This window comes from Candidatus Tectomicrobia bacterium, from assembly GCA_016192135.1.
Classification (GTDB): Bacteria; UBA8248; UBA8248; order UBA8248; family UBA8248; genus 2-12-FULL-69-37.
On record JACPUR010000017.1, the window covers coordinates 281,660 to 365,159 of the forward strand.

The window sequence follows — 83,500 nt, forward strand, 5'->3', positions numbered from 1 at the left end:
GGGATCGCTCTACCTCGCCGGCGAGCTCCGCCGCCGCTGGGTGCCGGAGAGCCGCATCCTGGAGACGGGCCGCGCCTTCCCGCCGGAGTTCGGAACGTGAGGGAGGCGCTGACGTTCCTTCCGGGCCGGCGCACCCCCCCGGCCCCCGCCGGCTGCCGGGGACGCGTCCTGGACTTCACCCGCGCCCGGATCATGGGCGTCCTGAACGTCACCCCGGACAGCTTCTCCGACGGGGGCAAGTTCGTGGACCTTCACCGCGCCCTCGAGGCCGTGGCCCGGATGGCGGAAGAGGGCGCGGACATCATCGACATCGGGGGGGAGAGCACCCGCCCCGGGTCCGCGCCCGTGGACGAGGCCGGGGAGCTCCGGCGCGTCATGCCCGTCCTGGAGCGGCTGGACCCCTCGAAGGGACCCTTCCTCTCCATCGACACCCGCAAGCCCGGCGTGGCCCGCACCGCCCTCGACGCGGGGGTCCACATCGTCAACGACGTGGGGGGGTTGTCCGACCCGGGCATGCGGGAGGCCGCCGCCCGGACGGGGGCGGCCGCCATCGCCATGCACATGCGGGGCGAGCCGCGGACGATGCAGGAGAATCCGGTTTATGAGGACGTGGTGCGCGAGGTGTGCTCCTTCCTGGAGGAGCGGGCCCGCGGGGCCGAGGCGGCGGGCGTCCGCTCGGTGTGGGTGGACCCCGGCATCGGCTTCGGGAAGACCTGGGATCACAATCTGGGAATTCTTCGCCGGCTTCCGGCGTTCATGGCCTTGGAGCGGCCCCTGGTGATCGGGGTGTCGCGAAAGGCCTTCGTGGGAGCGATCACGGGTGTGCAGCGGCCGGAGGAGCGCGTCATCGGCTCCAAGGTGGCCGAGGCCTTCGCCGCCATGGCGGGGGCGGACGTCATCCGCACCCATGACGTGGGAGCCGCCCGGGAGGCCCTCCAGATGGCCGCCGCCCTCGCGCGGGGAAGTGTGGCGGATCGCTCGCCATAGGAGAGCACCTTGCTGGCGTATGTTTTCGAGTTCTGGTGGATGCTGCCGATCGCCTTTTGCGTGTGCCTGATGGCTACAAGCTCGAGCGTGGAAGGCGCCGTGTTCTTCGCCCCGATCTTCATCCTCGTGTTCCCTCGTCTGGCCGGCATCGAGATCATTCCCATCGAGGCGGTCTTCCTCGCGCTCGCGACGGAGATTTTCGGCTTCGGGAGCGCGCTCATGGGCTATCTGAGGCGCGGCCTGGTGGACGCCTCCATCGCGGCGAAGGTCCTGAGCGTTTCGGTCCCGGTCGGGATCGGATTCGGCTTTTTGGCCCACTCCGTCCCCGGGGGGCTGATCATGGGCGGGCTCGGGATGCTCATGCTGGCGCTCTCGGCGATGATGTCCCGGTCTTTCTCCGTTGGAGAGACCCCCGCGGCGAGGGTGGAGGAAGGGCATGGCCCTCCCACCCGCGTGGACGTTTTCGGCCGGCGTTATTGGTATTCCTACGAGCATGGCCTTTTCGGCGCCGCGTGGTCCGTGGTGGGGGGGATTTTCGTGGGCCTCACGGGGATCGGGATCGGGGAGTTGGCGACCACGAGCCTCGTCATCCGCCACCGCCTTCCCGTCCGGGTCGCCATCGGAACCGGGATCTTGATCGTGTTCGCGACCGTGCTGCCCGCGACGCTCGTCCACGCATATGTTTTCTCTTCCAGCGAGATGAATGTCCACTGGAATATCCTCTTCATGACCATCCCCGCCGTGGCCTGCGGGGGCCAGGTGTCTCCCTTCATCAACAATCGGGTGGATGGGAATAAAATGAAGACTTTCCTGGCCGGGGTGTTCGTCATTGTTGGAGGTCTCCTGCTCTGGAGATCCCTCCGGCCTTGAGCTCGCGCGCGGCACCGCGATTGACACGGCTTCCACCGGCTCCTATTTTTATTTAAGAGGTCTTGTTTCGAGTCTTTTCGCCTGCCCGAAAAATTCCCCCGTTTTGTCGCCTTTCTCGCACCCTAATCCTGGCGAAATACAGCAGCCGCGCAGGCGGTTTACGGCCTTGCCGGAAAGGCAGGAGGAAACCGAAATGAAACTCGCCGATGTCATGCGCATCTTCAAATTGGACACGGGAGTCCCCGCCCTGGGCACGGGCCGGGGATTTTTCGCGGGCAAGGGAGACGAAACGGCCTCCATCAGCCCGCTGGATGAGCGGCCGCTGGCAAGCTTCCATCACGCCTCCCGCGAGCAGGCCGAGGAGGTGCTCCAGGCGGCGCGGCAGGCATTTCATATCTGGCGCGGCGTGCCGGCTCCGGTCCGCGCCCAGGTTCTGCTCGATCTCGCCGGGGCCTTCCGGGAGAAGAAAGAGCCCCTCGCCCATCTGATGACCTATGAGATGGGCAAGCCGGTGCGCGAGGCCCGCATCGAAATCGAGGACTGCGCCATCACGGCGACCTACGCGGCGGGGCTTGCCCGCAAGATCGGCGGCATGGAGGCTCCGAGCATCCGGCCGGACGTCCAGCTCATGGAGAAATGGCATCCGGCCGGGCCGGTGCTGATCATCACGGCGTTCAACTTCCCCGCCTCGCTGTGGGCCTGGAACGCCTGCCTCGCCGTCCTGTGCGGGGACAGCACCGTCTGGAAGCCCGCCCCGCAGACCCCCCTCATGACCGTTGCCGTCCTGCGCATCGTGGCCGAGACGCTCGCCGGCCATCCGGAGGTGCCCGAGGGGGTTTTCAGCTTCATCATGGGGACGAACGAGGACGTGGCCGTCCCGCTGGTGGGCGACAAGCGGCTGCCCGTCGTGTCCGCCACGGGCAGCATCGGCATGGGACGCGCCGTGGGCAAGGCGGTGGCCGAGCGGCTGGGCACCGCCATCCTGGAGCTGGGCGGGAACGCCGCCGCCCTCTTCACGCCTAGCGCCGAGATGGAGCTCTCCCTCCGGCACGCCTTCTTCGCCGCCACCATGAACGGCGGGCAGCGCTGCACCGCGCTGCGGCGGCTGCTGGTCCATGAGTCCCGCTGGGACGGCGTGGTCGGGCGGCTGAAGACGGCCTACAAGAGCCTTCCGGTGGGCGACGTGTTCGGAGAGAACCATACCCTCTCCCCGTTGGTGGACCGAAAGGCGGCCGAGGGATTCGAGGGGAAGGTCCGCGAGCTCAAGGCCGAAGGGATCGAGATGTTCACCCCGGGCACCGCGCTTCCCGACGACGGCACCTACGTCCCGCCCTGCATGAGCCTGCTGGAGAGGGACGCGCCCCAGCCTCAGGAGGAGACATTCGGCCCGCTGCTCTATGTCCAGCCGTACAGCACGTTCGACGAGGCCATCGAGAAACACAATGCCGTCCCACAGGGGCTGGCTTCGGGTATCTACACCAACGACGTGGGGGAGATGCAGCGGTTCGTCTCGGAGCGCGGATCGGACGCGGGCTTGGTCGCGGTCAACGACATCACCGGCAACCTCGAGGTGGCGCTGGCCTTCGGCGGCACCAAGGATTCCGGCGTCCTCTCCGAAAAGGGCGGCGACAGCTGGAAGCACTACATGCGCCGGCAGAGCATCGTGGTCAATTACAGCGGCCAGGCGCTGCCGGCCGCCGGGGTCAGCTTCGGCAGCTAGCGCCGAGGGGGCCTGTTGACAGCGGACGCTCCCGCCCCTAGTCTTCCCCCGTTCAGCCCCAGGGCACCGGACCGTTCCGGCCGGGAGCCTGGTTTCGGGCCGGCTGGCGGGCTTTTCGAGCAGCGGCGTTCACCCCCGAGGGAGCGACCATGGTCACCTGCACCCACCGCAAGAAAATCACTTCCGTCACCGTCCGCGCGAGCAAGGGCGGCGAGCGCCTGACCTCGGTGACGGCCTACGACTATCCCACAGCCAAGATCGCCGACGAGGCGGGGGTGGACATCCTTCTCGTCGGGGACAGCCTCGGCATGGTGGTGCTCGGCTACCCGGACACCACGAAGGTCACCCTCGACGACATCCTCCACCACACGAAGGCGGTGGCCCGCGCCAAGCCGCTGTCTCTCCTGGTGGCGGACCTGCCCTTCCTCACGTACGGGGTCGATGTCCGGGAAACCGTCCGGAACGCCGGGCGGCTGATCCAGGAGGGCGGCGCGGAGGCGGTCAAGCTCGAGGGCGGGGTGCGGGTGCGCGAGGACATCCGGGCGGTGGTGGACTGCCAGATCCCGGTGATGGGCCACGTGGGGCTCACGCCCCAAAGCTTCCACGCCTTCGGCGGCTTCAAGATCCAGGGCAAGAAGAGCGAGGACGCGGACCGGGTGCTGCGCGACGCGGTGGCGGTCCAGGAGGCGGGGGCATTCTCGGTGGTCCTCGAGGGCATCCCCGCTGCGCTGGCCGGACGCATCACCCGCGAGATCGATATCCCCACCATCGGCATCGGCGCGGGTCCCGCCTGTGACGGCCAGGTCCTCGTCCTTCACGACATGCTCGGCTTGTACCCCGACTTCCAGCCCAAGTTCGTGAAGGTGTATGCCAATCTGGGGGACGCCACCCGCTCCGCCTTCGAGCGGTTCTGCCGGGAGGTGCGAGAGGGCGTCTTTCCGGGGCCGGAGCATTCCTTCTAAGCCCCTCACACGCGGCCCTGAAATCGAAAAACCGCTTCCTTTCACAAAAAAAGAAGCGGGGTTTTTCCCCGCTTCCATCCTTCCTCTTTCGAATTGACCATCTGACTGGTCTGCGGAAGGTTAGCCTCCCGCCTTTGCACCGGGCGCCTGGACACCCGCGGCAACCGTCAACTATGGAACCGGCCTACGGTCGTCGCTCCCCGGGAGGCCGGTGTTTTCCGCTCCCGAGGAGCTATCCTGCTTCACCACAGCCTCCTCCGGCCCAACGGCTTGCTCCTTTATGGGGAAGCGTGGCCGGCAGCGCTTCTCGCCGCTCTTTTAAAGACCAAGAGGTGGAAAAGTCTTGCCTTCCCTCTTACCGAAGGCTCTTTTCCACCTCTTGGATGAAGGGAAGAAAGGATAAGGCCAAGGGCTGAAGTTCTTTGTTCCACGAATTCCGCTCTCTCTGGCCTCATCCCCCCTCATTATTCAATTTAAGAGCCAGGCCGGGAGCGATCAAGGCCCCCGATCGAGATAACCTGCCCGTTTCTCCCACCGCGCCGCGTTGTTTTCGTAATTCATTTAGAATCAGTTTCTTAGATGAAATTCAGTCAGATGATTCGCCCTTTATTTCCCCTATGCATAAATGAGCCATAACTCTCATTTTCATCGGGAAATACCTGAATTGCAGTTAATTCCTTAAGAATTCCGTTGACACTCTTCTTGGCCGGGGGGTATATACGAAGGCATTAGTGGGGGAAAGTGGAATAATGTGGGGGAGCCGCCCATGCTCATCAGCTCCCACGCCGTATCCGTGGACGCGAAGGGGCGCGTCAGCATTCCCGCCCGCTTCAGGGAGTATCTGAGCTCCACATACGGCGACCAGCTGGTGCTGCTCGACATGGACAACTGCATCTTCGCCTATCCCCTTGAGGAGTGGAGGCGAAGATTCAGCGAAAAATTTCGGGACCTGCCCACTTACCGCGAGGAGGTCCGCCGCTACCTCCGGCGAATGTACGGGCGGGCGATGCAGTGCGAGCTCGACAAGCAGGGGCGCATCCTCTTGCCGGGGCGCATCCGGGAGGCGGCGGGAATCCAGAAGGAGGCCGTCATCGTCGGCCTGGAGAACAAGTTTGAGATTTGGAGCCGGGAGCGATGGGAACAGCAGGGGGAGGGGCAGCCCGGCCAAGCCCAGGAGGCGGCGGAACAGGGCTTAATCGAACTGGAGTTCTAACGCTGCTTCCCCGGGGGGGGGATCACCGTTGCTTACAGCGACCATTCCACGCGCGCTCATACACCAGGCGGCGGCCTTCGCCGGCCGGCGCCTGGCGGGACCGGACCGAGACATGATCGCGTCTCACGTTCCGGTCATGGTTCAGGAGGTGCTTCACTTCCTGGCGCCGGCACCGGGGGCTGTGTTCTTAGATTCTACCTTGGGCGGAGGGGGACACAGCCTTGCGTTGCTGGATGCGATTCAGCCATCGGGTGTGCTGATCGGCCTTGACCGGGACGGAGACGCGGTCCATCTCGCCCGCCGCCGCCTCGCGCGCTTCGGTCCCGCCGCCCACCTCCACCACGCGCACTTCCGCGAGCTCAAGCGGGTCGCGGCGGAGGAAGGCTACGAGGCGGTGGACGGTGTCCTGTTCGACCTCGGCATCTCCTCCATGCAGCTCGACACCCCGGGCCGGGGGTTCCGCTTCGACTCGCCAGATCCGCTCGATATGCGCATGGACCGCCGCTCCGGGCTCACGGCCGCCGACCTGGTGAACGGCCTCCCGGAGGGCGAGCTGGCCGATCTCATCTATCAGTACGGTGAAGAGCGCCACTCCCGCGCCATCGCGCGGGCCATCGGGCGCGCCCGCGCGAGGAAGGCGGTCGAGAGCTGCGAGGAGCTCGCGGCGATCGTCTCGGCCGCCGCCCGCCGGGGCGGCGGCCGCGGGAGGGCGCGCATCCATCCGGCCACCCGGACCTTCCAGGCCCTGCGGATCGCGGTCAACCGCGAGCTCGACGATCTGGAGGCGGCCCTGCGCGACGCCGTGGATCTCCTCCGGCCGGGCGGGCGGCTGGCGGTCATCGCCTTCCACTCCCTCGAGGACCGCATCGTCAAGAACGTCATGCGGGACCTCTCGGGGAAAGGCGAGGGGGCCCGCCTGCGGCTCCTGGCCAAGAAGGTCGTCCGGCCGGGCGAGGCCGAGGTGGCGGCCAACCCCCGCAGCCGCAGCGCGCGCCTGCGGGCGGCCGAGAAGCTCGAGGGCGAAGGATGAGCCCCGCCGCGGCGGCCGGCCGCCTGCGGCGGGAGCGCCGCGGAGGCCTTTCCCGGGCCGCGGATAAGGAGTTCCCCCTCGTCCCGGCGGCGCTGTGGCTGGGCATGCTGGCCCTGAGCGCGCTCGCCCTGGTCTGGCCGCACCTGGAGATGGTCAAGCTGGGCTATGAGCTGACGCGGCTCGAGGCCGAGCGGGACCGGCTGATCCAGGAGGGCCGGGTGCTCCGGGTGGAGGAGGCGTCGCTGCGGCAGCTCGACCGCATCGAGTCGATCGCCCGCGCCAAGCTGAGCATGGTCTTCCCGGTGCCGGAGCAGATCGTCTACGTGAAGGTCCCGCCGGGGAACTGGCGGTAATGGATGTGGATCGTTCCTCCCGCCCATGGCAGGAAGCGGGCTCGTGAGACAGGGCCACCTGCGCCGGCTGATCGCGTGCGGCGTCCTCGTGGGGCTCGGCTTCGCCGCGCTGGCGGTCAAGCTTTTCCTGATCCAGATACGCGACCGGGAGTTCCTGGTCGCTTTCGCGGAGCGGCAGCTCCGGCGGACGCTCGTCGTGAGGCCCAAGCGGGGGGAGATTCTCGACACACGGGGCCGGCCCCTTGCCGTGAGCGTGGAGGCGCCCTCCTTGTACGCGAACCCGCAGGAGATCGAGAACCCCCGCGAGGCGGCGGCCGCCTTGAGCCGGGCCCTCGGAATCCCCGGGCCGGAACTCGATCACAAGCTGAGCGGGGACAAGCGCTACGTCTGGCTCCAGCGCAAGATCAACCCGGAGGAGAAGCGCAGGGTCATGGAGCTCGAGATTGAAGGCCTGGGCTTCGCCACCGAGAGCCGGCGCTTCTATCCGAAGCGGGAGCTGGCCTCCTCGCTGCTCGGCTTCGTCGGGGTGGACGAGAAGGGGCTCTCGGGCGTGGAGCGGGCCTTCGAGGCCCAGATGGGCGGGCAGGCGGGGCGAGTGGAGATCGAGCGCGACGCCCGCGGCCGGTCCATTCATCCGGAGGCGCGGGTCCTTCGCTTCCCGCGGGCGGGGGCGGACGTCCGGCTGACCATCGACGAGGTGCTCCAGTTCATCGTGGAGAAGGAGCTCGCGGCCCAGGTGGCGCAGGTCGGGGCGCGGCGGGGCATCGGGGTCATGGTCGAACCCTCGAGCGGCCGGGTCTTGGCCATGGCCTCCGTGCCGGGGTTCAACCCGAACGCCTACGAGCGCTACCCGGCCGACCGCTGGCGGGACGCCGTCCTGCAGGAGGTGTACGAGCCGGGTTCCACCTTCAAGCTGATCACCGCCGCCGCCTACTTGGAAGCGGGCGGGGATTGGCGCAAAATGTTTTTCTGCGAAGAGGGGCTTCTGCGGGTCGGGGCAGGCTATACTCTCCGCGACCACAAGAAGTTTGGTTGGTTGTCCGCCGAGCAGGTGATCGTCCATTCCTCCAACATCGGCACCTACAAGATGGGCGCGGAGGCGGGGCCCGAGCGGCTTTACCGCATGGCCCGCCGCTTCGGCTTCGGCCAGGCCATCGACATCGGCTTGGCCGGACAGGCGGAGGGAATCCTCCGCCCGCCCGCCCGCTGGTCGGGCACCTCGGTTGCGGCCGTCTCCATCGGCCAGGAGGTGGGCGTGACCCCGCTCCAGATGGTCATGATGGCCGCGGCCATCGCCAACGGCGGAATGATGCCCGGGGCGCGCCTCGTCGAGGACGTGGAGCAGGACGGCCAGCCCCTGTGGCACCCGGCCCGGCGGGAGCCGCGGCGGGTGCTCGGCGCCCGCACGGCGGCCGTGCTGGCCCAGACCATGCGGAAGGTCGTGGCCGAGGGGAGCGGAGGACAGGCCGAGGTGCCGGGATACTGGGCGGCGGGGAAGACGGGGACGGCCCAGAAGCTCGACCGGGAGACCAAGACCTACAGCCGGAGCAAGTTCGTCATGTCGTTCGTGGGCTTCGTCCCCTTCAAGGACCCGCGCCTGGCGCTGCTGGTGATCATCGACGAGGGCCGGGGAAGAGAGGGCGCGTGGGGCGGTTCCGTGGCGGCGCCGGCGTGGCGGCGGATCGCCTGGCAGTCCCTTCGCTACCTCCGGGTTCCGCCCGAGGGGGCGAGGGTGCTGGAGGCCGCCGGGCAGGCGCCCGAAGCCCCGCTTCCGGTATCCTCCAAGGGTTTCTCGTTCGGCGAAAAAGTATCCTCGCTGGCCCGGACGGTTCACCACGTTCTTCATGGTTCCGCCTCCGCCCCCTCACCAGAGGAGCGCGGGCATTGAGCCCGGCGACGATGGCCGACCGGAAGGTACATTCATTCCTGGAGCTGGCCCGAGCGGTGCCGCGCGCCCAGGCGCGGGGCGGGGAAGGCCTGGAGATCGGCGGCGTGGCCTACGACTCGCGCCGGGTCTCGCCCGGAGATCTGTTCGTGGCCGTGCGCGGCTTCCAGTCGGATGGCCATCTGTTCGCCGCCGAGGCGGTGAAGGCGGGAGCGGCCGCCCTCGCGCTGGAGCGCGAGGTGGAGGGCGTCCCGGCGGAAGTCCCGCGCCTCATGGTCCCCTCGGGCCGGGAGGCCCTGGCCCTGCTGGCGGACGCCTTCTACGGGCACCCCACCGGCTCGCTGTCGCTCGTGGGCGTGACGGGGACCAACGGAAAGACCACCACCGCCTTCCTGATCGAGTCCGTCCTCCGGGCGTCGGGCCGGCGGACCGGGCTGCTGGGGACCATCCACTACCGCATCGGCGACCGCGTCATGGAGCAGCCCCGCACCACCCCCGAGGCCCCCGACCTTCAGGCGTTCCTGAGCGAGGTCCTGGAAGCGGGCGGGACCCACGCGGTGATGGAAGTCTCCAGCCACGGCATCGCGCTGGAGCGGGTCAAGGGCTCGGAGTTCGCGTCGGTGGTCTTCACCAACCTGACCCAGGACCATCTCGACTTCCACGGGGACATGGAAGCCTATTACCGCGCCAAGCTGGCTCTGTTCACCGAGGGCCCTCCGGGGGCGTCCGTCATCAACGTGGACGATTCATACGGCCGTCGGATCGCCGGGGAGGCCCGCGGCGACCTCTGGCGATACGCGATTGAGGAGAAGGGCGCGGAGGTGAGCGCGCGGGAGGTCGCGCTCTCGGCCGAGGGGATGCGTTTCGAGCTGGCGCACCCGTGGGGCCGGACGCGCATCGAGACTTCCCTCATCGGACGGCACAACGTGAGCAACATCCTCGCCGCCTCGGCGGCCTGCTTCTCGCTGGGGCTTCCGGCGGAGGAGATCGCGCGCGGCGTCCGCGCCCTCTCCGCGGTACCGGGCCGGTTCGAGCGGGTGAGCCTCGGCCAGCCCTTCCTCGTCGTGGTGGATTACGCCCACACCGAGGACGCCCTGCAGCGCGTGCTGGAGTTCGCCCGGCCCATCACCCGGGGGAGGCTCCTCACGCTGATGGGATGCGGCGGAGACCGGGATCGCCGGAAGCGCCCGCTCATGGCCGCGGCGGCCGTTCGGGCGAGCGACTGGGTGGTGATGACCTCGGACAACCCGCGCACCGAGGACCCCGCCGCCATCCTGCGGGAGGTCGAGGCGGGAGTGGACCGGGTGCCCGGCGGGCGCGCCCGGGCGCGCTCCATCGTGGACCGGCGCGAGGCCATCCGCGCCATCGTCGCCGAGGCCCGGCCCGGGGACACGGTGGTCATCGCCGGGAAGGGGCACGAAACGTATCAGATCGTGGGGCGGGAGCGCTTCCCCTTCGACGACCGCGAGGAAGTGCGGGCGGCGCTCCGTCTCCTGGGGCACGGAAAGTGAGCGAGGGAATCGCCGTGGCCATGTTCACCGCAGCGCAGATCGCCCGGGCCGTGGGCGGCCGCGTGGCGCGCGGAAGCGAGGGGATGGAGGCCTCGGGCGTGAGCACCGACAGCCGCACCCTCGCGCCCGGCGAGCTCTTCATCCCTCTCACGGGCCCGAACTTCGACGGCCACGACTTCATCGGGAGGGCGGCCGCCGCCGGCGCGGCGGGCGTCATCGTCCAGCGGGGCCGCTCCACCCCCTCCTTGGATGGGATCTTCGCCATCGAAGTGGAGGATACCCTCCGGGCGCTGGGAGACCTCGCCCGCTTCCACCGCGAGAGGCACGACATCCTGGCCGCCGCCGTCACCGGCAGCAACGGCAAGACCACCACGAAGGAGATGCTCGCCTCAATCTTTTCCCTGGGGGCCGAGACGCTGAAGAGCGAGGGGAACCTGAACAACCTGGTGGGACTCCCGCACCAAGTGCTGCGCCTGCTGCCCGAGCACTCCCGCGCGGTCTTCGAGATGAGGATGAACCAGCCGGGCGAGATCCGGCGCCTGGCCGAGATCGCGCTCCCCCGGATTGGGGTCATCACCAACGTCGCCCCCGCCCATCTCGAGGGCCTGGGATCCATCGAGGCGGTGCGCGAGGCGAAGGGGGAGCTGCTCGAGGCCATGGGCGCGAAGGGGCGGGCGGCGCTGAGCGGAGAGGATTCCCACAGCCGCCTCCTCGCCCGGCGCTTCCGCGAGGCGGGGGGGGAGGTCCTCACATTCGGGTTCTCGGCGGACTGCGGCGTGCGCGGGAGCGACATTCGTGTGTCGGCGGGGGAGGGTACCCGGTTCGCCCTTCACGCCGGGGGACGGGAGGCCCGGGTCCGTCTCCCCGGCCTGGGCCGCCACAACGTGCTGAACGCCCTCGCGGCGGCGGCGGCGGCTTCGCTCGCGGGCTGCCCCATGGACGAGATCGCGCGGGGGCTGGAGAGGGCCGCGCCGCCCAAGATGCGGCTCGAGGTCCGGCCCCTCCCGCGCTGGGAAGGCTGCTCCCTCATCGACGACGCCTATAACGCGAACCCGGCCTCGATGCTCCAGGCGCTGGAGACGGCCGCCCAGCTCCGGGGGGAGGCCCGTCTCTTCGCCGTCCTCGGTGACATGAAGGAGCTTGGAGCCTACGCCGAGGAGGCGCACCGGGAGCTGGGCCGGGCGGCGGCCCGGCTGGCGGACGGCCTGGCGGGCGTCGGCCCGATGATGGCCCTCGCGGTGGAGGAGGCGCGCCGCGCCGGCCTGCCGCCGGAGCGGGCGCGCCGGTTCGAGGCGCCTGCCGAGGCGTCCGCCTGGGTGGCGCGCTGCCTCAAGCCGGGCGACTGGGTGCTGGTCAAAGGCTCCCGTTCGATGCGGATGGAGCGGGCGGCGGAGGCCTTGGAGGGCTGATGCTTTACTCCCTGTTCGTGGGGCTGAGCGACACCGTCTCGATCTTCCAGGTGTTCCGGTTCATCACGTTCCGGACCGCGCTGGCGGCTTTCACGGCCCTGCTCATGTGCCTTCTGCTCGGGCCTCACCTCATCCGCGCCCTGCGGAAGTTCCAGATCGGGGAGGAGATCCGCCAGGACGGGCCGAAGAGCCACTTCTCGAAGAAGGGCACGCCGACGATGGGCGGCCTCCTCATCCTCGCCTCCATCATCCTTCCTACCCTTTTGTGGACCGACCTGAGCCTTCGCCTCGTCTGGCTCATCCTCTTCGCGACGGCGGCGTTCGGGTTCCTCGGGTTCGTGGACGACTACAAAAAGGTCATCCTGAAGGACAAGAAGGGCGTCCCGCCTTCCCGGAAGTTCCTCTTCCAGGGCCTCATCGGGCTGGCCATCGGGGCGGCGCTCTACACCGGCTGGGCCGTGCCGCAGTTCAAGCCGGTGGTGATGTTCCCCTTCTTCAAGAACCTCCAGCCCGACATCGGCGCGTGGTTCATCCTCTATGCGGCGGTGGTGATCGTCGCCACGAGCAACGCCGTCAACCTGACCGACGGCCTCGACGGGCTGGCCATCGGGCCCTTCATGATCGCGTCGGGCGCCTACCTGGTGTTCAGCTACGTGGCCGGCCACGCGGTGATCTCGAAGTACCTCCTGATCCTCCCCGTGCGCGGCGGGGGGGAGCTCGCGGTCGTCTGCGGCGCCATGGTGGGGGCCGGCCTGGGGTTCCTGTGGTTCAACGCCTATCCCGCCCAGGTCTTCATGGGGGACGTGGGCGCCCTCCCGCTCGGCGCCGTCCTCGCGACCATCGCCCTCGCCATCAAGCAGGAGCTTCTCCTGTTCCTGGTGGGCGGGTTGTTCGTGCTCGAGGCGCTATCGGTCATCCTGCAGGTCCTCTCCTTCAAGACGACGGGCCAGCGGATCTTCCGCATGGCCCCCCTCCACCATCACTTCGAGGAGAAGGGCTGGGTGGAGCCCAAGGTGACGGTGCGCTTCTGGATCGTGGCGGTGCTGCTCGCTCTGCTGAGCCTGAGCACGCTGAAGCTGAGATGAGGAGCCTCATGGCGGAGAGCCGATCGGCGGAATGGACGGAGGGGATCCCCTCGCGGCGCGTGGTGGTGATGGGCATGGCCCGCACCGGCCGCGCCGCCGCCGCCGTCCTCGCCCGGCGCGGGGCCGAGGTGGTGGCGACGGACATGAAGGACATCCCCGGCCTGCGCGAGGAGCTTCCGCGCGAGGTGGCGCTCGAGCTGGGCGGCCACCGGGAAGAAACCTTCCGCCGCTGCGACGTGCTCGTGGTGAGCCCGGGCATCCCGGCCACCGACCGCTTTATCCGGCTCGCGCTCGCATCGGGGGCGGAGGTGATCAGCGAGATCGAGCTGGCGTGGCGGCTCTGCCCGGCGCCCGTCGCCGCGGTGACCGGGACGAACGGCAAGACCACCGCCACCACCATGCTCGGCGCCATCCTCGAGGAGGCAGGTTTCCGGGCCCCCGTGGGCGGGAACATCGGCCGGCCCCTCGTGGACGTGGTGGAGAAGGAGGGGCAGGAGGCGGACTTCGTGGTGAGCGAGGTGAGCAGCTTTCAGCTCGAATGGGCGCCCACTCTCCGGCCCCGCGTGGGTGTCATCACGAACGTGACGCCGGACCACCTCGACCGCCACCCGGACATGGACGGTTACGCCGCGGTCAAGGCCCGGCTTCTGGCCAATCAGGGACCGGGCGACGCCAAGGTGCTGAACGCGGACGATCCCTTCACGGCCCGCTATCTCCCCGGCGGGCGCCAGGCGGCGCTCGCCTTCAGCCGGACGAAAATCCCGGAAGCCGGCGCTTACGTGGAGGACGGGTGGATTTACCTCCGCATCGGCGGAGACCGGCAGCGGGTGTGCGCGGCCGGGGAGCTGGCGGTCCCGGGGGTGCACAACTTGGAGAACTTCCTCGCGGCCTGCGCGGCGGCGGGGTTCCTCGGCGCGGGCCCGGACGCCATGGCCCGCCTGGCGCGGCGCTTCAAGGGGCTCCCCCACCGGATGGAGCCGGTCGCCGAGATCGGCGGGGTGCGCTGGGTGAACGACTCGAAGGGCACGAACGTCGGGGCCACGGCCATGAGCCTGGAGAGCGTGGAGGGGCCGGTGCTCCTCATCGCCGGGGGGACGGACAAGGGAAGCGACCTCTCGCCCATGATCGAGCCGATGCGCAAGCGCGTGCGGACCATGGTGCTCATCGGCGAGGCGGCGGACCGCTTCGAGGCGTTCTTCCGCGGGAGGGTGCCCGTGGAGCGGGCGGCCACCCTGCACGAGGCGGTGCGCCGCTGCGCGGCCGCCGCCCGGCCGGGCGACACGGTGCTTCTCTCGCCCGCCTGCGCGAGTTTCGACCAATTCCGCGATTACGCCCACCGCGGGGACGTTTTCCGGGAGGCGGTGCGCGCGCTCGCAAAGGAGGGCGCGCGGTGAGGCGGCCCCGCATCGATCCGGTCATCTTCTTCAGCGCCCTGGGCCTCAGCGTGTTCGGGGTGGTGATGGTCTTCAGCGCGAGCCAGATCCTCGCCCTGGACCGCTACCGGGACGCCTTCTACTTCGTGAAGCGGCACGCCATGTGGGCGGCGGTGGGATTCGCCCTGATGCTCCTCCTGGCCCGGGTTGACGTGAGGAGGCTCAGGCGGCTCGCCGTCCCGATCCTCGTGCTCTCGTTCGTCGTCCTGGCGCTCGTCTTCGTGCCCGGCATCGGACGCTCCGCGGGGGGCGCCCGGCGATGGATCGTGCTGGGGCCGCTCTCCTTCCAGCCGGCCGAGGCGGCGAAACTGGGGTTGCTTATCTTCCTTGCGCACTTCCTCGCGGTGAAGAGCGACCGCCTGGGCGACTTCAAGTATGGCTTCATGCCGCCGGTTCTGATCACCGGGGTGGGCGTGCTCTTGATCCTCGCCCAGCCGGACCTGGGGACGGCCATGCTCCTGGCCCTGGTGGCGGGGCAGCTGCTCTTCCTCGCCGGGGCGCGCTGGCGGCACTTGGCGGGGTGCGCGCTGGCCGCGGCGCCCGTCTTTTACTGGCTGGTCTTCTCGGTGCCCTGGCGCAAGCGGCGCATCCTGGCTTTCCTGGATCCGTTCGGCGCGGTGCGGGAGACGGGCTACCAGCTCGTCCAGTCCCTCCTCGCCCTGGGCCGGGGCGGCCTCACGGGCCTGGGGCTGGGGGAGGGGAAGCAGAAGCTCCTCTACCTGCCGGAGCCCCACACCGACTTCATCTTCGCCGTGGTCGGAGAGGAGCTGGGCCTCGTCGGGGCCCTCGCCGTGGCGGCGGTGTTCACCGTGATTCTCTGGCGGGGGTTGCGCGTCGCGGCCCGCTGCGAGGACAGCTTCCGCTTCCTCCTCGCCTCCGGCATCACCCTCATGGTGACCGTCCAGGGGCTGCTGAACATGGCCGTGGCCTCGGGCCTCGTGCCGACCAAGGGGGTGCCGCTTCCGCTCATCAGCCTGGGGGGGACCTCGCTCGTGTTCACCCTTCTGGCCCTGGGCCTCCTCCTCGCCGTGGAGGCCGGGACACGGCCCGCGCCGGCGCAGGCCGCGCCGATGGACGCGGCCGCCCCATGGTCCGCCGAGGGGAGGGCCGGCTGATGCGCCTCCTCATCGCGGGCGGGGGCACCGGAGGGCATCTCTACCCGGGCATCGCGGTGGCGCGCGCCTGGTTGCGCGGGGGGCCGGAGCGCCGGGTCCTGTTCGTGGGGACGGCCAGCGGAATCGAGGCCCGGGTGCTGCCCCGGGAGGAGCTTCCCCTGGAGACCATCTCCGCCGCGGGCATCGTGGGCCGCTCGCCGGGACAGCAGATTGGCGCGGCCTTTCTCATGGCGAGGGGCCTCGCCCAGTCGCTCGGCATCATCGGCCGCTTCCGGCCCCACGTGGTGCTGGGGGTGGGAGGCTACGCCAGCGCCCCCGCCGTGGCCGCGGCCTGGCTCAGGCGCCGCCCGATCGTGCTGCTGGAGGAGAACGTCGTGCCGGGGATGACCAACCGGCTGCTGGGGCGGCTCGCCCGCCGCGTGGCCCTCGCCTTCCCGGGCGCGGCGCCCTACTTCCCTTTGGGGAAAGCCGTCGAGACGGGCCTGCCCCTGCGCGGGGAGTTCGGGGGCGAGCCGGCGCGGCCCGTGTCCTTCTGGGAAGGGCCCCTGCGGGTGCTCATCTTCGGGGGCAGCCAGGGGGCGCGTGCCCTGAACGAAGCGGTGATCGAGGCGCTCCCTCTCCTGGGGGAGCGCGCGCGGGCGATGCGCTTCGTCCACCAGACCGGGGAGGCCGATTTGGAGCGCACCCGGGAGGCCTACGCCGGGGCGGGGGCGGAGGCCGAGGTGGCGGCATTCTTCTACGACATGGCGGACCGGTTCCGGAACGCCCACCTGGCGGTGGCCCGGGCGGGCGCCTCGACGGCCGCGGAGCTGGCTTCCATGGGGCTTCCGGCGGTGCTGATTCCCCTGCCCAGCGCGACGCATGGGCACCAGGAGGCGAACGCCCGGCACCTCGCGGGGCGCGGCGCGGCCCGGATGGTCCTCCAGCGGGACCTGAGCGGCGCGTCGCTGGCCGCGCTGCTGAAGGAATTCGACGAGGGGCGGCATCTGCTGGCCGAGATGTCCCGCCGCGCCAGGGAGGCGGCGCGGCCCGACGCCTCGGAGGCGGTGGCGGTCCTGTGCAAGGAGGCGGCGCGGGCGGCCTAGGCCCGCGCCAGGAGACGGGAATGATCGCACGCGCGCACACCACGCATCCCATGCTCCGGCACTCCCAGCGCGTCCACTTCGTGGGCATCGGGGGGACGGGCATGTGCGGGATCGCGGAGGTGCTGATCAACCTGGGGTACGCGGTGACGGGGTCGGACCTGGCCCAGAACGAGGCCGTCTTCCGTCTCCGCCGGCTGGGGGCGAAGATCGCCATGGGCCACCGCGCGGAGAACGTCGAGGGGGTGGACGTGGTGGTCTACAGCTCGGCCGTCTCGGGGGAGAACGTCGAGGTGGCCGAGGCGCGGCGCCGGAAGATCCCCGTCATCCGCCGGGCCGAGATGCTGGCCGAGCTGATGCGGATGAAGTACAGCATCGCCGTCGCCGGGGCCCACGGGAAGACGACCACCACATCGCTTGTCGCCGCCGTGCTCGCGGCGGGAGGGCTGGATCCCACCGTGGTGGTGGGCGGGCGGATCAACGCCATCGGGTCGAACGCCCGCCTGGGCGAGGGCGAGTACCTGGTCGCGGAGGCGGACGAGAGCGACGGAACTTTCCTGCGCCTCGTGCCCACCATCGCCGTGGTCACCAACATCGACGAGGAGCACCTGGACTTCTACCGGGACTTCCAGGCCATCAAGCAGGCCTTCCTGGAGTTCCTGAACAAGATCCCGTTCTACGGCTTCTCGGTGGTGTGCCTCGATCACCCGGCCGTGCAGGAGATCATCCCCGGCATCGAAAAGCGCTTCTTCACCTACGGCTTCGGGTCCCAGGCGGACTACATCGGCGAAGACTTCCACTACGAGTCGGGGGAGGCTGTTTTCTCCGTCCGGCGGCGGAACGAGCGACTGGGGGAGCTCCGCCTCCGCATCCCCGGCCGCCACAACGCCTACAACGCCCTGGCGGCCGTGGCGGTCGCGTCCGAGCTGGATGTGCCCTTCGAGGCCGTTCAGCGGGGACTCCACGGCTTCGACGGCATCGGCCGGCGCCTCGAGCGCATCGGGGAGGCGGCGGGGGTGGCCGTGCTGGACGACTATGGCCATCACCCGGAGGAGATCCGGGCCACCCTGCGGGCGGTCCGGGAGGCATGGCCGGACCGCCGCCTCGTGGTCCTCTTCCAGCCCCACCGCTACAGCCGGACGCTTCACCTGGGGAAGGCCTTCCACACGGCCTTCTACGACGCCGACCTCCTGCTCGTGGCGCCCATCTACGCGGCCGGCGAGGCTCCCATCCCGGGGGTGAGCGCCTCGGCCATCGCGGAGGGAGCCCGCGCCCATGGCCACAAGGCGTGCGAGGAGGTAGAGGGCGTCCACGAAGCGGCCGGGCGGCTGGCGGAGGCCGTCCGGCCGGGGGACCTGGTGCTCACGCTGGGGGCGGGGGACGTCTGGAAGGCGGGCCGGGAGCTCTTGGAGCGGCTCGCGCCCGGGGAGAAGCGGGAGGAAGAGGCGGGATGACCGGCCTCGCGGAGGAAGAGATGGCCTTGGGCCTGGACCTCAAGCTGGCGGGGCTCGCCTGCGAGATCCGCTTCGGCGAGCGGCTGGCGCCCTACACCACCTTCCAGGTGGGCGGGCCGGCGGACGCCCTGGCCCTGCCCAAGGACGAGGCGGAGCTCGCCGGGCTCATCGCCCGCTGCCTGGCCGAGGGGCTGCCAGTGAGCGTCCTGGGCGGCGGGGCCAACACCCTGGTGCGGGACGGGGGCATCCACGGCGTGGTCGTCTGCCTCGTGAACGGGTTCCGGCAGCTCGGCGTGGCGGAGGAGGGCGAGGCCCCGATCGTCGAGGCGGGGGCGGGGGTGAAGATCTCCCAGCTCGTCCGGTTCGCGGCGGAGCGCGGGCTGGCGGGCCTCGAGTGCCTGGCGGGGGTGCCGGGGACGGTGGGCGGCGCCCTGGCCATGAACGCGGGCACGGCGGAGCGCTTCGTCGGCGAGGCGGTGGAGTCCATCCGGTGGGCGCGCCTGTCGGGCGGGGGCGTCGAGACGCTCCCGGCATCGGCTCTCGCCTTCGTCTACCGGGAGGCCCGCTTTCCGGAGCCGGGCGTGGTGACGGCGGTGCGCTTCCGGCTGAGTCGGGGCGACGCCGGGGCCCTGCGTGCCTATCTCAAGGAGCATGCAGCGGTGCGCCGGGAGCGCCAGCCCTGGGGGGTGCCCTGCGCGGGCTCAATCTTCCGCAATCCGCCGGGGGAGCGGGCCGGCCGGCTCATCGAGGCGGCGGGCCTCAAGGGCCGGCGCGTGGGCGGCGCCGAGGTGAGCCGCGTCCACGCCAACTTCCTCGTCAACTGCGGCGGGGCGAGGGCGGCGGACGTGATGGAACTGATCGAGGTGGTCCGGGCGCGGGTGCGGGAGGTGCACGGCCTGGAGTTGCAGCTCGAGCTCAAGATTGTGGGGGAGGACGCCGCATGAGCCGGACTACCCTCCGCTTTCCCGCCGTTCGGCCGGCCCCGGGCCCGGCGGGGGACGATATCCGCCCCGGCCGCGGGCTCACGCCCTCGAAGACGGGGCTCAGGCGGCGGAGCGCGGGCGCCCGGCGGAGGGGGAGCGCCTGGGTCCGCCCGGCCATCGGTTTCCTGGTGTTCGCGGAGATTCTCCTGCTGGGGGGGCACGCGGTGCGCTGGGCCAGGGTCAGCCCGCGCTTCGCCCTCAGCGAGGTCGTGGTGGAGGGCCATCGGGCGCTGGACGCGCGCGAGATCGTCCGCCTGGCGGCCGTCTCGCACGGGCGGAACATCTTTGACGTGGATCTCGAGGAAGTCCGCCGCCGGGTGGCGGCGAGCCCCTGGGTCCGCCGGGTGGGCGTGTGGAGGCAGCTCCCCCACGCCCTCCGCGTCGAGATCGAGGAGCGGCGCCCGGCCGCCCTGCTGCGCCGCGAGCCTCCCTTCGGGGTGGACGCGGAGGGGATGGTGCTGGGGGCGCTCCTCGAGAAGCCGGAGGGTTGCCTCCCGCTGTTCGAGGGCTTCGACCCCCGGTCGCTCCGGCCCGGAAGCTCGATCTGGAGCCGGGGGTTCGAGAGCCAGCTCGCGGCCCTCTCCCTCGCCGCCGGAACCCCGGCCCTCCGCGGGGGGTGCCTCTCCGTTCGGAGGCTGGAGGATGGGAGGCTCCGCCTCCGGGTTTTGGATGGCAAGCTGGACCTGCTCGCCCATGAGGAAGGACTCAAAAGCCAGGCAGCCCGCCTGCGCGCCGTGATTCAGGATGTCCTGAGGGAACCGCCCGCCTCGGAACGGATCGAGTTGGATCTCACGTTCCCGGGCCGCGTCGTCGTCCGGCCCATCGGACAGGATGGAGGAGCGAAAGGATGAGCAAACGGGGCGACGTGCTGGTGGGCCTCGACATCGGCACCTCAAAGATCTGCGTGGTCGTGGCCGAGGTGAACGAGGACGGCTCGCTCGAGATCGTCGGCCTCGGCAAGCATCCGTCCAAGGGCCTCAACCGCGGGTCGGTGGTGAACATCGATCAGACGGTGGAGTCCATCCGCGCCGCGGTGGAGGAGGCGGAGTTCATCAGCGGCACGCCCATCCGCTCCGCCTATGTCGGGGTGGCGGGCGGCCACATCCGCAGCTTCAACACCAACGGGATCGTGGCCATCAAGAGCAAGATCGTCACCAAGGAGGACATCGACCGGGTGGTCGAGCAGGCGCGGGCGGTCACCATGCCGGCCGATCACGAGATCATCCATGTCCTTCCGCAGGAGTACATCGTGGACGAGCAGGAGGGCATCACCGAGCCGATCGGCATGGCCGGGGTGCGCCTCGAGTCCAAGGTCCACATCGTCTCGGGCGCCATCCCGGCCATCCAGAACATCTCGCGGAGCGTGGAACGGGCGGGCCTCTCGGTGGAGAGGCTCGTCCTGCAGCCGCTGGCCTCATCGCTGGCGGCGCTCACCGAGGACGAGCGGGACCTGGGCGTGGCCGTGGTGGACATCGGCAGCGGCACCTCGGACGTTGCGGTCATCAGCGGCGGGGCGCTCCGCTACACGGCGATCGTGCCGGTGGCCGGGAACCACGTCACCCGCGACATCGCCATCGGGCTCCGGACGCCCGACTACCAGGCCGAGCGCATCAAGAAGGAGTACGGCTGCGCCGTGGCCTCGCGGCTCGCCCACGACGAGGAGATCGAGGTGCCGAGCGTGGGAGGCCGGCCGCCCCGGGTGCTCAGCCGCCAGATGCTGGCGGAGATCATCGAGCCCCGCATGGAAGAGGTATTCACCCTCATCCGCCGGGAGATCCAGAAGAGCGGGATGGAGGATCTCCTCCCGGCCGGCGCCGTCCTGACCGGCGGGGCCAGCATGATGGAGGGCATCGAGGATCTGGCGGAGCGCGTGCTGCAGCTTCCGGTTCGGCGGGGCGCGCCGCTGGGCATCGGCGGCCTCGTGGATATGGTGAACGGCCCCATGTTTTCGACGGGGGTCGGTCTGGCGATCTACGCGATGCGGACGATGGGCCCGCAGGGCCGGCGCGGCTGGCTTCCCGGCGGAGCCCGGAACGGTTCCATTCGAACGGCGAAGGACAGGATCCGCCACGTGCTGGCGAGCATTTTCCGCTGAGATTCGGGGTGCCGAGGGGGCGCTTCCCGGAATCGGGCCAAGGGGGGCAACGATGAGCGACTTGATGTTCAACCTAGCGGAGGAAACCGCCTGCCGGGCGAGGATCGCCGTCATCGGCGTCGGCGGCGGGGGCGGCAACGCGGTCAACACCATGATTGCGTCGGGCATGGACGGGGTGCAGTTCATCGCCGCGAACACGGACCACCAAGTGCTGGAACGGTCCCTCGCTCCGGAGAAGATGCAGCTCGGTCTCGCGCTGACGAACGGCCTGGGGGCGGGCGGGAACCCGGAGGTCGGCCGGAAGGCGGCGCTCGAGGACGCCGAGCGCATCGCCGGGCTCCTGGATGGGCTGGACATGGTCTTCGTGACCGCGGGAATGGGCGGAGGCACGGGGACGGGCGCCGCGCCGGTCATCGCCCGCATCGCCAAGGAGGCGGGCATCCTGACGGTCGGCGTGGTCACCAAGCCCTTCGATTTCGAGGGGCCGCGCCGCCGGACCCAGGCGGAACAGGGCATCAACGAGCTGCGGGAGTCGGTGAACACCCTCATCACCATCCCCAACCAGCGCCTCCTCGGCATGGTCGAGCGAACGACGCCTATCACCGAGGCCTTCCAGAAGGCGAACAACGTCCTGCTCCAGGCCTGCAAGGGCATCGCGGACCTCATCACTACGCCCGGTCTCATCAACCTCGATTTCGCCGACGTGCGCACCATCATGCGCGACATGGGCGGCATGGCCCTCATGGGGAGCGGGACCGGGACGGGCGAGAACCGCGCCGTCATCGCCGCCCAGAACGCCATCAGCAGCCCTCTGCTCGAGGAGGGCTCCATCCAGGGCGCCCGGGGCGTGCTCATCAACATCACGGGCGGCAACGATCTATCCCTGTTCGAGGTGAACGAGGCCTGCAGCCTCGTCCACGGCTCGGCCCACGAGGATGCCAACATCATCTTCGGTTCGGTGATCGATCCCTCGATGGAGAACAAGGTCTGCGTGACGGTCATCGCCACCGGTTTCGGGCGGGAGGGCCTCCGCGAAGTGCCCCGGACGGAGGTGGAGGCGACCGGCACCGACGGGCGCAAGCTCTCCGTGCCGGCCTACGTCCGCATGCGGACCAATAAAAAGGATGCCGCCCTGAGCTATCAGCTGGAGGAAGACGATCTCGACGTCCCAACCTTCCTCCGCAAGCAGGCCGATTGACCCCCACTGCGCCGCGCCGGGCGGCTTTTCCCCGGCGCGGCGCATCCCCCGAAGCGGCCAGGGGGGGCCGGCGGGCCCCCCCTGGCCCCCACCCCTCCGCGCCAAGCCCCGTTTCTTGAGCCGGATTGCTCACTCTCACTATAATGGCGGGTTACGCCGATTCGCCGCGGGGGCCTGAAAAGCCTGGAGCTCGCCGATGCGCCATCTGGAAAGCCATGAGTCGGGCGGGGTGGAGGTGTTCCGCTCGCCCCTCCTGGACGCGCTGCCCTTCATCCGCCACGGTTTCAGCACGAGGCGAGGAGGGGTGAGCGAGGGGGAATTCCGCTCCCTCAACCTGGGCCAGGCCAAGGGGGAGGATTCCGAGCGGGTCCGGGAGAATCGCCGGCGCTTCTTTCAGGTGGCGGAAATGGAGCCGTCCCGGGTGGCCGAGGTCCGCCAGGTCCACGGGACCGCGGTCGTCGCCGCGGACGAGATTCCCGAAGGAGCACGGGTGGAGGCGGACGGAGTGCTGACGGCCGAGCCGGGCGTGGCGGTGGCCGTCCAGACGGCGGATTGCCTCCCGGTCCTGCTCGCGGACGCCCGCCGCCGGGCGGTGGCGGCGGTCCACGCCGGGAGGAAGGGAATCGGGGCCGGCGTCCTGGCGGAGGCGGTTCGCCGGATGGGAGAGCGATTCGGGAGCCGCCCGGAAGACCTCGTGGCGGGGCTCGGGCCGGCCATCTCGGGGGCCTGCTATGAGGTAGGCGAGGAATGCCTGCCCCCCTTCCGGGAACGCTACCCGGACTGGCGGGACTTCTCCATCCCCCTGGGGCGGGGAAAGTGGCTCCTGGACCTCCCGGAGGCCGCGCGGCGCCAGTTGGCCGCCGCCGGGATTCCCGGGGAGCGGATCGGCCCCCCCGGGCCCTGCACGTTCTCCGAGTCGGCCCGCTTCTTCTCCTACCGGCGCGACGGCGCCCCGACGGGCCGGCTGTGGGCGATCATCGTGGTGTTTTGAGGTCTTTTTTCCATGAGAAGCGGCGCATGACCTCCCTCAATGAGCGCTTGGAAAGCGTCCGGGCGCGCATCGCCGCCGCGGCGCGCCGGGCGGGCCGCCGGCCGGAAGAGGTCCGCCTGGTGGCCGTCTCCAAGACCCGGCCGCCGGAGCGGGTGGCGGAGGCGATCCATGCCGGGGTGGAGATTATCGGCGAGAACCGGGTCCAGGAGGCCCGGGACAAGCGCCTCGCCATGGACCCCGCTCTCGCCGGACGGGCCCAGTGGCACCTGATCGGGAGCCTTCAGCGCAACAAGGCCCGGCAGGTCATTGGCCTATTCGACATGGTCGAGACGGTGGATTCCCTCCCGCTGGCCGAGGAGCTGGCGCGGCGGGCGGAGGCGTCGGGGGCGGCGCCCCTGCGGGTGCTCCTCCAGGTCAATACGGGGGAGGAGTCCCAGAAGGGGGGGGCGGCCCCCGCGGCCCTGCCGGGGCTGTTGGAAGGGGCCTCCCGGCTGGAGGCCCTCCGGGTGGAGGGCCTCATGTGCATTCCCCCCCTGGGCCGGGCGCCCGAGGAAAGCCGCCCCCATTTCAGGCTCCTGCGAAAGCTCCGGGACGAGGCCCAGGGGAGGGGTTTCGCCTCCCTGCGGGAGCTTTCCATGGGCATGTCCGGGGATTTCGAGCTCGCCATCGAGGAGGGGGCCACCTTCGTGAGGATCGGGACGGCCATCTTCGGCCCCCGGCCTCCCCGGTAAGCCCTCCTCTGGCAAGTTGACCGCCGCGGCCCGGTGGGTTGAAATGCGCCCCAGTCGATCCCTCATCCGGCACAAGGAGAACGAATCGTGGCGTCCGGCCGGCTTGCCGTCATCGGCGGCGGGAACATGGGGGAGGCCCTCGCCAAGGGCATGATGAGCGCCCGCTACGCGGGGGCGGATTCCCTGATCATCGCCGAGCCCGTCGAGGCGCGGGCCCGCTACCTCCGGGAAACGCACGGTTTGCAGGTGGTTTCCGGGGCGGCGGAGGCGGCGGGCCAGGCCGAGAAGGTGGTCTTCGCCGTCAAGCCGCAGGCGCTGGGGGCGGTGCTGTCTTCCCTGAAGGGGGTTATCGGACCGAGGCATCTCCTCATCTCGATCGTGGCGGGAGCCCCCACCCGGCGCTTCGTGGAGGCGTTCGGGGAAGGCACCCGGATCGTCCGCGTCATGCCCAACACCCCCGCCCTCATCGGGCAGGGCGCCGCGGGCCTCGCCGCCGGCGGAGGGGCGAAAGCCGGGGACTTGGCCGAGGCCCGGAGAATGCTTGAGTCGGTGGGGAAGGCGGTCGAGGTTCCCGAAGGCCTGATGGACGCCGTGACCGGCCTCTCGGGAAGCGGCCCGGCGTATGTCTTCGTCTTCATCGAGGCCCTGGCGGACGGGGGGGTGCGGGCCGGCTTGCCCCGGGATCAGGCCCTCCTCCTGGCGGCCCAGACGGTGCTGGGCGCGGCCAGGATGCTCCTCGATACGGGGGAGCATCCGGGGCGCCTCAAGGACATGGTGGCCTCCCCCGGGGGGACGACCATCGCCGGGCTGCACGCCCTGGAGAGCGGCGGCTTCCGCAACGCGGTGATGGACGCCGTGCTCGCAGCGACGCGGCGGAGCGCCGAGCTGGGCAGGGGCGAGAGCGCCGTCTGAGCGGGCGAGAAGGAGAGCGAATGTTCCTGTTCGGGAACCTCATCCACGCCGTGGCGGTGCTGCTGAGCTACGTTCTCACGATCTACATCTGGGTCATTATCATTCGCGCGTTGATTTCGTGGGTGAATCCGGATCCTTACAACCCCATCGTGCAGATCCTTCACCGCGTCACAGAGCCGGTGCTCGCGCCGGTGCGCAGGCGTTTGCCGGACTTCGGGGGCCTCGACATCAGTCCCATCGTGGTCCTGCTCATTATCTTTTTCCTTCAGAGTTTCCTGGTGGCGAGCCTCATGGACCTGGCTCGTCTACTTCGATGACGGCGGGAGAGGCGATGAGAATGACCGGCGAGGACATCCGGAGGCAGGAGTTCCCCATTCGGCTGCGGGGCTACAACCGGCTCGACGTGGACGCCTTTCTGCACGCGGCCGCCGACGCCGTGGACGAGCTGATGCGGCGGAACGAGGAGCTCGATGGGCGGTGCGCGGAGCTGACGGCGCAGGTGCAGGCCCTCAAGGAGCGCGAAGAAACCCTCCAGCGGGCCCTGGTGGCGGTAAACGACCTCCGGGAGGAGGCGGGCCGCCGCGCCCAGGAGATCCGCCAACAGGCGGAGCGCGAGGCCGAGCGGATGGCGGAGGAAGCGGAGGAGGCCGCGCGGAGGGTGCGCGAGGACGCGGAGTCGGAGGTCGTCCGCATGCGGGAGGAGGCCGAGGCCCTGCTCCACCGGCAGGGGAAGATGGTCCGGTCGATGCTGGACACCATCCGGGCCCAGCTTCGCCTGGCCGAGCAGGAGGACGAGCGCCTCGGCCACGATCTGGCGCGGCTCGAGGGCCGGGAGGGGGGTAAGGTCATCTCCATCTCCAAGGCGGAGGGAGATCGCCCGTGATTCCGGTCCGCCGCGAGGCGGACGGGTCGAGTTTCGAGGTGCAGGTTCAGCCGCGCTCGTCGCGGGCCGCCATCGAGGGTGAGAGGGAAGGCGCCCTGCGGCTCCGTCTCACGGCCCCGCCCGTCGAGGGGGCCGCCAACCGGCAATGCATCGAGCTCCTGTCCGAGGCGCTGGGCGTCCCCAAGAGCGCGGTCGTCATCGTCTCCGGCGCCACGGCCAGGCGAAAGCGCGTCCGGGTGCGGGGCCTGGAGCCGGAGGCCGCCGAGGCGAAGCTGAGGGCGCTTTGCCGGGGCGGCGCGGAAGGCGAGGGAGAAGGAAGGTGAGCGAGTTCGGGAACTTTCGAACCCTGGAATACGTGGACGGTGCGCTCCGGCTGATCGATCAGCGCCGCCTGCCTACCGAGGAAGTGTACGTGGACTGCCGGACGGAGGAGGAGGTGGCCGAGGCCATCCGCTCCATGGTGGTGCGGGGAGCGCCGGCCATCGGCGTCGCGGCGGCCTACGGGATGGCCATCGCCGCGCGGCGGGCGGCGGGGGGATCACCGGCGGAGCAGCGGGAGGCGCTGGAGCGGGCGGCGGTCCTTCTGGAATCCACCCGGCCCACGGCGGTCAACCTGTTCTGGGCGATCGAGCGCATGCGGGCGGCCGCTCGCGAGAGCCGCTCCTCCGGCGAGAAGCTGGCCCGGGAGCTCCTCGATCTGGCGGAGGAGATGCGCCGCGAGGACCATGCCGTCTGCCGCCGGATCGGTGACATCGGGGCGGATTTGCTGCCGGGCGGCGTGGCCCTCCTCACGCACTGCAACGCGGGCGCGCTGGCGACGGCGGGGTACGGGACGGCCACGGGGGTGATCCGCAGCGGTTTCCGGGACGGGAAGGTGACGCGGGTATTCGTGGACGAGACGCGGCCCTACCTTCAGGGCTCGCGCCTGACCGCCTGGGAGCTCGACCGGGACGGGATTCCCGTCGTGCTCATCACGGACAACATGGCGGCCTACTGCATGCGTCTGGGCAAGGTGGGCGCCGTGGTGGTGGGGGCGGACCGGGTGGCGGCGAACGGGGACGTGGCCAACAAGATCGGCACCTACGGGCTGGCCATCCTGGCCCGGGAGCATGGCGTCCCATTCTACGTCGCGGCTCCCATCAGCACGATCGACCTGAAGACCGCGCGAGGGGAGGATATTCCCATCGAGGAGCGGCCGGGCCAGGAATTGAGGAGCATCGGCGGCCGGAGCATCGCACCCGAGGGAGTGGAGGTATTCAATCCGGCGTTCGATGTGACGCCCGCCCGGCTGGTGGATGCCCTGATTACGGAGCGGGGGGTGGTTAGATTCTCCCGCGGGGAGCGCCTGGAGAGGCTCTTCTCTGCTTCGTAAGGTGCCAAAATGCGGAATTGGTTGACTTTCCGGGCGGCCCGGGGCTATAAACCGGGACGCCCAGCCCGCCAGGCCGGGTATCTCATCGGGGGGCTGTAGCGAAGCCGGTTATCGCGCTGGCCTGTCAAGCCAGAGATCGCGGGTTCGAGTCCCGTCAGCCCCGCCAGCTTTCCTTCAGATGGTTGCGGATATCCGCAACCATCTTTTTTTTTGCGTGCGGATCCCTTCCTCGCTTCTTTTGGGGCCCGGCTCCGGGACATTTCGTGAATAATGGAATCCTGGTATACTTCTTGTCTGAGCCCGTATCGAAATGGGGAGGTTTCCTGCGGATTCCGTGTGCCGGAATATGCAAGGGAGCCGGAATGTGCAGTCGCGGGGGATATTTTTTCCCAAGCCGCCGACATCACGAGAACAAGGGGAGGTTCGTATGAAACGTGCGGGGAAATTCTGGGCTGGGTTGGCCCTGGCGGGCCTGATGCTCGCCTCGGGATGGAGCGCCGAAGGGGCGCAGAAATTCCGCGTCGGAATCCACCGCGCCCTGTTCGGCTCCTTCGAGGTTGTGGCCGACCGGATGGGTTACTGGAAAGCGGAGGGCCTGGATTACAACGTCGCCTACTTTAAGCAGGGCAAGCTGATGAACCGGGCCATCATCCAGGGAGACCTGGACGTGGGGACGACCGGGTTCGCCCCCTTCGTTACCTCCGTGTCGAAGGGCGCCAAGCTGACCGGCATCGCGGTGACGACTGATCTCTGCGCCCAGCAGCGCGTCATGGTCGCGAAGAACTCGCCCATCAAGAGCATCAAGGATCTGAAAGGTAAGACCTTCGCCACCCTCATCGGCACGAGCGTGGATCAGTCGTTTAGGACCTATGTCCTCCCGCGCCACGGCTTGACCGAGAAGGACCTGAAATGGCTCAACGTCGTCACCACCGACCGGGTGGCGGCCCTGGTGTCGGGGAACGCGGACGCGGCCCTCGTCGGGGATCCCCAGGCCGAGATCGCGGCTCAGAAGGGGCTGGTCAGGGATATCGAGGATTTGTGCGCTTACGACCGACCGCGGATGATGCACATCGGCAATCCGCAGACGATCAAGGCGAACCCGGATCAGTACGTGAAGTATTTCAGGGGATGGCTGAAGGCGATGCAGCTGCTGAAGAGCGATCCCGAGAAGTTCGCCAAGGTCTATCACGAGGCCCTGACGGAGGTGGGCGACAAGACGGAGTATTCGGTCGTCCTGGCCACCCTGAAGCGGCTGACGACGACCCCCGAGTTCAACGACGAGATCCGCAAGAACCTGACCGAGATCGCCGCGATGCAGAAGAAGCTGGGCTGGATCAAGAACCCTCCGAATTTCTCGAAGGGCGCGGCGATGGATGATTCCATGCTGAAGAAGGCGTCCACCGCCAGCGCCAATTAGTTCTCAAGCGGGCTGCGCAAAAAGCCCCGGGGCGTCCTGCCCCGGGGCTTTTTGCCGCTTCGCGCCGGGCGCGGCGGGTCAACATGAGGACGCCCGCGTTCCTGGTGGCGGCTCTTCCTCTTGCCTGTGGCAGAGGGTCTTTCAAATAAACTCTGGAGGACGAAGGTCCGGATTGTCCTTTTGTCCCAAAGGAAAAGCCCCGGGAAAAAATCCCGGGGTCCGTTTCGGATCGGACGGATGGACCGAGGGGCCTGCGGGCTAGACCTTCTTGTTCTGCCCACCCATCGCTTCCATCATCCCCCACCGGATGACGGTCCGCTTTTCGACGGGCTGGAAGAGCACCTTCTCCAAGAGAAATCCGAAAACGCCCAGGATCGACAGCGCCACCATCATGAAGGCGATGTCGAGGAATTCCTGGGCGTCGAAGATGCCGGCCGAAAGCCCCCACTTGATCCCGCTGAAAGCCTCGGCGCCTACGCCGGCACGCCAGGCGCGGGCCATCCCGATCCGGAACCCGCTCATGATCATCGGAAGGGAGCCGGGGATGACGACCGTGCGGAAGATGGTCATCTTGTTGGCATTCATGGACTGGGCGGCCCGGATCCAAACGGGATTGACGGTCTTCACCCCCGTCCATACCGCCATGGTAATGGGCAGAAATGTGGCAAACCCAGTGATGATGATGACGGTCTGGTTTCCAAGGCCGAACCAGATTACCGCCATGGGCACCCAGGCCAGGGCCGGAATCGGCAGGAGCACGGCGATGAGGGGATAGCAGAACGATTCCCATAAGGCGAAGCGGCCCATCAGAACGCCGATGATGACCCCAAAGATCGCGCCCAGCAGGAACGCAAACGGCAACCGCCAAGCGGTGTGGAAAGTGTGCCATAAGATGGGGCTCTGGAAGAAGTAGTAGAAATAATCGAAGAGCCCCAGGGCTGGATTTTCCTGAATCGCGTCCATCAGGGGGCCCATCAGAAGCTCCCACCCGCGATAGGCGATGGCGTCCAGGGTGGGGAAGAGCTGGCCCAGGTTCCCCTTCGCCTGCATGGCGGCGATCTGCCATATGGTCAGGATCACCAGAAAAGGATAGGCTGGCCGCAGCTTCTGCCAGATCGAGGACGTCTTTTTCTTTTCAGTCATGTCCGGCGTGGGAAGAGTCTGGGCTTCCTGCACGGTGTTGCCCTCTCAGGTGCGAATCAGCCGGTCGATTTCCCGCTGCAACTCGATGAACTCCAACGCGAGGGCGTCCCGGGGCCGGGCGAAATTCACCGGGATGATTTCACGGATGCGGCCCGGGCGCGGGATGAAGACCGCGACGCGGTTGCCCAAATAAACCGCCTCGCTGAGGTTGTGCGTCACATAGACGACCGTCTTCTTCGTCTTCTGCCACACGTCCACCGTCAGTTCCTGGAGTTCTTCGCGCGTCTGGGCGTCGAGCGCCCCGAAGGGCTCGTCCATGAGCAGGATCTGGGGGTCGAACGCAAGCGCCCGGGCAACGGCCACCCTCTGCCGCATGCCGCCAGAGAGGTTGTGGGGATAAAAGTCCGCAAACTCCTCGAGCCGGACGAGGCGGAGGTACTCCATCGCAATCTTCTTCCGCTCCTCGGCGGGTACTTTCCGGATTTCGAGGCCATATTCGACGTTCTTGCGCGCGGTCCGCCAGGGGAAGAGGGCATACTCCTGGAACACCACCCCCTTGTCATAATCATCGTTGAGGGGCTTCCCGTCCATCAGGACTTGTCCTGCGGTGATTTCGACGAAGCCGGCGAGGATGTTCAGGAGCGTGGTCTTGCCGCAGCCGGAGAGCCCGACCAGACAGAGGAATTCGCCGTCCTGGATATCCAGATTGATGTTCTCAAGCGCGTGAACGCGGCGCTCGGGCGTGTCATACACCTTTCGGAGGTTCCGGATTTGAATTTTCGCCACCATCGGGGGGTCTCATTCTCCCTGGGATAAGGGGACGAATCGGCGGAAAATGCCTCCAGTTTTCGACAGATTTGGGCTTGCTCCGATAATAGCAAAAACTCACCCATAAACAAGCATAATTATGGGAAATGTCGCTCGAAGACGGCTGAATTCAGGGAACAGCGGGAAGGGGCCCGCCGGGAAATCCTGCCCTCTCCCCGGACCCCCAGGGGGGCCGGGGAGAGGGTTCGGACCTCAGCTTTTCTTCTTGGGCGGCTGCCGGAATTCCTTGTGGCAGGCCGCGCAGTTGGAACCCATCGCCTTGACGGCCGCCTCGGTCTTTTGCTTGTCCTTGGTCCGGGCGGCCTCCACCACCTCCCGGGAGTCGTTCAGCATCTTCGAGGCGATCCGGTCGAATTTGGCCTTCTCCTCCCAGATTTTGGGGAGGGCGGTCGTCTTCCCGGCCAGGTCCTTCTTCTCGAAAGCCTCCCCGATGCCCAGGGCGTTTTCCCCGATTTCGCTGGCGAGCATGACAACCTTGGGGTATTCCCCCGCCTTGAGCGCCCCGTTGAGGGCCTTCATGGCCTTGGCGTTGCCCTGCATCAGCTTCTTGCGGCCCGCGACCGCCTTGCTGTCTTTCTGTTCCTGCGCCGCCTCGAGGGCCGACCAGCCGCCCATGAGCGAAGCCGCGACGAGAATGGCCGCCGCCCCCAAAAGTGCCGCCCGCACCTTCCCGACCATCGGAGATCTCCCCTTAATGATTGTCCAATGACGAATCCCCCGATCCCGCCGGAGGCCACGAATCTTGTCGAACGAATGCTTCATTATACCGAAAAGTTCCGTTCATAGGAAAGCGGCCCGGCCCGCGGCGGCGGGCCGGGATGGATTGACAGGGCGCCTTTCTCCGGCACAATGAAACTTCGGACGACGTGGAGGACGCGATGCCGGAGAGCGGGCCGCTGCCCCTGGAGGGGCTGCGCATCCTGGCGGTGGAGCAGTTCGGGGCGGGGCCCCTCGGGACCATGATCCTGGCGGACCTGGGCGCCGAGGTCATCAAGATCGAGAATCCGGCCACCCAGGGGGATTCGGCGCGGCCCGTGCCGCCCTACCCTCTTCCGAACAACGACAGCTATTATTTCCAAGGCTTCAACCGGAATAAGAAGAGCGTGGCGCTCGACATCGTGGCGCCCGAGGGCCGCGAGATTCTCCACAAGCTGGTGGCCCGCTCGGACGTGCTTTTCTCCAACTGCAAGGGGACGGACCCCGAGAAGCTCCAGCTCACCTACAAACACCTGGGCCTCTACAACGAGCGCCTGGTCTGCTGCTTTCTCTCCGGCTTCGGCATGACCGGCCCCCGCGCCTCCGAGCCCGCCTACGACTACCTCATGCAGGCCTACGCCGGGATCATGAGCCTCACCGGCGAACCGGGCGCCCCCCCGGCCAAGGCGGGGGTCAGCTTCGTGGACTATTCGGGTGGTTATCTCGGCATGCTCGGCCTGATGACCGGCCTGTGGGAAGTGAGCCGGACGGGCCGGGGGCGGGACATCGACGTCTCGCTCCTCGAGGGCGCCGCCTATCAGCTCGGATATCTGGCCACCTGGGCGCTCAACTGCGGGCACGTGCCCCAGCGGTTTCCCCACAGCGCCCACCCCTCCCTCGTCCCCTCCCAGAATTTCGAAACCAAGGACGGCTGGGTGAGCGTCCTGTGCATGAAGCACCGGTTCTATCCCATCCTGGTGGAGAAGATGGGTCGCCGCGAGCTGGCCGCCGACCCCCGTTTCCGGACCCAGAAGGACCGCTTCGACAACCGGGACGCCCTGCTCGAAATTCTCTCCCGGGAATTTCGGACCCGAACCACGGCGGAATGGTCCGCCCTCCTGGCCGGCCATGTGCCCTTCGCGCCCGTCAACACCGTGGTCGAGGCCCTCGAAGACCCCCAGATCAGGGCCCGGGGGATGATCGTCGAGGTCGAGCATCCCGCCGCCGGGATCATGCAGATGCTGGGCTGCCCCATCCGGGTTCCCGGCGCCCGGATGCGCTGGAACCGGGCGCCCTACATGGGAGAGCACACACGGGAAGTGCTCTGCGAGCTGGCCGGCCTGCGCGAGGGGGAGCTGGAAGCCCTCCGGACCAAGGGAGTGGTGGAGTGGACGGAGCCTTCCGCTCCGGAGGGGAGGGCATAGACCCGGCGGCCTCGAGAATAACCCTAAAGGGGTAGTTATTCTTTGAACCCTTTCGGGCTTGATTCGCAGTTTGAAATTTTGTGGGGTAAATCACTGAAATTTCGTCTCGGGTCAACAACTTAGCTGTTGACCAAATTGTACACAAAAGATAATTTACGCCTGTATCCAATTGCGACATTCTTCATGTTCGCCGGCCAATGGACCAGTTGTAGGAGATGCATCCGTGCAGAAGAGCATTCTCTCCCGAGCCCTCGTTCTCGCCTCGTCGATCATCGCCGTTCTGCTCCTCTGGCCGGTGGATGCCTTGCCCCAGGCCGGTTCCACCGTGACCAAGGGCTCCTTCGTCGAGCGGTTTTTCGTCAACCGCTTCAGCCGCTCGCCCAACGCCCGCGACTATGTGCCCGCCAACATCGAGTCCCTGCCACCGGCCGAGCGCTACGCGGCCGTGGTGAAGGGCCTGAGCGATAAGGGCGTCGTGGCCCTCGTGGGGAGCCAGCCCGGCGACCCGCTGACCCGGCTCGAGTTCGTCACGCTCACCTACATCCTCGCCGGCGGCCCTCCGGGCAAGAGCCTGGCCGAGCAGAAGGAGTTCCTCCGCTCCAAGGGCGTCCTGGACCGCAACGACATCGGCTTCATCAAGACGTACCAGGGCGACGTCACCGTCACCCGGACGGGGCAGGAGCAGGCGCAGAAGGTCACCGGCGCCGAGCCCGTCCTCTTCCGCGACGTGGACGAAACCTCCGTCGGAGCCAAGATGGAGCTCCAGTTCGACGACGGCAGCGTCCTCTCCATCGGCGAGGACACCGCCATCACGATCGACGAGATGATCTACGAGCCGGTTTCCGGGCGGCGCTCCATCCAGCTCCGGATGACCGTAGGCACCATCAAGGTCGATGCCGCGCCCAACACCCATCCGCAGTCCCGCTTCAACGTGGTGACGCCCAGCATGGTGGCCGGGGTGCGCGGCACCGTCTTCGCCATGGTCGTGAACGCCCAGGGCGCCACCAAGCTCATCACCCTCCGGGGCCTCGTGGGCGCCCGCCCCCTCCGGGCCGGGGAGGCGCGGCCCCGCACGCGGCGCGAGCTTCAGCAGGCGGGGGGCCGGGCCGGGACGACGACCCAGGCGCCGCCCGCCGCCGCCGCCGTGGTGCCGGGGCAGGCGGGCCAGGCCCAGGAGGTCGTGGTCGGCGCCGGGCAGACGACCGAGGTGTCCTCCGCCGGGGCCCCCACGGCCGTCCAGCAGGCGACCCAGCAGGACATCCAGCAGGTGAACCAGGCGACCGCCGTCACGGCGCCGGCCCAGGCGGCCGCCGTCACCACCACCCAGGTGCAGCAGACCAGCGTCATCGTCACCACCGCCACCAAGGCGTCGGCCGAGTCGGCGGTCCAGTCGAAGCAGGAAGCCCGCGAGCAGCTGGCCGTCAAGCCGACCACCGAGGACAAGGGCGATGCCACCACGGAACTGGTCGAGGTGGGCAAGGACACCGTCCTGGGCGGCTCCACCACCACCCCCACCACCGCCGCCGTCGATCCTCTCGCCGGCCTGACGGGGGACTCCCTCAAGACCGCTTTCCTGAAGCTCACCGACACCCAGCAGGCGGAGAAGTTCGGTGGGCTCACCACCTCCCAGCAGCGCGACCTGTTGGCGAGGATGAACCAGACCGAGTCCGAGGCCCTCCTGGCCCGCTTCAAGCCCAGCTCCCCCTTCACCGCGAAGGTGCTGGATTCCCTGCTCGACTACGGCGCGGTCTCCCAGGAGTTCTCACTCTCCGTCACAAGCAGCCTCCTGTGGCCGGGCGGGGTGGTCGAAAGCCGGAGCGGCCTCCTCAACCGCATCGGCATCCTCCTCGACAACCTGACGCCCGAGCAGGTGGTGGAGTTCGCCAACTGCGAGGATAACCACCCCACCCGCATCTGCGTGGGGAGCAACACCTCGGCTGGCAATTTCGACTGGTTCACGAACACCAGCGTAAATGACGATGAATTCACGACCCTGGGGGCGGCGGTGGCGACGGCCCTGAGCCGGGAGCTCGACCGCCTCGCCCAGGCCGGGGGCGTCCTCAACCGGCCCCACGGGCCCCAGGCCGGCGTCCCCACCCAGATGATCCTCGCCACGGCCTCCGGGGACGACATCTTCCCCTCCGGCGCCAACGAGAACACCTTCTTCACCCTCGCCAATGGGCGAAAGCTCGACCCCTGGTTCGTCGCCGCCGAGATCATGTTCAATCTCGATGACCACCTCCCCGATCCGCTGAGTGTCACGGACCAAGCCACGCAGGACATCTGGGGCGGCGCCATGCGCCCCTCCGTCTACACCGGCAGGAACGGCGTCTACCAGGCCGGGCAGCTGCGCGCCGACGCGTTTGGGGACGGAGGGTTGATTAACGTCTCCTCCCGCGTCGCCGCCCTCAACGCGAACGGCTTCCTCTCCTACGCCGTCCAGGTGGAGGAGGACATCGTCAACGCGGCCGCGAAGGTCATCCACGACCTGAACGCCTCCACGTTCGCGGGCAGCAGCAACATCATCAATCTCATCGACAGCCAGATCGAGGCGAGCACCATCCGGGCGCGCGACGCCCACTGGCAGGCCGTGGCCGACGCCCGGGCCGGGGTGGTGTTCTTCAACGGCGAGGGCCGCCGGGTCCGCGCCCAGCAGTACGTCTACCGGCCCGCGTCGAGCCCCGATCAGGTGCGATTGGTCGCGATCACCCTCGGCGAGCGGGGATCGGGACTCGGCTACATCGACGGCCGGGCCCAGTTCCAGAGCGGCCAGATGCCGACCACAGCCGCGGGCATCCGCGACCTGCCCTGGAACTCCTACTTCAGCGTGATGTACACGGGCGGTCCGTCCTTCTGCGCGAGCTCAGGATGCTTCATGGTGGTCGGAAGCCCCCAGAACAGCCCTCTCCTATCGAGCCTGAGGGTGGAAATCGGGAACGAGACGCCGGGGGAGTTCTTCCGGGAGGAAATCCTCGGTATCAGCAGCCGGTCGACCCTCTCCACCTTCAATTTCGCCGGGACTTCATTGGGCAGCCACACCGTCCAGTTCGTGGACGGCCCGCACAACCTGATCGTCAAGAGCCTGCCGGTATTCGGCACCACCGCGAAGACCTTCAGCACTCCGACCAACTCGGCGTTCAATCCCCGGCTGGGCGCGTTCAGCGTTAGCAGCGGCCTCCCCGGCCAGATTCCGAGCGGCCAGTTCCGCGTCTATCCGGTCGAGTTCCACCCCAACGCCAATGTCCGCAACGGCCAAGATCAAAACAACCCGGCGGGCTTCAACTACTTCATGAACGATGCGGGCACCGTCCGGTCCTTCCCCGTCCGCTTCTCCGTCCTGGGGGATTCCACGACGCAGGCCAACTCGGGCCTCCAGACCTCGACCTGCGGCTCCGGGTCATCTCCTTGCGGCTTTAGCGCCGTCAAGTTCAACACCATATGGGATGCCCTCCGGGTGAACCTGAGCGATGCGACGGCGAACCCGGAAAGCAACCTGCCCACGATCAACATCGGGCCCAACATTCTGGGCATCCGGGCGCCCGCGGTTTCGTCCATCACCGGGACCACATTTTTCCAGCAGGACATCCGCTCGGCCTTCATCCCCTTCCCGCGCATGATCTGGAGGGGGGATTCCGAGTTCTAGTCCCATCCCCCGTTCAAGGAGTGCATGGGGAGTGGCTGAGTTCCCCTCCACCCCCTCCGTCAGAGGGGGTGGAGGGGTAAAAGGCATCGGGGTTCCAGTGTGAGCGGCCTGTCCTGATATAGGCTGGCTTCATCATTCCGCACCCGAAGGGGGAAACATGCGCCGCCGCTTGATTGCCGTTGCCGCCTTCGCTGTGGGGGTTTGCCTCTCCGCCCCGGCCCAGGCTTCCGAGGCCTCTCTCTACAGATTGACGCCCGGGGGGAACCTCGAACCGGGGGACACGGGGAAGAAGCCTCCCATCGGTCTCCTCCATCCCGATCACGAGCCCTACGCGCCGCCCGCGGCTGCGGCGCCCAAGGGCGGCCCCTGGCAGGTGGCCCAGGCGCCTTCGCCAAAGGCTACGGCGCCCGAGGGCGCGCCTCCTTCGCCGACGCTGGCTCCGCTGCCCCAGGGCTCGCGGCAGACGGCCCAGGCGACGCCGCGGCCTGAGTCTCCCGCCTTGGGGGCGGGCTTCTTCACCCGCAACTGGGAAGGGGTGCGGAAGTTCTTCGAGGAGCGCGTGCAGCTCGTCCGCTTCAACGTGGAGGGGCTGTTCAACTACTCCGAGTTCCAGACGGGCAGCACCCAGGGCCCCCTCGAGGGCGGCCGCTTCTCGGGCGTCGTCGCCCCCGCCATCCGCCTGACCGAGGACACGGCCCTCGTCTTCGTCTACAACGCCTCGTATAACCGCGACCTGCAGGTCTTCCGGGAGGACGAGGGCCCCCGCCAGCGGAGCGAGGAGCAGCGCCATGAGTTCATCGCCCTCCTCTCGCAGGACTATGTCCGGCCCTTCGGCATCGGCTGGATCAACCGCCTGACCCTCAGCCCCTCCGTCTTCCAGACATACGTCTTCACCCGGCAGACCGCGGCGGAGGACTGGGGGAACGGCATCCCGCTGAGCGGGATCGAGAAGTTCAAGGGCCTATACGACTATTGGGACCGCGGTGCGGGCTACGAGGTGAAGCTCCTCCACGAGCGGGAGGGCGAGCGCAAGCACAGCCTCGCGGCCGCGATTCAGGCCTACCAGCGGCACTACCGCAACTTCATCTCGCTCGCCCGGCAGCAGGACCCTGCCTCGGCCGAGCCCAAGTTCGAGAAGGACTACGAGGGCATCCTCTACCGCCTGACCTATGAGTTCCTGGCCCCTCAGAACACCTCCGTGCGGCTGGCCTACTCGCGCCTGGACCGCTATTTCACCGACGACCGGGCCCGCGTCGATCCCCTCGTGGTGACGGGGGTGCCCGGCGAGCGGCGCATCGACACGACGGACACGGTGGACGGCCGGGTGGCCCGCGAGGCGCCCTTCGTGCGCGGCCTCGTCCTGGCCCTCGGCGGAGGCGTGAGCTACAACCAGAGCAACTCCGGCTTCAACGACACCCTGGCCCCGCTGCCGGCGGCCGGCGTCTTCAGCGACCAGTACTACGACTACTGGAGCTTCCGGGTGGAGCCCGAGCTCATCTACTCCCGCGAGGTGAACAGCCGTTTCCTGGGCCTGCCGATCAAGGGGGTGATGACGTTCTCCCTCAACTATTCATACGACCGCAGGGCCTACAAGGATCGCAAGGCCAAGGACAAGGACGGCGGCTTCCGGGACGCGGGGGTGGGGGACAAGGACGAGATCGAGGTGGACGTCACCCACACCATCTCTCCCCGGCTGGTGTACCAGTTCCACAAGAGCTGGGCCCTCCTGCTGGAGGCCCGGCGCACCATCGCCCGCTCGAATTTCGAGGACGAGCGGGTCTTCCGCTACAACTACGACATCAACAGCATCGGCGTGGGGATCCAGTACCGGTACTAGGGTTCCGCCAACTCCGTCAATCACGTCTGTAGGGGCGACCGGCCGGTCGCCCCTACGTATTTCAGGATGAGGGTTTTGCCGCCTCGCCCCTGCGCAGGGGGCGCCGCCCCGCTAGCGGCCCTTCCCCGTGCGCCGTACCCTCTCGAGGAAGATCAGGTTGTTCCACACCTCCAGCGCCCGTTCCTTGTCCTCCCGCTTCTGGAAAATAGCCAGGGCCTGCTTGAAGTGGGCCTCCGCCTCGTCCAGGCGGTCGAGGGCGAGGAGGAGCCGGCCGATGTTGTTGTGGGTGATCGCCGCCCCCTGATCCCGCCCGAGGCGGAGGTCGATCTGCAGGGCCTCCTGGAGGCGCCGGAGCGCGTCCCCGGGGGCTCCCAGCCGGCGGTGCAGGCGCGCGATGTCGTAGAGGTCGCTCGCGACCTTGGCCTCGGCCAGGCGGAGCGCGTCCTGCGGCGCCCCCGCCCGCCGGGCCTCCTCGAGCGCCTTCCGGTCCAGGGAGAGCACCCTGAGCATGTAGGAGAGGGCCTCCCGCCAGCGCTCCGCCTGGATGTGGACCAGGGCTATGGCGTGCAGGCTGGAGGTGACCCCGAGGGAGTTCCCTTCCTTCGCGGCGAGGGCGGCCGCCGCCTCGAAGCGCTCCAGGGCCTTTTGGGTGTTCCCCTGCTGGATGGCGAGCTGGCCTTCCTGATAGATCCGCTGGGCGCGGGAGGGCTCCGGCGGAGGCGGAAGGGGGCCGCACCCCGCCAGAAGGAGCGCGGCCAGGGAGGCGGCGCAGGCGAAAAGCCGCCGGACCCGGCCTTCCGGCCTCATTTCGAGGTCATGATGAAGGCGCCGTTCCAGTTCTTGGGCGGGGGGTCGACGATGTAATCCTCGCATCGCTTCACCATGGATTTGCAGGGGCCGTCCGTCTTGTCCAGGGCGAGTCCCTCGCCGAAGAGGCCCATGGCCTCGTCGAAGCGGCGGGCGCGGTAGCTGAGCAGGCCCTGGTGGTAGAGCTCCAGCACTTTCTTCTTGGTGTCGGAGAGCTGCCCCTTCTTCGCGACCAGTTCGTAGATGGGGACCGGCTCCGCCTTTCCGACCACGTTGATGAGGTCCAGCTCGCGGGCCTCGACGGCGTGCTTGCCCTCTTCGTAGGTGAGCGAGCCGATCATGATGGCGCTGCCGTACTGCTTGTTCGCTCCCTCGAACCGGGCGGCGGTGTTCACCGTGTCGCCCATCATCGTGTAGTCCATCCGGGTGCGGGAGCCCATGTTGCCCACGACCGCCGGCCCTGTGTTGAGGCCGACCCGCATGTAGAGCTCCTTCACGCCCCGCGCCTTCCAGACGCCGCGCAGGCGGACCATGGCCTCCTGCATGTCCAGCGAGACGTGGCAGGCCCGGACGGCGTGATCGGACATGGGGTGGGGCGCGCCGAAGAAGGCCACGATGGCGTCCCCCTCGTATTTGTCCACGGTCCCGTCGTAGCGGAGGATGATGTCCGTCATCTCGGAGAGGTACTCGTTGAGGAGGGCGACCAGCTCCTCCGGTGACATGGACTCGGAAACCGAGGTGAAGCCGGCCACGTCGGAAAAGAACGCGGTAATCTCCTTGCGCTCGCCGCCCAGCTTGAGGAGGCTCGGATTGGACACGATCTCGGCGACCACCTTTGGGGAGAGGTAGGTGCCGAAGGCCGACTGGATGAAACGCTTCTGCTGCTCCTCGATGACATAGTGATAGAGCGTCATGCCGCCGTAGAGGACGGCCCCCGTGAGGAGGGGATAGGCCGCGCTCAGCCACCAGCCGTGGCGGGCGAAGAGATACTGGTTGAGGCCCACCACCAGGACCAGCGCGGCCGCGGCCGCGGCGCCCCCCCCGGCCGCGCCGGTGCGGGGAAGCACGAGGGTGCCCGCCAGGCCCAGCAGGAGAATCGTCCCGGCCGTGAACAGGCCGCCCCACCAAGGTTCGCTCAGGAAATCGCCCCGGATCATGTTGTCGAGCACCGTCGCGTGGATGGCGACGCCCGGGATGGCCTTGTCGAACGGCGTGACGCGGAGGTCGGCCAGGGCGATGGCGGTGGGGCCGATCAGCACGATCTTGTTCCTGAAGGCTTGGGGCGGGGCCTGCTCCCGGCCTTCCACGATGTCCACGATGGAATAGACGGGAAAGGAGGAGATGCCGCCGATGTAGTTGATGAGCATCTCCCCCTGGTTATTGGTGGGAATCGCGATGTTCCGGCGGCCCGTGATCGCCACCTTCTCCACGCCCAAGGTGTCGATGAAAAAGAGTGTGGTGCCGCGCAGGTAGCGCTCCAGGGCGCGGAGGGCCAGGGGCCCGAAGAGGAAATCCTGCTCCCCGGGGATCTCCACCATGTCCTGGTACTTGACGATCAGGGGGAAGCGGCGGACGGCGCCGTCCTGGTCGGGCCGGAGGCTGAAGTAGCCGCTGCCCCGCGCCGATCGGGTCAGCCCGGCCAAGTTCGACTCGACCGCCTCGGCCCGGGGCAGCCAGACTTTCTTTAGGCTCGCGCCGGGAGCCTTGCGGACGGCGTTGTATTTCGAGTTGCGGATGTTCTCGAGGAAGCTGTTCTTCTCCTCGGCGCTCAAGTGCTGAATGGTGTCGGCGGAGAAGTGGAAGAAGTAGCCGAGCAGGGTCCGCCCCGACCGCTTGAGCGCCTCCGCAAAGATGCGGTCGTGGTCGGATGCGGCGATGGCCTTGTCGAGCTCCGCGAGCACCTGGGGCGGGGCGGCCGCGCCGTCGGCGGACATCCGGCTCCGGAGGACCTTGAGGCTTTCGATACCGCCGGAGATGTCGGAGGAGGAGAAGACCACGTCGTAGGCGATGACGCGGGCGCCGTAGGAGACGAGCCGATCCACGAGCCGGGCCTGGGTGGTGAAGGGCCAGGGCCAGCGGCCGAGCTGGTCGATGCTCTTTTCGTCGATGGCCGCGATGACGACGTCGGGGGCGGCCTTCTTGGGACCCCGGGCGAGGAAGCGGATGTCGGATATGAGGAGATCGAGGCGCTGGATGATGGCGGAATCGCCCACGAAGATGAGCAGCATGAGGCCGGTGAGCAGGAGGCCCACCGTCGTGCTGTTGATCTGGAAGAGCCGTTTCAGGAAATTGGGCATCGTCCGGCCGTCGAAAGCCTCTTTCCATGTCCATGATGGAAGCCGTCGGGCAAGTATGGCATACAAGGCCAGCCCGTGCACGAGCCGCTCCCGGGCCGATGCGGCGCCCTTGTTGGCCTTGGGCGGCTTGGCTTAGGATGAAGCGCGGCCGAAATCATCCGCCATCAGAAAGGGATTCCGATGCCCAATTTGCCCGTCCCGCAGGTGGTCAATTCCCTCGATGTGTCGGAGGACAAGGCCTACGAGCCCCCCTACGCCATCCGCTGGGGGGTGGACCGCGAGACCACCGGCACCAAGACCATCACCATGGGCCGCACGATCATCCCTCCCCGCGGCAGGAACCGCCTCCACTACCACAAGAACTGCGACACGACCATCTATGTGGTGAAAGGGCCCATCAATATCTACTGGAAGAAAGGCGAGGACATCCAGGGGCGCGAAGTCAAGCAGGGGCACTTCGTCTACTTCCCGTGCGGCTGCATCCACGGGCAGGAGAATCCCAGCAAGACCGAGCCCGCCGAGCTCATCTTCACGTACGGCGGCATGCCCAATAAGGATGCCGCCGGGACCACCTTCGTGGACGATCCGCGGGACCCCCTCCGGGATTGAGCTGTGGGTCCCTCCGCCCGCTGGAGCGTGAAATGCGCATCGCAAGCCTAGGCCGGGCCGCACTGTGGGCGAGCCTTATCATAATAGCGGCGGGCCCCGGCCTCGCCCAGGCGGCGCCCCGAACCCAGGTTTCTTCCTCGGACGGCGCGACGCTGGTCTACGTCCCGGCCGGAGCCTTCCTCATGGGCAGCGACAAGGGAGACAAGAACGAGCGCCCGCAGCGCAGGGTGCAGCTCTCGGCCTTCTGGATCGATCAGGCCGAGCTCACCGCGTCCCGCTTCGCCCGCTTCGCCGGGGCCACCGGCCACCGGACGGCCGCCGAGAAGGAGGGCTGGGCCTGGGTGTGGGACGAGACCCTGAAGAAGGGCGAGGGGGACTGGCGCCGAGAGAAGAACGTGAGCTGGCGCAACCCGGCCGGAAAGGGCTCGGACTGGAAGGCGATGCCGGAACAGCCGGTCAGCCAGGTGGGCTGGGCCGACGCGGAGGCCTACTGCCGCTGGGCGGGGCGGCGCCTGCCCACCGAGGCGGAGTGGGAGCGCGCCGCGCGCGGCGGCGACGGCCGGAAGTACCCCTGGGGAAACCAGAAGGAGCCATCGCGAGCGAACCTCAAGGGCGCGGCGGACGGCTTCCCGGGCGTGGCGCCCGCGGGCCGCTTCCCGCAAGGGGCCAGCCCCTTCGGCGCCCTCGACATGGCCGGGAACGTGTGGGAGTGGGTGGCCGACTGGTACCACCCCCAGGCGTATCAGACGATGGCGGCCAAGGACCCGAAGGGTCCTGCGAAGGGCACCCGCCGGCTGGTGCGGGGGGCCGCCTGGGGGAGCCCGATCGATTGGGCCACCACCACCAACCGCTACGACCGGCCGCCCGCCTACCGGAACAACAAGATCGGCTTCCGCTGCGCCCAGGACGCGAAGGAATAGGATAGTTTTTCAAGAAAGAAACCCCGGGACGCCGGGGCTTCTTTCGGGTTGCCGCCGGCTAGCGGCTGGCCAGCGGTTTGCTCCCGGAGGCGGGCACAACCAGCACGCCGTGGGCGCCGTTGCCGGTCCTGATCCGCTGAAGGTTGACGTGCTTCCGGGCGTCCATCACCCATACCTCCCGCGAGTCGCGGTTGGTGACGTAGGCGAGAGCGCCGTCCGGAGTGATGGCGATGAGATCCGGCCGCGCGCCCTGCTTCACGTAAGCCGCTTCCTTGTGATCGGGCAGGGAATGGACCACCACCGCGCCGCGGTGAGGCAGGGTGATGTAGAGAAAACGGCCATCCGGCGTCACCAGGGCGTCGTGGGGCTCGTCCTGGAGCTTCACCGTCTGGACGATCTCGTGGGTGCCGGTGTCCACTACGCTGTAGGACTTGCGCTCCCCATTCATGATGTAGAGCCATTTGCCGTCCTTGCTGAGATCGAGGCCTTCGATGTAGTGGCCCGCCTCGATCTGCTTGAGCGGCTTGCGCGTGGCGAGGTCCACCACGGAGACGTCCTCGCTCAACTCGTTCGCCACGTAGGCGAAGCGCCCGTCGCGGGATATCTTGATGTTCACCGGGTTGTTCCCGCCGTGCTCGATGAGGCCCGCCAGCCGTCCCGTGGCCACCTCCAGGACGGTGACGTTGTCGGAGTAGGTGTTGACGAAGTAGGCGAACTTCCCATCGGGCGCGAAGGCGAGGTTGTAGGGGTCGCGGCCGGCCCGGACGCTCTTCACGAAGCGCATCTCCTGGGCGTCGAAGATGCGGACCTCGGACCTCCCGTCGTTGATGATGTACACGTGCCGGCCGTCGGGGGCGAGGGCGAGGCGGTTCGACTTGGGCCCGGCGGGCAGGGTTCGGAGGACCTTGCCCGTCTCGCGCGAGATGACGCTCAGGGTGGAGTCGCGGGTGTTCGTCACGAGGATCCGCTCTTCCCGGGCGCCGGCGCCCCAGGCCGGAGGCCCTCCCCAGGCCGCCAGGAGGGCGATCGCCGCCGCTCCCGCGAGGCGGCGGTGCAGGGCCGGCGGGCGCTTCATGGCTTTGCTCCTTCCATATCCAGGGATTGGGGAGGCTGCTTTCCCTGCTCGCGGAGGAAGCGATCCTTCGCCTTGGGGTCGAACCGGCACCTGCACAGCTTGCGGACGTGGGCGACGAGGTCGCGGATCTCCTCCGCCGCGAGCGTGTGCCCCCAGGGAGGCATGATGGGCGAGAGGTCGCTGGCGCCGCCCCCGCGGGTGATGGTGCGGGTCATGTCCTCGTCCGAGAACTGGGCCATGTCCCGCCCGTCGGTCAGGTTGCGGGGGCTGACGGGGAGTTTGGCCGTGTTGTTCACGCCCTTCCCGTCCCCGCGCGGGCCGTGGCATTGGATGCAGTACCACTGGAAATTCTGCTCCGCCGCCGGGCGGGGGCGCTCCTGGGCCCGGGCGGATTCCCCGGGAGCGAGCGAAGCCGTGAAAAGCAGGAGAAAGACGGCGAGTCTCATTTGAAGGTCGCGATATAGGCGGCGAGGGCGATGAGATCCTGCTCGGACAAGGGCGTGAAGGCGGTCGACCCGTACCGGGGCATGCGCCCGTTGGGGGCGTAGCGGTCCCCGGACTTGAGAAGGGCCACGATGAAGTCGGGCCGGAGCCTGCGACCGGCGTCGACGAGGTGCGGCGCCGAGAATCCCCCCACCTCCACCGGCTCCCGGTACACCGTCTTGCGGATGTGTACCATGTGGCAGGCGTAGCAGGGTTGCTCCTTCTGGAAGAGGATCCGCGCCCGGCGGAGCACCTGCCGGGGAACCTTCTCCCCCCAGGCTGGGACGACCCCCGAGGGCATCTCCGGGTCCTTCAGGCTCTCGAGGTAGAGAGCGACCTCCCCGGCCTCCGCGGGCGCAAGGGCCGGATGCGGGGTCTTCCCCTTTTCCATCGTCCCCCACTTCACGCCCCGGAACGCCTGGGGCTTGGCGAGCCATCCCTTCAGATAGCCGGGCCGGAACTTGCTCCCGGCGTACCAGAGAGAAGGCCCCTTGATCGCGTGGCGCTCGGTGACGGGAATTTTCGCCTCGGGACCCTGGGCGGTATGGCATTCCCCGCAGCCCCGCCGGAGGAAGATATCCTTCCCCTTCTCCTGTCCCATGGCTGGCGAAGCGGCCAGCAGGAAGAGGAGGACCGCCCATCCCGGCAGCGATTCGCGGCCGGCAAGACGGCGCATGAAGATCACCTAGGCATCTCCGGCGCCGCCACTTTCGGGAACCGTCCGGTCAGGGTCCTGATGAAAGCCGCGAGGTCCTTCTTCTCTCCCGGGGTCAGCTTCAGGGGGAAGATGTCCGGGTCGAGGTTCGGGTTGGGATGGCCGCCCTTGTCGTAGAAGTCGATCACCTCTTCCAGCGTATTGAACCTTCCGTCGTGCATGTAGGGGGCGGTCAGGGCGGCGTCCCGGATGGAGGGCGTCTTGAACTTCCCGCGGTCCTTCGGCTCCTTGGTGATCTCCTCGCGCCCGAGCTCAGGCTTCTTTCGGTCCATCCCGATGCCGATGTTGTGAAACTTGTTGTCGGTGAAGGGGGCGCTGAACTCGTCCACCAGGTGGCACTTCACGCACTGCGCCTTGGTCTTGAAGAGTTCGAAGCCCCGCTTGGCCTCCGCCGGTACTGCCGATTCGGCCCCCTCGAATCTCCAGCGGTCGAAGGGGGAGCCGCCCGAGAGGAGGGTGCGCTCGAAGGAGGCGATGGCCTTGGCGGTCCGGTCGAGGGAGACGGCGGGATCGCCGAAGGCGCGCCGGAAAGCCTCCCGGTAGGCGGGGATGGCGCCCAGCACCCGCACCACCCGCTCCTCGCTCGAGGCCATCTCGGCGGGGTTGAGGATAGGCCCCTGCGCCTGCTCCTCCAGGGTCTTCGCCCGCCCGTCCCAGAATTGGCTGGTGTAGTACGCGGCGTTCAGGACGGTGGGGACGTTGCGGACGCCCAGCTTGCCCTCGACTCCCACGCCGTATTGCCGGGCGTTGGAGAAGCCCCGGTCGGGCATGTGGCAGGTGGCGCAGGCCACCGTGCCATCCGCCGAGATACGCTTCTCGAAGAAGAGCAGCCGCCCCAGCTCCACCTTTTCGCGGGTCATGGGGTTATCGGCGGGAATGAGGATGTCGTCCAGCCCCAAGGGGGGCGGGGGCGGAAACTCGGCCTCTCCCGCCGGAGAGGCCGCCTGGGCCGGCCGGGAGGGGCCGGCGGGACCCTCCGGCCCGCCGAACGCAAGGATGACGAAGACAGCCGCCCCAATGGATAAGGCGGCTTGGCGAAGACTTGGCTTTCCCAGCAACACCAACCTCAGGGGGCGGATGGAATACCTGCTTGAATTATAACATAAAACGCAGATTTTTCAGCCGCTTCCGCCCAAACGGGCCATTTAGGTCCTATTTCCGCTGCAGGAGCTCGATCACCACCCCGTCCGGCGCCTCGATGAAGGCAATCTGGGTGGAGGGGTTGAACTGAGTGGGCTCCACGGTGAACTTCACCCCCTTGCCCTTGAGGTCCGCGCAGTAGGCCTTGAAGTCGAGGCTGCCCTTCACCTGGAAGCCGAAATGGTCGGTGCCCCACTCGAGGGTGTGCTTGTCCTTGGCGGCTTCGCCCGGCCTCTGGCCCCGGACGATCACCTTGGCTCCGCCGAAGTCGATGTAGATCTGGGGCGCCCCCCGGACCTCGTGCGACGCCGCGACTTTGCCGCCCAGCTTTTCGACGAACCATTTGGCGGATGCATCGGGGTTCTGGCTGATGACATGGATGTGATCGAAGGAGAGGTTGCCGTCGCTCATGTGGAGCCTCCGTAGGGCCTCAGCCGGCCCAGGTGATGTCGCCGAACTCTCCCCTCCTCGGGCGGCCGGCGGCCTTGAATTGGACGTATTCTTTCTTGCTCTGGTCCACGGTGCTGTTGGCGCCGTGGCCGGGGTAGAGCACCGTATCGTCCGGCAGCGTCAGCACCTTCTTCTCGATCGACTCGAGCGAGATGAGGAGCTGCTCGTGGCTCCATGTCTTGCCCGGCCCGCCGGGAAAGATGGTGTCCCCGCAGACGCAGTGCCCAGGATAGTAGTACATGAGCATCCCGCGGCAATGCCCGGGGGTGTGGATGGCGCGGAGGGAAACCGTGCCGAACGTGATCTCCTGCCCGTCGCGGATCTCGAAGTCGGGCCGGATGCCGAACTCCTTTGCGTCCTCGGGATGGAGGCCGAGAGGGGCGCCGGTGCGCTTGCGGACCTCGGCCAGGGCGTCGATGTGGTCTCCATGGCTGTGAGTCTGTAGGATGTATTTGGGCTTGATCCCCTTGCAGGCGGCCAGGATCTCGTCGGCGGAATGGGATGTATCGATGATGACGCTCTCCTGGCTCGGCTTGGCGACCATGACATAGACGTTGTTGCTGTACGGCCCGATGTTGAGTTTCTTCAGGGTGAGCTCGGGCAGCTCGACCGTCTGGTCGTATTGGCCCATGGGCGTCGCCTCCAGGAGGGGGGCGGGTCTTTCCGCTGGCATGCAAAGGCGGTCAGGCCGCGAGGGAGGTGCGCTTCGATTTTAATCGCAGCCGCCGGGGGACCACAACCGGGCCCGAGGAGAGGCGGATGGGCAGCCAATATATCTTTGTAAACATGGCGGTGACGCTCGACGGCAAGATCGCCGCCGCCGGCCGGGAGCCCTTCTCGCTCGGCTCGGAGGCAGACCGGAGGGAGATGGACCGCCTCCGGGCGGAGGCCGACATCGTCCTCTGGGGCGGGGAAACCCTGCGGGCCACCCGAAGTTCCGCCCGCATCCGGAACCCGGAGCTGACCGCGGCGCGGGCGTCCTCGGGACGCCCGCCTCAGCCGGCCAACGGGGTCATCACGCTGAGCGGGAACATCCCTCCGTCCGCCAAATGGTTCGACGCCCAGGATGTGCGGCGGTTCATCTTCACCGGCGACCAGGGCGCCCCCGCGGCCGAGGCCGCGGCGCGCGGCCGGGCCGAGGTGGTGGTCCTGGGCGGCCGGGAGGTCACCGCCTCCGCCCTGCTGGCCGCCCTGGCGAAGCGGGGCATGGAGAGGGTGCTGCTGGAGGGGGGCGGGAGCGTCCATTGGATGTTCGCCCGGGAGGGCCTCCTGGACGCCCTCCACGTCACCCTGACGCCCTGGCTGGCGGGCGGGACCGCGGCCCCCACCCTCCTCGACGGCGAGGGCTTCCCCTCCGGAAGTTTCCTCCGCCTGCGGCTCGAGGAGGTGCGGCGGGAGGGGGAGGAGATCTTCCTCCGCTACCGGGTGGACCGCCCGAATGCCGGGAACCCTCCCGCACGTTGAACGGAGGGTGAGGCTGTGGTAGTGATTGGTCTTCCCGGCTCCCGGTTTGCGGGCTCCTCCTCCCTGGAAGGAATGACCCAGTGGCCACGAAGGCGAAACCCAAGTCCCCCTCCCGCGCCATGCCGCGGGAAGGTTTCCTCCGGATGTACCGGAACATGCTCCGCATCCGCCGCTTCGAGGAGAAGACAGACGAGCTCTTCATGGCGGGGCGGATCAAGGGCGCCGTCCACGTGAGCATCGGCCAGGAGGCCTGTTCGGTGGGTGTCTGTTCGGCCCTGAACCAGGACGATGCCATCCTGACCACCCACCGGGGGCACGGGCACTCCATCGCGAAGGGGACCCGCCTCAACGAGATGATGGCCGAGCTCCTGGGGAAGGCGACCGGCCTGTGCAAGGCCCGGGGCGGCTCCATGCACATCGCCGACATTTCCAAGGGCCACTACGGCGCCCACTCCATCGTGGGGGCCAACATGCCCATGGCCGCCGGGATGGGCCTGGCTTTCCAGCTCGAGGGGAAGGGCCGGGTGGCGGTCGTCTTCTTCGGGGACGGGGCCTCCAACCAGGGCAGCTTCCACGAGTCCCTGAACCTGTGCGCCATCTGGAAGCTCCCGGTCGTCTTCTTCTGCGAGAACAACCACTACGCGGTGAGCTTCCACGTGAACCGCTCGACGGCGGTGCGCGACATCAGCCTCCGCGCGCAGTCCTACAACGCCCCGGGCGTCACGGTGGACGGCATGGACGTGATGGCCGTCTACGAGGCCACCCGGGAGGCCGTCGCCCGGGCACGGCGGGGCGAGGGACCCTCCTTGATCGAGGCCAAGACCTACCGGTTCTTCGGGCACTCGCGCGGGGACCCGCAGTTCGGCCCCTACCGGACGAAGGAGGAGGTCGAGCGGTGGCGCAAGCGCGACCCTCTCATCGTGGCCGAGAAGATGTTCAAACCGACCGAGGCTGAAAAAAAGGCCATCCAGGCCGAGGTGGACAAGGAGATGGCCACGGCCATCGAGTTCGCCGAGAAGAGCCCCGACGCCGCCCTCTCGTCGGCTCTCGAGGACGTCTACGCGTAACCAGCCGGCGCGGCGGCCGCGCCAGGGAGAAGGACATGCGTGAGATTACCTTCGTCGACGCCCTGAACGAAGCTCTCCACGAGGAGATGGAGCGGGACCCCAAGGTCTTCGTCATCGGCGAGGACGTCGAGCTGGCCTATGTCTTCGGCGTCACCAAGGGATTGGCCGCGCGCTTCGGCAAGGAGCGCGTGCGGGACACCCCAATCAGCGAGCTCGGCATCGTCGGCGCCGGCGTCGGGGCGGCGATGGCGGGCTACCGGCCCGTCATCGAGATCATGTTCATGGACTTCATCATGCTGGCGATGGATCCCCTCATCAACCAGGCGGCCAAGCTCCGCTACATGCTGGGCGGGCAGATCTCGGTGCCCATGGTGGTCCGCACCCCGGGTGGGGGCGGGGTCCAGTACGGCCCCACCCACAGCCAGTGCCTGGAGGCCTGGTTCATGCAGATGCCGGGCATCAAGGTGGCCGTGCCGAGCAACCCCGCGGACGGCAAGGGCCTCCTCAAGGCGGCCATCCGGGACGACAACCCGGTCCTCTTCGTCGAGCACAAGATGCTCTACAAGCAGAAGGGACTGGTGCCTGAGGGTGAGCACCTCGTCCCCTTCGGAAAGGCCGAGGTGAAGCGTCCCGGCTCGGACGTGACTCTCGTTGGCGTCGGCTACCAGGTGGTGAACTGCCTCCGGGCGGCCGAGGCGCTCGCGGGGGAGGGCATCAGCGCCGAGGTCGTCGATCCGCGTACCCTGGCCCCCCTCGACACGGCCACGCTGGCCGAATCCGTCCGCAAGACCGGCCGGTGCGTGGTGGTGGAGGAGGGCCATCTGCGCAGCGGGGTGGGCTCCGAGATCGCGGCGGCCATCCAGGCGGAGGCGTTCGACTACCTGGACGCCCCCATCGGCCGCATCGCCGCCCTGGACGCCCCCATCCCCTTCGAGCCCAGGCTGGAGGAGTTCGTCCTCCCCAGCCCGGGAAAGATCGTGAAGGCGGCCAAGGAGGCGGTGGGCGCCGCGGTGTGACGGCGAATGTCCGGAGAAGAAATGGGCCTGACCGGCGTCAACCACACGAGCTTCACCGTCTCCGACGTGAAGGTTTCGGCCAAGTGGTACTGTGAAAAGCTCGGCTTCGAGGTCATGTCGGACACCCTCCGGGACCCTCGCTATTGCGAGATGGTGACCGGCGTCCCCGGCGCCCACCTGCACATCATCTACGTGCGGGGGGCCGGCTATCCGATCGAGTTGATCCAGTACATCGGCGGGGCGGGTGTGAAGATCGACACCGCCACCAACAACGTGGGGAGCGCCCACGTCTGCTTCAATGTGGATGATTTGAACGCCATGTACGCTGATTTGAAGAGCAAGGGCGTCCGCTTCATGTCCGCCCCCGTGGGCATCCCCGAGGGGCCGAACAAGGGCGGGCTGGTCGTCTACATGGAAGATCCGGACGGCAACACGCTGGAACTCATCCAGCCTCCCCGCCGCTGAGCCACTCACCAGCGCCCCGCTTTCCCGGCCAGCCCGGAAGGGTATACCCTTCCGCTGGAGGAAGCCGCTCCTTCCCCGCCTATCTGCGCATTTCCTTCCGTTTGAGGGGGAGCCGTGAACCTCCGGCTCGACCAAAACCGCCACTTCGTCCTGGCCGCCGCCGGCGTGCTCCTGGCGGGCCTCCTCATTTCCTTTGTTCTGATCCGCAGCCGGCCCACCCCGGTGGTGACGCGCCCCGAGGCGGAGGGCCGCCTCGTGCGGGGCATGCGCCTCGAACGGAAGGAGAAGGCCCTCTGGGTGACGGGCTACGGCACCGTCCGCCCGAAGACCGAGGTGCAGCTCGTGCCCGAGGTCTCGGGGAGGTTCATCCGGCGCTCGGCGGGCCTCCGGAGCGGGGGCTTCATCCAAAAGGGAGAACTGCTCTTCGAGGTGGACCCCCGGGACTATGAGCTCGCGGTGGCCCAGCGCCAGGCGCAGATTGCCCAGCTCGAGGCGGACATCCAGCGCCTGAACCAGGAGGAGAAGAACAACCGGACGGCCCTCAAGATCGCCGAGCGCCAGCTCAAGCTGGTCGGAACCGAGCTGGAGCGCAACCGGAAGCTGCGGCAGGAAGGGGTGGTTTCCCCCACCCAATTCGAGAACACCCTGCAGGCTTTTCTCCGGCAGGAGCAGCTCGCCCTCCAGTCGCGTACCGCCCTGGACCTCATCCCTCCCCAGCTCGCCCAAAAACGGGCCGCCCTGCGCGTCTCGCAGGCCCAGCTCGAGGAGGCTAGGCTGGCCCTCGAGCGGACAAAGTACCATGCGCCGTTCGACGGGCGGGTGCGCCAGGCCAAGATCGAGGTGGGCGATTATGTCCGGGCGGGGCAGTCCATCGGGGCCATCCACGACATGTCGGTGGTGGAGATCCCGGTCTCGGTCCCCGTGGAGGACGCCCGCTGGGCCTTCCGGCGGACGGAGGGCGTGGTCCAGTTCCCCCGCAGCCGGGAGGAGGTCCAGCAGTTCTTCCCCAGCGCCGAGGTGCTGTGGAACCGCTTCGGCCAGGACTTCCGCTGGGAGGGCCAGGTGACGGTGGTCGAGGCCGGCCTGGATGAGGCCACCCGCGCCGTCACCCTCATCGTGGAGGTCCCCGAGCCGCTCAAGGACTGGGCGCCCGGGCGGCACCCGCCCCTCATCGCCGGGATGTTCGTGCAGGCGCGCATCCGGGGCATCACGGTGCGCGACGTTTTCGTCATCCCGCGGACGGCTCTCCATGCGGACGACGTGGTCCATGTCCTCAATGACGGCCGCCTCGACATCCGCAAGGTGCAGGTGCTGCGGAAGGACGAGAGCGAAGCGGTCGTTCAGAACGGAGTCCGGGAGGGCGAGTGGGTCATCCTCTCGCCCATTCCGGAGCCGGTGCCGGGCCTGAAGCTGCGCCTGGCCGACGGGAACCGGGCCGGGGAGCGGAAACGGTGAGAAGCCTCATCGCGCTCTTCGCCCGGAACCGCGTCATGGCCAACATCCTGATGTGGTTCTTCATCCTCATCGGCCTCCTCGCCCTCCTCAACATCCGCAGCGAGCTCATTCCGCAGTTTTCCCTGGACCGGATCCAGGTGCAGATCATTTGGGAGGGGGCGAGCCCCGAGGAGGTGGAGGAGGGCGTATGCATCAAGGTGGACGAGGCGCTGACGGGCGTCGAGGGGGTGAAGACCATCACCTCGACCGCGTTCGAGGGCCGATGCGCCACGGTGGCGGAGCTCTATTCGTGGGTCCGGGACCGGAGGAAGGCTCTTGACGACGTAAAGAACGCCGTGGACCGCGTCGAGACATTCCCGGAGAGCACCGAGAGGCCCGTCGTCACCGAGATCAAGCGGCTCGACCAGGTGCTGGACCTCGCACTGTACGGCGACGTGCCCGAGGTCGCGCTCAAGCGCGTGGCCGAGGAGGTGAAGGAGGACCTCCTCAACATCCCGGGCATTTCCCAAGTGATCGTGCGGGGGCTCCGGGAGTGGGAGATCTCGATAGAGGTTTCCGAGGCCACCTTGCGGGCGCACAACCTCACCTTCGAGGGCCTGGCCGACATCATCCGGAAGAATGTCCTGGATCTCTCCGGCGGCGACGTCCGCTCGCCCGAGCGCCGCATCCGCATCCGCACCATCGGGAAGCGCTACACGGGACGCGAGTTCGAGGCATTGCCCATCCTCACCCGCCCGAACGGCACCATCCTGCGCCTGGGGGAGATCGCGCGGGTGACGGATGGCTTTGCCGAGAGCGACAAGACCGGTCGCTTCAACGGGAAGCCCGCCGCCCTCATCGTGATCTACAAGACCGATGAGGAGGACGCCCTCGAGATCGCCGCGCTGGCCCGCGAATATGTCCGGACGAAGCGGTCGCAGCTCCCGCCCAGCCTCTCGCTCGACGCGTGGGCCGACACCTCCCGCCTCATCCGGGACCGCATGGACCTCTTGCTGCGGAACGGCCGCCAGGGCCTAGTCCTCATCTTCCTCACCCTGTGGCTCTTCCTGAACATCCGCCTCTCCCTCTGGGTGGCGATGGGCCTTCCCGTGGCCGTGATGGCCGCGCTCGGCTTCATCACCTTCTGGGGCGGCACCCTGAACATGATCACCCTCTTCGCCTTCATCATGGTGATCGGCATGCTGGTGGACGACGCCATCGTGGTGGCGGAGAACATCTACACCCGGATGAAGAGGGGCGAGGACTTCATCACGGCGGCGGTGGAGGGAACCGCCGAGGTGGCCTGGCCCGTCATCGCCACGATCACCACCACCATCATCGCCTTCCTGCCGCTCATGTTCGTGCAGGGCACGCTCGGGAAATTCCTGGCCATCCTGCCGGTCGGGATTATCGCTTCCCTCGTAGCCTCGCTGTTCGAGGCCCTGTTCATCCTCCCGGCCCACCTGGGGCACTGGTTCAAGTTTCCCCGGGAGGGGAGCCGCGGCTTCCGCATTCGCCAGCGGGTGGACGGCTGGGTAGCCTGGGTCGTGGAGAGTTTGTATGCGCCCTCCCTGCGGTTCTGCCTGAAGGCCCGGTACCTGGTGGCGGCGGCCGCCGCCGCGTTGTTCCTGGTGACGGTATCCCTGGTGGCGGGGGGGCACGTGCGCTTCGTCTTCTTTCCCCGGTTCGATTCGGATTGGGTCGAGGCGAAGCTCCTCTTTTCGGAGGGAACGCCTGTCGAGCGGACGGCCGAGGCCGCCCGGCGGATCGAGCGGGTGGCGATGAATCTCAACGCCGAGTTCAAGACGAAGAGCGGGGAGCCACTCGTCAAGCACGTCTTCACCGTTCTGGGGGAGCAGATCGGGCCCAACCTCACCGAGGAAGGCAGCCACGCCGCCCAGGTCATCGTGGAGATGCTCCCCTCCGAGCTGCGCGGGATCGGCAGCACCGAGATCGTCAACGGGTGGCGGGAGCGGACGGGCGAGATCCCCGACACCGTCAGCCTGATATTCCAGGCGTCGGGGGCCCAGCCGCCGGGAGGAAAGCCGCTGGAGATCCAGTTCGCGGGGGGCGACCTGGACATCCTCCGCCGGGTTTCGGATGAGCTGAAGGCCGAGTTGAGGAAATACCCGGGCGTATACGACATCGAGGACGACTTCCGCCCGGGAAAATCCGAGCTCCGCGTCACCCCGACCCAGCAGGGGCGGCTGCTGGGGGTGAGCCTGCAGGATCTGGCGAACCAGCTCCGGGCGCGGTTCTTCGGGCTGGAGGCGCTCCGCCTTCAGCGCGGCCGGGAGGACGTGAAGGTGAAGCTCCGCTACCCCTTGGGAGAGCGCCAGAGCCTGGGGGATGTGGAGAACGCGCGCATCCGCACCCCCTCCGGGGCGGAGATCCCTTTCTCCGAGGTGGCCCGGGTGGACGTGGAGCGGGGCCTCGCGCAGATCAAGCGCGTGGACCGGCGCCGGGCGGTGACTGTCTCCGCCGAGGTGGACGACGCCCGCGCCAACGCAACGGAGATCATGAACGATCTTCGGGCGAAGTTTTTCCCTCCCCTCCAGGGGCGTCACCCGGGCGTGCGCGTCCGCTTTGAGGGCCAGACAAAGGAGTCGAGAGAGTCCCTCGCGAGCCTGCAACTGGGTTTCCTGGTCGCCTTGGCGAGCATTTTTGTGAACTTGGCTATCATGTTCCGCAGCTATTTTCAGCCCCTGGTGGTGATGAGCGCCATCCCCTTCGGCATCGTGGGCGCCATCTGGGGGCACATCGTCATGGGGCTGGACATTTCCATGATGAGCCTGATGGGGATCGTGGCCCTCGCGGGGGTGGTGGTGAACGACTCCCTCGTGCTGCTCGACTTCGTGAACCGCAACATCGCCTCCGGAATGCCCGTCGAGGAGGCGCTTCACCACGGGGGAGTATCCCGCTGGCGGGCCATCCTGATGACCACCCTTACCACCGTGGCCGGCCTGGCTCCCATGCTGGCGGAGAAGAGCTTCCAGGCCCAGTTCCTCATCCCGATGGCGGTGAGCCTCAGCTTCGGGCTCCTGTTCTCCACGGCCATCACCCTGATCCTCGTGCCGGTCATCGTCCTGATCGGAAACGACGCGACCCGCCTCTTCTGGCGCGGGTGGCTGGGCCGCTGGCCGAGCCGGGAGGAGGTGGACGTGCACTCGCCGGAGGCGCTCCGGCCATCCGCCTAGCTCCGGCGCCTTGACGGCCCCCGGCGTCGGCATTGTAATAGGCCCCTCATCCGGCGGATTTACGCCACAACGGGTTCCGGCCATTGACAGGGAGAAGCCGGTTCATGTCCACGACGAACGGCATCCGCTACGGCGCCGACGTGAAGAAAAGGATGGAGGCGGTCATCCTGACCGCGCCCATGAAGTTCGAGATCGGCGAGGTCGAGACCCCGGCCCCGGGACACGGCGAGGTCCTCGTCCGGGTGGAGAGCACCACCATCTGCGGGACCGACATCGAGATCATCAAGGGAAACCACGCCCCCCGCTGGCCGCCCAGGTACCCGGCCATCCTGGGGCACGAGTGGGCGGGGAAGGTCGTGGCCATGGGTCCGGGCACCGAGGGCTTCGGCCTCGAGATGGGCGACCACGTGGCCGGCACGAGCCACGCCGGCTGCGGTGCCTGCCGCATGTGCCTCACCGGCCGCTACAACCTTTGCCTGAACTACGGCAAGGCCGTGACCGGCCACCGGCAGTACGGCCACATCACCCAGGGGTCCTACGCCGAGTACGTCGTCAACAACATGCGGGCCCTCCACAAGATGCCCAAGGAGATGCCCTTCGACGTGGGCTCCTGCGTGGACCCGGCCGGCTGCGGCCTCTGGACGGCCAAGCGGGCCGGCATTAACCCGGGGGACACCGTGGTGATCCTGGGCTCGGGGCCCATCGGGGTCTTCGCCTTCGAGTCGGCCCGCGCCCTGGGCGCCGGGCGGGTGATCGTGGTGGGGGGAGGCAAGCGCCTCGAGATCATCGCCGCCCAAGGCGCCGAGACGGTGGACTACCGCAAGGGCGGGGTGCCGGAGAAGATCAAGGCCCTGACGTCCGGCCGGATGGCCAACGTCGTGCTCGAGACCGCCGGGACCACCGACAGCTTCAAGTGGACGGTGGACTGCGGCGGCAAGGGCGCCCGCATCGGCATCACCGGCATCCCGGACAACATCCCCGACCTGGCCTGGAAGCGGGTGGTCCTCGAGGAGATGGACATCTTCGGGGTGCGCGCCAACCCCAACTGCGGGGACGAGGTGGTGGCCCTCATCCAGGCCGGGCGCATCAGGGTCCAGCCCTATATCACCCACCGCTTCCCCCTGCGGCAGTACAAGGAGGCCTTCGAGGCCTTCGCGGCGCGCAAGGACGGGGCCCTGCTGGTCAATCTGACGCCCGGCGCATGAACGGGGAACCCGATGGCGGACGAGCGGAAGTACGGCGCGCGGATGATCGCGGAGGCGAGGCTTGAGGCGGTGCCCAACCCCTCGCGGGAGCGGGACTATCTCATCGACTTCACCATCCCCGAGTTCACCTGCCTCTGCCCCATCAGCAACTTTCCGGACTTCGCCATCATCCGCATCCAGTACGTGCCGGGCGAGACCATCGTGGAGCTCAAGTCCCTCAAGCTCTACATCAACCGCTTCCGCGACCAGGAGATCTTCCACGAGCAGGCGGTGAACCGGATTCTGAACGACCTCGTCGCGGCCTGCTCGCCCAAGTGGGCCTGGGTGGAGGGCGACTTCAACGTCCGCGGCAACATCAAGACCAAGATTCGCGCCGTCCACGGCACCCGCCCTCCGGGCGTGCCTGACTGAGGGTCCAAGGTGGAGCGCTTCCGGGAGGAACTTCGGGCGGCGGCCGCCCCGGTCTGGGAGGCCATCCACCGGCACCCCTTCGTCCGGGAGGTGGGCGGGGGCGCCATCTCACCCGAGCGCTTCGGCTACTTCATCTGCCAGGACTATCTCTACCTCCAGGACTTCGCCCGGGCCCTCCAATTGACTGGCGCGAAGGCGGCCGCCCAGGACGACCTCGAAACCTTCGCCGAGCACGCCGCCAATTGCGTCCGGGTGGAACGGGCCCTGCACGCGGGGCTGGCCGCCCGGGCTGGGGTGAGCGAACGGCTGGGGGTGGACCCTCCCGGGCCCGCCACCCTGGCCTACACCCGCCACCTCCTGGCCACGTGCCGGGCGGGAAGCTTGGCCGTGGGCCTGGCCGCCCTGCTCCCTTGCTACTGGATCTACCGGGAGGTCGGGCTGCGCCTGGCCAGGAGCCTCCCGGCCGACCCTCTCTGCGCCGAGTGGATCTCCGTCTACGCCGGCGATGTCTATGGAGGGCTGGTCGAGGCCCAGCTCGCCCTGGCGGACCGACTGGGCCCTTCCCTGGGAAGCCTGGAGCGCGCCCGGGCGCGCGAGGCCTTCCTCCTCTCCAGCCGCTACGAGTGGATGTTCTGGGAGCAGGCCTACCGCCTGGAGAAATGGCCGCTCTAGGACGGGAGGTCCAAATACTTTGATCGTCCCATAAATGCCTTCTCCCTCCCCCTCCGGGGGAGGGGGAAAGAGCCGGGCAGGATGTCTCGCTTCATGGACCTCTGCCTCGCGCCCACCCGCCTTGACTTCATCTCCAGTTCCCGGCCAGGAGGGCCGGCTTTCTTGACCCCCGGGCGCGGGGGCCGCAGAATGGCGGTCCTGTTTTCCCGATAACGGCCGTCGGCGCCCCGTCCGTTCGGCCGGGCGGCGCCGATTCTCAATCCGGAGGCGGCGATGAACGACTATAAGGTGGCGGGGAAGGGCCTGGCGAGGATTGACACGCCCGACAAGGCGGCCGGCACGGCCTGCTTCGGGGCCGACGTGCCGGCGGTCCGGCCCCTGGCGGGCCGGGTCCTCGGGACCCCGCACGCTTTCGCGCGCGTCCTCTCGGTGGACGCCTCCCGGGCGAGGAAAATCCCCGGGGTGCGCTACGTGCTCACGCGCGACGAGTGCCCGGACATCCGCTTCGGCGGGGACATCAAGGATCAGAGCTGGCTCGGCAAGGACGGCTACGTGCGCTACGTGGGCGATCCCGTCGCCGCCGTGGCGGCCGAGACGCCCGAGGCGGCCCAGGCGGCGATAGACGCCATCCGGGTGCGCTACGAGCCCCTCGCCCCCGTCGTCGACCCCATCGCCAGCCGGGAGGGGAGGACCCTCCTCGTCCACGAGGACTGGAAAGAGCTCAAGGGCCTGGGGCCCCAGGCCGAGGGCAACGTTCTCGGCCGTTTCGAGAAGACGCTCGGCGATCCCGGCGCCGCCTTCGCCCAGGCCGACGTGGTGCTCGAGCACACGTTCCGGACCCCTCACGTGCACGCGGGCTACATCGAGCCCCACGCCTGCACGGCCGAGGCCGGGGCCGACGGGAAAGTGACCGTCTGGACCACCACCCAGGACGCCTGGGCCATCCGCGCCGACGTGGCCGAGGCGCTGGGCCTCCCGGCGACCAAGGTGCGGGTCATCCCCACCGAGATCGGCGGGGGCTTCGGCTCCAAGCTCAAGAGCATCTACGAGCACATCGCCGCCCTCCTGGCGCTGAGGACCGGCCGGGCCGTGCGCATGGAGATGTCCCGCGAGGAGGACCACCGGGCGGTCAACCCGCGCCATCCCCACGTTTTCACCATCAAGACCGGAGTGAAACGGGACGGCACCCTGGTCGCCCGCGAGATGGACGTCACCATGGATCACGGCGCCTACGGGCGCGGCGCCCCCTTCCAGTGCAGCAGCAAGATGGTCATGGCCTCCGCCCTCTACCGCGTCTCGGGCGTCCGGGTGAAGGCTTGCACGGTCTACTCCAACGCCCCGGTGGCAGGCCCCGTCCGCGCCCCCAGCGGGCCGCAGTACCACTTCGCGACCGAGGTCCACACCGACATCGTCGCCCGCGAGCTGGGCATGGATCCCCTCGAGTTCCGCCGCAAGAACGCCCTTCGGCCGGGCGACAAGACCCTGGCTGGCGTGACCCGCGACGACGCCATGGCGAAGGTGATGGAGCGGGCCGCGGCCGAGGTGCGCTGGGGCCAGCCCGTCCCCCGCCGCCCGGACCTCCCGGAGGAGGAAGGCTGGCGGTACGGCCGGGGCATCGCCTGCGGCTTCTGGCACGGCCCGGGCGAGGCCTCGAGCTGCTCCCTCCGGCTGAATCCAGACGGCACGGTCCAGATGATGTCGGGCACGGTGAACCTGACCGGGGCCAGCACCTCCCTCTGCCAGCTCGTGGCCGAGGAGCTGGGCCTGGGGCTCGACCACGTCCGCTACGCCGTGGGGGACACCGACACCGTCCCGCAGTCCACCGCCGCCTCGGGCAGCAAGGCGACGCGCTCGGTGGCGGGGGCCGCGATGAAGGCGGTGAAGGACCTCCGCAAGAAGATCCTGGAGGTGGCGGGGGCCAAGCTGGAGGCCGCGCCGGGGGACCTGCTCATCGAGGAGGGGAAGGTGAAGGTGGCCTCCGCGCGGGACCGCTTCCTCACCCTCGCTCAGGTGGCCAAGGCCGCGCCCGAGGTGACCGGCTACCTCATCGGAGACGGGGCGAGCCCCCGGCCCCCGGCCTGCCCCATCTACACCGCGCAGGCGGCCGAGGTGGCGGTGCACCCGGAGCTCGGCGAGGTGCGGGTGCTGCGCCTCGTGGGCGTCCAGGACGTGGGCTTCGCCATCAACCCCCTCTCGGTCGAGGGTCAGATCGAGGGGGCGATGGTCCAGGGAATGGGCCTAGCCCTCATGGAGGAGCAGTTCCGCCACCCGAACGGGCGGCTCAGCGGAGAAACCCTGCACGAGTACCTCCTCCCGACCAGCATGGACATGCCGGAACTGAAGGTCATCCTCTACGACAACCCGGCCGAGGGGACCCCCTTCGGAATGCGCGGGGTGGGGGAGCCCCCCATCGTGGCCACCGCCGCCGCCATCGTGAACGCGATCCAGGACGCGGTGGGCGTGCCCTTCTTTTCCATTCCGGTCGGCCCCCATCATCTGCGGAAAGCCCTCGCTGCCGTGGGCAACGGCGCTTAAGCGGTTCGCGTTCATGTAAAAGTAAAAAAAGGAGAGGCGGGAGCATGGCGGTGAACGAGAAGACGGGCCTCACGCCGGAGATGGGCGTGAGCGAGGAGATGATGGTCTGCCCGGTGCCCCGGGTGCCCTTCGTTTCTCCGGACAACATCCCGGAGGACATCCGGGAGGAGCTCATGCCCAGCTACAACTGGGCGGTGGAGATGTGGGGCACGGTGCCGCGCTACCTCCAGATGCTGGGGCACGCCCCGGTCCTGGTCGAGGCCTGGATGCTGCTCGATCAGAAGCTCCGCACCAACCGGCTCAAGACCGCCCCGGACTACATCCTCATCATGGAGCTCGTCATCGTGAAGACGGCGCTCCACACCCAATGCAACAACTGAGTGGGGCACAACGTGGAGCTCGGTCGAGCTCTGGGCCTCACGGCGGAGCAGATTGACCTCCTCGACGGGGATCGGTGGGAGGGGAGCCCCCTCTTCTCCGGCAAGGAGAAAGCGGCCATCCGCTGGGCGGACGAGGTGACGAACCTGAGGGCCAAGCGGAACGACTTCGCCTTCGAGGAGATGAAGAAGCACTTCACCACGCGCCAGATCGTGGAGCTCACCTTCGTGTGCGGCATGTGGAACCTCTCCGGCCGGGTGGCCGAGGCCCTCCGCCTCGTGGTCGAGCCGCCCGGGGGGCGCATCGCGTTCCAAGAAAAGGACATGCGCTAGGGACGGAGGGGGTGCGGTGGCCTTGCGGCCGCAAGGGAGAAAGCCCGGCGGCGGACGGGAATCTAGGGTGTCTTGGGCTTTCCCGGAAGAACCCAGACGAGGGGCAAAATCCCCCCGAGAATGATCATCATGAACCAAAAGGTGTCGTTGTAGGCGAGCATGGCGGCCTGCTGGTTCACCACGTGGTCCACGATGGCATACGCCTTGGTGTGGGCCGTCGCAGGATCCATCCGCTGGCCGGCGAGAATGTCCATCAAACTTCCGTGGTACTCCACGAAGGCCCCGTTGAACTCGTTTACGTAGCCGACCAGCCCCACCCGGTGCGTGGCGCTCCGGCGCTCGACCAGGGTGGCCAGAAGGGCGAAGCCCATGTTCCCGCCGATGACCCGGCCCAAGTCGTAGAGGCTGGCCGCGGCGGTCGTCTCCGCCGGGAGAACGCCCCGAATCGCAATGGTTGTGTTCGTCACGAAGACGCAGGGCATCCCGATCCCCATGACGATGAGCGGCTGGACCATGTTCCAGAACCCCGCGTCCAGGGAGAGCTGGGACAGCCCGTAGAAGGAGTAGAGAATGCAAGACATGCCGAAGGTCATGGTAAGGCGCGGGTCCACCACGTTGAACAGCCGGCCCACCAGCGGCATCATGAGGAAAAGCGCTATCCCGCGCGGCAGGAGAACGATGCCGGAGTCGTAGGCGGTGTAGCGGAGAAGGGCCTGAAGGAACTGGGGCAGGATGAAGGTGGAGCCGAACAGCGCCAGGGCGAAGAGCAGGATAATGGCCGAGCCCACGCTCAATTGAAGGTGGCGCAGGAGGCGGAAGTTCACGATGGGTTCCGCGGCCTTAAGCTCCCACACGACCAGCAATACACCCGCCGCCGCCGTGGCCGCGGTCCAGCCCACGATGAAGCTGGATTCGAACCAGTTGTTCTCCTGGCCCCGCTCCAGAATGATCTGGAGGCCGATCATGCTCACCAAGAGGAAGAGTATCCCGCCCCAGTCCACCCCCTTGATGCCCCGCTTCAAGTAGGAAGGGTCCTGCACATACAGGTGCACGAGCAGCATCCCCGCCAGGCAGAAGGGGATGTTGATGTAGAAAATCCACGGCCAGCCGTACCGTTCCGTGAGCCAGCCTCCCACCACGGGCCCCATCGCGGGGGCCAGCACCACGCCCATCCCGAAAATGGCCATGGCCATGCCTTGCAAGCGGGGCGGATAGCTCTCCCGGAGGATGGCTTGGGAGATCGGAATCAGAGGCCCTCCGCCCAAGCCCTGGATCGCGCGGTAGAAGATCATCTCGCCGAATGAGGTGGATGTCCCCGCCAGGATGGAACCCAGGCTGAACAGCACGTAGGAGAGAAGGTAGAAGCGCTTCCGCCCCAAGAGGGTGCTCCACCAGCTGGTCATGCAGATCATGATGAGCTGGGCGATGCTGTAGCTGGTTGCCACCCAGGTGATGGAGGAGATGTCCGCCCCGAACGCCCCCTGCATGTGCGGGAGGGCGACGTTCACCACGCTGACGTCCATCACGGAGATGAACTGGCCGAAGAGGACGGCCAGGGTGATCATGGATCGGGAGGCCGTCCTGGATGCGGGGGCCGCCGGCTGCGGGCTCGTCTCCAACGGCGCGCCCGCCATCAACCGGCGGTATTCTTCTGGGCCCGCCCGGGATCGGAGAACGCATGGGGGCGGCGCGAGTACCGGATGTCCAGCCCGGCCTGGCCCCTCAAGTCCCCGGAGGATGAGAAGAGAGGGGAGAGAATGAAAAGACTCATCTGCCAGTCATTCTTATGCGAAGGGGCGGTTCACCGGAACGGTTCAGCAGCATCAGCCATGGCCTTTTCCCGCTGATTTTAGCACCATCGGGCGAATTTCCCCATGCCCATGGGGGGCCCAAACCGGACCGCAGCCCGGCGCTTTCCCCAAGCCCAGGCTCATTCGGGCCGATTGGCTCCGCCGCGGGCCTGGTTCCGCTTCCATGGCTCCGCAAAACCTGGCAAAAGAGGGGAGGCCGCTTTGGTTGCGCCTTTTCCCCCGCTTGGATAAGGTTCCTGGCGCCCATCGGAAATTCGATGGCGGGCCGGCCCGCTTGAATCATCCCTCAGAAGGACGCACGATGGACGAGCGCCCCCTCCGGTCCCTCGGCAAGAGCTATCCGCGCGAAGTCGGACCCGACATGGTCGCGGGCCTCACCCAGTTCGTGGAGGACATCCGGCGGCTGAGCGGGGATTTCATCGGAATACACTTAGGAGACGCGGAATGGCGGTGACGGGAACCTATCATCACGTCCACATCCTCAGCCGCGACCCGGACGCCTCGGCGGCCTGGTACGCCAGGGTGCTGGGCGGCGAGGTCGGGCAGCGCTCGGAATTCAAGGGCGGCATCAACGTGCAGATGAAGCTGGGCGAGTCCAGCTTCTTCATCCGGGGGCTGCGCCCCGGGGAGAGCGCCGAGACCCGGGGCGAGGGCCAGACCTTCGGGATCCATCACCTCGGCGTGTGGGTGGACGACATCGAGGAGACGGTCAAGCAGTTCCTCCAGGCGGGCGGGGAGCTCCTCGACCCTGTCTCCACGGGCATGACGGGCAACCTCGTCGCCTTCGTCAAGGGGCCGGACGGGGTCGTCTTCGAGTTCCTCCAGCCGCCGAGGGGGTAGCCCATGGCCGGGCGCGTCCACCTCTTCGTGACCCTGAAGCCCAGGCCCGGCCGGGAGGGCGGCCTCGACGCCCTCCTGCGCGGCATGTGCGGCCCCTCGCGCGCCGAGGCGGGCTGCCTGCGCTACGACCTCTTCGCCCCCGCCGAGGGGGGCGGCGCGCGCCACCTCATCGAGTGCTGGCGCGACCAGGCCGCGCTCGACGCCCACCGCGAGGAGCTCCACTACAAGGACTTCCGCTCCCGGGTCGGCGATCTGGTCGAAGGCGCGCCGGCCGTCCTCTTCCTCCGGGAGGTGGACGCCGCCTCCTGAGGGGCCTTCGTTCCGCTCCTTGCCTCTATCGGCGCGAAGGGCTCCGGCCTCGGCCGGGGCCCTTCGGTTTTTTCGTGGAGAGAAGGGCTACGCCCGGGTCCAGCGCTTGGCCTCGAAGAGGCCGCGCAGGTAGATGGCCTGCCCGGCGTGCTGGGTGTTGTCCGCGACGATGCTCACGAGGCGCACCCCCACCGTGGGCATCGGGTCGTACTGGGGCTCGTCGAGGACGTGGTCGAGGTCGGCCGGCCGGACCCTGGCCAGGTAGGCCTTGCTCCGCGCGAAGACGGCGTCCTGGTAGGCCAGCAGGAGGTCCGGGGAGTCCACCTTGAAGGCCGCCACCTCCTCGAAGGTGTGGCCCTGGCCCGTCTCCTCGTCGTTGGGCTTCATCCCGAAGCGGGCGTGCCAGCCCCCGCTCGTCCACAGCTCGGGCTGGCCGGCCAGGTCCGACATGTGGTCGTCCTGCACCCGGGTGAGGTGCCAGGCGAGCCAAGCCATGGAGTTGGCGTGGGGCGCGGGCATGCGGCAGAGCATCTCGGCCGGGGCGCCCTCGAGCGCGCGGTGCAGGATGGCGTTGATGCGGCTCAAGGCATCGGCGAGGAGCGCGGCGCCTTCCATGACGGTCCTCCTGTAAGGTGAAAGATGAGCCGGCGCGGCGGGCTCCACTATAGGGCAGGGGGGAGCCTCCGGGCGAGCGCCCGGGGGATTCTCAGCCCACCGGCTTGAGCGTCACCAGCACGGCCCCCGCCACGATGAGCAATGCGCCCGACGGCACCCGCCAGGTGATGAACTCGGCCCGGCGCAGCAGGATGAGCGCGAGGATGACCGTGAAGATCGGGGAGACCTGGACCAGGGGCACCACCCGGTAGATCTCCCCCCGCTGGAGCGCGATGGCGAAGAAGATGTGCGCCGCCCCGGCCACCGCGCCGCAGAGCAGGAAGGGCGGCAGCGCCCGGCGGATGTCCCCCGCGGCCCTCCCGCGGCGGTTGAGGAAGGCGAAGGCCGCCACGACCGGGAAGGCAGTCCCCAGGGCCACCACCACGGCCGCGAGCGGGTTCGGGAAGCCCGGCAGGCCCTTCCGCCAGCAGATGGCGCCCGCGGCCCCCGCCAGGGCCGCCAGGACGGGCCAGAGGGCGTCCGCCCGCCGCCACCGGCCCTCCGTCCGCCCCGAGGAGACGAGCGCCACCCCGGCCACCACCAGCAGCACCCCCGCCAGGTGGAACCACGCGGGGCGCTCCCCGAGGAAGACAATGGCCAGGGCCGCCGCGAAGAGGGGCGACACCCCCTTGATGGAGGCGGCGCGCGAGACGCCTATCTTGGAGATGCCGATCATGAAGAAGATCGAGAAGAGGGCCGGCTGCCCCACCCCTCCCGCCATCACCCAGAGGTAGTCCGGGCCCAGCGGGGGGAAGTCGAAGCCCAGGACGGGCGCCAGGACGAAGAAGAAGCCGAGCTGCGCGCCCTGGGAGAGCACCGAGCCGATGAAGGCGTGGGTGTGCTGGAGCCCGGCGCGGATGAGCAGATCCGCCACGGCGAAGGAGACCGCCGTCGCCAGGGCGCAGAGGACGACGATGTCCACCAAATCCTCCCCCGCCCAGCGCCCGCCGGGTGAGCCACAAGAATAAGCCCGGGCGCGAGGCCCGGGCCATCAAGAGTCCGTGGTGGAGGCGAGGGGGCTCGAACCCCTGACCTCGTGGGTGCGATCCACGCGCTCTCCCAGCTGAGCTACGCCCCCACAGAAGCCCTGTGAAGGTAGGGCAAGGGCCTTGAGGTGTCAAGGTGAGTGTTAGACAAAAACCTAGTGGTCCTGGCCGTGCAGATGGGGCGGAACCTATGCCGTCAAGAAGCGCGGGGGAGATCGAGGTTCTTGAGGTTCCGCGAGGAGAGCCAGCGCATGCCCAGGCCGATGGCGTAGCGGTCGGCCTCGTCGCGGGTCAGGAAGACGCGCTCCCGGGGCCCGAAGAGCTTCTGCTCGCGCACGGCCGTGCCCGCGACGCGGCCCACGCGTGCCTCGGCGGCCCAGCCGCCGGTGGTGAGGGGATAGGAGGCCGCCTCGATGAAGACCTCGGGCGTGAGCCAGACCTTCTTCTTCTGCATGAGACACCGGCGAGGCGGAGGCGGCGCGGATAATATGGGGAGGGCCGGAGGAGGGCCCCCTAGGCCATCCTCCGGCCCTCGGCCCGCCGCAGAGTCCGCCCGTGTCCCCCGCGACGGGAATCCCGTTTTCAGGGAGGGCCGGAGGGCAGCCCCCTAGGCCACCATCCGGCCCTCGGCCCACCGCAGAGTCCGCCCGTGTCCCCCGCGATGGGAATTCCGTTTTCAGGGAGGACCGGGAGCCGGCCCCCTAGGCCTTCTCCCGGTCCTCGAACCTGTCGCAGAGTCCGCCCGTGTCCCCGGCGACAGGTGTTCATTTTTTTTGGTGAGGGCCGGGGGGCAAGCCCCCTAGGCCGTCCCCCGGCCCTCGTCCCGTCGCAGAGTCCGCCCGTGTCCCCGGCGACGGGAATTCTGGTCTTCGCTAGGAGCACCCGCTCGTCGCGCCGCAGTCGAGGCACTTGAGGCAGGTGCCGTTGCGGACGACGGCGAACGAGCCGCAGTCGCCGCAGGCCTCGCCGACGTAGCCCTTGAACTTCGCCTCCTCGGCCACGCCGCCCCGGCGGGAGACGGAGGATTCGGAAGCCTGCGCCTCCTTGCGGAAGTGCAGGTGCAGGTGCTCGCTCTTGGGGGTGTCGGTCTTCGAGAAGGGAAGGAGGGTCTGCACCTCCTCCGCCTCCTCGGCGTCGAACTCGGGGATCTCGTCCTTGGGCCGGCCGAGGGTGTCGCTCCGGAGGTCCTCGGGCATCACCTGGGCCAGCTCCTGGCGGCCGAGGTAGGAGATGGCCAGCTCGCGGAAGATGTAGTCGATGATCGAGGTGCTCATCTTGATGGCGCGGTTGCCGTCCACGACGCCGCTCGGCTCGAAGCGGGTGAAGACGAAGGCGTCGACGAACTCGTCCAGGGGGACTCCGTGCTGGAGGCCGAGCGAGATGGCGATGGCGAAGCAGTTCATCAGGCTGCGGAAGGCGGCGCCTTCCTTGTGCATGTCGATGAAGATTTCGCCGAGCGCCCCGTCCTCGTACTCGCCGGTGCGGAGGTAGACCTTGTGGCCGCCCACGATGGCCTTCTGGGTGTAGCCCGCGCGCCGGGTGGGGAGCTTGCGCCGGCCGCCCTTGTGGATGACGTAGCGGCGCACGATCTGCCGGGCGACGCGGACGGGGACGCTCTCGGCCGGGGCTTCCTCGCCGATGCCCTCGAAGATGTCCGCCTCGTGCTGGGCGGCGAGGGGCTGGCTGAGCTTGGAGCCGTCGCGGTAGATGGCGATGGCCTTGGTCATCCGCCGCCAGGACTCGTGGTAGAGGTCCTGGATGTCCAGGATGGTGGCCTCGGTGGGCATGTTGATGGTCTTGCTGATCGCGCCCGAGATGAAGGGCTGGGCCGCGGCCATCATGCGCACGTGGGCCATGGGGCTGATGTAGCGCTTGCCGTCGCGGCCGCACTTGCTGGCGCAGTCGAAGACGGGGAGGTGCTCCTCCCGGATGTGCGAGGCGCCCTCGATGGTCATCTTGCCGCAGACGTAGTCGTTGGCCTCGCGGATCTGGGCCGGGGTGAAGCCGATGGCCTCGAGGAGGTTCAGGTCCCAGGCGCCGAGCTGCTCGTCCGAGAGGCCCAGGCGCTCGCGGCAGAACTCCACCCCCAGGATGTGCTTGTTGAAGGCGAACGGGAGCTCGAAGGCGCCCTCGAGCGCGGCCTCGATCCGCTCGAGGGCCTTGTCGGTGAAGCCCTTGGCCTTGAGCGTCTCGGGGTTGATGTGAGGGGCGCTCGTCAGGGTGCCCCGGCCGCGGCAGTAAGCCACGATGTCGCGGATCTGGTCCTCGGCGTAGCCCAGGCGCCGGAGCGCCGCGGGGACGGACTGGTTGATGATCTTGAAGTAGCCCCCGCCGGCCAGTTTCTTGAACTTGACCAGGGCGAAGTCGGGCTCGATGCCGGTCGTGTCGCAGTCCATCACCAGCCCGATGGTGCCCGTGGGGGCGATGACGGTGGCCTGGGCGTTGCGGAAGCCGTTGCGGTAGCCGAGCGCCAGGGCTTCGTCCCAGGCCTCGCGGGCCGCCTCGAGGAGGTAGGCCGGGCAGCGGGCCGGGTCGATGCCCGCCGGGGCCTTGGAGAGCATCTCGTACTCCGCGGCGGGGGCGGCGTAGGCCGCGCGGCGATGGTTGCGGAGCACGCGCAGCATGTGCTCGCGGTTGGCGTGGTAGCGCGGGAAGGGCCCGAGCTCCCCGGCCATCTCGGCGCTGGCCGCGTAGGAGCAGCCCGTCATGACCGAGCTGACGGCGCCGCACCAGGCCTCGCCCTCGGGCGAGTCGTAGGGGATGCCGAGCAGCATGAGCATGGTGCCCAGGTTGGCGTAGCCCAGGCCCAGGGTGCGGTAGTCGTAGGAGCGCTGGGCGATGGCCTCGCTGGGGAACTGGGCCATGAGGACGGAGATCTCGAGCACCACCGTCCAGACGCGGACGGCGTGGCGGAAATCCTCCACGCGGAAACGGCCGCTCTCCAGGTCCAGGAAGCGGACGAGGTTCAGCGAGGCCAGGTTGCAGGCCGTGTCGTCGAGGAACATGTACTCCGAGCATGGGTTCGACGCGTTGATGCGGCCGTCGGCGGCGCAGGTGTGCCAGTCGTTGATGGTGGTGTCGAACTGGAGGCCCGGGTCGGCGCAGCACCAGGCGGCGTAGCCGATCTCGTCCCAGAGCTTCTTCGCCGGGACCTCCCGCGCGACCTTGCGGTCGGTGCGGCGGATGAGCTTCCAGGGCTCGTTCTTGAGGGCGGCGGCCATGAAGGCGTCGGCGATGCGGACGGAGTTGTTCGAGTTCTGGCCGGAGACCGTGGTGTAGGCCTCGCCCTCCCAGTTGGTGTCGAACTCCTCGATCTGGATGTCGTCCTGGGTCTTGCCCTGCTGGGCGAGCTGCATGGCGCGGAAGATGTAGTTGTCCGGCACGCCCGCCCGGCGGGCCTCGAGGATGGCCCTTCGCAGCTCGGGGTTCTTGTCCGGGCGCAGGAGGCCGCCGTTGAGATCGGCCTTCCCCTCGGGCCGGCAGGCGGCCAGGATGGCGCCCATGTGGCGGCGGCACATTCGGCTGCCCGAGACGAGGGCGGCCACCTTCTGCTCCTCGCGGACCTTCCAGTTGACGAACTCCTCGATGTCCGGGTGGTCCACGTCGAGGGTGACCATCTTGGCCGCGCGGCGGGTGGTGCCGCCCGACTTGATGGCGCCGGCCGCGCGGTCGCCGATCTTGAGGAAGCTCATGAGGCCGGAGCTGCGCCCGCCGCCCGAGAGGGACTCCCCGTCGGCGCGCAGGGTGCCGAAGTTGGTGCCCGTGCCGGAGCCGTACTTGAAGATGCGGGCCTCGCGGGTCCAAAGATCCATGATGCCGCCTTCGTTCACGAGGTCGTCCTTGACGGACTGGATGAAGCAGGCGTGCGGCTGGGGGCGCTCGTAGGCGCTCCGGGAGCGCTGGAGCTCGCCCGTCTCCGGGTCGCAGTAGTAGTGGCCCTGGGAGGGGCCGGCGATGCCGTAGGCCCAGTGGAGCCCGGCGTTGAACCACTGGGGGGAATTGGGCGCGGCCATCTGGGCGGCCAGCATGTGGACCAGCTCGCCGTAGAAGACGCGGGCGTCCTCCTCGCTCCCGAAGTAACCGTGCTTCCAGCCCCAGTAGGTCCAGCAGCCGGCCATCCGGTGGAAGACCTGCCGGGCGTCCGTCTCGCCGCCCGAGCGCTGGGCCTCGGGGATTTGCTCGAGGGCGCCCTTGTCCGGCTCGGACCGCTGCAGCCACTCGGGCACCCCCTCCTCGGCCACCCTGGCGAGGCGGGCCGGCACCCCCGCCTTCCGGAAGTACTTCTGCGCCAGGATGTCCACCGCCACCTGGGACCAGCTCTCGGGCACCAGGATGTCCTTGGCCTCGAAGACCACTGAGCCGTCCGGGTTGACGATGCGGGAGGTGCGGGGGACGAACTGGATTCCAGCGTAGGGTTCGTTCCCGATCCGGGTGAAATGCCGCGGGATTTTCATATTCCTTGCCATCTCCAATGCCCCTGGCTCTCCAGGGGGGCGAGCGGCCAATGATCGAATCCACTTTCGTATTTTATTTGTATGATTCTGCCATTTCAACCCCGGGGGTGCCTGAACTACTGGCCGCCCCGGGAAACCGCGGCCCCCCGCCCCATCCACCTGGCCCGCGCCCCATTTCCAATCCACCGCGCGGCGAGCCAAATGAAGGGTCACATCTAGTGGTTAAAGGCCGCTGTGACACTAAATGTAGATGGGCCAATTGAGGGGTGTCAATAGGAAAAAAGGCAATTTCCACAAAATATTGACTTTGCTCACAGGTTATCCCCAGGGAATGGGGGTACGGGGGCGGGGGAGCGGTCCGAAATATGGCAGGCGAGGGTAAGGCAAATGAAATGGAATGGGAATCTTACTTCCCCTTTCGGGCGACCTCCCCACGCCAGTAGTCGAGCGTGTCGCGCAGCGTGCGCTCGAAGGGGATCTCGGGCCGCCAGCCGGTGTCGGCCTCGAGGCGGGCGAAGGAGGCCTTCCCGTAGGGCGGGTCGGCCGGGCGCTCGAGGGCGGGGTCGCGCTCCACCCGAACCTTGACCCGGCTCATCCCCAGGAGAAGCTCGAGGGCGTCCCCCACCCGGCGCGGGGCCCCGGTGCAGACGAGATAGCCCCCGCCCGCCCGGCCCCGCCCGGCGGCCAACGCGTAGGCGCGCACCACATCCCGCACGTCGGCGAAGTCGCGCCAGGCGTCGAGGTTCCCCGCCCGCAGGACGGGCTCCTGGAGCCCCGCCTCCATCCGGGCCAGCTCGCACGCGAAGCGCGAGAGCACCGTCTTGACCGCCTGGCGGGGCCCGGCGTGGTTGGTGGGCCGCATCCGCACGAGAGGGAACCCGGCCGCCCCGGCTATCTGCCCCGCGACGAGGTCCAGCGCGAGCTTGCTCACCGCGTAGGGGTTGAGGGGGGCGAAGGGGCTCTCCTCCCGGGTGACGGCCGCGGGGGAACCCATCCCGTAAATCTCGGCGGAGGTCACCATCACCGCGCGCAGCCCCTCGCGGAAGGGGAGGCAGGCCTCCAGCAGGCGGATTCCGCACGTCACGTTGGCGTGGAAGGTGGCGGCCGGGTCCTTCCATGAGGCGTGCACGGAGCTCTGGGCCGCGAGGTGGAAGACCCATCCCGGCCTCTCGGCGCGCATGAGGCCCTCGATCCGCCCGGCGTCGAGGAGGTCCCCCTCGTGGAGGGCGATCCGGCCCGCGAGGTGGCGCAGGTTTTGGGTGCTGGCGCCCGGCTGGACGAGGCCCGAGACCTCGTGGCCCTGGGAGAGGAGGAGGTCGGCGAGGTGGCTTCCCGCGAAGCCCCCGACGCCGGTGATGAAGGCCTTCAAGAACGCTCCCGCCAGTAGGCCAGGATGTCGTCGAGGGTCCGCTCGAAGGGGATCTCGGGCTTCCAGCCGGTGGCCCCGTGGAACTTCGAGAAGTCCCCCTCTAGTATCTGCACGTCCGAGGGCCGCATCCGCGCGGGGTCGGGCGCGACGCGCACCTTCACCTTGGAGCGCGCGAGGAGGAGGTCCAGCACCTCGCGGATGACCCAGCTCCGGCCCGAGCAGATGTTGTAGACCTCGCCCGGCTCGCACTTCTCGAGCGAGAGCCGGTAGGCCCGCACGATGTCGCGCACGTCGGTGTAGTCGCGGCGGGCGTCGAGGTTCCCCACCCGGATGACGGGCTCCTGCCGCCCCTTCTCGATGTCCACGATCTGCTTGGCGAAGTTGCTCTCGACGAACACGTCCCCCCGCCGGGGCCCCGTGTGGTTGAAGGCCCGGGTGCGCACGATCTTCATCCCGAAGCTCTGGTGGTACTGGTAGCCCAGCATGTCGGCCCCGACCTTGCTGACGCCGTAGGGGGAGAGGGGCCGGAGCGGGTTCTCCTCCCGGATGGGCACCTCGTCCGGGCGCACCATGCCGTACTCCTCGCTGCTCCCGGCCACCTGTATCCAGGGGTCGAGGCCCGCCTGCCGCACCGCCTCGAAGAGGTGGAGGGTGCCCAGCACGTTGGTGTGGAGGCTCTCCTCCGGGGCGTGCCAGGAGGTGGGCACGAAGCTCTGGGCCGCGAGGTGGAAGATCTTCTCGGGCCGCACCTGCGCCACGGCCCGGGTGACCGAGACCTGGTCCCTCAGGTCGCACTCGACGATGGATATCTTCCGGCTCAGGTGGTCGATGTGCTCGGTGCGGCTGCGCCAGCGGCGCATGCCGAAGACCTCGAGCCCCGGCTGCCCCAGCAGGTGCTCGGCCAGGTGGCTGCCCACGAAGCCGGTGATGCCCGTGATGAGGACCCGCTGCGCCATCGAAGCCTCCTTCGCCGTGAGCCGGGGGAATCCTAGAGGAGCCCTCCCGGGCCGTCAATGATTTCACGCCTGGGCCCCAGCCCGGCGGATCGTGAGGTAGGGGCGTATTGCAATACGCCCCTACGGTGGCCGGTGGCGATCCTGGTACGTAGGGGGGCGGCCGGTCGCCCCTACAGACATGGTCGTGGCGGCATTGGCCTGTAACGTGGTTTGACCGGGGCCGGGGCGGGAGGGAGTATAGACAGGATTCGCGAGGCTTCCCCCCGACGGAGGACATCATGGCATCCCCCACCTACGATCTGGCCGTGATCGGAGGAGGCCCCGCCGGCTACGTGGCCGGGGTGCGGGCCGCCCAGAGCGGCGGCCGCTGCGTCGTCATCGAGCGCGACGCCCTGGGCGGCACCTGCCTCAACTGGGGCTGCATCCCGAGCAAGAGCCTCATCGCCTCGGCCGCCCTCCTGCGCAACATCCGGAGCGCCGCCGACTACGGCATCGAGGTGAAGGAGGCGCGCGGCGACCTGAACGCCATGGTCGAGAAGGCCGAGAAGATCGTGGCCGGTCTCGTGAGCGGCATCGCGGCCCTCTTCAAGGCCAACAAGGTGGACCACATCGCCGGGGACGCCGTCATCGAGGGCAAGGGCCAGCTCCGCGTCAAGCTCAAGGAGGGCGGCGAGGCGGAAGTGCGGGCCGAGAGGATACTCATCGCCACGGGCTCCCGCCCGGCCCAGATTCCCGCGTTCCCCCTGGACGGGAAATACATCATCTCGAGCGACCAGGCCGTGCACCTGCGGGAGCTGCCCCGGCGCCTCCTCATCGTGGGGGCCGGGGTCATCGGCTGCGAGTTCGGCTGCCTCTACCGCGAGCTGGGGGCCGAGGTCACCATGGTCGAGCTCCTCGACCGCGCGCTTCCCCTCGGGGACGCCGACGTCTCGAAGCTCATCGAGCGCGAGATGAAGAAGCAGAAGATCAAGCTCCTGACCGGCAAGAAGATCCTCAAGGTCGAACGGAAGGGGAGCGAGATGGTGGCCGAGGTCGAGGGCGCCGAGCCCCTGGCGGCCGACCTCGTGCTCGTCTCCATCGGGCGCACCATGAACACCGACAAGCTCGGCCTCGACAAGATCGGGGTCAAGCTGGGGCGGCGCGGGGAGGTGCTCGCGGACAAGGGCATGCGCACCAGCGTCCCCGGCGTCTTCGCCGCGGGCGACTGCATCGGGGGCCTCATGCTCGCCCACGTCGCCTCGGCCGAGGGCATCGTCGCCGCCGAGAACGCCATGGGCGCCGACATCGAGATGAACTACCGCGGCATCCCCGCCGGCATCTTCACCCACCCCGAGGTCGGCACGGCGGGGATGAGCGAGGAGGAGGCCCGCCGGGACGGGCGCGAGGTGCGGGTGGGCCGCTTCCAGATGCGCGCCCTGGGCAAGGCCCAGGCCGAGCGCGCCCTGGCCGGAGAGGTCAAGGTCATCGCCGACGCCCGGACGGACGAGCTCCTGGGCGTCCACGTCGTGGGCGAGCACGCCGCCGACCTCGTGCACGAGGCCGCCCTGGCCATCCGCCACGGAATGACCGCCGCCGATCTGGCCGAGGTCGTCCACGCCCATCCCACCCTCTCCGAGGCCCTCATGGAGGCCGCCGAGGACGTCCACGGCACCGCCATCCACGTGCCCCCCAAGAAGGCGCGGTAGCAGGTAGGCCGGGGGATTCACCTGGCCGCCCTTTTTTGGGGGAATTACCCGGTATTACCGGCAACTAGCCGCAACTATCGGCAACTGTGAGCAAGTGGCGGCAACTTTCTCCCCTCCTTCCCCCCCTTTCTTTTCATTCTCTCTGGAATTTTTGGGCTGGAATATCGTGAAATATCGTGAAATTCGCGCCATTTCTTTGCGTGCCCGCGTTTGCGGGATTCGGACCGGCGAGCCCGTCCCCGCCCCCGGCGGGCGCCCGCCCACCGGGCAAGATAGGCCCCGGAGGAGAAAAGCCCGTTACACCAATTTCGTCCAATTTCGCGCTGGTTCGTGGTTGGGGGGGTGAATCTCTCCAAGGTGCCGGACATAGCAAGGGCCTGGGGGTTTCCCCCCAGGCCCTTTTGCTCGTTCGTGGCAGCGCGGCGTCCGCCGCCAGCGTCAGTTCCAATCAGCTTCGGAGTGGCCTAAGAACGCGGGCCGCGCCCCGGAATCAGCTGAGGCATTGCGAGGAGCTGGTCGCCCCGGTGGGAGAAGGCGCCCGATTGTTCGGGCAGGGCCTCGGGGCAATAATACCCCGAGGGGCAGAGCGTCGGCTGCACGGAGCCCCGCGGGCAGTACCTCCCCGCCGGACATGCCGGCCCAGCGGCGGCCAATCCCGCGGTCGGGCAGTAATATCCTCCCGGGCAGGGTATCGCCCACGACGTGCCCGGCGGGCAGTACCTTCCCGCCGGGCAGGGGCCCATTGGGTTCACGGAACGCCCAGGGCAGTAGCTCCCCCCCGGGCACACGGGTCCGACGGCGGTCATTCCTGCGGTCGGGCAGTACCTCCCTGGTGGGCACGTCACCGGCGCGCCTCCGGGACAGTATAAACCCGGGCTGCACACGGGCCCGGGGGCCGCCTGGGCATTGGACACGCACATTCTCCCCGGCGGGCAGGGTACCGGCCACGCGGAGCCCTGCGGGCAGTACTGCCCGGCAGCGCATTGCTTGTTCGCGTTCGCGGAGCCCGGCGGACAGAATCTCCCCCCCGGGCAGATGATTTTTTGGGTGCCTCCGCCGACTCTGGGGCAATAGTAGCCGGCAGGACAAGGCGCGCACCCTTTGCTGGGCGCCGGAGCCGGGTATGTCCCGACCAGACAATTGTTGGGCGGTAGTTGCGCCCCCGCGACGGATGGCCCGCCCAGGACCAAGGCCAGGAGAAGGACGGCGAATCCGATCAGGAGAAGGCGGCGGGATGGTTCACCTTGCATGGATTTTCCCTCCTCGGGAAAAACGGGTCGAACATGCTTCGGGAACGTAAGGTTGCGGGCGCCGCCAGCAGACGCCGGGGCTGCCTCGGCGGGGATGGGGAGGAGGGCGGTGGGCCCCGCAGAAAGAGATGGCCATGGTCCTCCATCCCCTGCTCGAAGGGCCTGCAAAAATTTCTCGTCACAGAACGGAAGCTTTGTCTCCGTATAAGATCACGGTGGACTTTTTGTATGCAAAAGAATCTCCTTTTGTAATTTGGGGCACATATTTGTGTTTTAAGGCTCCCGAGAAGCGGACCGTCCGGTCCTCAGAATAAAAGGGCGGGTTTGAAACCCGCCCTACGGGTGGACAATGACAGGGTAATGTAGGGGCGAGGCATGACTTCGGCGAGCTCAGTCGAGCCGCCTCGCCCCTACAGAGTCACAGGCGAATTAGACGCCTCTCCGCCCCTTTTCGAATCGAAAGGGGTGTCTTGGCCTGCCGGGGTCCTTAATCCCGTCCGGCGCCTGCGTGAATCTCCAGCCTCCTCCGGCGGAACCGGCCCAGGCCGCCCATCTTCTTCTGGAGGAGGTCCAGGTACACGTACACGACGGGGGTCAGGTAGAGGGTGATGAGCTGCGAGATCAGGAGCCCTCCCACCACGGCCAGGCCCAGGGGCCGGCGCGCGCCGGCCCCGGCGCCGATGCCCAGCGCGATGGGCAGGGCGCCCAGCAGGGCGGCCATCGTCGTCATCATGATCGGGCGGAAACGGATGAGGCAGCCCTCGTAGATGGCGTCCACGGGGCTCTTGCCCTCGTTCCGCTCGGCCTCCAGGGCGAAGTCGATCTGCATGATGGCGTTCTTCTTCACGATGCCGACCAGCATGATGAGGCCGATGAAGGAGTAGATGTTGAGGTCGTTGCCGAAGATCAGGAGGGTCAGCAGCGCGCCCAGGCCCGCCGAGGGCAGGCCCGAGAGGATCGTGATGGGGTGGATGAAGCTCTCGTAGAGGATCCCCAGGACAATGTAGATGAACAGGATGGCGACGATGAGCAGCAGGCCCATCCCCTGGAACGAGGACTGGAACGCCTGGGCGGTGCCCTGGAAGCTCGTGGTCATGGAGGCGGGCAGCGTCTCCCGTGCGACCGCCTGCACCTTCGACACCGCGTCTCCCAGCGAGACGCCGGGGCGCAGGTTGAAGGAGAGGGTGACCGCCGGGAGCTGGCCGTAGTGGGCGATGGCCTGGGGGCCCATGTCCTCGGTGAAGCTGGCGACCGTGGCCAACGGGACGAGCTGGCGCTGCTGGGATTGGATGTAGAGCTTCGAGAGCACCGCCGGGTCCGCCTGGAACCTGGGCTCCAGCTCCAGGAGCACCCGGTACTGGTTGTTCGGGGCGTAGATGGTGGAGATCCAGCGCGGCCCGTAGGCGTTGGCCAGCGCGGCCTCGACCTGCTGGGCGGAGATGCCCAAGCTCGCCGCCTTGTCCCGGTCGAGGGAGACCCTGAGCTGCGGGTTCTTGATCTGGAGGTCGCTGGTCACGTCCTGCAGCTCCGGCAGGGCCCTCAGCTTGTTCTCCAGGAGGGGCGCCGCGGAGTAGAGCTCCTTGAGGTCCGGGCTCTGGAGGGTGAACTGGTACAGGCTCTTGGAGAGCCGGCCCCCGATGCGGATGGCCGGCGGGTTCTGCATGAAGACGTTGATGCCCGGGACGCCGCTCAGCTTGACCCGCAGCACCTGAATCACGCCGTTCACGTCCAGCTGCCGCTCCGAAGGCGGCACGAGGCGGTAGAACATCCGCCCGAAGTTCTGGCCGCCCATGCTGGCGGAGGCGGGGCCTCCGACGCCGGAGAAGAACTGGGCGATATTGGGGTCCCGCTGGGCGATCCGCGCCAGCTCCTGCTGCCGCTCGCCGAGGGCCTGGAACGAGGTTCCCTGGGGGGCCTCGGTGACGACGAAGATCTGGCTGGTGTCCTCGTCGGGGATGAAGCCCTTGGACACCTTCACGAAGAGGAAGCCCGTCAGCACCAGGACGATGAGGTTGACCATGAGCGTCGAGAACCGGTGGCGCAGGACCCAGCCCAGGCTGCCCTTGTAGAGGCTGAACATCCCCTCGAACACGCGCTCGGAGGCGTTGTAGAAGCGGCCGTGCCTCTCCTCGGAGGGCGGGCGGAGGAAGCGGCTGCAGAGCATGGGCGTCAGGGTGAGGGAAACCACGCCCGAGATGAGAATGGCGGCCACGATGACCACCGAGAACTCGCGGAACAGCCGTCCGACGATGCCGCCCATGAACAGCACGGGGATGAAGACGGCCGCCAACGAGATGGTCATCGACAGGATCGTGAACCCAATCTCTCGCGAGCCCTTCAGGGCCGCCTCCAGAGGGCGTTCGCCCATTTCCATGTGGCGGACGATGTTCTCCAGCATGACGATGGCGTCGTCCACCACGAACCCGATGGAGAGGGTGAGGGCCATCAGCGAGAGGTTATCGATCGAGAAGCCCAGGGGGTACATGACCGCGAACGTGCCGACGATGCTCATCGGCAGGGCCAGGCTGGGGATGACCGTCGCCGAGAGGTTCCGGAGAAAGAGGAACACGACCATCACCACCAGGGCGAAGCTGAGCAGCAGGGTGAACTGGACGTCCTCGACGGACTCGCGGATGGTGACCGAGCGGTCGTACAGGGTGTGCAGCTCGACCGAGGGCGGCAGGTAGGTCCGCAGCTTGGGCAGGGTTTCCTTGACGGCGTCCGCCACCGCGACCGTGTTGGCGCCCGGCTGGCGCTGGATGGCGAGGATCATCCCCCGCTGGCTGCCGTTCTTGTTCACGAACCAGGCCGCCTGCTTGTCGTCCTCGGAGCTGTCCACCGCGCGGCCGATGTCCCGGAGCCGGACCGGGGCGCCGTTCCGGTAGGCCACGACGATCGATCCGTAGGGGGCGGCGCTCAACAGCTGGCCGGCCGACTGGATGGTGAAGGTGCGGTGCGGCCCGCTCAGCGTCCCGACGGGAAGATTGACGTTGGCGTTCTGGATGGCGGTTTCCACCTCGTTGATGCCGATGCCGCGGCTGGCCATGGCGTCCGGATCGAGCTGCACGCGCACCGCGTACTTCTGGGTGCCGAACACGTTCACCTGGGCCACGCCCTCGATCATGGAGATGCGGTCGGCCATGATGGTCTGGGCGTATTCGTTGAGCTGCCAGAGCGGCATCGTCCGGGAGGTCAGGGCGATGTAGAGGATCGGCGTGTCCGCGGGGTTGACCTTCTGGTAGGTCGGCGGCGAGGGCATGTTCGGCGGCAGCAGCCGGCTGGCCTGGGTGATGGCCGCCTGGATGTCGGGCGGGACGTCGTTGATGTTGCGGCTCAGGTCGAATTGAAGGGTGATCTGGGTGTAGCCGAGGGTGCTCACGGAGTTCATCGAGGACAAGCCGGAGATGGTGGAGAACTGGCGCTCCAGCGGGGTCGCCACGGCCGAGGCCATCGTCTCCGGGCTGGCCCCCGGGATGCTGGCGGACACCAGGACGGTGGGGAAGTCCACGTTCGGCAGATCGCTCACGGGCAGCAGGCGGTAGGCCGCGGCCCCGAACATGAGCATGCCGACCATGACCAGCGTCGTGGTCACGGGCCGCCGGATGAACAGCTCGGAGAGGTTCATCCGCGCGGCTCCCGGGAAAGGCGGATCATGGCGCCGCCTGCGGCTTCGCCGCCGTCGCCTTGCCTTTCTCTTCTTCCTTGATCTGGACTTTGGAGTTGTTCACGAGGCGCAACTGCCCGGTGGTCACCACGCGCTCCCCGGCCCGCAGGCCGTTCTCGACGATGACGTCCTGGCCGTGGGCCTGGCCCGTCACCACGGGCCGCATCTCGGCCGTCAGGTCGGGCTTGACGACGAATACGTATTGGCCCTCCTGGCCCGGCTGCACCGCCTGGGAGGGGACGAGGACGGCGTGCGGAATCGTCCTGAGCCGCAGCGTGACGTTGACGAACTGCCCCGGCCACAGCGCCTCGTCCTGGTTGGGGAATTGGGCCCGGAGCATGATCGTTCCCGTCGAGGCGTCGACCGTGTTGTTGACGACGGCCAGCTCCCCCTCGGCCCGGCGGGAGGTGTCCCCGGGAACCGCCGCCACGACCTTCAGCGGCCCCCTGGCCATCCGATCCCGGATCTCGCCCAGGTGCCGCTCCGGCACGGAGAAGTCCACGTAGATGGGCCGGATCTGGTTGATGACGGCCATCACGGTCTCGTTTTCCTTGATCATGTTCCCTTCGTTGACCAGCAGGGTGCCAATCCGGCCTTCGATGGGCGAATGGATATAGCAGTACGAAAGCTGGAGCCGGGCGTTCTCGACGGCGGCCTTGTCGCTCGCGACCGCGGCGACGAGCGAGTCCACCGCCGCCCGGTTCTGATCCAGGGTCGCCGCCGAGATGACCCGGGTCTTGGCCAGTTCCTCGGCCCGGCGCATGTCCGCCTTGGCCTTCACGAGGAGCGCCTCGTCCTTCCGCATGTTCGCCTGGGTCTGCTCCAGGGCGGCCTGGAAGGGGCGCGGGTCGATGGTGAAGATCATCTGTCCCGACTGGACATGATCCCCCTCCTTGAACGCCGCGCGCATCAACTGCCCGGCCAGCCGGGACTTGATCGACACCTTGGAAAAGGCGGTCACCGTCCCGATGGCGTGCAGCTCCACCGGCACCTCCGCGCCGCGGGCGGCGGCCACGGCGACCGGCACGGGGGGACGCCCGGTCCTCGCGGCCTTTGAGGCGGGCTCCTCGCTCCGCGAGCAGCCGGCGGCGAAGGCGAGGACGGCCAGCGCGACGGCCGCGCGGCATGGAGAGGAAGCTCTTGCCCAGCCCAGCCATTTCATGCGGCGTTCCTTTCCGGCGCGGCCTTCCGGAGGCTCAGTTCCTGGCCGCGACGCACGATTTCCCCACCCCTTGCAGCGCCCCCAGCGAGAACCGGGTGATGTGATCGGCCAGCCTTTCGATGTCGGCCGGCGAATAGTCTTGTTCCGGGAAAAGGCGGCTGATGATGGGCCGGCAGTTGTAGTAGAAGAGACACTGGCCGATGATGCTGCGGGCGCTGAGCCTCACCTGCTCCGAATTCGCCGGTTCGCCGAGGATCTCCCCGACGAGCTCGAGCAGCTTGGCCGTCCGGGGCCGGACGAATTTCGCGATTAGATCGTCGAGCGCCGCCGTCGGTTGGCTCATCTCGCTCGCCAGCAGCTTGCTGTGCCAGGCGGGGCGCCCCTCGTCGAAAATCCGAAGCAGATAGGAGCGCACGAAGGCGCGCAGGCGCTGCGCGGGGGTCGCGTCGCCCTCAAGCCCGATGTCATGGGGGAACTTCTGGTGGGAGCACTGGTAGGCGTACTCCAGCACCGCGGTGTAGAGTGATTCCTTGCCGCCGAAATGGTAATTGACCGCCGCCCCGTTGGTCCGGGCCCGGGCGCAGATCTTCCGGACCGTCGCCTTGTGGAACCCAGTCTCGGCGAAGATTTCCCCCGCGGCTTCGATGAGCCGCTGTTTGGTTTCGAACTGCTGCTCCGGGCTCAGGATTTCCTCGCGCATCGTGGACCCGCTCCCATGAAGGATTTCGAGAGGCGGTTGAATTTAAACGCTAGTTTAAAACATATGTTTGAAACGATCAACCGGCAAGGGGGGGGCGGGTCGTCCCAGGCGGTGTGGAATCCTCGATCCGCGCCCGCGCCAGGCCGAATCCCTTATGAGTCTTCAGGAAATTCCAGGGAAATTTTGGAAATCTCCGCTCGCAGGTTTCCGGCGCCCGGGGTCAACGGCTTCCCGGAGATCCCGCCGCGCAGCCCGAGCCCGAGGTTCAGCCGTGCGAGATGGTCACTCGAGGGGCGCCCATCCCCCTCAATACGGTATCTCGATCAGCCTGTCCTTCCCCCCCTTCATGTCCTCCTTCAAGACTTCGAGCAGCGCCTTGGCGGCGGGGCCGGGCCGGCCGGTGCCTATCTTCTGGCCGTCCCACTCGACGATGGGGGCGACGTTGATGGAGCTGCCGATGAACATCATCTCGTCGCTCCGCTTGGCCTCGGCCAGGGGGATGTCGCGCACCTGGAAGTCCTTGACGATGCCCTTCCGCATGGCGCCCGGCATGAGCTCGATGAGGCGCTTCGAGGTGCAGCCCGAGAGGATGTGGTCGAACTTGGGGTGGAGGAAGACGCCCCCCTTCACGAAGGCCACGTTCATGTTGGAGCCTTCGCCCACGTTCCCGGCCGGGTCCACGAAGACGCCGTTGTCCAGGCCCCGCTCCCGGGCCTCGAGCTGCATGAGGACGTTGGGGAGGTAGTTGGTGCTCTTGGTCGTGGCGTAGAGGGGGGGCTTGATGGGGTAGGTGGTGGTCATCACCTTCATGCCCTGGGTGTAGTAGCTCTCGGGGTAGGCGAGCCCCGGGAAGATCATGACGAAGAACCCCGCCTCGGCCCCCTTGGCGGGCGAGAGCTCGAGGCTCCCGGGCCCGGAGGAGAGCCAGTAGCGGATGGAGCCCTCGCGCGCGCCCGAGGCGGCGGCCGTCTGGATGATGATGCGCCGCATCTCCTCCTTGGGGGGGTCGACCTTGAGCTTCGAGGACTCGGCCGAGCGCATGAAGCGGTCGAGGTGGGCGTCCAGGTCGTAGATCTTGCCCTCCACGATGGCGGCCGTGTCGAAGATGCCGTGCCCGCGGTGCACCAGGTGGTCGTCGAAGGGCAGCACCATGAGGGCCGGGTCGGTCACCACGCCGCCGAGCTGGCTGGAGTAGAAGGCGTAGTAGCGGACCTCCTGCCTGCGCCGCAGGGCCTCGAGCTTCCGGAGGACGTCCGCCCCCTGGAGGAGGGGCAGCTTCTGGGCGTCGGATGAGGGGGGCGTGGGGGGCGTCGAAGCCATGGGGGGGGTCTCCTCCGGCTGGTTCCTTGGGGGTGGCCGCGGCGAAAGGACGAGGAATCGGGAAGACGCGCGGAACAGCCCTATCTTGCCCCGGGGGGCTGGGTTTCGGCAAGGCGGAGGGCTGATGGAGGTTCGCCCTGCCAGCCGTAGGGGCGGCCCCCCGTGGCCGCCCCCCAGTTCGATAGGGCAGGCACGGGGGCCTGCCCCTACAGGAAGGCGATTGGCGGCGGCCATTCCCGCCAAAAATAATCCGTCCCACCACATGGATGGGACGGATCTTCTATCTGTTGCCGCGCCATGGTCCTAGTTCGCCTTCGGCCGGAGCGAGCGCATGTAGGCCAGGATGTTGGCCATCTCGGCCCCGCTCAGGGTGGGCCAGGTGAGCTTCGCCTCGCGCGCCATGGACACCATGGTGGGGGCGTGGCGGAGCATCCGGCCGGCGAACTCCTCCTCGCCCAGCATGGAGGCGGCCACGGGGGCCAGGTCGGGGCCCAGGCGCCCGCCCTTGCCCACCGGCCCGTGGCACTTCTGGCAGGTGGCGCCGAAGAGGATGGCGCCCAGCCGGGCATCGCCCTGGAAGGCGTAGGAGGAGCCGCCCCGGACGTTCAGGGAGTGGAGGTAGGTGAAGAGGTCGGAGAGCTCGCTGTCGCGGAACAGGGGCCAGGCGAGGCCCTGCTCCCGCATGGCCTCCTCCATCAGGGGGACGTGGTTCCACATCACGGAGGCGCCCAGGAGGGCCGAGGCGTAGACGGTGACGCGGGTGAGGTCGGGGCCCCTCAGCTTGCCCCGGACCTCCTGCCCGCCCCGGCCCTTGACCGCGTGGCAGGTGGAGCAGCCGCGGGCGTCGAAGAGGTGCCTCCCGGCCTCGACCTGCTCCTTGAGGGGCCGCTCGGCCGCCCCGCCGGCGGAGGGCCAGGGGAGCGCCAGGGCGCAGAGGATTGAAACCGCCAGCAGAGCGATGCGCAGGCGCATGGTTTTCCTCTCCTCAGCGGGTGCCGGTCGCTGGGAGGGCCTGTCCACAATATGGCAGTCCGGCCGCGGTTCCGCAACGCCCGGGCCGCCCTACTCCAGCGCCTCGGCCACCAGCTCGGCGATGTCGGCCGCTCGGATGCTCTTTTCGGGGTCCTTGGCCTTCAGGGCGTCCTCGAACATCTGCATGCAGAAGGGGCAGGAGACGGCGGCCACCTTGGAGCCCGAGGCCTTCACGTCCTCGAGCCGCATGTGGTTGATGCGGGTTTTCGGGCTGTCGTCCATCCAGGCGTAGCCCCCGCCCGCCCCGCAGCAGAGCGAGCGGTCGCGCGAGCGCCGGAGCTCGCGGTAGTCCCCCGAGATCCGGTGGAGGACCTCGCGCGGGGCCTCGAACACCCCGTTGTGCCGGCCCAGGTAGCAGGGGTCGTGGTAGGTGA

General features: G+C 68.2%; 73 protein-coding genes and 2 tRNA genes (1 of these 75 only partly in view). 50 read left to right on the top strand and 25 right to left on the bottom strand.

Annotation, left to right across the window (positions count from 1 at the left end):
* The 29 genes from HYZ11_07770 to HYZ11_07910 form a co-directional block, all read left to right on the top strand.
* On the top strand, positions 1-100 hold the 3' portion of the coding sequence (locus tag HYZ11_07770; GenBank protein ID MBI3127484.1) for a bifunctional folylpolyglutamate synthase/dihydrofolate synthase. It extends 1,283 nt beyond the left edge of the window; the window shows 100 of its 1,383 coding nt (coding positions 1,284-1,383); the start codon falls outside the window, past its left edge; it ends in the stop codon at positions 98-100.
* A gap of 92 nt (positions 101-192) precedes the next feature.
* Positions 193-987 (top strand): dihydropteroate synthase, encoded by a 795-nt coding sequence (gene folP / locus HYZ11_07775; GenBank protein MBI3127485.1) that lies wholly within the window; start codon positions 193-195, stop codon positions 985-987.
* Between the two features lie 9 nt (positions 988-996).
* On the top strand, positions 997-1,857 hold the full coding sequence (locus HYZ11_07780) for a sulfite exporter TauE/SafE family protein (protein MBI3127486.1): 861 nt from the start codon (positions 997-999) through the stop codon (positions 1,855-1,857).
* 193 nt (positions 1,858-2,050) lie between these two features.
* The gene (locus tag HYZ11_07785) at positions 2,051-3,577 is read left to right on the top strand and encodes an aldehyde dehydrogenase family protein (protein MBI3127487.1); all 1,527 of its coding nucleotides are present in this window, start codon (positions 2,051-2,053) and stop codon (positions 3,575-3,577) included.
* A 149-nt stretch (positions 3,578-3,726) separates the two neighbouring features.
* Entirely contained in the window at positions 3,727-4,539 is an 813-nt protein-coding gene (panB, locus tag HYZ11_07790) for a 3-methyl-2-oxobutanoate hydroxymethyltransferase (GenBank protein ID MBI3127488.1), read from the top strand.
* A gap of 766 nt (positions 4,540-5,305) precedes the next feature.
* On the top strand, positions 5,306-5,752 hold the full coding sequence (gene mraZ, locus HYZ11_07795; GenBank protein ID MBI3127489.1) for a division/cell wall cluster transcriptional repressor MraZ: 447 nt from the start codon (positions 5,306-5,308) through the stop codon (positions 5,750-5,752).
* Between the two features lie 112 nt (positions 5,753-5,864).
* On the top strand, positions 5,865-6,782 hold the full coding sequence (rsmH, locus tag HYZ11_07800; protein ID MBI3127490.1) for a 16S rRNA (cytosine(1402)-N(4))-methyltransferase RsmH: 918 nt from the start codon (positions 5,865-5,867) through the stop codon (positions 6,780-6,782).
* Positions 6,779-7,135, top strand: coding sequence for a cell division protein FtsL (locus HYZ11_07805; protein ID MBI3127491.1), 357 nt, complete (start codon positions 6,779-6,781; stop codon positions 7,133-7,135). Before rsmH ends, HYZ11_07805 begins: the two co-directional genes overlap by 4 nt.
* A gap of 43 nt (positions 7,136-7,178) precedes the next feature.
* On the top strand, positions 7,179-9,023 hold the full coding sequence (locus HYZ11_07810) for a penicillin-binding protein 2 (GenBank protein MBI3127492.1): 1,845 nt from the start codon (positions 7,179-7,181) through the stop codon (positions 9,021-9,023).
* 11 nt (positions 9,024-9,034) lie between these two features.
* On the top strand, positions 9,035-10,531 hold the full coding sequence (locus HYZ11_07815; GenBank protein MBI3127493.1) for a UDP-N-acetylmuramoyl-L-alanyl-D-glutamate--2,6-diaminopimelate ligase: 1,497 nt from the start codon (positions 9,035-9,037) through the stop codon (positions 10,529-10,531).
* 20 nt (positions 10,532-10,551) lie between these two features.
* Entirely contained in the window at positions 10,552-11,940 is a 1,389-nt protein-coding gene (gene murF, locus HYZ11_07820; GenBank protein ID MBI3127494.1) for a UDP-N-acetylmuramoyl-tripeptide--D-alanyl-D-alanine ligase, read from the top strand.
* Positions 11,940-13,025: a phospho-N-acetylmuramoyl-pentapeptide-transferase gene (locus tag HYZ11_07825; protein ID MBI3127495.1), complete on the top strand. Its 1,086-nt coding sequence runs from the start codon at positions 11,940-11,942 to the stop codon at positions 13,023-13,025. Before murF ends, HYZ11_07825 begins: the two co-directional genes overlap by 1 nt.
* A gap of 8 nt (positions 13,026-13,033) precedes the next feature.
* The gene (gene murD, locus HYZ11_07830; GenBank protein ID MBI3127496.1) at positions 13,034-14,419 is read left to right on the top strand and encodes a UDP-N-acetylmuramoyl-L-alanine--D-glutamate ligase; all 1,386 of its coding nucleotides are present in this window, start codon (positions 13,034-13,036) and stop codon (positions 14,417-14,419) included.
* The gene (gene ftsW / locus HYZ11_07835; GenBank protein MBI3127497.1) at positions 14,416-15,573 is read left to right on the top strand and encodes a putative lipid II flippase FtsW; all 1,158 of its coding nucleotides are present in this window, start codon (positions 14,416-14,418) and stop codon (positions 15,571-15,573) included. Before murD ends, ftsW begins: the two co-directional genes overlap by 4 nt.
* The gene (gene murG / locus HYZ11_07840) at positions 15,573-16,658 is read left to right on the top strand and encodes an undecaprenyldiphospho-muramoylpentapeptide beta-N-acetylglucosaminyltransferase (GenBank protein ID MBI3127498.1); all 1,086 of its coding nucleotides are present in this window, start codon (positions 15,573-15,575) and stop codon (positions 16,656-16,658) included. Before ftsW ends, murG begins: the two co-directional genes overlap by 1 nt.
* 50 nt (positions 16,659-16,708) lie before the next feature.
* Positions 16,709-18,109: a UDP-N-acetylmuramate--L-alanine ligase gene (locus HYZ11_07845; GenBank protein MBI3127499.1), complete on the top strand. Its 1,401-nt coding sequence runs from the start codon at positions 16,709-16,711 to the stop codon at positions 18,107-18,109.
* Entirely contained in the window at positions 18,106-19,053 is a 948-nt protein-coding gene (murB, locus tag HYZ11_07850) for a UDP-N-acetylmuramate dehydrogenase (GenBank protein MBI3127500.1), read from the top strand. The genes HYZ11_07845 and murB overlap by 4 nt, the downstream gene beginning before the upstream one ends.
* Positions 19,050-19,943 carry an FtsQ-type POTRA domain-containing protein gene (locus HYZ11_07855; GenBank protein MBI3127501.1) on the top strand — a complete coding sequence of 298 codons (894 nt, stop codon included), beginning with the start codon at positions 19,050-19,052 and terminating at the stop codon, positions 19,941-19,943. The genes murB and HYZ11_07855 overlap by 4 nt, the downstream gene beginning before the upstream one ends.
* Complete coding sequence (ftsA, locus tag HYZ11_07860) at positions 19,940-21,187, top strand: cell division protein FtsA (GenBank protein ID MBI3127502.1); 1,248 nt, start codon at positions 19,940-19,942, stop codon at positions 21,185-21,187. Before HYZ11_07855 ends, ftsA begins: the two co-directional genes overlap by 4 nt.
* A gap of 64 nt (positions 21,188-21,251) precedes the next feature.
* A complete protein-coding gene (gene ftsZ, locus HYZ11_07865) occupies positions 21,252-22,385 on the top strand; it encodes a cell division protein FtsZ (protein MBI3127503.1) in 1,134 nt (377 codons plus the stop codon).
* Between the two features lie 196 nt (positions 22,386-22,581).
* Positions 22,582-23,376 carry a peptidoglycan editing factor PgeF gene (gene pgeF / locus HYZ11_07870; protein MBI3127504.1) on the top strand — a complete coding sequence of 265 codons (795 nt, stop codon included), beginning with the start codon at positions 22,582-22,584 and terminating at the stop codon, positions 23,374-23,376.
* A 26-nt stretch (positions 23,377-23,402) separates the two neighbouring features.
* A complete protein-coding gene (locus HYZ11_07875) occupies positions 23,403-24,107 on the top strand; it encodes a YggS family pyridoxal phosphate-dependent enzyme (GenBank protein MBI3127505.1) in 705 nt (234 codons plus the stop codon).
* 84 nt (positions 24,108-24,191) lie between these two features.
* A complete protein-coding gene (proC, locus tag HYZ11_07880) occupies positions 24,192-25,019 on the top strand; it encodes a pyrroline-5-carboxylate reductase (GenBank protein MBI3127506.1) in 828 nt (275 codons plus the stop codon).
* A gap of 20 nt (positions 25,020-25,039) precedes the next feature.
* Entirely contained in the window at positions 25,040-25,336 is a 297-nt protein-coding gene (locus HYZ11_07885; protein ID MBI3127507.1) for a YggT family protein, read from the top strand.
* A gap of 14 nt (positions 25,337-25,350) precedes the next feature.
* Positions 25,351-25,902, top strand: coding sequence for a DivIVA domain-containing protein (locus tag HYZ11_07890; protein ID MBI3127508.1), 552 nt, complete (start codon positions 25,351-25,353; stop codon positions 25,900-25,902).
* Entirely contained in the window at positions 25,899-26,225 is a 327-nt protein-coding gene (locus HYZ11_07895) for a DUF167 domain-containing protein (GenBank protein MBI3127509.1), read from the top strand. The genes HYZ11_07890 and HYZ11_07895 overlap by 4 nt, the downstream gene beginning before the upstream one ends.
* Positions 26,222-27,274, top strand: coding sequence for an S-methyl-5-thioribose-1-phosphate isomerase (gene mtnA / locus HYZ11_07900; protein MBI3127510.1), 1,053 nt, complete (start codon positions 26,222-26,224; stop codon positions 27,272-27,274). The genes HYZ11_07895 and mtnA overlap by 4 nt, the downstream gene beginning before the upstream one ends.
* An 89-nt stretch (positions 27,275-27,363) precedes the next feature.
* Positions 27,364-27,440, top strand: a tRNA-Asp gene (locus HYZ11_07905).
* 261 nt (positions 27,441-27,701) lie between these two features.
* Positions 27,702-28,691: an ABC transporter substrate-binding protein gene (locus HYZ11_07910; GenBank protein MBI3127511.1), complete on the top strand. Its 990-nt coding sequence runs from the start codon at positions 27,702-27,704 to the stop codon at positions 28,689-28,691.
* A gap of 258 nt (positions 28,692-28,949) precedes the next feature.
* On the opposite strand, the gene HYZ11_07915 is transcribed toward HYZ11_07910, so the two are convergent.
* The 3 genes from HYZ11_07915 to HYZ11_07925 form a co-directional block, all read right to left on the bottom strand.
* Positions 28,950-29,867 carry an ABC transporter permease gene (locus HYZ11_07915; protein ID MBI3127512.1) on the bottom strand — a complete coding sequence of 306 codons (918 nt, stop codon included), beginning with the start codon at positions 29,865-29,867 and terminating at the stop codon, positions 28,950-28,952.
* A gap of 12 nt (positions 29,868-29,879) precedes the next feature.
* Positions 29,880-30,623, bottom strand: coding sequence for an ABC transporter ATP-binding protein (locus HYZ11_07920; GenBank protein ID MBI3127513.1), 744 nt, complete (start codon positions 30,621-30,623; stop codon positions 29,880-29,882).
* Between the two features lie 231 nt (positions 30,624-30,854).
* On the bottom strand, positions 30,855-31,340 hold the full coding sequence (locus tag HYZ11_07925) for a cytochrome c (GenBank protein MBI3127514.1): 486 nt from the start codon (positions 31,338-31,340) through the stop codon (positions 30,855-30,857).
* Positions 31,341-31,540: 200 nt separating this feature from the next.
* Between HYZ11_07925 and HYZ11_07930 the strand changes: the two genes are divergently transcribed.
* The 3 genes from HYZ11_07930 (at position 31,541) to HYZ11_07940 (ending at position 38,262) form a co-directional block, all read left to right on the top strand.
* Entirely contained in the window at positions 31,541-32,782 is a 1,242-nt protein-coding gene (locus HYZ11_07930; protein ID MBI3127515.1) for a CoA transferase, read from the top strand.
* Between the two features lie 223 nt (positions 32,783-33,005).
* Entirely contained in the window at positions 33,006-36,425 is a 3,420-nt protein-coding gene (locus tag HYZ11_07935) for a FecR domain-containing protein (protein MBI3127516.1), read from the top strand.
* Positions 36,426-36,582: 157 nt separating this feature from the next.
* Positions 36,583-38,262, top strand: a complete 1,680-nt coding sequence (locus HYZ11_07940; protein ID MBI3127517.1) for a hypothetical protein — start codon at positions 36,583-36,585, stop codon at positions 38,260-38,262.
* Positions 38,263-38,373: 111 nt separating this feature from the next.
* Here the strand turns inward: HYZ11_07940 and HYZ11_07945 are convergent, their stop codons facing one another.
* Positions 38,374-39,069, bottom strand: a complete 696-nt coding sequence (locus tag HYZ11_07945; protein ID MBI3127518.1) for a tetratricopeptide repeat protein — start codon at positions 39,067-39,069, stop codon at positions 38,374-38,376.
* On the bottom strand, positions 39,066-41,366 hold the full coding sequence (locus HYZ11_07950; protein ID MBI3127519.1) for an adenylate/guanylate cyclase domain-containing protein: 2,301 nt from the start codon (positions 41,364-41,366) through the stop codon (positions 39,066-39,068). The genes HYZ11_07945 and HYZ11_07950 overlap by 4 nt, the downstream gene beginning before the upstream one ends.
* Positions 41,367-41,546: 180 nt before the next feature.
* Between HYZ11_07950 and HYZ11_07955 the strand changes: the two genes are divergently transcribed.
* The gene (locus HYZ11_07955) at positions 41,547-41,975 is read left to right on the top strand and encodes a cupin domain-containing protein (protein ID MBI3127520.1); all 429 of its coding nucleotides are present in this window, start codon (positions 41,547-41,549) and stop codon (positions 41,973-41,975) included.
* Positions 41,976-42,007: 32 nt separating this feature from the next.
* Complete coding sequence (locus HYZ11_07960) at positions 42,008-42,895, top strand: SUMF1/EgtB/PvdO family nonheme iron enzyme (GenBank protein MBI3127521.1); 888 nt, start codon at positions 42,008-42,010, stop codon at positions 42,893-42,895.
* Positions 42,896-42,953: 58 nt separating this feature from the next.
* On the opposite strand, the gene HYZ11_07965 is transcribed toward HYZ11_07960, so the two are convergent.
* From HYZ11_07965 to HYZ11_07990, 6 genes are all read right to left on the bottom strand, one after another.
* Positions 42,954-43,970 carry a beta-propeller fold lactonase family protein gene (locus tag HYZ11_07965; protein ID MBI3127522.1) on the bottom strand — a complete coding sequence of 339 codons (1,017 nt, stop codon included), beginning with the start codon at positions 43,968-43,970 and terminating at the stop codon, positions 42,954-42,956.
* Positions 43,967-44,416 carry a cytochrome c gene (locus tag HYZ11_07970; GenBank protein MBI3127523.1) on the bottom strand — a complete coding sequence of 150 codons (450 nt, stop codon included), beginning with the start codon at positions 44,414-44,416 and terminating at the stop codon, positions 43,967-43,969. The genes HYZ11_07965 and HYZ11_07970 overlap by 4 nt, the downstream gene beginning before the upstream one ends.
* Positions 44,413-45,138 (bottom strand): c-type cytochrome, encoded by a 726-nt coding sequence (locus tag HYZ11_07975; protein ID MBI3127524.1) that lies wholly within the window; start codon positions 45,136-45,138, stop codon positions 44,413-44,415. The genes HYZ11_07970 and HYZ11_07975 overlap by 4 nt, the downstream gene beginning before the upstream one ends.
* Positions 45,135-46,028, bottom strand: a complete 894-nt coding sequence (locus tag HYZ11_07980) for a c-type cytochrome (GenBank protein ID MBI3127525.1) — start codon at positions 46,026-46,028, stop codon at positions 45,135-45,137. Before HYZ11_07980 ends, HYZ11_07975 begins: the two co-directional genes overlap by 4 nt.
* Before the next feature lie 292 nt (positions 46,029-46,320).
* Positions 46,321-46,719, bottom strand: coding sequence for a VOC family protein (locus tag HYZ11_07985; GenBank protein MBI3127526.1), 399 nt, complete (start codon positions 46,717-46,719; stop codon positions 46,321-46,323).
* 19 nt (positions 46,720-46,738) lie between these two features.
* Positions 46,739-47,389, bottom strand: coding sequence for an MBL fold metallo-hydrolase (locus HYZ11_07990; protein MBI3127527.1), 651 nt, complete (start codon positions 47,387-47,389; stop codon positions 46,739-46,741).
* 128 nt (positions 47,390-47,517) lie between these two features.
* Here HYZ11_07990 and HYZ11_07995 point away from each other — a divergent pair, with 128 nt between their 5' ends.
* The 12 genes from HYZ11_07995 (at position 47,518) to HYZ11_08050 (ending at position 60,934) form a co-directional block, all read left to right on the top strand.
* On the top strand, positions 47,518-48,222 hold the full coding sequence (locus HYZ11_07995) for a dihydrofolate reductase family protein (protein ID MBI3127528.1): 705 nt from the start codon (positions 47,518-47,520) through the stop codon (positions 48,220-48,222).
* Between the two features lie 155 nt (positions 48,223-48,377).
* Entirely contained in the window at positions 48,378-49,289 is a 912-nt protein-coding gene (locus HYZ11_08000; GenBank protein MBI3127529.1) for a thiamine pyrophosphate-dependent dehydrogenase E1 component subunit alpha, read from the top strand.
* A gap of 35 nt (positions 49,290-49,324) precedes the next feature.
* Positions 49,325-50,305, top strand: coding sequence for an alpha-ketoacid dehydrogenase subunit beta (locus tag HYZ11_08005; protein ID MBI3127530.1), 981 nt, complete (start codon positions 49,325-49,327; stop codon positions 50,303-50,305).
* Between the two features lie 21 nt (positions 50,306-50,326).
* On the top strand, positions 50,327-50,770 hold the full coding sequence (locus HYZ11_08010; GenBank protein MBI3127531.1) for a VOC family protein: 444 nt from the start codon (positions 50,327-50,329) through the stop codon (positions 50,768-50,770).
* 114 nt (positions 50,771-50,884) lie between these two features.
* Positions 50,885-52,225 (top strand): efflux RND transporter periplasmic adaptor subunit, encoded by a 1,341-nt coding sequence (locus HYZ11_08015; GenBank protein MBI3127532.1) that lies wholly within the window; start codon positions 50,885-50,887, stop codon positions 52,223-52,225.
* Positions 52,222-55,401, top strand: a complete 3,180-nt coding sequence (locus tag HYZ11_08020) for an efflux RND transporter permease subunit (protein MBI3127533.1) — start codon at positions 52,222-52,224, stop codon at positions 55,399-55,401. The genes HYZ11_08015 and HYZ11_08020 overlap by 4 nt, the downstream gene beginning before the upstream one ends.
* 104 nt (positions 55,402-55,505) lie before the next feature.
* Entirely contained in the window at positions 55,506-56,606 is a 1,101-nt protein-coding gene (locus tag HYZ11_08025; protein ID MBI3127534.1) for an alcohol dehydrogenase catalytic domain-containing protein, read from the top strand.
* 12 nt (positions 56,607-56,618) lie between these two features.
* Positions 56,619-57,017: an NADPH-dependent 7-cyano-7-deazaguanine reductase QueF gene (gene queF, locus HYZ11_08030; protein MBI3127535.1), complete on the top strand. Its 399-nt coding sequence runs from the start codon at positions 56,619-56,621 to the stop codon at positions 57,015-57,017.
* 9 nt (positions 57,018-57,026) lie between these two features.
* The gene (tenA, locus tag HYZ11_08035; protein MBI3127536.1) at positions 57,027-57,689 is read left to right on the top strand and encodes a thiaminase II; all 663 of its coding nucleotides are present in this window, start codon (positions 57,027-57,029) and stop codon (positions 57,687-57,689) included.
* Between the two features lie 273 nt (positions 57,690-57,962).
* Positions 57,963-60,224: a xanthine dehydrogenase family protein gene (locus HYZ11_08040; GenBank protein ID MBI3127537.1), complete on the top strand. Its 2,262-nt coding sequence runs from the start codon at positions 57,963-57,965 to the stop codon at positions 60,222-60,224.
* Between the two features lie 44 nt (positions 60,225-60,268).
* On the top strand, positions 60,269-60,604 hold the full coding sequence (locus HYZ11_08045) for a hypothetical protein (GenBank protein MBI3127538.1): 336 nt from the start codon (positions 60,269-60,271) through the stop codon (positions 60,602-60,604).
* Positions 60,605-60,616: 12 nt separating this feature from the next.
* Positions 60,617-60,934: a carboxymuconolactone decarboxylase family protein gene (locus HYZ11_08050; protein MBI3127539.1), complete on the top strand. Its 318-nt coding sequence runs from the start codon at positions 60,617-60,619 to the stop codon at positions 60,932-60,934.
* A 62-nt stretch (positions 60,935-60,996) separates the two neighbouring features.
* Here HYZ11_08050 and HYZ11_08055 read toward each other — a convergent pair whose 3' ends face one another.
* Positions 60,997-62,568 carry a DHA2 family efflux MFS transporter permease subunit gene (locus HYZ11_08055; protein ID MBI3127540.1) on the bottom strand — a complete coding sequence of 524 codons (1,572 nt, stop codon included), beginning with the start codon at positions 62,566-62,568 and terminating at the stop codon, positions 60,997-60,999.
* A gap of 478 nt (positions 62,569-63,046) precedes the next feature.
* Between HYZ11_08055 and HYZ11_08060 the strand changes: the two genes are divergently transcribed.
* The 3 genes from HYZ11_08060 to HYZ11_08070 are packed head-to-tail and all read left to right on the top strand — an operon-like array spanning position 63,047 to position 63,894.
* Complete coding sequence (locus tag HYZ11_08060; protein MBI3127541.1) at positions 63,047-63,199, top strand: hypothetical protein; 153 nt, start codon at positions 63,047-63,049, stop codon at positions 63,197-63,199.
* On the top strand, positions 63,190-63,585 hold the full coding sequence (locus HYZ11_08065) for a VOC family protein (GenBank protein ID MBI3127542.1): 396 nt from the start codon (positions 63,190-63,192) through the stop codon (positions 63,583-63,585). The genes HYZ11_08060 and HYZ11_08065 overlap by 10 nt, the downstream gene beginning before the upstream one ends.
* A gap of 3 nt (positions 63,586-63,588) precedes the next feature.
* Positions 63,589-63,894 (top strand): antibiotic biosynthesis monooxygenase, encoded by a 306-nt coding sequence (locus HYZ11_08070; GenBank protein MBI3127543.1) that lies wholly within the window; start codon positions 63,589-63,591, stop codon positions 63,892-63,894.
* Positions 63,895-63,981: 87 nt separating this feature from the next.
* Here the strand turns inward: HYZ11_08070 and HYZ11_08075 are convergent, their stop codons facing one another.
* The 7 genes from HYZ11_08075 to HYZ11_08105 form a co-directional block, all read right to left on the bottom strand.
* Positions 63,982-64,509, bottom strand: coding sequence for a DUF664 domain-containing protein (locus HYZ11_08075; GenBank protein MBI3127544.1), 528 nt, complete (start codon positions 64,507-64,509; stop codon positions 63,982-63,984).
* 91 nt (positions 64,510-64,600) lie between these two features.
* Positions 64,601-65,470, bottom strand: coding sequence for a DMT family transporter (locus tag HYZ11_08080; GenBank protein MBI3127545.1), 870 nt, complete (start codon positions 65,468-65,470; stop codon positions 64,601-64,603).
* Between the two features lie 80 nt (positions 65,471-65,550).
* Positions 65,551-65,626: transfer RNA gene (locus HYZ11_08085), tRNA-Ala, on the bottom strand.
* Positions 65,627-65,730: 104 nt separating this feature from the next.
* A complete protein-coding gene (locus HYZ11_08090) occupies positions 65,731-65,988 on the bottom strand; it encodes a hypothetical protein (GenBank protein MBI3127546.1) in 258 nt (85 codons plus the stop codon).
* Positions 65,989-66,406: 418 nt separating this feature from the next.
* Positions 66,407-69,988 (bottom strand): vitamin B12-dependent ribonucleotide reductase, encoded by a 3,582-nt coding sequence (locus HYZ11_08095; protein ID MBI3127547.1) that lies wholly within the window; start codon positions 69,986-69,988, stop codon positions 66,407-66,409.
* A 406-nt stretch (positions 69,989-70,394) separates the two neighbouring features.
* Positions 70,395-71,357: a GDP-mannose 4,6-dehydratase gene (locus HYZ11_08100; protein MBI3127548.1), complete on the bottom strand. Its 963-nt coding sequence runs from the start codon at positions 71,355-71,357 to the stop codon at positions 70,395-70,397.
* Complete coding sequence (locus tag HYZ11_08105) at positions 71,354-72,313, bottom strand: GDP-mannose 4,6-dehydratase (protein ID MBI3127549.1); 960 nt, start codon at positions 72,311-72,313, stop codon at positions 71,354-71,356. Before HYZ11_08105 ends, HYZ11_08100 begins: the two co-directional genes overlap by 4 nt.
* 278 nt (positions 72,314-72,591) lie before the next feature.
* Between HYZ11_08105 and lpdA the strand changes: the two genes are divergently transcribed.
* On the top strand, positions 72,592-73,998 hold the full coding sequence (gene lpdA / locus HYZ11_08110) for a dihydrolipoyl dehydrogenase (protein ID MBI3127550.1): 1,407 nt from the start codon (positions 72,592-72,594) through the stop codon (positions 73,996-73,998).
* A 1,737-nt stretch (positions 73,999-75,735) separates the two neighbouring features.
* Here the strand turns inward: lpdA and HYZ11_08115 are convergent.
* The 6 genes from HYZ11_08115 to HYZ11_08140 all read right to left on the bottom strand — a co-directional run.
* The gene (locus HYZ11_08115; GenBank protein ID MBI3127551.1) at positions 75,736-78,873 is read right to left on the bottom strand and encodes an efflux RND transporter permease subunit; all 3,138 of its coding nucleotides are present in this window, start codon (positions 78,871-78,873) and stop codon (positions 75,736-75,738) included.
* A gap of 25 nt (positions 78,874-78,898) precedes the next feature.
* Entirely contained in the window at positions 78,899-80,074 is a 1,176-nt protein-coding gene (locus HYZ11_08120) for an efflux RND transporter periplasmic adaptor subunit (GenBank protein MBI3127552.1), read from the bottom strand.
* A gap of 34 nt (positions 80,075-80,108) precedes the next feature.
* A complete protein-coding gene (locus HYZ11_08125; GenBank protein MBI3127553.1) occupies positions 80,109-80,774 on the bottom strand; it encodes a CerR family C-terminal domain-containing protein in 666 nt (221 codons plus the stop codon).
* Between the two features lie 306 nt (positions 80,775-81,080).
* Positions 81,081-82,094 carry a D-amino-acid transaminase gene (locus HYZ11_08130; GenBank protein MBI3127554.1) on the bottom strand — a complete coding sequence of 338 codons (1,014 nt, stop codon included), beginning with the start codon at positions 82,092-82,094 and terminating at the stop codon, positions 81,081-81,083.
* A gap of 303 nt (positions 82,095-82,397) precedes the next feature.
* Complete coding sequence (locus HYZ11_08135; GenBank protein ID MBI3127555.1) at positions 82,398-83,066, bottom strand: cytochrome c; 669 nt, start codon at positions 83,064-83,066, stop codon at positions 82,398-82,400.
* Positions 83,067-83,156: 90 nt separating this feature from the next.
* A partial coding sequence (locus HYZ11_08140) for a (Fe-S)-binding protein (GenBank protein ID MBI3127556.1) occupies positions 83,157-83,500 on the bottom strand: 344 nt, incomplete at its 5' end.

Excerpts from the sequence above, each read along its gene's own strand:
- HYZ11_08120 (MBI3127552.1), bottom strand. The coding sequence starts at position 80,074 with ATGAAATGGCTGGGCTGGGCAAGAGCTTCCTCTCCATGCCGCGCGGCC.
- HYZ11_07910 (MBI3127511.1), top strand. The coding sequence starts at position 27,702 with ATGAAACGTGCGGGGAAATTCTGGGCTGGGTTGGCCCTGGCGGGCCTG.
- HYZ11_08010 (MBI3127531.1), top strand. The coding sequence starts at position 50,327 with ATGGGCCTGACCGGCGTCAACCACACGAGCTTCACCGTCTCCGACGTG.
- HYZ11_08135 (MBI3127555.1), bottom strand. The coding sequence starts at position 83,066 with ATGCGCCTGCGCATCGCTCTGCTGGCGGTTTCAATCCTCTGCGCCCTG.
- HYZ11_07805 (MBI3127491.1), top strand. The coding sequence starts at position 6,779 with ATGAGCCCCGCCGCGGCGGCCGGCCGCCTGCGGCGGGAGCGCCGCGGA.
- HYZ11_08090 (MBI3127546.1), bottom strand. The coding sequence starts at position 65,988 with ATGCAGAAGAAGAAGGTCTGGCTCACGCCCGAGGTCTTCATCGAGGCG.
- HYZ11_07970 (MBI3127523.1), bottom strand. The coding sequence starts at position 44,416 with ATGAGACTCGCCGTCTTTCTCCTGCTTTTCACGGCTTCGCTCGCTCCC.
- HYZ11_07985 (MBI3127526.1), bottom strand. The coding sequence starts at position 46,719 with ATGAGCGACGGCAACCTCTCCTTCGATCACATCCATGTCATCAGCCAG.
- HYZ11_08045 (MBI3127538.1), top strand. The coding sequence starts at position 60,269 with ATGGCGGTGAACGAGAAGACGGGCCTCACGCCGGAGATGGGCGTGAGC.
- HYZ11_07960 (MBI3127521.1), top strand. The coding sequence starts at position 42,008 with ATGCGCATCGCAAGCCTAGGCCGGGCCGCACTGTGGGCGAGCCTTATC.
- rsmH (MBI3127490.1), top strand. The coding sequence starts at position 5,865 with ATGATCGCGTCTCACGTTCCGGTCATGGTTCAGGAGGTGCTTCACTTC.
- HYZ11_07980 (MBI3127525.1), bottom strand. The coding sequence starts at position 46,028 with ATGACCCGCGAAAAGGTGGAGCTGGGGCGGCTGCTCTTCTTCGAGAAG.
- HYZ11_08075 (MBI3127544.1), bottom strand. The coding sequence starts at position 64,509 with ATGGAAGGCGCCGCGCTCCTCGCCGATGCCTTGAGCCGCATCAACGCC.
- HYZ11_08025 (MBI3127534.1), top strand. The coding sequence starts at position 55,506 with ATGTCCACGACGAACGGCATCCGCTACGGCGCCGACGTGAAGAAAAGG.
- HYZ11_07845 (MBI3127499.1), top strand. The coding sequence starts at position 16,709 with ATGCTCCGGCACTCCCAGCGCGTCCACTTCGTGGGCATCGGGGGGACG.
- HYZ11_07855 (MBI3127501.1), top strand. The coding sequence starts at position 19,050 with ATGAGCCGGACTACCCTCCGCTTTCCCGCCGTTCGGCCGGCCCCGGGC.
- HYZ11_07885 (MBI3127507.1), top strand. The coding sequence starts at position 25,040 with ATGTTCCTGTTCGGGAACCTCATCCACGCCGTGGCGGTGCTGCTGAGC.
- HYZ11_07965 (MBI3127522.1), bottom strand. The coding sequence starts at position 43,970 with ATGAAGCGCCCGCCGGCCCTGCACCGCCGCCTCGCGGGAGCGGCGGCG.
- HYZ11_07955 (MBI3127520.1), top strand. The coding sequence starts at position 41,547 with ATGCCCAATTTGCCCGTCCCGCAGGTGGTCAATTCCCTCGATGTGTCG.
- HYZ11_08130 (MBI3127554.1), bottom strand. The coding sequence starts at position 82,094 with ATGGCTTCGACGCCCCCCACGCCCCCCTCATCCGACGCCCAGAAGCTG.
- pgeF (MBI3127504.1), top strand. The coding sequence starts at position 22,582 with ATGCGCCATCTGGAAAGCCATGAGTCGGGCGGGGTGGAGGTGTTCCGC.
- HYZ11_08055 (MBI3127540.1), bottom strand. The coding sequence starts at position 62,568 with ATGGCGGGCGCGCCGTTGGAGACGAGCCCGCAGCCGGCGGCCCCCGCA.
- HYZ11_07785 (MBI3127487.1), top strand. The coding sequence starts at position 2,051 with ATGAAACTCGCCGATGTCATGCGCATCTTCAAATTGGACACGGGAGTC.
- HYZ11_08065 (MBI3127542.1), top strand. The coding sequence starts at position 63,190 with ATGGCGGTGACGGGAACCTATCATCACGTCCACATCCTCAGCCGCGAC.
- HYZ11_07990 (MBI3127527.1), bottom strand. The coding sequence starts at position 47,389 with ATGGGCCAATACGACCAGACGGTCGAGCTGCCCGAGCTCACCCTGAAG.
- murD (MBI3127496.1), top strand. The coding sequence starts at position 13,034 with ATGGCGGAGAGCCGATCGGCGGAATGGACGGAGGGGATCCCCTCGCGG.
- lpdA (MBI3127550.1), top strand. The coding sequence starts at position 72,592 with ATGGCATCCCCCACCTACGATCTGGCCGTGATCGGAGGAGGCCCCGCC.
- HYZ11_08095 (MBI3127547.1), bottom strand. The coding sequence starts at position 69,988 with ATGAAAATCCCGCGGCATTTCACCCGGATCGGGAACGAACCCTACGCT.
- HYZ11_08040 (MBI3127537.1), top strand. The coding sequence starts at position 57,963 with ATGAACGACTATAAGGTGGCGGGGAAGGGCCTGGCGAGGATTGACACG.
- HYZ11_08105 (MBI3127549.1), bottom strand. The coding sequence starts at position 72,313 with ATGGCGCAGCGGGTCCTCATCACGGGCATCACCGGCTTCGTGGGCAGC.
- HYZ11_08060 (MBI3127541.1), top strand. The coding sequence starts at position 63,047 with ATGGACGAGCGCCCCCTCCGGTCCCTCGGCAAGAGCTATCCGCGCGAA.
- HYZ11_07920 (MBI3127513.1), bottom strand. The coding sequence starts at position 30,623 with ATGGTGGCGAAAATTCAAATCCGGAACCTCCGAAAGGTGTATGACACG.
- HYZ11_07875 (MBI3127505.1), top strand. The coding sequence starts at position 23,403 with ATGACCTCCCTCAATGAGCGCTTGGAAAGCGTCCGGGCGCGCATCGCC.
- HYZ11_07940 (MBI3127517.1), top strand. The coding sequence starts at position 36,583 with ATGCGCCGCCGCTTGATTGCCGTTGCCGCCTTCGCTGTGGGGGTTTGC.
- HYZ11_08070 (MBI3127543.1), top strand. The coding sequence starts at position 63,589 with ATGGCCGGGCGCGTCCACCTCTTCGTGACCCTGAAGCCCAGGCCCGGC.
- HYZ11_07950 (MBI3127519.1), bottom strand. The coding sequence starts at position 41,366 with ATGCCCAATTTCCTGAAACGGCTCTTCCAGATCAACAGCACGACGGTG.
- HYZ11_07930 (MBI3127515.1), top strand. The coding sequence starts at position 31,541 with ATGCCGGAGAGCGGGCCGCTGCCCCTGGAGGGGCTGCGCATCCTGGCG.
- murG (MBI3127498.1), top strand. The coding sequence starts at position 15,573 with ATGCGCCTCCTCATCGCGGGCGGGGGCACCGGAGGGCATCTCTACCCG.
- HYZ11_08005 (MBI3127530.1), top strand. The coding sequence starts at position 49,325 with ATGCGTGAGATTACCTTCGTCGACGCCCTGAACGAAGCTCTCCACGAG.
- panB (MBI3127488.1), top strand. The coding sequence starts at position 3,727 with ATGGTCACCTGCACCCACCGCAAGAAAATCACTTCCGTCACCGTCCGC.
- HYZ11_08125 (MBI3127553.1), bottom strand. The coding sequence starts at position 80,774 with ATGCGCGAGGAAATCCTGAGCCCGGAGCAGCAGTTCGAAACCAAACAG.
- HYZ11_07995 (MBI3127528.1), top strand. The coding sequence starts at position 47,518 with ATGGGCAGCCAATATATCTTTGTAAACATGGCGGTGACGCTCGACGGC.
- HYZ11_07890 (MBI3127508.1), top strand. The coding sequence starts at position 25,351 with ATGAGAATGACCGGCGAGGACATCCGGAGGCAGGAGTTCCCCATTCGG.
- murF (MBI3127494.1), top strand. The coding sequence starts at position 10,552 with ATGTTCACCGCAGCGCAGATCGCCCGGGCCGTGGGCGGCCGCGTGGCG.
- mraZ (MBI3127489.1), top strand. The coding sequence starts at position 5,306 with ATGCTCATCAGCTCCCACGCCGTATCCGTGGACGCGAAGGGGCGCGTC.
- HYZ11_08000 (MBI3127529.1), top strand. The coding sequence starts at position 48,378 with ATGCTCCGCATCCGCCGCTTCGAGGAGAAGACAGACGAGCTCTTCATG.
- HYZ11_07815 (MBI3127493.1), top strand. The coding sequence starts at position 9,035 with ATGGCCGACCGGAAGGTACATTCATTCCTGGAGCTGGCCCGAGCGGTG.
- murB (MBI3127500.1), top strand. The coding sequence starts at position 18,106 with ATGACCGGCCTCGCGGAGGAAGAGATGGCCTTGGGCCTGGACCTCAAG.
- folP (MBI3127485.1), top strand. The coding sequence starts at position 193 with ATGGGCGTCCTGAACGTCACCCCGGACAGCTTCTCCGACGGGGGCAAG.
- ftsZ (MBI3127503.1), top strand. The coding sequence starts at position 21,252 with ATGTTCAACCTAGCGGAGGAAACCGCCTGCCGGGCGAGGATCGCCGTC.
- HYZ11_07945 (MBI3127518.1), bottom strand. The coding sequence starts at position 39,069 with ATGAGGCCGGAAGGCCGGGTCCGGCGGCTTTTCGCCTGCGCCGCCTCC.
- HYZ11_08115 (MBI3127551.1), bottom strand. The coding sequence starts at position 78,873 with ATGAACCTCTCCGAGCTGTTCATCCGGCGGCCCGTGACCACGACGCTG.
- ftsA (MBI3127502.1), top strand. The coding sequence starts at position 19,940 with ATGAGCAAACGGGGCGACGTGCTGGTGGGCCTCGACATCGGCACCTCA.
- HYZ11_07825 (MBI3127495.1), top strand. The coding sequence starts at position 11,940 with ATGCTTTACTCCCTGTTCGTGGGGCTGAGCGACACCGTCTCGATCTTC.
- HYZ11_07925 (MBI3127514.1), bottom strand. The coding sequence starts at position 31,340 with ATGGTCGGGAAGGTGCGGGCGGCACTTTTGGGGGCGGCGGCCATTCTC.
- queF (MBI3127535.1), top strand. The coding sequence starts at position 56,619 with ATGGCGGACGAGCGGAAGTACGGCGCGCGGATGATCGCGGAGGCGAGG.